104 protein-coding genes, 1 tRNA gene and 1 pseudogene (2 of these 106 running past the window's edge) are annotated in these 110,707 nt (G+C 70.9%); 47 read left to right on the top strand and 59 right to left on the bottom strand.

Annotation, left to right across the window (positions count from 1 at the left end; genetic code table 11):
• Together FFT10_RS15440 and FFT10_RS15435 are read right to left on the bottom strand one after the other, a co-directional pair.
• On the bottom strand, positions 1 to 816 hold the 5' portion of the coding sequence (locus tag FFT10_RS15440; protein ID WP_137733737.1) for a M14 family metallopeptidase. Its footprint begins 276 nt before the window's first position; 816 of the gene's 1,092 nt are visible here — the first part of the coding sequence; it begins with the start codon at positions 814 to 816; the stop codon falls past the left edge of the window.
• Positions 817 to 825: 9 nt separating this feature from the next.
• Positions 826 to 2,019 (bottom strand): M20 aminoacylase family protein, encoded by a 1,194-nt coding sequence (locus FFT10_RS15435; protein ID WP_137733736.1) that lies wholly within the window; start codon positions 2,017 to 2,019, stop codon positions 826 to 828.
• 146 nt (positions 2,020 to 2,165) lie between these two features.
• Here FFT10_RS15435 and FFT10_RS15430 point away from each other — a divergent pair, with 146 nt between their 5' ends.
• From FFT10_RS15430 to FFT10_RS15420, 3 genes are read left to right on the top strand one after another with little or no spacing between them, the layout of a single operon-like run.
• Entirely contained in the window at positions 2,166 to 4,220 is a 2,055-nt protein-coding gene (locus FFT10_RS15430) for a molybdopterin-containing oxidoreductase family protein (protein ID WP_137733735.1), read from the top strand.
• A 40-nt stretch (positions 4,221 to 4,260) separates the two neighbouring features.
• Complete coding sequence (locus FFT10_RS15425; protein WP_137733734.1) at positions 4,261 to 5,337, top strand: aminopeptidase; 1,077 nt, start codon at positions 4,261 to 4,263, stop codon at positions 5,335 to 5,337.
• A 14-nt stretch (positions 5,338 to 5,351) separates the two neighbouring features.
• Positions 5,352 to 5,708, top strand: coding sequence for a polyhydroxyalkanoic acid system family protein (locus FFT10_RS15420; protein WP_137733733.1), 357 nt, complete (start codon positions 5,352 to 5,354; stop codon positions 5,706 to 5,708).
• Between the two features lie 8 nt (positions 5,709 to 5,716).
• Here FFT10_RS15420 and FFT10_RS15415 read toward each other — a convergent pair whose 3' ends face one another.
• Positions 5,717 to 5,971, bottom strand: a complete 255-nt coding sequence (locus tag FFT10_RS15415; protein ID WP_137733732.1) for an acyl-CoA-binding protein — start codon at positions 5,969 to 5,971, stop codon at positions 5,717 to 5,719.
• A 121-nt stretch (positions 5,972 to 6,092) separates the two neighbouring features.
• Between FFT10_RS15415 and FFT10_RS15410 the strand changes: the two genes are divergently transcribed.
• A complete protein-coding gene (locus FFT10_RS15410; protein ID WP_137733731.1) occupies positions 6,093 to 7,532 on the top strand; it encodes a wax ester/triacylglycerol synthase family O-acyltransferase in 1,440 nt (479 codons plus the stop codon).
• A gap of 18 nt (positions 7,533 to 7,550) precedes the next feature.
• On the opposite strand, the gene FFT10_RS15405 is transcribed toward FFT10_RS15410, so the two are convergent.
• On the bottom strand, positions 7,551 to 8,207 hold the full coding sequence (locus tag FFT10_RS15405; RefSeq protein WP_137733730.1) for an RNA pyrophosphohydrolase: 657 nt from the start codon (positions 8,205 to 8,207) through the stop codon (positions 7,551 to 7,553).
• Positions 8,208 to 8,353: 146 nt separating this feature from the next.
• Between FFT10_RS15405 and FFT10_RS15400 the strand changes: the two genes are divergently transcribed.
• Both FFT10_RS15400 and FFT10_RS15395 read left to right on the top strand, forming a co-directional pair.
• Complete coding sequence (locus FFT10_RS15400) at positions 8,354 to 10,099, top strand: proline--tRNA ligase (protein WP_137733729.1); 1,746 nt, start codon at positions 8,354 to 8,356, stop codon at positions 10,097 to 10,099.
• Complete coding sequence (locus FFT10_RS15395; RefSeq protein ID WP_137733772.1) at positions 10,099 to 10,713, top strand: lytic transglycosylase domain-containing protein; 615 nt, start codon at positions 10,099 to 10,101, stop codon at positions 10,711 to 10,713. Before FFT10_RS15400 ends, FFT10_RS15395 begins: the two co-directional genes overlap by 1 nt.
• Position 10,714: 1 nt before the next feature.
• Here FFT10_RS15395 and FFT10_RS15390 read toward each other — a convergent pair whose 3' ends face one another.
• The 6 genes from FFT10_RS15390 to hemA all read right to left on the bottom strand — a co-directional run bounded on the left by FFT10_RS15390 (position 10,715) and on the right by hemA (position 15,701).
• Positions 10,715 to 11,287, bottom strand: a complete 573-nt coding sequence (locus FFT10_RS15390) for a UbiX family flavin prenyltransferase (protein WP_137733728.1) — start codon at positions 11,285 to 11,287, stop codon at positions 10,715 to 10,717.
• Entirely contained in the window at positions 11,284 to 11,595 is a 312-nt protein-coding gene (gene grxD / locus FFT10_RS15385) for a Grx4 family monothiol glutaredoxin (protein ID WP_137733727.1), read from the bottom strand. The genes FFT10_RS15390 and grxD overlap by 4 nt, the downstream gene beginning before the upstream one ends.
• Positions 11,596 to 11,699: 104 nt before the next feature.
• Positions 11,700 to 12,236 carry a hypothetical protein gene (locus FFT10_RS15380; protein WP_137733726.1) on the bottom strand — a complete coding sequence of 179 codons (537 nt, stop codon included), beginning with the start codon at positions 12,234 to 12,236 and terminating at the stop codon, positions 11,700 to 11,702.
• A 100-nt stretch (positions 12,237 to 12,336) separates the two neighbouring features.
• Positions 12,337 to 13,227: a peptide chain release factor N(5)-glutamine methyltransferase gene (gene prmC / locus FFT10_RS15375; RefSeq protein ID WP_228027126.1), complete on the bottom strand. Its 891-nt coding sequence runs from the start codon at positions 13,225 to 13,227 to the stop codon at positions 12,337 to 12,339.
• The gene (gene prfA / locus FFT10_RS15370; protein WP_137733725.1) at positions 13,224 to 14,318 is read right to left on the bottom strand and encodes a peptide chain release factor 1; all 1,095 of its coding nucleotides are present in this window, start codon (positions 14,316 to 14,318) and stop codon (positions 13,224 to 13,226) included. The genes prmC and prfA overlap by 4 nt, the downstream gene beginning before the upstream one ends.
• An 81-nt stretch (positions 14,319 to 14,399) precedes the next feature.
• Positions 14,400 to 15,701 (bottom strand): glutamyl-tRNA reductase, encoded by a 1,302-nt coding sequence (gene hemA, locus FFT10_RS15365; protein WP_137733724.1) that lies wholly within the window; start codon positions 15,699 to 15,701, stop codon positions 14,400 to 14,402.
• Between the two features lie 134 nt (positions 15,702 to 15,835).
• On the opposite strand from hemA, the gene FFT10_RS15360 reads away from it, so the two are divergent.
• The gene (locus tag FFT10_RS15360) at positions 15,836 to 16,117 is read left to right on the top strand and encodes a hypothetical protein (protein ID WP_137733723.1); all 282 of its coding nucleotides are present in this window, start codon (positions 15,836 to 15,838) and stop codon (positions 16,115 to 16,117) included.
• Between the two features lie 9 nt (positions 16,118 to 16,126).
• Here FFT10_RS15360 and miaB read toward each other — a convergent pair whose 3' ends face one another.
• From miaB to FFT10_RS15315, 9 genes are all read right to left on the bottom strand, one after another.
• The gene (gene miaB, locus FFT10_RS15355) at positions 16,127 to 17,485 is read right to left on the bottom strand and encodes a tRNA (N6-isopentenyl adenosine(37)-C2)-methylthiotransferase MiaB (RefSeq protein ID WP_137733722.1); all 1,359 of its coding nucleotides are present in this window, start codon (positions 17,483 to 17,485) and stop codon (positions 16,127 to 16,129) included.
• 24 nt (positions 17,486 to 17,509) lie between these two features.
• Positions 17,510 to 17,902: a hypothetical protein gene (locus tag FFT10_RS15350; protein ID WP_137733721.1), complete on the bottom strand. Its 393-nt coding sequence runs from the start codon at positions 17,900 to 17,902 to the stop codon at positions 17,510 to 17,512.
• 80 nt (positions 17,903 to 17,982) lie between these two features.
• On the bottom strand, positions 17,983 to 19,023 hold the full coding sequence (gene yjfF, locus FFT10_RS15345; RefSeq protein WP_137733720.1) for a galactofuranose ABC transporter, permease protein YjfF: 1,041 nt from the start codon (positions 19,021 to 19,023) through the stop codon (positions 17,983 to 17,985).
• Positions 18,972 to 20,003, bottom strand: coding sequence for an ABC transporter permease (locus FFT10_RS15340; RefSeq protein WP_137733719.1), 1,032 nt, complete (start codon positions 20,001 to 20,003; stop codon positions 18,972 to 18,974). The genes yjfF and FFT10_RS15340 overlap by 52 nt, the downstream gene beginning before the upstream one ends.
• Positions 20,000 to 21,559: a sugar ABC transporter ATP-binding protein gene (locus tag FFT10_RS15335; RefSeq protein WP_137733770.1), complete on the bottom strand. Its 1,560-nt coding sequence runs from the start codon at positions 21,557 to 21,559 to the stop codon at positions 20,000 to 20,002. The genes FFT10_RS15340 and FFT10_RS15335 overlap by 4 nt, the downstream gene beginning before the upstream one ends.
• Positions 21,560 to 21,573: 14 nt before the next feature.
• Positions 21,574 to 22,536, bottom strand: a complete 963-nt coding sequence (locus FFT10_RS15330; protein WP_137733718.1) for an ABC transporter substrate-binding protein — start codon at positions 22,534 to 22,536, stop codon at positions 21,574 to 21,576.
• A gap of 93 nt (positions 22,537 to 22,629) precedes the next feature.
• The gene (araA, locus tag FFT10_RS15325) at positions 22,630 to 24,120 is read right to left on the bottom strand and encodes an L-arabinose isomerase (protein ID WP_137733717.1); all 1,491 of its coding nucleotides are present in this window, start codon (positions 24,118 to 24,120) and stop codon (positions 22,630 to 22,632) included.
• A 51-nt stretch (positions 24,121 to 24,171) separates the two neighbouring features.
• Entirely contained in the window at positions 24,172 to 24,876 is a 705-nt protein-coding gene (locus tag FFT10_RS15320) for an L-ribulose-5-phosphate 4-epimerase (RefSeq protein WP_137733716.1), read from the bottom strand.
• Positions 24,873 to 26,561: a ribulokinase gene (locus tag FFT10_RS15315; protein ID WP_137733715.1), complete on the bottom strand. Its 1,689-nt coding sequence runs from the start codon at positions 26,559 to 26,561 to the stop codon at positions 24,873 to 24,875. The genes FFT10_RS15320 and FFT10_RS15315 overlap by 4 nt, the downstream gene beginning before the upstream one ends.
• A gap of 505 nt (positions 26,562 to 27,066) precedes the next feature.
• On the opposite strand from FFT10_RS15315, the gene chvE reads away from it, so the two are divergent.
• Genes chvE through FFT10_RS15290 form a run of 5 tightly spaced genes read left to right on the top strand, consistent with a single transcriptional unit; the run spans position 27,067 to position 32,828 of the window.
• Positions 27,067 to 28,092, top strand: a complete 1,026-nt coding sequence (gene chvE, locus FFT10_RS15310) for a multiple monosaccharide ABC transporter substrate-binding protein (protein ID WP_194150902.1) — start codon at positions 27,067 to 27,069, stop codon at positions 28,090 to 28,092.
• A 56-nt stretch (positions 28,093 to 28,148) separates the two neighbouring features.
• Positions 28,149 to 29,687 carry a multiple monosaccharide ABC transporter ATP-binding protein gene (gene mmsA, locus FFT10_RS15305; protein WP_137733713.1) on the top strand — a complete coding sequence of 513 codons (1,539 nt, stop codon included), beginning with the start codon at positions 28,149 to 28,151 and terminating at the stop codon, positions 29,685 to 29,687.
• Positions 29,684 to 30,895, top strand: a complete 1,212-nt coding sequence (gene mmsB, locus FFT10_RS15300; RefSeq protein WP_137733712.1) for a multiple monosaccharide ABC transporter permease — start codon at positions 29,684 to 29,686, stop codon at positions 30,893 to 30,895. Before mmsA ends, mmsB begins: the two co-directional genes overlap by 4 nt.
• A 5-nt stretch (positions 30,896 to 30,900) precedes the next feature.
• On the top strand, positions 30,901 to 31,821 hold the full coding sequence (gene araC, locus FFT10_RS15295; RefSeq protein ID WP_137733711.1) for an arabinose operon transcriptional regulator AraC: 921 nt from the start codon (positions 30,901 to 30,903) through the stop codon (positions 31,819 to 31,821).
• Positions 31,818 to 32,828, top strand: a complete 1,011-nt coding sequence (locus FFT10_RS15290) for a galactose-1-epimerase (protein WP_137733710.1) — start codon at positions 31,818 to 31,820, stop codon at positions 32,826 to 32,828. Before araC ends, FFT10_RS15290 begins: the two co-directional genes overlap by 4 nt.
• A gap of 56 nt (positions 32,829 to 32,884) precedes the next feature.
• Here FFT10_RS15290 and FFT10_RS15285 read toward each other — a convergent pair.
• Positions 32,885 to 32,961 (bottom strand) — tRNA-Met (locus FFT10_RS15285).
• Positions 32,962 to 33,026: 65 nt separating this feature from the next.
• Between FFT10_RS15285 and ftsY the strand changes: the two genes are divergently transcribed.
• Positions 33,027 to 34,202, top strand: a complete 1,176-nt coding sequence (ftsY, locus tag FFT10_RS15280) for a signal recognition particle-docking protein FtsY (protein WP_137733709.1) — start codon at positions 33,027 to 33,029, stop codon at positions 34,200 to 34,202.
• Here the strand turns inward: ftsY and FFT10_RS15275 are convergent, their stop codons facing one another.
• Positions 34,203 to 34,652: a CAP domain-containing protein gene (locus tag FFT10_RS15275; RefSeq protein WP_137733708.1), complete on the bottom strand. Its 450-nt coding sequence runs from the start codon at positions 34,650 to 34,652 to the stop codon at positions 34,203 to 34,205.
• 89 nt (positions 34,653 to 34,741) lie between these two features.
• Between FFT10_RS15275 and FFT10_RS15270 the strand changes: the two genes are divergently transcribed.
• A complete protein-coding gene (locus FFT10_RS15270) occupies positions 34,742 to 35,962 on the top strand; it encodes a PEP-CTERM sorting domain-containing protein (protein ID WP_137733707.1) in 1,221 nt (406 codons plus the stop codon).
• On the opposite strand, the gene ffh is transcribed toward FFT10_RS15270, so the two are convergent.
• Positions 35,847 to 37,202 carry a signal recognition particle protein gene (gene ffh, locus FFT10_RS15265; protein WP_137733706.1) on the bottom strand — a complete coding sequence of 452 codons (1,356 nt, stop codon included), beginning with the start codon at positions 37,200 to 37,202 and terminating at the stop codon, positions 35,847 to 35,849. The genes FFT10_RS15270 and ffh overlap by 116 nt on opposite strands.
• 52 nt (positions 37,203 to 37,254) lie before the next feature.
• Between ffh and FFT10_RS15260 the strand changes: the two genes are divergently transcribed.
• The 8 genes from FFT10_RS15260 to FFT10_RS15225 all read left to right on the top strand — a co-directional run bounded on the left by FFT10_RS15260 (position 37,255) and on the right by FFT10_RS15225 (position 47,607).
• Positions 37,255 to 38,112, top strand: a complete 858-nt coding sequence (locus FFT10_RS15260; RefSeq protein WP_174246110.1) for a cytochrome C assembly family protein — start codon at positions 37,255 to 37,257, stop codon at positions 38,110 to 38,112.
• Between the two features lie 13 nt (positions 38,113 to 38,125).
• Positions 38,126 to 38,377, top strand: coding sequence for a PP0621 family protein (locus FFT10_RS15255; RefSeq protein ID WP_306446574.1), 252 nt, complete (start codon positions 38,126 to 38,128; stop codon positions 38,375 to 38,377).
• Positions 38,374 to 40,278 (top strand): sensor histidine kinase, encoded by a 1,905-nt coding sequence (locus tag FFT10_RS15250; protein WP_137733705.1) that lies wholly within the window; start codon positions 38,374 to 38,376, stop codon positions 40,276 to 40,278. Before FFT10_RS15255 ends, FFT10_RS15250 begins: the two co-directional genes overlap by 4 nt.
• Complete coding sequence (locus FFT10_RS15245; RefSeq protein WP_137733704.1) at positions 40,275 to 41,786, top strand: sigma-54-dependent transcriptional regulator; 1,512 nt, start codon at positions 40,275 to 40,277, stop codon at positions 41,784 to 41,786. The genes FFT10_RS15250 and FFT10_RS15245 overlap by 4 nt, the downstream gene beginning before the upstream one ends.
• The gene (gene ampD / locus FFT10_RS15240; protein WP_137733703.1) at positions 41,783 to 42,367 is read left to right on the top strand and encodes a 1,6-anhydro-N-acetylmuramyl-L-alanine amidase AmpD; all 585 of its coding nucleotides are present in this window, start codon (positions 41,783 to 41,785) and stop codon (positions 42,365 to 42,367) included. Before FFT10_RS15245 ends, ampD begins: the two co-directional genes overlap by 4 nt.
• A gap of 323 nt (positions 42,368 to 42,690) precedes the next feature.
• Positions 42,691 to 45,588 carry a ribonucleoside-diphosphate reductase subunit alpha gene (locus tag FFT10_RS15235; protein WP_137733702.1) on the top strand — a complete coding sequence of 966 codons (2,898 nt, stop codon included), beginning with the start codon at positions 42,691 to 42,693 and terminating at the stop codon, positions 45,586 to 45,588.
• A 126-nt stretch (positions 45,589 to 45,714) separates the two neighbouring features.
• Entirely contained in the window at positions 45,715 to 46,941 is a 1,227-nt protein-coding gene (locus FFT10_RS15230; protein ID WP_137733701.1) for a ribonucleotide-diphosphate reductase subunit beta, read from the top strand.
• Between the two features lie 210 nt (positions 46,942 to 47,151).
• On the top strand, positions 47,152 to 47,607 hold the full coding sequence (locus FFT10_RS15225; protein WP_137733700.1) for a histone: 456 nt from the start codon (positions 47,152 to 47,154) through the stop codon (positions 47,605 to 47,607).
• 35 nt (positions 47,608 to 47,642) lie between these two features.
• Here the strand turns inward: FFT10_RS15225 and FFT10_RS15220 are convergent, their stop codons facing one another.
• From FFT10_RS15220 to fba, 3 genes are all read right to left on the bottom strand, one after another.
• A complete protein-coding gene (locus FFT10_RS15220; RefSeq protein ID WP_137733699.1) occupies positions 47,643 to 48,749 on the bottom strand; it encodes a tetratricopeptide repeat protein in 1,107 nt (368 codons plus the stop codon).
• A gap of 5 nt (positions 48,750 to 48,754) precedes the next feature.
• A complete protein-coding gene (locus tag FFT10_RS15215) occupies positions 48,755 to 49,657 on the bottom strand; it encodes a phosphoribosylaminoimidazolesuccinocarboxamide synthase (RefSeq protein ID WP_137733698.1) in 903 nt (300 codons plus the stop codon).
• Between the two features lie 154 nt (positions 49,658 to 49,811).
• Entirely contained in the window at positions 49,812 to 50,876 is a 1,065-nt protein-coding gene (gene fba / locus FFT10_RS15210; RefSeq protein ID WP_137733697.1) for a class II fructose-bisphosphate aldolase, read from the bottom strand.
• Positions 50,877 to 51,138: 262 nt separating this feature from the next.
• Between fba and FFT10_RS15205 the strand changes: the two genes are divergently transcribed.
• Complete coding sequence (locus tag FFT10_RS15205; protein WP_162520811.1) at positions 51,139 to 52,173, top strand: ATP-binding protein; 1,035 nt, start codon at positions 51,139 to 51,141, stop codon at positions 52,171 to 52,173.
• Between the two features lie 7 nt (positions 52,174 to 52,180).
• Here FFT10_RS15205 and pyk read toward each other — a convergent pair whose 3' ends face one another.
• Entirely contained in the window at positions 52,181 to 53,611 is a 1,431-nt protein-coding gene (pyk, locus tag FFT10_RS15200) for a pyruvate kinase (RefSeq protein ID WP_137733695.1), read from the bottom strand.
• Between the two features lie 70 nt (positions 53,612 to 53,681).
• Entirely contained in the window at positions 53,682 to 56,030 is a 2,349-nt protein-coding gene (locus FFT10_RS15195) for an NADP-dependent malic enzyme (protein WP_137733694.1), read from the bottom strand.
• Positions 56,031 to 56,188: 158 nt separating this feature from the next.
• Here FFT10_RS15195 and FFT10_RS15190 point away from each other — a divergent pair, with 158 nt between their 5' ends.
• Positions 56,189 to 57,682, top strand: a complete 1,494-nt coding sequence (locus FFT10_RS15190) for an amidase (RefSeq protein WP_137733693.1) — start codon at positions 56,189 to 56,191, stop codon at positions 57,680 to 57,682.
• Between the two features lie 7 nt (positions 57,683 to 57,689).
• Here FFT10_RS15190 and FFT10_RS15185 read toward each other — a convergent pair whose 3' ends face one another.
• The 6 genes from FFT10_RS15185 to FFT10_RS15160 all read right to left on the bottom strand — a co-directional run bounded on the left by FFT10_RS15185 (position 57,690) and on the right by FFT10_RS15160 (position 64,103).
• Positions 57,690 to 58,847 (bottom strand): adenine nucleotide alpha hydrolase family protein, encoded by a 1,158-nt coding sequence (locus FFT10_RS15185; RefSeq protein WP_137733692.1) that lies wholly within the window; start codon positions 58,845 to 58,847, stop codon positions 57,690 to 57,692.
• Between the two features lie 49 nt (positions 58,848 to 58,896).
• Positions 58,897 to 60,090 (bottom strand): phosphoglycerate kinase, encoded by a 1,194-nt coding sequence (locus FFT10_RS15180; protein WP_137733691.1) that lies wholly within the window; start codon positions 60,088 to 60,090, stop codon positions 58,897 to 58,899.
• 55 nt (positions 60,091 to 60,145) lie between these two features.
• Positions 60,146 to 60,475 (bottom strand): AzlD domain-containing protein, encoded by a 330-nt coding sequence (locus FFT10_RS15175; protein ID WP_137733690.1) that lies wholly within the window; start codon positions 60,473 to 60,475, stop codon positions 60,146 to 60,148.
• Positions 60,472 to 61,203 carry an AzlC family ABC transporter permease gene (locus FFT10_RS15170; RefSeq protein WP_137733689.1) on the bottom strand — a complete coding sequence of 244 codons (732 nt, stop codon included), beginning with the start codon at positions 61,201 to 61,203 and terminating at the stop codon, positions 60,472 to 60,474. The genes FFT10_RS15175 and FFT10_RS15170 overlap by 4 nt, the downstream gene beginning before the upstream one ends.
• 72 nt (positions 61,204 to 61,275) lie before the next feature.
• Positions 61,276 to 63,234: a GGDEF domain-containing protein gene (locus tag FFT10_RS28755; RefSeq protein WP_137733688.1), complete on the bottom strand. Its 1,959-nt coding sequence runs from the start codon at positions 63,232 to 63,234 to the stop codon at positions 61,276 to 61,278.
• 5 nt (positions 63,235 to 63,239) lie between these two features.
• Complete coding sequence (locus tag FFT10_RS15160; RefSeq protein ID WP_162520810.1) at positions 63,240 to 64,103, bottom strand: DUF6279 family lipoprotein; 864 nt, start codon at positions 64,101 to 64,103, stop codon at positions 63,240 to 63,242.
• A gap of 10 nt (positions 64,104 to 64,113) precedes the next feature.
• Between FFT10_RS15160 and glmU the strand changes: the two genes are divergently transcribed.
• Positions 64,114 to 65,508: a bifunctional UDP-N-acetylglucosamine diphosphorylase/glucosamine-1-phosphate N-acetyltransferase GlmU gene (gene glmU / locus FFT10_RS15155; protein ID WP_137733686.1), complete on the top strand. Its 1,395-nt coding sequence runs from the start codon at positions 64,114 to 64,116 to the stop codon at positions 65,506 to 65,508.
• Here glmU and FFT10_RS15150 read toward each other — a convergent pair whose 3' ends face one another.
• From FFT10_RS15150 to purE, 7 genes are read right to left on the bottom strand one after another with little or no spacing between them, the layout of a single operon-like run.
• Positions 65,509 to 66,312 carry a uracil-DNA glycosylase gene (locus FFT10_RS15150; RefSeq protein ID WP_137733685.1) on the bottom strand — a complete coding sequence of 268 codons (804 nt, stop codon included), beginning with the start codon at positions 66,310 to 66,312 and terminating at the stop codon, positions 65,509 to 65,511.
• Entirely contained in the window at positions 66,299 to 66,820 is a 522-nt protein-coding gene (gene rimI, locus FFT10_RS15145) for a ribosomal protein S18-alanine N-acetyltransferase (protein WP_137733684.1), read from the bottom strand. Before rimI ends, FFT10_RS15150 begins: the two co-directional genes overlap by 14 nt.
• Positions 66,817 to 67,545, bottom strand: coding sequence for a tRNA (adenosine(37)-N6)-threonylcarbamoyltransferase complex dimerization subunit type 1 TsaB (tsaB, locus tag FFT10_RS15140; protein ID WP_137733683.1), 729 nt, complete (start codon positions 67,543 to 67,545; stop codon positions 66,817 to 66,819). Before tsaB ends, rimI begins: the two co-directional genes overlap by 4 nt.
• Before the next feature lie 22 nt (positions 67,546 to 67,567).
• Positions 67,568 to 68,608, bottom strand: a complete 1,041-nt coding sequence (locus FFT10_RS15135) for an SGNH/GDSL hydrolase family protein (protein ID WP_137733682.1) — start codon at positions 68,606 to 68,608, stop codon at positions 67,568 to 67,570.
• A 36-nt stretch (positions 68,609 to 68,644) separates the two neighbouring features.
• Positions 68,645 to 69,625 carry an L-threonylcarbamoyladenylate synthase gene (locus tag FFT10_RS15130; protein ID WP_137733681.1) on the bottom strand — a complete coding sequence of 327 codons (981 nt, stop codon included), beginning with the start codon at positions 69,623 to 69,625 and terminating at the stop codon, positions 68,645 to 68,647.
• Between the two features lie 21 nt (positions 69,626 to 69,646).
• Positions 69,647 to 70,810: a 5-(carboxyamino)imidazole ribonucleotide synthase gene (locus tag FFT10_RS15125; RefSeq protein ID WP_137733680.1), complete on the bottom strand. Its 1,164-nt coding sequence runs from the start codon at positions 70,808 to 70,810 to the stop codon at positions 69,647 to 69,649.
• Entirely contained in the window at positions 70,807 to 71,289 is a 483-nt protein-coding gene (gene purE / locus FFT10_RS15120) for a 5-(carboxyamino)imidazole ribonucleotide mutase (RefSeq protein ID WP_265575342.1), read from the bottom strand. The genes FFT10_RS15125 and purE overlap by 4 nt, the downstream gene beginning before the upstream one ends.
• A 184-nt stretch (positions 71,290 to 71,473) precedes the next feature.
• On the opposite strand from purE, the gene FFT10_RS15115 reads away from it, so the two are divergent.
• The 5 genes from FFT10_RS15115 to FFT10_RS15095 all read left to right on the top strand — a co-directional run bounded on the left by FFT10_RS15115 (position 71,474) and on the right by FFT10_RS15095 (position 78,546).
• Positions 71,474 to 72,421 (top strand): tetratricopeptide repeat protein, encoded by a 948-nt coding sequence (locus FFT10_RS15115; RefSeq protein WP_137733679.1) that lies wholly within the window; start codon positions 71,474 to 71,476, stop codon positions 72,419 to 72,421.
• A 96-nt stretch (positions 72,422 to 72,517) separates the two neighbouring features.
• Positions 72,518 to 72,859, top strand: a complete 342-nt coding sequence (gene yajC, locus FFT10_RS15110) for a preprotein translocase subunit YajC (protein WP_137733678.1) — start codon at positions 72,518 to 72,520, stop codon at positions 72,857 to 72,859.
• Positions 72,860 to 72,983: 124 nt separating this feature from the next.
• On the top strand, positions 72,984 to 74,891 hold the full coding sequence (secD, locus tag FFT10_RS15105; RefSeq protein WP_137733677.1) for a protein translocase subunit SecD: 1,908 nt from the start codon (positions 72,984 to 72,986) through the stop codon (positions 74,889 to 74,891).
• 19 nt (positions 74,892 to 74,910) lie between these two features.
• On the top strand, positions 74,911 to 75,945 hold the full coding sequence (gene secF / locus FFT10_RS15100; protein ID WP_137733676.1) for a protein translocase subunit SecF: 1,035 nt from the start codon (positions 74,911 to 74,913) through the stop codon (positions 75,943 to 75,945).
• Positions 75,946 to 75,990: 45 nt separating this feature from the next.
• On the top strand, positions 75,991 to 78,546 hold the full coding sequence (locus FFT10_RS15095; protein ID WP_137733675.1) for a DUF1631 family protein: 2,556 nt from the start codon (positions 75,991 to 75,993) through the stop codon (positions 78,544 to 78,546).
• 28 nt (positions 78,547 to 78,574) lie between these two features.
• Here FFT10_RS15095 and FFT10_RS15090 read toward each other — a convergent pair whose 3' ends face one another.
• From FFT10_RS15090 to FFT10_RS15080, 3 genes are all read right to left on the bottom strand, one after another.
• On the bottom strand, positions 78,575 to 79,027 hold the full coding sequence (locus FFT10_RS15090; RefSeq protein ID WP_137733674.1) for a Smg family protein: 453 nt from the start codon (positions 79,025 to 79,027) through the stop codon (positions 78,575 to 78,577).
• 109 nt (positions 79,028 to 79,136) lie between these two features.
• A complete protein-coding gene (gene dprA / locus FFT10_RS15085; RefSeq protein WP_137733673.1) occupies positions 79,137 to 80,249 on the bottom strand; it encodes a DNA-processing protein DprA in 1,113 nt (370 codons plus the stop codon).
• Positions 80,250 to 80,271: 22 nt separating this feature from the next.
• Entirely contained in the window at positions 80,272 to 81,459 is a 1,188-nt protein-coding gene (locus FFT10_RS15080; protein ID WP_137733672.1) for a LysM peptidoglycan-binding domain-containing protein, read from the bottom strand.
• A 269-nt stretch (positions 81,460 to 81,728) separates the two neighbouring features.
• On the opposite strand from FFT10_RS15080, the gene def reads away from it, so the two are divergent.
• The 4 genes from def to FFT10_RS15060 all read left to right on the top strand — a co-directional run bounded on the left by def (position 81,729) and on the right by FFT10_RS15060 (position 84,505).
• Positions 81,729 to 82,247, top strand: coding sequence for a peptide deformylase (def, locus tag FFT10_RS15075; protein WP_137733671.1), 519 nt, complete (start codon positions 81,729 to 81,731; stop codon positions 82,245 to 82,247).
• A gap of 5 nt (positions 82,248 to 82,252) precedes the next feature.
• Positions 82,253 to 83,200, top strand: coding sequence for a methionyl-tRNA formyltransferase (gene fmt / locus FFT10_RS15070; protein ID WP_137733670.1), 948 nt, complete (start codon positions 82,253 to 82,255; stop codon positions 83,198 to 83,200).
• A 65-nt stretch (positions 83,201 to 83,265) separates the two neighbouring features.
• Positions 83,266 to 84,135 (top strand): zinc metalloprotease HtpX, encoded by an 870-nt coding sequence (htpX, locus tag FFT10_RS15065; RefSeq protein ID WP_137733669.1) that lies wholly within the window; start codon positions 83,266 to 83,268, stop codon positions 84,133 to 84,135.
• A gap of 7 nt (positions 84,136 to 84,142) precedes the next feature.
• Positions 84,143 to 84,505, top strand: coding sequence for a hypothetical protein (locus FFT10_RS15060; RefSeq protein ID WP_137733668.1), 363 nt, complete (start codon positions 84,143 to 84,145; stop codon positions 84,503 to 84,505).
• Between the two features lie 19 nt (positions 84,506 to 84,524).
• Here FFT10_RS15060 and FFT10_RS15055 read toward each other — a convergent pair whose 3' ends face one another.
• Genes FFT10_RS15055 through FFT10_RS15040 form a run of 4 tightly spaced genes read right to left on the bottom strand, consistent with a single transcriptional unit; the run spans position 84,525 to position 87,366 of the window.
• The gene (locus tag FFT10_RS15055; RefSeq protein ID WP_137733667.1) at positions 84,525 to 85,133 is read right to left on the bottom strand and encodes a DUF4136 domain-containing protein; all 609 of its coding nucleotides are present in this window, start codon (positions 85,131 to 85,133) and stop codon (positions 84,525 to 84,527) included.
• A 52-nt stretch (positions 85,134 to 85,185) separates the two neighbouring features.
• Positions 85,186 to 86,148: a tRNA 2-thiocytidine(32) synthetase TtcA gene (ttcA, locus tag FFT10_RS15050; RefSeq protein ID WP_137733666.1), complete on the bottom strand. Its 963-nt coding sequence runs from the start codon at positions 86,146 to 86,148 to the stop codon at positions 85,186 to 85,188.
• On the bottom strand, positions 86,145 to 86,543 hold the full coding sequence (locus FFT10_RS15045; protein ID WP_137733665.1) for a dihydroneopterin aldolase: 399 nt from the start codon (positions 86,541 to 86,543) through the stop codon (positions 86,145 to 86,147). Before FFT10_RS15045 ends, ttcA begins: the two co-directional genes overlap by 4 nt.
• A gap of 1 nt (position 86,544) precedes the next feature.
• Positions 86,545 to 87,366, bottom strand: a complete 822-nt coding sequence (locus FFT10_RS15040) for an SDR family oxidoreductase (RefSeq protein ID WP_137733664.1) — start codon at positions 87,364 to 87,366, stop codon at positions 86,545 to 86,547.
• Positions 87,367 to 87,384: 18 nt separating this feature from the next.
• Here FFT10_RS15040 and FFT10_RS15035 point away from each other — a divergent pair, with 18 nt between their 5' ends.
• Together FFT10_RS15035 and FFT10_RS15030 are read left to right on the top strand one after the other, a co-directional pair.
• Positions 87,385 to 88,515 (top strand): class I SAM-dependent methyltransferase, encoded by a 1,131-nt coding sequence (locus FFT10_RS15035; RefSeq protein ID WP_137733663.1) that lies wholly within the window; start codon positions 87,385 to 87,387, stop codon positions 88,513 to 88,515.
• Entirely contained in the window at positions 88,512 to 88,703 is a 192-nt protein-coding gene (locus tag FFT10_RS15030; RefSeq protein WP_137733662.1) for a DUF2905 family protein, read from the top strand. Before FFT10_RS15035 ends, FFT10_RS15030 begins: the two co-directional genes overlap by 4 nt.
• Positions 88,704 to 88,707: 4 nt before the next feature.
• Here the strand turns inward: FFT10_RS15030 and FFT10_RS15025 are convergent, their stop codons facing one another.
• From FFT10_RS15025 to FFT10_RS15000, 6 genes are all read right to left on the bottom strand, one after another.
• Positions 88,708 to 89,952: a multifunctional CCA addition/repair protein gene (locus tag FFT10_RS15025; RefSeq protein ID WP_137733661.1), complete on the bottom strand. Its 1,245-nt coding sequence runs from the start codon at positions 89,950 to 89,952 to the stop codon at positions 88,708 to 88,710.
• 14 nt (positions 89,953 to 89,966) lie between these two features.
• On the bottom strand, positions 89,967 to 90,890 hold the full coding sequence (locus tag FFT10_RS15020) for a complex I NDUFA9 subunit family protein (RefSeq protein WP_137733660.1): 924 nt from the start codon (positions 90,888 to 90,890) through the stop codon (positions 89,967 to 89,969).
• Positions 90,891 to 90,916: 26 nt separating this feature from the next.
• On the bottom strand, positions 90,917 to 92,938 hold the full coding sequence (locus FFT10_RS15015) for a lytic transglycosylase domain-containing protein (protein ID WP_137733659.1): 2,022 nt from the start codon (positions 92,936 to 92,938) through the stop codon (positions 90,917 to 90,919).
• Between the two features lie 129 nt (positions 92,939 to 93,067).
• The gene (gene mdlC, locus FFT10_RS15010; RefSeq protein WP_137733658.1) at positions 93,068 to 94,669 is read right to left on the bottom strand and encodes a benzoylformate decarboxylase; all 1,602 of its coding nucleotides are present in this window, start codon (positions 94,667 to 94,669) and stop codon (positions 93,068 to 93,070) included.
• A gap of 419 nt (positions 94,670 to 95,088) precedes the next feature.
• Positions 95,089 to 95,784 carry a glutathione S-transferase family protein gene (locus FFT10_RS15005; protein WP_137733657.1) on the bottom strand — a complete coding sequence of 232 codons (696 nt, stop codon included), beginning with the start codon at positions 95,782 to 95,784 and terminating at the stop codon, positions 95,089 to 95,091.
• A gap of 75 nt (positions 95,785 to 95,859) precedes the next feature.
• Positions 95,860 to 96,849: a LysR family transcriptional regulator gene (locus tag FFT10_RS15000; RefSeq protein WP_137733656.1), complete on the bottom strand. Its 990-nt coding sequence runs from the start codon at positions 96,847 to 96,849 to the stop codon at positions 95,860 to 95,862.
• Between the two features lie 144 nt (positions 96,850 to 96,993).
• Here FFT10_RS15000 and FFT10_RS28850 point away from each other — a divergent pair.
• Positions 96,994 to 97,173, top strand: a pseudogene (locus FFT10_RS28850) (DUF2917 domain-containing protein); the annotation flags it as partial.
• A 92-nt stretch (positions 97,174 to 97,265) separates the two neighbouring features.
• On the opposite strand, the gene FFT10_RS14990 reads toward FFT10_RS28850, so the two are convergent.
• Entirely contained in the window at positions 97,266 to 97,718 is a 453-nt protein-coding gene (locus tag FFT10_RS14990) for a TfoX/Sxy family protein (RefSeq protein ID WP_137733655.1), read from the bottom strand.
• Between the two features lie 71 nt (positions 97,719 to 97,789).
• On the opposite strand from FFT10_RS14990, the gene FFT10_RS14985 reads away from it, so the two are divergent.
• Positions 97,790 to 98,386, top strand: a complete 597-nt coding sequence (locus FFT10_RS14985; protein ID WP_137733654.1) for a 5-formyltetrahydrofolate cyclo-ligase — start codon at positions 97,790 to 97,792, stop codon at positions 98,384 to 98,386.
• Between the two features lie 75 nt (positions 98,387 to 98,461).
• On the opposite strand, the gene FFT10_RS14980 is transcribed toward FFT10_RS14985, so the two are convergent.
• Complete coding sequence (locus tag FFT10_RS14980) at positions 98,462 to 99,085, bottom strand: OmpW/AlkL family protein (protein WP_137733653.1); 624 nt, start codon at positions 99,083 to 99,085, stop codon at positions 98,462 to 98,464.
• Between the two features lie 301 nt (positions 99,086 to 99,386).
• On the opposite strand from FFT10_RS14980, the gene FFT10_RS14975 reads away from it, so the two are divergent.
• The 4 genes from FFT10_RS14975 to FFT10_RS14960 are packed head-to-tail and all read left to right on the top strand — an operon-like array spanning position 99,387 to position 104,638.
• Positions 99,387 to 101,021: a carboxyl transferase domain-containing protein gene (locus FFT10_RS14975; RefSeq protein ID WP_137733652.1), complete on the top strand. Its 1,635-nt coding sequence runs from the start codon at positions 99,387 to 99,389 to the stop codon at positions 101,019 to 101,021.
• Positions 101,022 to 101,032: 11 nt separating this feature from the next.
• The gene (locus tag FFT10_RS28030; protein WP_137733651.1) at positions 101,033 to 101,995 is read left to right on the top strand and encodes a GNAT family N-acetyltransferase; all 963 of its coding nucleotides are present in this window, start codon (positions 101,033 to 101,035) and stop codon (positions 101,993 to 101,995) included.
• Positions 101,992 to 102,615 (top strand): DUF4126 domain-containing protein, encoded by a 624-nt coding sequence (locus FFT10_RS14965; protein WP_174246109.1) that lies wholly within the window; start codon positions 101,992 to 101,994, stop codon positions 102,613 to 102,615. Before FFT10_RS28030 ends, FFT10_RS14965 begins: the two co-directional genes overlap by 4 nt.
• A gap of 13 nt (positions 102,616 to 102,628) precedes the next feature.
• The gene (locus FFT10_RS14960; RefSeq protein WP_137733650.1) at positions 102,629 to 104,638 is read left to right on the top strand and encodes an acetyl/propionyl/methylcrotonyl-CoA carboxylase subunit alpha; all 2,010 of its coding nucleotides are present in this window, start codon (positions 102,629 to 102,631) and stop codon (positions 104,636 to 104,638) included.
• A gap of 11 nt (positions 104,639 to 104,649) precedes the next feature.
• Here the strand turns inward: FFT10_RS14960 and FFT10_RS14955 are convergent, their stop codons facing one another.
• Entirely contained in the window at positions 104,650 to 105,042 is a 393-nt protein-coding gene (locus FFT10_RS14955; RefSeq protein WP_137733649.1) for a hypothetical protein, read from the bottom strand.
• A 141-nt stretch (positions 105,043 to 105,183) separates the two neighbouring features.
• On the opposite strand from FFT10_RS14955, the gene FFT10_RS14950 reads away from it, so the two are divergent.
• The 5 genes from FFT10_RS14950 to FFT10_RS14930 all read left to right on the top strand — a co-directional run bounded on the left by FFT10_RS14950 (position 105,184) and on the right by FFT10_RS14930 (position 108,004).
• Complete coding sequence (locus FFT10_RS14950) at positions 105,184 to 106,110, top strand: hydroxymethylglutaryl-CoA lyase (protein WP_137733648.1); 927 nt, start codon at positions 105,184 to 105,186, stop codon at positions 106,108 to 106,110.
• Positions 106,107 to 106,601 carry a YbaK/EbsC family protein gene (locus tag FFT10_RS14945; protein WP_137733647.1) on the top strand — a complete coding sequence of 165 codons (495 nt, stop codon included), beginning with the start codon at positions 106,107 to 106,109 and terminating at the stop codon, positions 106,599 to 106,601. The genes FFT10_RS14950 and FFT10_RS14945 overlap by 4 nt, the downstream gene beginning before the upstream one ends.
• Complete coding sequence (locus tag FFT10_RS14940; RefSeq protein ID WP_137733646.1) at positions 106,601 to 106,846, top strand: DUF1289 domain-containing protein; 246 nt, start codon at positions 106,601 to 106,603, stop codon at positions 106,844 to 106,846. The genes FFT10_RS14945 and FFT10_RS14940 overlap by 1 nt, the downstream gene beginning before the upstream one ends.
• Complete coding sequence (locus FFT10_RS14935; RefSeq protein WP_137733645.1) at positions 106,843 to 107,490, top strand: 2-hydroxychromene-2-carboxylate isomerase; 648 nt, start codon at positions 106,843 to 106,845, stop codon at positions 107,488 to 107,490. The genes FFT10_RS14940 and FFT10_RS14935 overlap by 4 nt, the downstream gene beginning before the upstream one ends.
• 70 nt (positions 107,491 to 107,560) lie before the next feature.
• Positions 107,561 to 108,004, top strand: coding sequence for a universal stress protein (locus FFT10_RS14930; protein WP_137733644.1), 444 nt, complete (start codon positions 107,561 to 107,563; stop codon positions 108,002 to 108,004).
• A gap of 9 nt (positions 108,005 to 108,013) precedes the next feature.
• On the opposite strand, the gene FFT10_RS14925 is transcribed toward FFT10_RS14930, so the two are convergent.
• The 3 genes in view from FFT10_RS14925 to FFT10_RS14915 are tightly spaced (at most 47 nt apart) and all read right to left on the bottom strand, a layout consistent with a single transcriptional unit that may run on beyond the window.
• Positions 108,014 to 109,207: an amidase gene (locus FFT10_RS14925; RefSeq protein ID WP_137733643.1), complete on the bottom strand. Its 1,194-nt coding sequence runs from the start codon at positions 109,205 to 109,207 to the stop codon at positions 108,014 to 108,016.
• A gap of 47 nt (positions 109,208 to 109,254) precedes the next feature.
• A complete protein-coding gene (locus FFT10_RS14920) occupies positions 109,255 to 110,265 on the bottom strand; it encodes an ABC transporter ATP-binding protein (protein WP_228027123.1) in 1,011 nt (336 codons plus the stop codon).
• Positions 110,266 to 110,269: 4 nt separating this feature from the next.
• Positions 110,270 to 110,707, bottom strand: partial view of an ABC transporter ATP-binding protein gene (locus tag FFT10_RS14915; protein WP_137733642.1) — the final stretch only. It continues 573 nt past the right edge of the window; 438 of the gene's 1,011 nt are visible here — the last part of the coding sequence; the start codon falls outside the window, past its right edge — the gene reads right to left on this strand; the stop codon is at positions 110,270 to 110,272.

Below are 110,707 nucleotides of genomic sequence, written 5' to 3'. Positions count from 1 at the left end.
CGTCAGCACGGCCGAGGTGGAACTGCCGTCGTAGATGGAGGTGATGGCCTGACCAACCGGCCCGCCCCACCAGGCGCGGGCGCGGGCGATGGCCACGGCGTCGTCGCCGCCGGCAAAGATGCGCTCGCCCACACCGCTGGGGCCCAGGCCGGTGTGCAGGTCGATCCAGGCCAGGCGGGCGCAGCGCTGCCCATGGTCGCGCAGCACCTGCCGCACCGCCTGGTGGCTCCAGGTCGGGTTGTGGCCGCCGTAGAACAGGCCCTCGGGGTGGTGGTACTGGCCGCCCGACACCGCCGCCTGCCAGGCCGGCAGGCCGTGGCTGGCGATCCAGGCCTGCGTGGCCTGCTGCACCGCCGGCGTGGGTGGCCACTCGGCCGGTACCAGCAGATGGGCGATGGCGTCGTAGGCCGTGTTGCGCGGCAGCGGCTGGCTGAAATCCTGGAAGTTGCGGTTCAGGTCGACGTTCTCATGCGTGGTGCGCCGCCACCAGGAGAAGCCGTGCGGGTTCAGCGCATGCAGGTAGAGGATGGCCACACCGCTGGCCCGGGCGGCACGGCGCAGCGCGGCATCCTGCAGCAGTGTGGTCTGCACGCCCGAGCCGCAGTAGCCCTCCACCCCGTGGCAGGCCGAGCTGACCAGAAGCACCGCCCGGGCATCGGCCGGGCCGTCGCGCACCACGTCCAGCGCCAGAGTTTCACCTTCGCGGCCCAGCAGCGGGTGGATGTGGGCCTGGCTGTCCAGCCCCGCCGCTTCGGCCGCAGCCAGGAACTTGGCCCGTGCCTCGGCGTAGGTCTGCGAGAAGTTCGCGGTCGACATCGGGCCCCTTCAGCGCGGCGTGGCCAGCCACTGTTCTGCGATGCGCACCCAGGCGGTGGCGCCCAGCGGGATCAGGTCGTCGTTGAAGTCGTAGGCCGGGTTGTGCAGCATGCACGGGCCCAGGCCGTGGCCGCCCTCGCGGTGGGCGCCGTCGCCGTTGCCGATCATGAAGTAGCAGCCCGGCTTCTCCAGCAGGTAGTAGCTGAAGTCCTCGGCGCCCATCGTGGGCTCGAAGGGCAGCACGTTCTCGGCACCCACCACCTCGCCCAGCACCTTCTCGGCAAAGGCCGTCTCGGCCGGGTGGTTGATGGTGGGCGGGTAGTTGCGGTGGAACTGGAATTCGCAGCTGCAGTCGTAGGCCGCCGCGGTGGCCTCGGCCATGGCCTTCATCCGCGTCTCGATCATGTCGAGCAGCTCGGTGGTGAAGGTGCGCACCGTGCCCTGCATCTCGCAGGATTCGGGGATCACGTTGGTGGCCTCGCCGGTGTGGATCATCGTCACCGAGATCACGCCGGTGTCGATCGGCTTCATGTTGCGCGAGATGATGGTCTGGAATCCCTGCACCAGTGCCGCGGCGGCGGGCACCGGGTCCACGCCCAGGTGCGGCATGGCGCCATGCGCGCCCTTGCCCTTGAGGATGATCTTGAACTCGTTGCTGCTGGCGTAGCAGGGGCCGCTCTTCAGCGCGAACTGGCCCACCGCCATGCCCGGCCAGTTGTGGGCGCCGAACATCGCCTCCATCGGGAACAGGTTGAACAGCCCGTCCTTGATCATCTCGCGCGCGCCGCCGCCGCCTTCCTCGGCCGGCTGGAACACCAGGTACACCGTGCCGTCGAAGTTGCGGTGGCGGGACAGGTGCTTGGCCGCCGCCAGCAGCATCGCGGTGTGGCCGTCGTGGCCGCAGGCGTGCATCTTGCCGGCGTGCTTGCTGGCATGGGCGAAGGTGTTGCCCTCCTGCATCGGCAGCGCGTCGATGTCGGCTCGCAGGCCCACCGCGCGGTTCGACGTGCCGTTCTTGACGATGCCCACCACGCCGGTCTTGCCCAGGCCGCGGTGCACCGGGATGCCCCAGTCGGTCAGCGCCTTGGCGATCACGTCCGACGTGCGCTGCTCCTGGAAGCACAGCTCCGGATGGGCGTGGATGTCGCGTCGCAGCGTGGTGATGGCGGCCGCATCGGCCAGGATGGATTCGATCAGGCGCATGGTGTGTCCGGCAGGCTGTGGAAGCGGGCCAGTCTAGCGGCCCGCCTGTGCCCCGCACAGCCCGCAGGGCAAGGGCCTGGGGCAAACCCGCGGCGCGGCCGTGGCGGGCCGTGCAGCCGCCCCGCGCCTTGTGCAATAGTGGCCGGATGAACACCGAAGCCGCCACCGACGCCCCGATCACCACCGTGCGCGGCGCCTGCCCGCACGACTGCCCGGACACCTGCGCGCTGAAGGTCAGCGTGCAGGGCGGCCGGGTGATCAAGGTGGCGGGCGACCCCGACCATCCCCCCACCCACGGCGCGCTGTGCACCAAGGTCTCGCGCTACCCCGAGCGCACCTACCACCCCGAGCGGGTGCTGACGCCACTGAAGCGCACCGGCCCCAAGGGCAGCGGCCAGTTCACGCCGGTCAGCTGGGATGACGCGCTGACCGACATCGCCAGCCGGCTGGGTGCCATCGCCGCGCGCAACCCCGAGGCCATCCTGCCCTACAGCTATGCCGGCACCATGGGCCTGCTGCAGGGCGAGAGCATCGCCGCCCGCTTCTTCCACACCCTGGGTGCCAGCCTGCTGGACCGCACGATCTGCGCCAACGCCGGTGGCGAGGCGCTGGTGGCCACCTACGGCGGCAAGATCGGCATGCACCTGGAGGACTACGCCCAGGCGCAGCTGATCCTCATCTGGGGCAGCAACTCGATCGCCAGCAACCTGCATTTCTGGACCTTCGCCCAGCAGGCCAAGCGCAACGGCGCCACCCTGGTCTGCATCGACCCCCGCCGCACCGAGACAGCCGAGAAGTGCCACCAGCACTTGGCCATCCAGCCGGGCACCGACGGCGCCCTGGCCCTGGGCCTGATGCACGAGCTGATCACCCACGGCTGGCTCGACGAGGATTACATCGCCCGCCATGTCGACGGCTTCGACAAGCTGCGGCCCAAGGCCCTGGAATGGCCGCCCGAGCGGGTGGCCCAGGTCTGCGGCATCACCGCCGATGCAGTGCGCCACCTGGCCCGCGCCTACGCCACCACCCGCCCGGCGGCCATCCGCCTGAACTACGGCATGCAGCGCTGCCGCGGCGGCGGCAATGCGGTGCGGTTGATCGCGCTGCTGCCCTGCCTGACCGGCGCCTGGCGCCAGCGTGGCGGCGGCCTGCTGCTGTCGGCCTCGCACTGGTTCCGCGGCGCGGTGGATGCGGCGGCGCTGCAGCGGCCCGATCTGCTGGGGGGAAAGCGCCCACGCACCATCAACATGAGCACCATCGGCGACGACCTGCTGCGCGACGCTTCACCCACCTTCGGCCCGAAGGTCGAGGCGGTGGTGGTCTACAACAGCAACCCGGTGGCGGTGGCGCCGGATTCCCAGAAGGTGGTGGCCGGCTTCCAGCGCGCCGACCTGTTCACCGTGGTGCTGGAGCACTTCCTCACCGACACCGCCGACCATGCCGACTACGTGCTGCCCGCCACCACCCAGCTGGAGCACCTGGACGTGCACACCAGCTACGGCCACACCTATGTGCTGATCAACCACCCCGCGGTGCCGCCGCTGGGCCAGGCCCTGCCCAACACCGAGATCTTCCGCCGCCTGGCCGCCAAGATGGGTCTGACCGACCCGTGCCTGCAGGACAGCGACGAGGCCCTGGCCCGCCAGGCCGTGCCGTCGCTGGACTTCGACCGGCTCAGCAGCCAGGGCTGGGTCAAGCTGCCGCTGCCCGCGCTGCCGTTTGCCGATGGCGGCTTCCACACGCCCCACGGCAAGGCCATCGTCGATGCGCCCGGCCTGGGCGTGCCCGACTACGTGCCCCCCTACGAAAGCCGCAGCTCGTCGCCCGAACTGGCCCGGCGCTTCCCGCTGGCGATGATCTCGCCGCCGGCGCGGCATTTCCTCAACAGCACCTTCGTCAACGTCACCAGCTTGCGCAGCATCGAGGGTGAACCGCTGGTCGAAATGCACCCCGACGATGCCGCCGCCCGCGGCATCGCCGACGGCCAGCTGGTGCGGGTGTTCAACGACCGCGGCAGCTACCGCTGCAAGGCGGCGGTGGGCAGCCGGGCACGGCCCGGCGTGGTCAACGGCCTGGGCGTGTGGTGGCGCAAGCTGGGCGTGGACGGCACCAACGTCAACGAGCTGACCAGCCAGCGCCTGACCGACATCGGCCGCGCCCCCACCTTCTACGACTGCCTGGTCGAGGTGGCGCCGGCCTGATGACGCCCGGGTTGCGGACAGCGTGCGCCTCGGTGCGGCGATGAGGTGGGCGGCCCTGGGCAGCCTGGCCACCATGGCCGCGGCGCTGGCCGCCGTCTGCCTGGGCAGCGGCTGCAGCACGGTGGGCTACTACGCCCAGTCGGTCGGTGGCCACCTGGATCTGCTGCAGCGCGCCCGGCCCATCGACGACTGGCTGGCCGACCCCGCCACGCCACCGGGGCTGAAGGCCCGGCTGCAGGTGGCGCAGCAGGCCCGGCGCTTTGCAGTGACCGACCTGGCCCTGCCCGACAACGCCAGCTACACCCGCCACGCCGACCTGGGCCGCAGCGCGGTGGTGTGGAACGTGGTGGCCGCGCCGCCGCTGTCGCTGAACCTCAAGACTTGGTGCTACCCGGTGATGGGCTGCGTCGGCTACCGCGGCTTCTTCGACCAGGCCCAGGCCGAGGCCGAAGGCGCGGCGCTGCGCGCCCAGGGGCTGGAGGTCAGCGTCTACGGCGTGCCGGCCTACAGCACACTGGGCTGGACCAACTGGCTCGGCGGCGATCCGCTGCTCAACACCCTGGTGGGCGGCAGCGAAGCTTTCACCGTGCGGCTGATCTTCCATGAACTGGCCCACCAGCAGCTGTATGTGGCCGGCGACACCATGTTCAACGAGAGCTATGCCACGGCGGTGGAGCGCCTGGGCCTGGCGCGTTGGCAGGCCGCCACCGGCCGCAGTGCCGACGACCCGGCAGTGGCCCAGCGGGCGGCCGATTTCCGCGCCATCACGTTGCGCACCCGCGCCGCGCTGGCGGCGCTGTACGCCAGCGATCTGGACGATGCCACCAAGCTGCAGCACAAGGCCGGGCTGATGGCCGCGATGCGGGCCGACCACGCGGCGCTGAAGGCCCGGCCCGATGGCCCCTGGGCCGGCTTCAGCGGCTACGACGGCTGGTTCAACCGCGCCAACAATGCCAGCCTGGCGCTGCAGGCCGCCTACGATGGCCTGGTGCCGCAGTTCGAGGCGCTGTTCCGCCAGCAGGGCAGCGATTTCGCCCGTTTCCATGCCGAGGTACGGCGCCTGGCCGCGCTGCCGGCCGACCAGCGCCGTGCCGCGCTCGACCAATTCCAACCCTGAGGGAGACCGACCCCATGCCCGACATCCACATCCACCGCGACCACAGCCTGGGCCTGGCCAAGGCCCGCAAGGTGGCCTGGGACTGGGCCGAGCAGGCCGAATCCAAGTTCGACATGGAATGCACCGTGCTGGAGGGCAAGACCAGCGACACGGTGGAGTTCACCCGCAGCGGCGTCAGCGGCACGCTGATCGTGGCGGCCGACCACTTCGACCTGCATGCCAAGCTGGGCTTCCTGCTGGGCGCCTTTGCCAAGACCATCGAGGGCGAGATCCAGAAGAACCTCGACGAGCTGCTGGGTGCGGCGGCCGCGGCGGGCGCTGCCAAGGCCGCCAAGCCCGCCGCCAAGAAGGCGGCGGCGAAGAAGAAGTAGGTCGCGGCCTACTTCAGGCTCTCGATCAGATCGATGTAGTCCTGCATCGCGTCGTCGGCGCTGGTGCCCTTCAGGCCGTTCCAGGCATCCCACTTGGCGCGGCCCACCATGTCGGTGAAGCCGGGGCGCTTGCCGTCCACGTCACCGGCGCTGGCCTGCTTGTACAGCGCGTAGATCTTCAGCAGCGTCATGTTGTCGGGCTTTTCGGGCAGTTGCTTGCTCTCGGCAACCGCCTGCTCGAAGCGGGCTTTCAGATCGGCCATGCGCATGTCTCCTGTGCGTGAAAATCGGTGTTGACGCGGCGGATGTTACCCAGCATCGTGCACCGCACCTGCAGCTGCCACCGCCGGCTGCCACAACAACCGCCCCGAGGAGACCCGCCCGATGACCGCCCCTGCCGAGCGCCGCATGTCGCGGGTCGATACCGCGTGGCTGCGCATGGACAACGACGTCAACCTGATGATGATCGTCGGTGTCTGGCTGCTCACCCCGGCCATCACGCTGGAGGCGCTGCGCGAGCGCATCGAGACCCGGCTGCTGAAGTACGAGCGCTTCCGCCACAAGGCCGTGGCCGACGCCATGGGCGCCAGCTGGGTCGAGGACACCGACTTCGACATCACCCGCCAGGTGGTGCTGGAGACGCTGCCGAAGAAGCGCGGCCAGACCGAGCGCCAGGCGCTGCAGCAGCGCTGCGGCGAACTGGCCGTCACGCCGCTCGACCCGGACCGCCCGCTGTGGCAGTTCCACCTGGTCGAGCGCTACGAGGGCGGCAGCGCCATCATCGCCCGCATCCACCACTGCATCGGCGACGGCATCGCGCTGATCTCGGTGATGAACTCGATCACCGACGGCGGCAACGATCCGCCCAAGCGCCGCCGCAAGCAGGCCGACGACGACGGCGACCAGGACTGGCTGTCGGACGCCGTGCTCAAGCCGCTGACCGGCCTGGCGGTGAAGGCCCTCGACATGTACGGCAGCGGCGTGGCCCGCTCGATCGAGGCGCTGTCGCACCCGCGTGAACCGCTGCAGGGCTCGCTGGACATGGCCAAGGCCGGCCTGCAGGTCGCCAGTGACCTGGCCGCGCTGGCGCTGATGGCCGACGACTCGCCCACCCGCCTGAAAGGCAAGCCGGTGGGCCGCAAGGTGGTGGCCTGGAGCGAGCCGATGCCGCTGGACGTGGTCAAGGTGGTCGGCAAGGCGCTGAACTGCTCGGTCAACGACGTGCTGCTGAGCTGCGTGTCGGGCGCCATCGGCGGCTGGCTGCGAGACCAGGGCGACAACCCCGACGGCGCCGAGATCCGCGCCATGGTGCCGGTCAACCTGCGGCCGCTGGAGAAGGCCTGGCAGCTGGGCAACCGCTTCGGTCTCGCGCCACTGGTACTGCCCATCGGCATCCACAACCCGGTCGAGCGGGTCTACGCCGTGCGCCAGCGCATGAACCAGTTGAAGGGCAGCTACCAGCCGCTGCTGGCCTTCGGCGTGCTGGCCGTCACTGGCCTGTTCATCAAGCCGGTGCAGGACGTGGTGCTGGGCCTGTTCGCCAAGAAGACCACCGCGGTGATGACGAACGTGCCCGGCCCGAAGGAGCCGCTGAAGTTCTGCGGCAGCACGCTGCGGCAGACCATGTTCTGGGTGCCGGCCTCGGGCGACGTGGGCGTGGGTGTGTCCATCCTCAGCTACGGCGGCGGCGTGCAGTTCGGCCTGATCACCGACGCGGGGCTGTGCGCCGATCCGCAGGCCATCATCGACCGGTTCGAGCCCGAGTTCCAGCAACTGCTGATGCTGTCGCTGATGCTGCCCTGGGGCGACACCCCGGCGGATTGAGCCGCCGTTGCCTGCCGGCTAGCGACCGCCGGCTGGCGGCTCACCTGGCCGCTGGGTGGAGGGCGCGCTGCCCTCGCCGTCGGCCGGGTGCAGCAGTTCGCCCAGGGCGGACTCCGGCGGCTCGGCATCGTGGCCGTCGTCCTGCGGATCATCATGCCGGCGCGGCCGCATGCCCGAGCGCAGGAAGCGGTTGTGGTGGTTCACCCGCGGCAGGAAGCGCGCCAGCTCGCTCAATGCCATCTGGTAGACATCCCGCTTGAACTCGATCACCAGCTCCAGCGGCACCCAGTACTCGTTCCAGCGCCAGGCGTCGAACTCCGGGTGGTCGGTGGCGCGCAGGTCCAGGTCGCTGTCGCGGCCCATCAGGCGCAGCAGGAACCAGATCTGCTTCTGGCCACGGTAGTGGCCGCGGGCGTCCTTGCGGATGAAGTGGTCGGGCACTTCGTAGCGCAGCCAGTCGCGGGTGCGCGCCAGGATGCGCACATGTTCGGGCCGCAGCCCCACTTCCTCGTGCAACTCGCGAAACATCGCCTGCTCAGGCGATTCACCGTACTTGATGCCGCCCTGCGGGAACTGCCACGAGTGGGTTCGCAGCCGTTTGCCCCAGAACACCTGGTTGCGCGCATTGAGCAGGATGATGCCGACGTTGGGCCTGAAGCCTTCCCTGTCGAGCATAATCAAACCCCAATTTCTAGATTGGTTTCATTATTGCACCGGCGTTGTGCGGCCCGGGAACCCTCGGTAACCCGCATGCAGATCCAGCGCCAGCGCGCCCCGCAGCGCCCGGTCGGCCGGCATGGTGAAACCCCGCCGAGCCCCCGATGAAAGCCTCCCAGTTCTTCATTTCCACCCTGAAGGAAGCGCCCGCCGACGCCGAGGTGGTCAGCCACCAGCTGATGATGCGCGCCGGCATGATCAAGCGCCTTGGCGCCGGCATCTACAACTACATGCCGATGGGCCTGCGGGTGATCCGCAAGGTCGAAGCCATCATCCGCGAGGAGATGAACCGCGCCGGCGCGGTGGAGCTGCTGATGCCGGTGGTGCAGCCGGCCGAGCTGTGGCAAGAGACCGGCCGCTTCGACAAGATGGGCCCCGAGCTGCTGCGGGTGAAGGACCGCCACGAGCGCGACTTCATCATCCAGCCCACCAGCGAGGAGGTGGTGACCGACATCGCCCGGCAGGAGCTGCGCAGCTACCGCCAGCTGCCGAAGAATTTCTACCACATCCAGACCAAGTTCCGGGACGAGCGCCGCCCGCGCTTCGGCATCATGCGCGGCCGCGAGTTCACGATGAAGGACGCCTACTCCTTCGACCGCGATGCCGCCGGCGCCGCCGTCAGCTACCAGGGCATGTTCGACGCCTACAAGCGCATCTTCGACCGCTTCGGCCTGCAGTACCGCGCGGTGGCGGCCGACACCGGCGCCATCGGTGGCGACCTGAGCCATGAGTTCCAGGTGATCGCCGACACCGGCGAGGACGCCATCGTCTACTGCCCGACCAGCGACTACGCCGCCAACATCGAGCTGGCCGAGGCCGTGGCGCCGGCCGCCCCGCGCGCCGCGCCCGGCCAGGCGCTGGCCAAGACGCCCACGCCCGGCAAGAGCACCTGCGCCGACGTGGCCACGCTGCTGGGCCTGCCGCTGCAGCAGACCGTCAAGAGCCTGGTGCTGGCCACCGACGAGCTCGACGAGCGTGGCGACATCGTCAAGAGCACGGTGTGGCTGCTGCTGGTGCGTGGCGACCACGACATGAACGAGATCAAGGTCGGCAAGCTGCCGGGGCTGAAGGCCGGCTGGCGCTTCGCCACCGTGGCCGAGATCGAGGACCACTTCGGCTGCAAGCCCGGCTACCTGGGTCCGATCGGGCTGAAGAAGCCGCTGCAGGTGATCGCCGACCGCACCGTGGCGGGCATGCATGACTTCGTCTGCGGCGCCAACGAGGCCGACTTCCACTTCACCGGTGTGAACTGGGGCCGCGACCTGCCCGAGCCCACCCTGGTGGCCGACATTCGCAACGTGCTGGCCGGCGACCCGTCGCCTGACGGCCAGGGCGTGCTGGCCATCCAGCGTGGCATCGAGGTGGGCCATGTGTTCTACCTGGGTACCAAGTACAGCCAGGCGATGAACGCCACCTACCTGGACGCCAACGGCAAGCCGCAGCTGATGGAGATGGGCTGCTACGGCATCGGCGTCACCCGCATCCTGGGCGCGGCCATCGAACAAAGCCACGATGCCCGCGGCATCATCTGGCCGGCCTCGATCGCGCCGTTTGCCGCGGTGCTGTGCCCCATCGGCTACGACCGCTCGCCTGAGGTGAAGGCTGCTGCCGATGCGCTGCATGCCGAGCTGCTGGCCGCCGGCGTCGACGTGCTGCTGGACGACCGCGGCGAGCGCCCCGGCGCGATGTTCGCCGACTGGGAGCTGATCGGCGTGCCGCAGCGGGTGGTGCTGTCCGACCGCGGCCTGAAGGCCGGAACGGTGGAACTGCAAGGCCGGCGCGAGGATGCCGCCAGCATGGTGCCCCTGGCCGAGGTGGCCGCTCTGGTGAAGGGCCGGCTGTCGGCATGATGGCCCCGGGCCGGCGGGCCTGGCTGGCGCGCTGTGCCGGCGCCCTGGCCGGGCTGGCGGCGCTGCCGCCGGCGCAAGCCGGCACCCAGGCCGAGGAGCCACTGGCCGATGCCGTGCGCACGGCGCTGTCGGCCGCCATTGCCCGCGCCGCGCCGCCGCGCCTGCCGTTTGCCAGCACCGAGCAGCGCCTGGCCTTCCTGCAGTGGCAGGGCACGATGTCCGAGCGGCTCAAGCGCCACAAGACCGAGGCGCACACCCGGCTCGAGTTCCTGGAGACGCTGTGGTACGAGAGCACCCGCGCCGGCCTGGAGCCGGCCCTGGTGCTGGGGCTGATCCAGGTGGAGAGCGGCTTCCGCAAGTACGCCATCAGCAGCGCCGGGGCGCGCGGCTACATGCAGGTGATGCCGTTCTGGGCCCGGCTGATCGGTGACGGCGACGCATCGCGCCTGTTCCACCTGCAGACCAACCTGCGCTTCGGCTGCGTGATCCTGCGCCACTACCTGGACACCGAGCGCGGCAACCTGTTCATGGCCCTGGGCCGCTACAACGGCAGCCGCGGCAAGGCCGCCTATCCCGACGCGGTGATGGCCAACCGCAACCGATGGCTGCCTTGACTCAGGCGCGCAAGCCCTGCCAGGCCTTGGGTGCGGCGCGGGCGATGCCGGCCAGCGCCAACACCCGTTCCACCGTGTCGTCGACCAGCTCGTCGATGCTGGCCGGCTTGTTGTAGAAGGCCGGCAGCGGCGGAAAGACGATGCCGCCCATCTCGGTGACGGCGGTCATGTTGCGCAGGTGGGCCAGGTTGAACGGCGTCTCGCGCACCAGCAGGATCAGGCGGCGCCGTTCCTTCAGCGTCACGTCGGCCGCGCGGGTCAGCAGGTTGTCGCCGAAACCGTGGGCCACGGCCGCCAGCGTCTTCATCGAGCAGGGCGCCACCACCATCGCGGCGGTGTCGAAGCTGCCGCTGGCCACGCAGGCGCCGATGTCGCCGGGGGCGTAGGACCGGTCGGCCAGCGCGTCGAGCGCGGCGCGGTCCATGTCCAGCTCGTGGTGGGCGTTCAGCACGCCCGACGGGGTGACGACCAGATGCGTCTCGGCACCCAGCGCGCGGGCCCGCTGCAGCAGCCGCACGCCATAGATGGCCCCGCTGGCACCGCTGATGCCAACGACGAGCCGAGGGGCCGTCACTTGTTGATCAGCTGCTGCAGCTCGCCCGACTGGTACATCTCCATCATGATGTCCGAGCCGCCGACGAATTCACCGTCGATGTAGAGCTGGGGGATGGTCGGCCAGTTGGCGTATTCCTTGATGCCCTGGCGGATCTCGTCGTCTTCCAGCACGTTGACGGTCTTCAGTTCCTTCACGCCGCTGGCCTTGAGCACCTGGATGGCACGGCCGGAGAAGCCGCACTGGGGGAACTGTGCCGTGCCCTTCATGAACAGCACCACGCGGCCGCCCTTCACGATGCTGTCGATGCGTTGTTGAACGTCGCTCATGTCTCTGGTCCCGGGGGGAGGGGTTGTGTCAGGTGCGCTTTATACGGCAAAGCGCCCCGTCCAAGCGGGGCGCCGGCGGTTTGGCCCCAAGCTGGGGCGCCGATTCAGAAGGCCAGCGTCATGCCCAGGCGCACCATCGGCAGCAGCCTTGGCAGGCCGTCGCTGCCCAGGCTGAGGCCGGGCCGGTCCAGCCGCAGCGGGCCGAGGCCGTTGGCGGCCAGGCCCAGGTCGGCGCTGAAGCCCCAGCGGCCGTCCAGGCTGCCGCTGGCATAGCCCACGCCGGCATAGGGCTGGGCCGACAACTGGCCGGTGGTCAGCAGGCCGCTGGCCGATTGGCGCAGGTTGATCAGCAGGCCGCCGGTCAGCCGCAGGCCGCCGGTCTCGCCCAGGCGCAGCGCGCTGAACTGGTAGTCGCCCAGCAGGCGCAGGCTGTGGGTGGAGGTTGACGGTGTGAGCCAGGGGCCCAGGCCGCGCAGGGCCGGCAGCGGGCTGGCGTCGCGCTCGAAGCGGGCCTGCCAGACCGGCCCGCCCAAGGCGTCCGGTGCGGCGGTCAGGCCGCGGGTCTGGGCCTGGGCCCAGGGCGCCACCGTGGCCGCAGCCGTGGCAGCGGCCAACAGCAGGGGGGTGAGGGTCTGGCGCATCGCAGTCTCCCGGGGAGCCGGGCGGCCCCACCCGAGGAGCCACCACACAACCATCGTACGCCCGTGCTGCCGGGCCGTGTTCCGGCAACTGTGGTGTCCATCACCCTTTGTTCCCGTCCTCCCGGCGGCCACCGGTGCAGCGGGCATGGCCGCCCAGATCCAGGCGGTGGCCGATCGAGCCGAAGCCGGCCTCGGCCAGCAAGGCGGCCACGGCATCGGCCTGGTCCCAGCCATGCTCCAGCAGCAGCCAGCCACCAGGGTGCAGGTGGGCCGGCGCGCCGGCAATGATCTGGCGCAATGCGTCCAGGCCGTCGCCGCCGGGTGTCAGCGCCAGCTGCGGCTCATGGCGCAGGGCCGGCAGATGCGGATCGGCGCCGGCGATGTAGGGCGGGTTGCTCAGCACCAGGTGGAAGCGGGCGCCGGCCGGCAGCGCCTGCCACCAGGCGCCTTCGGCCCACTGTGGCGCCAGGCCCAGGCGGCGGGCATTGGCCTGGGCCACGGCCAGCGCGGCCGGGCTCAGGTCGGTGGCTGTCACCTGCGCTGCGGGGTGGCGGTGGGCCACGGCCAGCGCGATGGCACCGCTGCCGGTGCCCAGGTCGGCCACCTGGGGCGGCGTCGGCAGCGTGGGCAGCAGGTCCAGCGCCCAGTCGACCAGGGTCTCGGTGTCGGGCCGGGGCACCAGCACATCGGGCGTGACCTGCAGCGTCAGCCCATGGAAGCCGGCCTGGCCGACCAGGTAGGCCAGCGGCTCGCCGTCGGTGCGGCGGCGGCAGAGGGCGGCGTAGGTGTGCGCGTCGGTGGCGGCCAGCGGCTGCTCGTCGTGGCTGATCAGCCAGGCGCTGGTCTGCCCCAGCACATGGCCCAGCAGCCACTGGGCGTCGAGCCGGTCCAGGCCCTGGGCACGGGCGGCGGCCAGCGCCTGGGCGATGGTCGGCGCGCCGGCCGCGGTGCTCACGTCGACCGCGTTGCTCAAGCCGACCGCGTTGCTCAAGCCGCGCCCTCCAGCGCCGCCAGCTGGTCCTGCGCCTGGGCGGCCTGCAGCGCGCCCACCACGTCGCCCAGGTCGCCGTCCATCACCGCGCCCAGCTTGTACAGCGTCAGGTTGATGCGGTGGTCGGTCAGCCGGCCCTGCGGGAAGTTGTAGGTGCGGATGCGGTCGCTGCGGTCGCCGGTGCCCACCAGGCTCTTGCGGTGGGCGGCTTCCTTGGCCTCGCGCTCGGCACGCTCGCGGTCGCGCAGCCGGGCCTGCAGCACCGCCAGCGCCTTGGCCTTGTTGCGGTGCTGGCTGCGGTCGTCCTGGCACTCGGCCACCAGGCCGGTGGGCAGGTGGGTGACGCGGATGGCCGAATCGGTCTTGTTGACGTGCTGGCCGCCGGCGCCGCTGGCGCGGAAGGTGTCGATGCGCAGATCGGCCGGGTTCAGCGTGATCTCGGTGGCCTCGTCGGGCTCGGGCAGCACGGCCACGGTGCAGGCGCTGGTGTGGATGCGGCCCTGCGATTCAGTGGCCGGCACCCGCTGCACCCGGTGGCCGCCGCTCTCGAACTTCAGCTGGCCGTAGACGGCCGGGCCTTCGACCCGCAGCACCAGCTCCTTGTAGCCGCCCAGGTCGCTGGCGTTTTCGCTGAGGACCTCGGTGCGCCAGCCCTGGCGCTCGCAGAAGCGCAGGTACATGCGTGCCAGGTCGCCGGCGAACAGCGCCGATTCATCGCCACCGGTGCCGGCGCGGATCTCGACGAAGGCATTGCGGGCGTCGTCCGGGTCCTTGGGCAGCAGGGCGGTCTGCAGCTCGGTCAGCAGGCGGGCCAGGTCGGCCTCGGCGGCGGTGATCTCCTCGCGCGCCATCTCGGCCATGTCGGCGTCCTGGCCGGGCTGGGCCAGCAGCTCGCGGGCGGCGGCCAGGTCGGCCTCCCGCTGCTCGTAGTCGGCCAGGCGCTGCACCAGGGCGGCAGCCTCGGCCTGTTCGCGCGCCACGCTGCGGTAGCGCTGGATGTCCTGGCTGAGCGCCGGATCGGCCAGGTGGGCGTCCAGCTCGGTCAGGCGCATCGCGAGGCGCTGCAGTTGCTGGCGGAGGGCGGGTTTCATGGGGATGGAGGTGGACTGCGCCAAAAGCCACAGGCCCGTGGCCGGCGGGGCGCGCCAGCACACGGGCCTGTGGCCAGGACGCTAGCTGTTGTCGTCGGCCGCCGGGTTGCGGGCGGTCTGGCGCAGGAACAGGCGCGACACCGTCTGCGCCATCTGCTGGCGGGCCTCGCCATCGCTGGCATGCAGCTCGGCCAGCGTGCCATGCAGCATCTTCTGGGTCAGGCCCTTGCTGAGCGCTTCCAGCACCGATTCGACATCGGCACCCTTGGCCAGCAGCTTGCGGGCGCGGGCCAGCTCGGCGGCGCGCCAGTCGTCGGCCTGGGCGCGCAGGGCCTGGATCAGCGGCACGGTGGCGCGCTGGTCCAGCCAGTGGCTGAAGCTCTGCACGCCGGCGTCGATGATGGCCTCGGCCTGGGCGACGGCGGCCTGGCGCTTCTCACCGGCCGACTGCACCACGGCCGACAGGTCGTCGACGGTGTAGAGGTAGACGTCGGACAGCGAGGCCACCTCGGGCTCGATGTCGCGCGGCACGGCCAGGTCGACCATGAACATCGGCCGGTGGCGGCGGGCCTTCAGCGCGCTGCGCACCGCACCCAGGCCGATGATCGGCAGCGTGCTGGCGGTGCAGGAGACGATGGCGTCGAACTCATGCAGCCGCGCCGGCAGATCGGCCAGGCGGATGGATTCGGCGCCGAAGCGGCCGGCCAGCTTCTCGCCGCGCTCGAGCGTGCGGTTGGCGATGGCCATGCCCTTGGGCGTGCGCGCGGCGAAGTGCGTGGCCACCAGCTCGATCATCTCGCCGGCGCCGACGAACAGGATGCGGATGTCGCGCAGGTCTTCGAACAGCTGCGCCGCCAGCCGCACCGACGCGGCGGCCATGCTGATGCTGTGGGCGCCGATCTCGGTGCTGGTGCGCACATCCTTGGCCACCGAGAAGCTGCGCTGGAACAGCTGGTGCAGCGTGGTGCCCAGGGTGCCGGCGGCATCGGCCTCGCGCACGGCCTGCTTCATCTGGCCGAGGATCTGCGGCTCGCCCAGCACCATCGAATCCAGACCCGATGCCACGCGGAAGGCGTGGCGGGCGGCGTCGCGGTGCTCCAGCACATAGGTGTGGTGGCGCAATTGGTCGCCCGGCACACCGCCTTGCGCCGCCAGCCAGTCGATGGCGGGGGTGACCAGCTGGGTGACCTGGGCCGGATCGGCGGCCACGTACAGCTCGGTGCGGTTGCAGGTGGACAGCAGGGCGGCCTCGGGCACGGCGCGCATCAGGCGCTCGCGGAAGCCGCGCAGCGCCGGTGAGAGCTGTTCCGGCGAGAACGCAAAACGACCACGCATGTCGACTGGCGCGGTCGTGTGGTTCAGGCCCAGGGTGAACACACTCATGTCGGAATTATAGAATTTGGTGTCGTGCCAGCCGGTGGAATTGGCCGCAAAGCCCCGCGCTACCGTTGACGCCTGTCAATGAGAACAGCGGTTGATCGTCAAGTCAAGTTGACACTTTCCCGAGATTCCAGCCGATGGGCCCGCTCGACGCACTGTGGCACCTGCTGAACCTGCTGTTGCCGGCCGCCGGCCTGGGGGCGATCGCGGCGGGGCTGAGCAAGCTGCTGTGGCGCACCGCGCTGCGCGGCGTGGCCTGGAAGCGGCTGGCTGGCTGGGCCAGCGCCGGCGCCGGGCTGGCCTTGCTGGGTGGCCTGGTGATCACCGGGCGCGACGGCCGCATGGCCACCTACGCGGCGATGGTGCTGGCCAGTGCCGGCGCGCTGTGGTGGGCGGGCTTCGGCCCCGGCCGCCGCTGACGGCGCCGCTCAGGCCGGCAGCGCGGCGGTGACCACCGCACCGCGCAGCGAATGCGGCAGCGCCTGGGTGATGTTCACGTCGATCATCTGGCCGACCAGCCGCTGGCCCAGCGGGCCGCCGTCGAAGTTGACGATGCGGTTGCATTCGGTGCGGCCCATCAGCTCGGCGGCGCCGTCGGGCCCCGGCCGGCGGGCCGGGCCTTCGACCAGGATGCGCTGCACCGTGCCCACGCGGCTGGCGCTGATGCGCTGCACGTTCTGTTCGATCAGCGCCTGCAGTTGCTGCAGGCGCTTCAACTTCAGGTCCTGCGGTGTGTCGTCGGCCAGCGCGGCAGCCGGCGTGCCCGGCCGCGGGCTGAAGACGAAGCTGAAGCTCGCGTCGTAGCCCACGTCCTCGATCAGCTTCAGCGACTTCTGGTGGTCGTCCTCGGTCTCGCCAGGGAAGCCGACGATGAAGTCGGTGGACAGGCTGATGCCGGGCCGCACCGTGCGCAGCTTGCGGATGGTGCTCTTGTATTCGACGGCGGTGTAGCCGCGCTTCATCGCCATCAGGATGCGGTCGCTGCCATGTTGCACCGGCAGGTGCAGGTGGTCCACCAGCTTCGGCAGCTTGCCATAGGCGTCGATCAGCCGCTGGGTGAACTCGTTCGGGTGGCTGGTGGTGTAGCGGATGCGCTCGATGCCTGGGATGTCGTGCACGTACTCCAGCAGCAGGGCGAAGTCGGCGATCTCGCTGGTGCCGCCCATGCGGCCGCGGTAGGCGTTGACGTTCTGGCCCAGCAGGGTCACTTCCTTCACGCCCTGGTCGGCCAGACCGGCCACTTCCACCAGCACGTCGTCGAAGGGGCGGTGCACCTCCTCGCCGCGGGTGTAGGGCACCACGCAGTAGCTGCAGTACTTGCTGCAGCCTTCCATGATCGACACGAAGGCCGAGGCGCCGTCGGTGCGGGCCGGCGGCAGGTGGTCGAACTTCTCGATCTCGGGGAAGCTGATGTCCACCTGCGCCCGGCCCTGGGCCTGGCGCTGGGCCAGCAGCTGCGGCAGGCGGTGCAGAGTCTGCGGGCCGAACACCACGTCCACATAGGGCGCGCGGTCGATGATGGCCGCGCCTTCCTGGCTGGCCACGCAGCCGCCCACGCCGATCAGCACGCCCTTGGCCTTCAAATGCTTGACGCGGCCGAGGTCGGAGAACACCTTCTCCTGCGCCTTCTCGCGCACCGAGCAGGTGTTGAACAGGATCAGGTCGGCCTGCTCGGGGTCGGCGGTGGGCTCGTAGCCGTCGGCCACGCGCATCACGTCGGCCATCTTGTCGGCGTCGTACTCGTTCATCTGGCAGCCGAAGCTGCGGATGTAGACCTTCTTCGTCATCGCGGTGTCCTTGGGTGCCGGGCTTCAGCGGCGGGTCCAGGTCTGCGCGGCGGGGCTGAATTCCCAGCGCTGCGCTTCCTCGGGCGTGGTGGGCCAGGGCTTGCGCGCGGCCTCCTCGGGCGTGAGGATCCACACGTCGTGCACCAGGCCCGAGGGCTCGCGGGTGTAGTGCACCAGCAGTTTCTCGCCGACCAGCGCGCCCGACATCTGCAGCATGTTGTTGGCGCCGCGGATGCGCGCGCCGGGCGACAGCCGGTCGGCCTTGCCGTTGAGCAGCACCTCGGGCGGCTGGGTGACGACGAGCGCGCCGCGCAAGGCGGTGGCGGGGAACGGGCGGGAGGTCTGTGCGGCGGCCGTGCCAGCGATCAGCAACAGCAACGCGGCGGCCAGGACGGCCTGCGGAACACAGCGGAGCATGGTGTGGATCCAGGGGCTGTGGAAACAAACGGCCCGCATGCAGCGGGCCGGGCGTGGGACGCGATTCTACGGGGGCGGCCTCAGGGTGCCTGCCGCTGGTGCCACCACTCCATCACGCGCTGCAGCACGCAGAACAGCCCCAGCAGCACGCCGATGGCGATGCGTGTCCACCAGCTGCTGAGGCTGCCGTCGAAGGCGATCAGCGTCTGGATCGCCCCCAACGTCAGCACGCCCGAGACGCAGCCCGCCACCGTGCCCACGCCGCCCGACAGCAGCGCGCCGCCGATCACCACCGCGGCGATGGCGTCCAGTTCCAGCCCCATGCCGTGCAGGCCGTAGCCTGACAGGGTGTAGGTGCCGAACAGCAGGCCACCCAGCGCCGCGCAGCCGCTGCACAGCGCATACATGCCGATGCGGGTGGCCCGCACCGGCAGGCCCATCATGCGCGCCGAGCGCTCGCTGCCGCCGATGGCGTACACCGTGCGGCCGAACGTGGTGCCATGGGCCAGCCACACCGCGCCGGCCAGCACCGCGGCGGCCACCGCCACGCTGGGTGTCACCTCGCCCAGCGGGCCCAGCGGCAGCCGCGCCTGTGAGAAGGCTTCCAGCTGCGGATGGCGGATGGCGATCGAGTCGATGCTGATCAGGTAGCACAACCCACGCGCCAGGAACATGCCCGCCAGCGTGGCGATGAAGGGCGGCACCTCGAACACCTCCACCAGCACACCCTGCAGCGTGCCGAACACCAGGCCGCCCGCCAGGATGGCGGCCACCGCGGCGGCGGGCGGCCACTGCAGCGTCTCCACCAGCGCGGCCAGCACCATGGTGGCCAGGGCCACCACCGCGCCCACGCTCAGGTCGATGCCGCCGCCGAGGATGACGAACGACAGCCCGAGCGCGACGACGATCAGGAAGGCGTTGTCGATGAACAGGTTCAGGAAGACCTGGCCGCTGAAGAAGCCGTCGTAGGCCAGCGAGCCGGCGCCGAACATCAGCGCGAACAGCGCCACCGCCAGCAGGCTGGGCAGGGTGTGCAGGGTCAGGCGCGGCCCGCGCCCGGCCTGGGCGGTCAAGGCGCGCTCCCCGCGGCCGGCCCCGCCGGCGCCTTGGCCGGCCGCCATGGCAGCCAGGCCGGCGATTGCGCCAGGCACACCACCAGCACGACGACGGCCTTGACCACCAGGTTCACCTCCGGCGGCACGCCCATCGAGTAGATGGCGTAGGTCAGCGTCTGGATGATCAGCGCGCCCAGCACCGTGCCGCGCAGGCTGAAGCGCCCGCCCAGCAGCGAGGTGCCGCCCAGGGTGACGGCGAGGATGGCGTCCAGCTCCAGCAGCAGGCCGGCGTTGTTGCCGTCGGCGCTCTTGACGTTGCTGCTGATCATCAGCCCGGCCAGGCCCGCGGTGAGGCCGCAAAAGGCGTACACCCCCACCAGCAGCGCGCCGGCGCGGATGCCCGCCAGCCGCGCTGCCGCCGGATTGGCGCCGCTGGCCTGCACGAACAGGCCCAGCGCGCTGCGGTGCTTGAGCCCCCCCATCACCGCCGCCAGCGCCAGCGCCAGCCAGAACGCGAACGGCAGCCCCGCCAGGTAGCCGCCACCGATGACGTGGTACGGCGCGTAGTAGATGGTGACGATCTGGCCCTGGGTGATCAGCTGGGCGATGCCGCGGCCGGCCACCATCAGGATCAGCGTGGCGATGATCGGCTGGATGCCGGCCACGCCCACGAGCAGGCCGTTCCACAGGCCGCAGAGCACGGCCACGCCCAGCGCGGCCGCCAGCGCCAGCACCATCGGCGTGTGGGCCACATAGACCTGGCGGCCGTCCTCGATGACCAGCGTGCCGCCGATCAGCGTGGCGGCCACCGCGGCGGCGATGGCCACCACCGCGCCCACCGAGATGTCGATGCCGCGGGTGGCGATCACCATCGTCATGCCCAGGGCCACGGTGATCAGCGGCGCGGCGCGGTTGGCGATGTCGACCAGCGGCCCGACGAGGTGGCCGTCGCGCCAGCCCAGCGCGAAGAAGCCGGGGTGGAAGGCGGCATTGAGCAGCAGCAGGGCGACCAGCGTGATGACAGGCCAGCGCAGCGGGTGGTTCATGCCGCGGCTCCCGAGACGGCGATGGGGGCAGCGCCTGCCGGCGCCTCGGTGATGATGGCCATCACCTCGCCTTCGCTGAGGCCGGCCGCGTGGCGCTCGGCGACGATGCGGCGCTCGCGCAGCACGGCCACCCGGTGGCTGACGCGCAGCACCTCGGGGATCTCCGATGAGATGAAGACCAGCGCCATGCCGCGCCGGCACAGCTGCAGCACCTGGTCCATGATCTCCTGCTTGGCGGCGATGTCGATGCCGCGGGTGGGTTCGTCCAGGATGAGCACGCGCGGCGCGGTGGCCAGCCAGCGGGCCAGCACCGCCTTCTGCTGGTTGCCGCCCGAGAGCTGGCCGATCGGCACCTCGGCATCGGCAGTCTTGATGCCCAGTTCCTGGATCAGCCGTGTGGCCAGCGCCACCTGCTCGGCCCGCGGGATGAAGTGGCGCCAGCCGCGCTGGGCCTGCAGCGCCAGCACGATGTTCTCGCGCACCGACAGCTCGGCCACGATGCCCTCGGTCTTGCGCTCCTCCGGGCAGAAGGCCAGGTGCCGGCGCACCGCGTCGGCCGGGTGGCGCAGCTGGCAGGGCTGGCCGTCGACCAGCAGCTGGCCCTGGTCGCTGCGCTGGGCGCCGAAGAGCAGCCGCGCGGTCTCGGTGCGGCCCGAGCCCAGCAGGCCGGCCAGGCCCAGCACCTCGCCGCGGCGCAGTGTCAGGTCAAAGGGCTGCATCTGCCCGCGCTGGGCCAGGCCCCGGGCGGCCAGCGCGGGCGCGGCATCGTCGCGGGAGGGCAGGGGTGCCTGGCCGGCGCTGTCGTGGCTGAATTCGCGGCCGACCATCAGGCTCACCAGGCGCAGGCGCGGCAATTCGGTGGTGAGGTACTCGCCCACGGTGCGGCCGTTGCGCATCACGGTGATGCGGTCGGCCAGGGCGTAGACCTGGTCGAGGAAGTGGGTGACGAAGAGGATGGCCACGCCCTGCCCGCGCAGCCGGCGCAGCACGGTGAAGAGCTGCGCCGTCTCGGCATCGTCCAGGCTGCTGGTGGGCTCGTCGAGGATCAGCACCTGCGCCTGCTGGCTCACGGCCCGGGCGATGGCCACCATCTGCTGCACGGCCACCGGCAGCTCACCCAGCGGCCGCCGCACATCGGCCTGCACCTGCAGGCCGGCGAGGGTCTCCCGGGCCTGGGCATGGGCCCGCGCCCAGTCGATCCAGCCCCAGCGCCTGGGCAGCCGGCCGGCCAGGATGTTCTCGCTGGCCGACAGGTTGGGGCAGAGGTTGATCTCCTGGTAGACCGTGGCGATGCCCAGGCGCTGCGCGGCCAGCGGCGTGGCCGGCGCGATCGGCCGGCCCTGCAGCAGCGTCTGGCCGGCGTCGGGCGGGTGCACGCCGGTCAGGGCCTTGATCAGCGTGGACTTGCCCGCGCCGTTCTGGCCCATCAGGGCATGCACCTCGCCGGCACGCAGGCGCAGCGCGGCATCCTGCAGCGCCGCCACGCCGGGAAAGCGCTTGTCGATGCCGCGCAGCTCCAGCACCGGTGCGCTGCCGGCGTCGACGTGGACGGTCAGGCTCACGGCCAATGTCAGTACTTGCGGTTGGGGAATTCCTTGGCCGCGATGTCGGCAGTGAAGATGCCTTCCTTGGTGTTGATGCGCTTGGGCAGCGGCTTGCCGGCGACCACGTCCTTGACGATGTCCATCAGCTGCGGGCCGAGCAGCGGGTTGCACTCGACGCTGACATTCATCTTGCCGGCCATCATCGCCTCGAAGGCGCCCTTGACGGCGTCCACCGAGATCACGATCACATCCTTGCCCGGCTTCATGCCGGCTTCCTCGATGGCCTGGATGGCGCCGATGGCCATGTCGTCGTTGTGCGCGTAGAGCACGTTGATCTTCTTGCCCTCGGCCTTCAGGAAGGCTTCCATCACCTCCTTGCCCTTGGCGCGGGTGAAGTCGCCGGTCTGGCTGCGGATGATCTTGTAGCTGCCCTTGCCGGCGATGACCTCCTCGAAGCCCTTCTTGCGCTCGATGGCCGGGGCCGAGCCCACGGTGCCCTGCAGCTCGACGATGTGGACCACGTCACCCTTGACGTTGTCGAGCATCCACCGGGCAGCCTTGCGGCCTTCCTCGGTGAAGTCGCTGCCGATCATCGTGACGTAGAGCGACGGGTCGCTGGTCTCGATGCTGCGGTCGGTCAGCACCACCGGGATCTTGGCGGCCTTGGCCTCCTTGAGCACCGTGTCCCAGCCGGTGGTGACCACCGGCGCGAAGGCGATCACGTCGACCTTCTGCGCGATGTAGCTGCGGATGGCCTTGATCTGGTTCTCCTGCTTCTGCTGGGCGTCGCTGAACTTCAGGTTGATGCCGGCCTTGGCGGCGGCGTCCTTGATGCTGGCGGTGTTGGCGGTGCGCCATTCGCTCTCGGCACCCACCTGGGCGAAGCCCAGCGTGAGCTTCTTCTGGGCGAAGGCGGGTGTCGTCAGCGACAGGGCCAGGGCAGCGCCGGCCAGGGCAGCCAGCGCGTGGCGGCGGGGAAAGTGGTTCATGGGTCAGTCTCCTGGTTGTGGTCTTGAGGGGGCCGATCGAGCGGCTCTGCGGGGATCGTGCCGGGCCCGGGCACGGGCGGGGGAGTGCCGGTGTCAGCCGTAGGTGGCCGCGTTCCAGCGCAGTTCCTGCTTGAGTTGCGGCACCTGGGTGTGGGCGCCGATGTGGACGAACTCGATGTCGAACATCTCGGCCAGCGTGCGCCACTGGTCGATGGCGATGTGCTGGCTGAAGACGGTGTGGTGGGCGCCGCCGGCATGGATCCAGGCCTCGGTGCCGGTGAAGAGATCGGGCAGCGGCCGGTAGACCGCCCGCGCGGTGGGCAGGCGCGGCAGGTCGTGCGGCGGGGCCAGCACATCCAGCTCGTGCGAGATCAGGCGGAAGCGCGGGCCCAGGTCGATCAGCGTGCTGTGCACCGCGGCACCGGGCCGGGCCGAGAACAGCAGGCGCGCGGGGTCGTCCTTCTTGCCGATGGACAGCGGCTGCACATCCAGCACGGGCCGGGCCTCGGCGGCGATGCTGGGGCACACCTCCAGCATGTGGGCGCCGATCACCAGCTCCTGGCCGGGCGTGAGGTCGTAGGTGTAGTCCTCCATGAAGCTGGCGCCGCCGGGGCGGCCTGCGCCCATCACCTTGGCCGCGCGCAGCAGTGCGGCGGTCTTCCAGTCGCCCTCGGCGCCGAAGCCGTAGCCCTGCTGCATCAACCGCTGCACCGCCAGGCCGGGCAGCTGCGCCAGGCCATGCAGGTTCTCGAAGGTGGTGGTGAAGGCGCCGAAGCCGCCTGCATCGAGGAAGCCCTTCAGGCCCAGCTCGATGCGTGCGGCATCGTGCAGCTGGGCGCGCCTGGCGCCGCCGGCGCGCACGGCCTCGGTGAGGGTGTAGGTGCCTTCGTACTCGTCGAGCAGCGCGTTCACCGCGGTGTCGGCCACGCCGTCGACCGCGGCCGCCAGCTCGCCCAGGCTCCAGCCGTTGACGGCGTAGCCGAAGCGCATCTGCGCCTCGACCTTGTCGCCCTCGGTCACCGCCACCTCGCGCATGTTGTCGCCGAAGCGGGCCACCTTGAGCTGGCGGCTGTCGTGCACCGCGGCGGCCACGCGGGCCCAGGCATCCAGGCGCTGCTGCACCCGGGCGTCCTGCCAGTGGCCGGCCACCACGGCATGGGCGCGGCGCAGGCGGGCGGCGATGTGGCCGTACTCGCGCCCGCCGTGGGCCGTCTGGTTCAGGTTCATGAAGTTCATGTCCATCGTGGCCCAGGGCACCTCGACATTGAACTGGGTGTGCAGCTGCATGAACGGCTTCTGCAGCGCCGCCAGGCCGGCGATCCACATGCGCGCCGGCGAGAAGGTGTGCATCCAGGTCAGCAGGCCGGCACAGCGCGGGTCGTTGTTGGCCTCGCGGCACAGCGCCAGGATGCCGTCGCTGTCGGTCACCGTGGGCTTGAGCACCACGCGGGCGGGCAGGGTGCCGGCGGCGTTCAGGCCGGCGGCGATCTGCTCGGCATGGGCGGCCACCTGCTGCAGTGTCTTGGGGCCGTACAGGTGCTGGCTGCCGACGACGAGCCAGAGGTCGATGTGGGGATAGATCATGGGGGTGTCCGTGGGGTCGGGTCGGTCAAGGCGGGCCGTCAGTGCTGGCCGTCACCGCTGGCCGTAGTAGGCGTGGCGGCCGTGCTTGCGCAGGTGGTGCTTGTCGAGCAGGTGGTCGGCGATGGGGCCGCGCTGCGGCGCCAGCAGCCGGGTGTAGAGCGCCATGCGGGCCACTTCCTCCAGCACCACGGCGTTGTGCACCGCGTTGTCGGCGCTGCGGCCCCAGGCGAAGGGCGCGTGCTCGGCCACCAGCACGCCGGGGCAGGCCAGCGGATCGGTGTCGCCCACCGTCTGCACGATCACGCGGCCGGTTTCCAGCTCGTAGTCGCCTTCCACTTCGGCACGGGTCAGCGAGCGGGCGCAGGGGATGGCGCCGTGGAAGTGGTCGGCATGGGTGGTGCCCAGCGCGGGAATCGCCAGCCCGGCCTGGGCCCAGGCCGTGGCATGGGTGGAATGGGTGTGCACGATGCCGCCCAGCTGCGGCCAGGCGCGGTAGAGGTGCAGGTGGGTGGGCGTGTCCGACGACGGCCGCAGGCTGCCGTGCACCTGCGCGCCGGCCAGCGTGAGCACCACGATGTCGTCCACCGTCAGGCGGTCGTAGGCCACGCCGCTGGGCTTGATGGCGACCAAGCCGCGCGCGGCGTCGAAGGCGCTGACATTGCCCCAGGTGAAGGTGACCAGGCCGTGGCGCGGCAGCGCCAGGTTGGCCTGCAGCACCTGCTCGCGCAGGGCCAGGGTGTCGGAGGTGCTGCTCATGCCAGGCTCCAGGCGGGGGCTGCGTACAGCGGCTCGGTGCGCTCGGCCCAGGCCTGGTACCGGCGGTACTGCGCGTCCAGCAGCGCCGCGCGGGCCGGGTCGGGCCGGTGGGTGCGTTCCACTGGGCTGGCCATCGCCGCCTGGGCGCTGGCCACGTCGGCATGGGCGCCGGCAGCCACCGCGCCGAACAGCGCCGCACCCAGCGCGCAGCACTGGTCGGAGGCCACCACGTCGACCTCGCGGTCGAGCACGTCGGCCAGCAGCTGCATGATGGCCGGCGACTTGCGTGCGATGCCGCCCAGCGTCAGCACCCGCTGCACCGGCACGCCCTGCGTGGTGAAGCACTCGGTGATGGCGCGGGCGCCGAAGGCGGTGGCCGCGGCCAGGCCGCCGAACAGCGCGGGCATGTCGGTGCCCAGCGTCAGGTGGCCGATCACGCCCTGCAGCCGCTGGTTGGCGCCGGGCGTGCGGCGGCCGTTGATCCAGTCCAGCACCAGGGGCCAGTCCTGTGGCTGGGTGTGGGCGGCCCACTCGGCGGTGAGGGCGGGCAGGATCTCGTCGCGCAGCCCGCCCAGCGCCGCGGCCGAGCCGGGCAGGCGCGCGGCGGCGAAGTCCAGCGTCCAGGCCAGGCCATCGGCCAGCCAGGCATAGAGGTCACCGAAAGCCGACTGCCCGGCCTCCAGGCCCACCCAGCCCGGCAGCACCGAGCCATCCACCTGGCCGCAGATGCCGGCGATGGTGCGGCCGCCCAGCTGCGCGGCATCGGCCACCAGGATGTCGCAGGTGGAGGTCCCGATCACCTTGACCAGGGTGGAGGGCTGGGCGCCCGCGCCCACCGCGCCCATGTGGCAATCGAAGGCACCGCCGCTGACCACGGTGGCGGCCGGCAGGCCCAGGCGGTTGGCCCAGGCCGCGCTGAGCCGGCCCACCGGCACATCGGCCGTCTGCGTGGCGGTGAACAGCGGCGCCGGCAGGTGGCGGGTGAGCAGCGGGTCCAGCGCGGTCAGGAAGCCGGCATCGGGCAGGCCGCCCCAGGTGTCGGACCACAGGCTCTTGTGGCCGGCGGCGCAGCGGCCGCGCGGCAGCTGGGCCGGCGCCGTGCGGTCGGTCAGCAGGGCGGGCACCCAGTCGCACAGTTCCACCCAGCTGCGGGCGGCGGCACACACCGCCTGGTTGGCGCGGCTGACGTGCAGGATCTTGGCCCAGAACCATTCCGACGAGTACACGCCGCCGGCAAAGCGGGTGTAGTCGGGGAAGCGCCCGCCATGGGCGAGGGTGTTGATCGCCTCGGCCTCGGCGATGGCGGTGTGGTCCTTCCACAGCACGAACATCGCGTCCGGGTCGTCGGCGAACTCCGGCCGCAGGGCCAGCACCCGGCCGGCTTCGTCCACCGGTGCGGGCGTGGAGCCGGTGCTGTCCACGCCCAGGCCCACCACCTGCCGGCAGCCGGCGGCGCCCAGGTCACGGGCCACGGTTTGCACCGCCGCGGTGAGCGACTCGGTGTAGTCCAGCGGGTGGTGGCGAAAGCGCTGGGCGCGGGCATCGCTGTAGTGGCCGGCCTGCCAGCGCGGGTAGGCCGCCACGGCGGTGGCCAGCTCGGCGCCGTCGCGGCAGCGCACCGCCAGGGCACGCACCGAGTCGCTGCCGAAATCCAGGCCGATACTGATGGCGTCGGGGTTTTTCAAGGGGGTCGTCGGTGGATTGGAAACTCGGAGCCGATGCTAGTTTCCGCGGCCGGAATCGACCCGGTGCTGGTTGGCTGTGGATATTGAAAATCCAGCTGATCCGACATGGATGCCACCGCTGACTTGACCGGAAGTCCATGGACGATAGGACTGCTGCAAGCGCTGGCGATTCAGCCTCGCACCCTGCTGAATCCGGTGATGACCGGCCAAAGATATGGATAAAATGGCTTCTTTCGTGCCAATCAGGGTCGACCCTGTGATGGCCAAATCCCGGGACATTTACGCTGCCGCTCGGCGCTGGATTTGGCGCCATGTCGCACCATCCAGCCAACCTTCAGGGGTTTTCGCCTGGCGGGTTGGCGGGGTATTGGATATTCATGTCGATGCCGCCGACATATTCGTGCAACGGGTTTGTCCGGTGGGGCGGCAAGACACATCCGGCATGCCGGAAGGAGACAATCAAATGAAGCTGATCAAGACCTGGTGGGCCCTGGGCCTGGTGGCCATGGCGGTGGTGGCCGGCGTGCCGGCGCAGGCGCAGGACAAGGGCACCATCGGCATCTCGATGCCGACCAAGAGCTCGGCGCGCTGGATCGCCGACGGCGACAACATGGTCAAGGTGCTCAAGGAGCGCGGCTACAAGACCGACCTGCAGTACGCCGACGACGACATCCCCAACCAGCTGGCCCAGGTGGAGAACATGGTCACCAAGGGCGTGAAGGTGCTGGTGATCGCGTCGATCGACGGCACCACGCTGTCCAAGGCGCTGCAGAACGCAGCCGACAAGGGCGTCAAGGTCATCGCCTACGACCGCCTGATCAAGGGCAGCAAGAACGTCGACTACTACGCCACCTTCGACAACTTCCAGGTCGGCGTGCAGCAGGCCACCTCCATCGTCGACAAGCTGGGGTTGAAGGCCGGCAAGGGCCCGTTCAACATCGAGCTGTTCGGCGGCAGCCCCGACGACAACAACGCCTTCTTCTTCTACGACGGCGCGATGAGCGTGCTCAAGCCCCACATCGACAGCGGCAAGCTGGTGGTGCGCAGCAAGCAGATGGGCATGGACAAGGTCGGCACGCTGCGCTGGGACGGCGCGGTGGCCCAGGCGCGCATGGACAACCTGCTCTCGGCCTTCTACGGCAAGGAGAAGGTGCACGCCGTGCTGAGCCCGTACGACGGCCTGTCCATCGGCATCCTGTCCAGCCTGAAGGGCGTGGGCTACTGCACCGCGCAGCAGCCCTGCCCGGTGGTGAGCGGCCAGGATGCCGAGGTGCCCTCGGTCAAGAGCATCCTCAAGGGTGAGCAGTTCTCCACCATCTTCAAGGACACGCGGGAGCTGGCCAAGGTCACGGCCAACATGGTCGACGCCGTGCTGTCGGGCAAGCAGCCCGAGTTGAACGACACCAAGACCTACAACAACGGCGTGAAGGTGGTGCCCAGCTACCTGCTCAAGCCGGTGTCGGTGGACGCCGGCAACTGGAAGAAGGTGTTGGTCGACAGCGGCTACTACAAGGAATCGCAGATCAAGTGAGGAGGCGCATCCGCAGGCCGCGCGCGCCCCGCGCCATGGCCTGGATGTGACCCACGATGCACCAGCCCCTGCTCGAGATGCGCGCCATCCGCCGGACGTTTCCGGGCGTGGTGGCGCTCGACCGCGTCAACCTGCGCGTGGCCACCGGCGAGATCCATGCCCTGGTGGGCGAGAACGGCGCCGGCAAGTCCACGCTGATGAAGGTGCTCTCGGGCGTGCACCCGGCTGGCAGCTACACCGGCGACATCGTCTTCGACGGCGCGGTGCGGCAGTTCGCCGGCATCCGCGACAGCGAGGCCCTGGGCATCATCATCATCCACCAGGAGCTGGCCCTGGTGCCGCAGCTGTCGATCGCCGAGAACCTGTTCCTCGGCCATGAGATCGCCCGCCACGGCGTGGTCGATGCGGGCGCCAGCTTCGCCCGCGCCCGGGAACTGCTGGCCAAGGTGGGGCTGGCGCTGTCGCCGGCCACGCCGGTGGGCCAGCTGGGCGTGGGCCAGCAGCAGCTGGTGGAGATTGCCAAGGCGCTGGCCAAGCAGGTGCGGCTGCTGATCCTCGACGAGCCCACCGCCAGCCTCAACGAGCGCGACAGCCAGGCGCTGCTCACGCTGCTGCTGGAGCTCAAGGCCCGGGGCATCACCTGCATCCTGATCTCGCACAAGCTCAACGAGATCGCCCGCGTGGCCGACACGGTGACAGTGCTGCGCGACGGCAGCACCGTCGAATCGATCGACTGTCGCAGCACCCCGGTTGACGAGGACCGCATCATCCGCGGCATGGTCGGCCGCGCCATGGCCGACCGCTACCCGCCGCGCACCCCCGCCATCGGCGAGACGGTGCTGGCGGTGCGCGGCTGGCGGGTGCACGACCCCGAGCGCCCCGAGCGCGCGGTGATCAAGGGCGTCGACCTCGACCTGCGCCGCGGCGAGATCCTGGGCATCGCCGGCCTGATGGGCGCGGGCCGCACCGAGTTTGCGATGAGCCTGTTCGGCCGGGCCTGGGGTGCGCGCATCTCCGGCCGGGTGCAGCTCAACGGCCGCGATGTGGACCTGCGCACCGTGCCGCAGGCCGTGGCCGCGGGTCTGGCCTATGTCACCGAAGACCGCAAGGGCAGCGGCCTGGTGCTCGACGGCGACCTGCGCTTCAACATCCCACTGGCCCGGCTGGCCGGCGTGGCGCGCTGGGGCGTGATCGACAGGGGGCGCGAACATGGCGTGGCCCAGGGCTTCCGCGAGCGGCTGCGCATCCGCAGCGCCGGCACCACCCAGCGCGTGGTCAACCTCTCGGGCGGCAACCAGCAGAAGGTGGTGCTGGCCAAGTGGCTGTTCACCGACCCGCAGGTGCTGATCCTCGACGAGCCCACCCGCGGCATCGACGTCGGTGCCAAGTACGAGATCTATGCCCTCATCGCCCAGCTGGCCGCCGAGGGCCGCAGCGTCATCGTCATCTCGTCCGAGATGCCGGAGCTGCTGGGCATCACCGACCGCATCCTGGTGATGTGCGAGGGCCGCTTCGTCGCCGAGATGCCCACGGCCGACGCCTCGCAGGAAGCCATCATGAAGGCGATCATGACCGCCAGCCGCCAAGCCGCATGAACACCACCACGATCACCAAGCCCACGCCCGCGGCCGAGGCCGCGCCCGGCGTGCTGGCCCACCTGAAGCACCACCTGCGCGAGTACGGCATGCTGGGCTCGCTGCTGGCGATCATGGCCTTCTTCCAGGTCATGACCGACGGCACGCTGATGCAGCCGCTGAACCTGACCAACCTGGTGCTGCAGAACAGCTACATCGTCATCATGGCGCTGGGCATGCTGCTGGTGATCGTGGCCGGCCACATCGATCTGTCGGTGGGCTCGGTGTGCGGCTTCGTCGGCGCGCTGGCCGCGGTGCTGATGGTGCAGCTGGAGTGGCATCCGCTGCCGGCCACGCTGCTGTGCCTGGTGGTGGGCGGGGTGATCGGCGCGGCCCAGGGATGGTTTGTGGCCTACCTGCACATCCCGTCGTTCATCGTCACGCTGGCGGGCATGCTGGTGTTCAAGGGGCTGGCGCTGGCGCTGCTGCAGGGCCAGTCGCTCGGGCCGTTCCCCGATGGCTTCCAGAAGCTCAGCTCCGGCTTCGTGCCCGAGCTGCTGGCCGATTCCGGCCTGCGCCTGACCTCGCTGCTGCTGGGGGCGCTGGTCACGGTGGCGCTGGCGCTGGCCGCCTGGCGCCAGCGCCTGGCGCAGCAACGGCATGGCCTCGCGGTCGAGCCGGGCCTGCTGTTTGCGGGCCGCACGCTGCTGTTCTCGGCGCTGCTGATGCTGCTGGTCTGGCTGATGTCCACCTACAAGGGCCTGCCCAATGTGCTGGTGGTGATGGGCGCGCTGATCCTCGTGTTCGACTTCGTCACCCAGCGCACGGTGCTGGGCCGGCGCATCTATGCGCTGGGCGGCAACGAGAAGGCGGCGCGGCTGTCGGGCATCCGCACCGAGCGGCTGGCGTTTGCCGCCTTCGTCAACATGGGCATGCTCGCGGCGCTGGCGGGCCTGGTGTTCGCCGCGCGGCTGAACACGGCCACGCCCAAGGCCGGCCTGGGCTTCGAGCTGGACGTGATCGCGGCCTGCTTCATCGGTGGCGCCTCGGCCTCGGGCGGCGTGGGCAAAGTGATGGGCGCGGTGATCGGCGCCTTCATCATGGGCGTGATGAACAACGGCATGTCCATCCTCGGCGTGGGCATCGACTACCAGCAGGTCATCAAGGGCCTGGTGCTGCTGGGCGCGGTGGCCTTCGACGTGCTCAACAACCGCCACGGCAAGGCCTGACCGCAATGGCCCCGCGCCGCCTGCCCCAGGCCTCGGCCCAGCAGCTCAACCCGCTGCTGCCGGGCTACTCGTTCAACCTGTACCTGGTGGCCGGGCTCACGCCGATCGAGCGCGGCGGCACGCTCGACTTCACCATCGACCGCCCCGGCGGCATGAAGGGCTGGATCATCAACCTCACGGTGCAGGGCCAGGGCAGCGTGCGTGATGGCGACCAGACCTCCGAATTCGGCCTGGGCGACGTGCTGCTGTTCCCGGCCGGCACGCCGCACTACTATGGCCGCGCGCCCGACAGCGACAGCTGGTACCACCGCTGGGTGTACTTCCGCCCGCGCGGCTTCTGGGCCGCCTGGCTGCAGTGGCCCACGCGCGCCGGCGGCAAGGTGGGGCGGCTGCACCTGGCCGACCCGGCGCTGCGGCGTGAGTTCGAGCAGCTGTTCATCGACATCGACACCACCCACCGCGGCGGCAAGCGCACCTCGGAAGAGCTGGCGATCAACCTGCTGGAACGGCTGCTGATCCGTTGCCACGAGGAGATGCCGGGCTTCCAGTCACGCCCGCTCGACCCGCGGGTGCTGGCGGCCTGCCAGCACATCGCCAACCACCTGGCGCGCGAGCTCACGCTCGACGAGATCGCCCAGCATGTGTGCCTGTCGCCGTCGCGCCTGGCGCACCTGTTCCGCGACCAGATGGGCGTGAGCCTGGTGCGCTGGCGCGAGGACCAGCGCGTCATCCTGGCCAAGCACATGCTGCAGAGCACCACCGCGCCGGTGTCGGCGATCGCCGGGCGGGTGGGCTACGACGACCAGCTCTACTTCTCCCGCGTGTTCCGCAAGCGGGTGGGGGTCAGCCCGACCGAGTTCCGCCGCAGCAGCGAGGAGGCGCACGATCCCTGGGGCGACTTGCCCGCCGCCGGAGCGCCCGCATGAGCGCCGGGCCGGCAGAGGTGCAGGTCGTGGAGCTGGTCGGCGCGGACGGCCTGCGCCTGCGTTTGCTCGACATCGGCGCCACCTGGTGGTCGCTGCAGGTGCCGGTGCCGGGGGAGCCGCAGCCGCGCGAGGTGCTGCTGGGCGGCGCCACGCCCGACTGGCACCTGCGCAACCACGCCTACCTGGGCGCCACCGTCGGCCGGGTGGCCAACCGCATCGCCGGTGCGGCGATCGACCGTGACGGCCAGCACTGGGCGCTGCAGCCGCAGCCCGGCTCGCCGCACCAGCTGCACGGCGGGCCCGATGGCTACGACCGCCGGCGCTGGCAGCTGTGCGATCGCCGCACCGACAGCGCCAGCTGGACGCTGCACTCGCCCGCCGGCGACCAGGGCTTCCCGGGCGCGCTCGACATCGCGGTGACGGTGACGCTGTGCGGCGGCGGCGTCATCGAACAGCAGTTCCAGGCGCGCTGCAACGCGCCCACGCCGGTGTGCCTCACCAACCACGCCTACTTCAACCTCGACGGCCGGACCGGCGATGTGCGCCGGCACCGCCTGCAGATCGACGCCAGCCATGTGGCGCCGGTGGACGACAGCCTGATTCCGCACGGCGTCCTCGACCCGGTGGACGGCGGTGCCTTCGACTTCCGCACGCTGCGCCGCATCGACGACCGGGCTGCGGGCATCTACGACCATGGCCTGCTGCTCACGCCCCAGACCCGGCCGATGCAGCACCCGGCCGCGGTGCTGGTCTCGGCCGATGCGCGGCTGTGGATGCGGCTGTTCACCACGATGCCGTCGCTGCAGCTCTACACCGGCGGCCACCTCGCGGGCGAGCCCGCCCGCGATGGCGGTGCGCTGGCGGCCCACGCCGGCCTCGCGCTGGAGCCGCAATGGCTGCCCGACAGCGTGCACCACCCGGAGTGGCCGCAGCCGCCAGTCTGGCTGCTGCCCGGCCAGGTCTGGCAGCACACGCTGCGGCTGGCCTTCGACACGCCGCCGGCCTGAGGCGTGCGCACCATGAAGAAAGCCCGCCGGCTTGGGGCCGGCGGGCTTTCAGGTGTTGGTGGCGCTTCAGGGATTCGAACCCCGGACCTGCGGATTATGATTCCGTCGCTCTAACCGACTGAGCTAAAGCGCCATGAGCCCGCCATTATAGCGGCTGATTTCGCGGGCTTCATCGCCGCTTCCAACGCACTTCCATAAATGTTCAGCTTCTTCAAGAAAAAGTCGGCATCCCCGCCCGAGGCCGCACCCGCGCCACCGGCAGCCGCGCCTGCCGACGCGCCACCGGCTGCCGAGGGCGGCGGCTCATGGTGGAAGACCGCGGTCAACAAGCTCACCGGCGCGCCAGCGGCACCGGCCGAGCAGCATGCACCGGTCGCATCCCAGGCACCAGCGCTGGCACCGGCACCAGCGCCAGCGCCTGCAGCCACCCCGGTGCTGCCGGTGGTCGAGGCCGCGCCGCCCGCCCCGCCGCCCGCCCGCCAGAGCTGGCTCGACAAGCTGCGCAACGGCCTGCGCAAGACCAGCAGCGGCATCGCCCAGGTCTTCACCGGCACGCAGATCGACGATGCGCTGTACGAAGAGCTGGAATCGGCCCTGCTGATGGCCGATGCCGGCGTCAAGGCCACCGAGTTCCTGCTGTCCGACCTGAAGCGCCGGGTGAAGGACGCCAAGGCCACCGACCCGGCGCGGGTGAAGGCGCTGCTGGGCGATGCGCTGACCGAACTGCTGCAGCCACTGGAGAAGGCGCTGGTGGTCGGCGAATTCCAGCCCACGGTGATGATGGTGGTCGGCGTCAACGGCGCCGGCAAGACCACCAGCATCGGCAAGCTCACCCGCCACCTGGCCGATGCCGAGCAGACCGTGTTGCTGGCCGCCGCCGACACCTTCCGCGCCGCCGCGCGCGAGCAGCTGGCCGTGTGGGCTGACCGCAACCGGGTCGAGATCATCAGCCAGGAGGGCGCCGACCCGGCGGCGGTGGCATTCGATGCGGTGAGCGCCGGCAAGGCCCGCAAGCGCGACGTGGTGATCGCCGACACCGCCGGCCGCCTGCCCACCCAGCTGCACCTGATGGAGGAGCTGAAGAAGATCAAGCGCGTGATCACCAAGGCCGATGCCGGCGCGCCGCACCAGGTGCTGCTGGTGGTCGATGGCAACACCGGCCAGAACGCGCTGACCCAGGTGAAGGCCTTCGACGATGCGCTGGGCCTCACCGGCCTGATCGTCACCAAGCTCGATGGCACGGCCAAGGGCGGTGTGCTGGCGGCGATCGCCCGCGAGCGGCCGGTGCCGGTCTACTTCATCGGCGTGGGCGAGAAGCTGGAAGACCTGCAGACCTTCAGCGCGCGCGAGTTCGCCCAGGCGCTGCTGAGCTGATCACGGGCTGTCGAAGCGGCAGGCCAGCAGGCTGACCACGCTGCCTGTGGCCGCCACGCCAGCCACCTGCACCCGCGGCTCCAGCAGGTTGCGGTGGTGCTCTGGCGAGCGCTGCCACGCCGCCACCACCCGCGCCGGCTGCAGCGAGCCGGCGGCCAGGTTCTCCACGCACAGCCGTGCGCCGCTGCGGTCGAAGCGCTGCTGGAAGCCGCCGTGGCTGAGCCGGCCCTGCTGCGCCATTGCCTGGCTGTGGGCCAGGGTGATGGCCTGCAGCCGGTCGTCGGCCACCAGCGGCACCAGACCCTGGCTGACGCGGTAGCGGTTCACCTCGGCCAGCACGCCGGTGGCCAGGTCGGGCGCCTCCCCGGCCCGTGCCGGGATGGGTGGCAGCGCCAGGCACAGGGCCAGGGCGGCGCCGGCGCGGCGCGCGAAGGGGTGGATGTGGCTCACCTCAGGTTGTCGGCCGCAGCGCGCGTCCGCTGCAGCCGCGGCCGTGATGTTGTGCCTGCACATCCCGGCCCGGTGGCCGATATGCAGAGGTGCTGTCTTCAACTGTTCCGTCCCGTGCCTGTCCGCAGTGCGGCCTGCGCCTGCGCCGCACCCGCCGGCTGGTCGCCGATCTGGCGCCGCAACTGGACGCCGACCTGCGCCGCTACCGCTGCCGTGCGGCCAGCTGCGGCTGGACCGGCCTGCTGCCGCGTGGCCGCCACCCGGTGCCGGTGGTGCCCGCCGTGCGTGCGCCGGGGCTGCCCCAGCGTGTGCGCCAGGGGCTGTGGCTGCTGGTCGGCGGCGCCGTCGCCTGCGCCGTGCCGGCCGCGGTGGTGGTGCTGATGGCCGTGGGCCACCAGGCCGACCAGGCCGCACTGCGGGACGTGCCGGAGGGCGTCAGCCATGATGGCCGGCCGGTGCCTGCCGCGCTGGCCAGGCCGCTGCCCCGGGCCGCTGCCGAGCCGGCGCCCGACGGCCCGGCGCTGGCGGTGCGCGAGGGCTGCGCCTGGGGCCAGCCCGGCCGCATGCCCTACCGCGGCACCACCGCCCAGGCCCTGCGCGCGGCGAGGCTGCCGCCCGAGGTGGTGCAGGAGGTGGCGCGGCGGCGCGCAGCGCGTGCCATCACCGACCGGGTGGAGATCCGCACCGGTGCGATCCGTGCCGTCGGCGATGGCCGCGAGTTCAATCCGCGGTCATTCGCGATGACCTACGGCCACACCCTGTGCGTGGGCGCCCGGGTCAACTTCGCGTCTGGCCATGTGGAGCGTGGCGACCTGTACGAGGTGCGGGATGCGCGCGGCCAGCTGCACGCGGTGATGGTGCCCGATGTCTGCGGCAATGTGTCGGTGCTGGGCGCGCGCGGCGAGAAGGTCGACAAGCGGGCGCTGACGGCGGCCCAGGCTGCGCGGGGCGGGCCGGTGCCCTGGGTCGGCCTGGCGGCCGATGCGGCGCCGCGGCTGCCCTGGCTGACCGGCGTGCGCCATGCACTGGGCCTGGAGGACGGCGGGCGCCGCGGCGGTGGCAAGCCGGGCACTGCAGTGCGGCAGAGCGTGGACGGTGCGCGTGCGGTGCCCGAGCCGGGCACGCTGGGCGTGGTGGCGCTGGCGCTGGTGGTGCTGGCCCTGCAGCGCCGGCTCTCGCACGGCCTCGCGGCGGTCAGCCGCCGAGCCCCTTCATCCCGCCCATGCGCTTCATCATCTTCATCAGGCCGCCGCCCTTCATCTTCTTCATCATCCCCTGCATCTGCTCGAACTGGTTCAGCAGGCGGTTGACTTCCTGGACATGCACGCCGGCGCCGGCGGCCACGCGGCGCTTGCGGCTGGCCTTCAGCAGTTCGGGCTTGCGGCGCTCCAGCGGCGTCATCGACTGGATGATGCCCTCCATGCGCTTCACATCGCGCTCGGCCTTGTCCATGTCGACGTTGCCGGCCTTGGCCGTCAGCTGGCTGGGCAGCTTGTCCATCAGGCCGGACAGGCCGCCCATCTTCTTCATCTGACCCAGCTGCGACAGGAAGTCGTTCAGGTCGAAGCCGTCGCCGGACTTGAGCTTGTCGGCCAGCTTCTGCGCCGCGCCCAGGTCGACGTTCTGCTGCACCTGCTCGACCAGGGCCACGATGTCGCCCATGCCCAGCACCCGGCCGGCATGGCGCTCGGCGTCGAACACCTCCAGGCCGTCGATCTTCTCGGACACGCCGGCGAACTTGATCGGCGCACCGGTGATCTGGCGCACGCTCAGCGCGGCGCCGCCGCGTGAATCGCCGTCCAGCTTGGTCAGCACGATGCCGGTCAGCGGCAGCGCCTCCTTGAAGGCCTTGGCGGTGTTCACCGCGTCCTGGCCCTGCATCGCATCCACCACGAACAGCGTCTCGATGGGCTTGAGCGTGGCGTGCAGGTCGCGGATCTCGGCCATCAGCGCCTCGTCGATCGCCAGCCGGCCGGCGGTGTCGACCAGCAGCACGTCGAAGTAGTGCCGGCGGGCATGGTCGATGGCGGCCAGGGCGATGTCGTGCGGCTTCTGGTCGGGCGTGGACGGGAACCACTCGGCGCCGGCCTGGCGCGTCACCGTCTTCAGCTGTTCGATGGCCGCGGGGCGGTAGACGTCGGCGCTGACCGTCAGCACCTTCTTCTTGCGCTTCTCGATCAGGTGCTTGGCCAGCTTGGCGGTGGTGGTGGTCTTGCCGGCGCCCTGCAGGCCGGCCATCAGGATGACCGCGGGCGGCTGGGTGGCCAGGTTGATGTCGCTGACACCCTCGCCCATGGTGGCGGCCAGCTCCTTGTGCACCACGCCCACCAGCGCCTGGCCGGGGTTGAGCGAGCCCACCACCTCGGTGCCCAGCGCCTTTTCCTTGACGCGGGCGATGAAGTCGCGCACCACCGGCAGCGCCACGTCGGCCTCCAGCAGGGCCATGCGCACCTCGCGCAGCATGTCGGCGACGTTGCTGTCGGTGATGCGGGCCTGGCCGCGCATCGTCTTGACGAGGCGCGACAGACGGTCTGAAAGGGTGGAGGCCATGGGCATGGCGGGCACGCCATGAGGGGGTGGCCGCGAAAGTACACTGTCCCGGATGATTCTACCGATCGCCCCTGTCCAGACCCTGGGCGTCGCGCCCCTGGTGCTGGCGCTGATGGCGGTGCTGGCCTACGCGGTGGCCGCCTGGCCCGCGCGCAGCCTGTCGCGCCTGCCGGCGCCGGCGCTGGTGGCGGGCTGGCTGCTGCACGCCGTGCTGCTGGGGCTGGACATCGGCGGCTGGGGCCGCGGCGAGCCGGGTGCGCGCCTGGGTTTCGGCCCGGTGCTGTCGCTCACCGTCTGGCTGGTGCTGGCGGTGCACGAGATCGAGAGCCGCTTCATGCCGCTGCCCGGCGTGCGCCGCGTGCTGGCCATCAACGGCGCGGCGGTGGTGCTGGTGGCCTGGGCCTTTCCGGGCGAGGTGCGGGCGGCGCTGAACGTGTGGGCGCCGGTGCACTGGCTGCTGGGCGTGGCCTCGTATGCGCTGTTCGGCGCCGCGGTGCTGCATGCCTGGATGCTGGATTCGGCCGAGCGCCAGCTGCGCCTGCGCAAGGCCGGCGCCAGCGGTGCCTTCGGCCTGTCCCCGGCCGGAGCGCCGGCCGGCCCGATGGGCATGCCGCTGCTGCGGCTGGAGCGCCTGACCTTCCGCTTCGTCGAGGCCGGCTTCGTGGTGCTGACCGGCGCGCTGCTGCTGGGCGTGGCCACCGCACCGCAGTGGCGCTGGGACCACAAGACGGTGTTCTCGCTGCTGGGCTGGACGGTGTTTGCCGCCCTGCTGGCGGGCCGCCAGTGGCGCGGCTGGCGCGGCCGCCATGCCACCCGCTGGCTGTATGCCGGCGCGGTGCTGCTGCTGCTGGCCTATGTCGGCTCGCGCTTCGTGTTCGAGGTGCTGGTCGCCCGGCCGGTGGCGGGATGAGCGGGCGTTGGCCATGCTGAAGTTCCTGCTCGTGCTGCTGGTGGTGGGCATCGGCGTGTGGAGCCTGGTGACGCGCCTGCGCGGCCCGCGCCGGGATCGCACTGCCGACGCGCCCAAGCCCGCCGAGACCACGCCGGTGGTGATGGCGGAGTGCGCCCATTGCGGCCTGCACCTGCCGGCGGCCGATGCCGTGCCCGAGGGCTCGCGCCTGTACTGCAGCGATGCCCACCGCCGGCTGGGCCCGGCCCGCGTGCCGCCGGAATGAGCGTTCCGGGCAACCGCCGGAAGGCCGACCGGCGCCGCGCCGACCGGCGCCGGCCGCCGGTCTCCAGCAGCGAGGACGGCTGGCTCAGCGCCTGGGGCGACCCGGCCCAGGGCGGCGCGGCGGTGCGACCGGGCGACTCGTCGCTGCTGGAGCACGATCCCGAGGCGCCCAGCGACAGCCACTTCATCGCCCGCGAGGCCAAGCGCCTGGTGTCCACCGAGGGCGCGGCGCTGCCGCGCATCCTGCGCACCTACGTGGCGGCGCGGGCGGCGCTGTCGCTGGCCCTGGTGCTGGCGCCGTTCGTGGCCGCGCTGGGTGGCGGCAAGCCGCCGGTGCTGGTGATCCTGCTGTGCCTGGGCTATGCCAGCCAGGCGGTGTCGCTGTGGCTGCTGCATGGCAGCCGCGATGACGGCGTGCCGTCCGACCAGCTGCTGCCGCGCCAGTGGCTGTGGACCATCGGTGTCGACCTGGTCGCTTTCTCGGCCTTGCGCATCCTGGAGCCGCAGGCGCCGCTGAACTACACCGCGCTGCTGGTGCTGCCGGTGCTGATGTCGGGCGTGCTCACCCACCGCAAGGTGGCGCTGGCCACGGCGGCAGGGCTGTCGCTGCTGCTGATGCTGGGGGTCTGGCCGCTGGCCGTGGACGGCGGCGACGTGCTGCTGCTGCTGTCGCAGGCCGGCCTGGCCGGCGCCGGCCTGTTCCTGATCGCGCTGCTGGCCAGCGAGCTGTCGCAGCGCCTGGCGCGCGAGGAGCGCTCGGCCCGCAGCAGCCTGGAGATGGCCCGCCAGCAGACGCTGCTGAACCGCCTGGTGATTGAGGAGATGGCCGATGGCGTGCTGGTGGTCGACCGCCGCGGCCGGGTGCGCGCCATCAATCCGGCGGCGCGGCAACTGCTGGGGCCGGCCGGCCTGCTGATGGCCGTGCCGATGCCGCTGGCCGACGAGCCCGGCCTGCGGCCGCTGCAACAGGCGCTGGAGCAGGCCTATGCCGAGGGCAGCTGGCCGGCCAGCGCGCGTGAGCTGCCGCTCAGCCTGGCCGATGGCCAGAGCCGCACGCTGCAGGTGCGGGCGCGCTTCACCCGGCGCAGCGGCATCGGCGCCGACGACACGCCCCCCGAGGACATCTGCGTGCTGTTCCTGGAAGACATGCGCACGGTGCAGGCCCGCGCCCGCAACGACAAGCTGGCCGCGATGGGCCGGGTGTCGGCCGGCATCGCGCATGAGATCCGCAACCCGCTGGCCGCCATCGCCCAGGCCAACGCCCTGCTGCTGGAGGACGAGCTGCCGCCGCAGCAGCGGCGGCTCTCGCAGATCGTGGCCGACAACGTCGACCGGCTCAAGCGCATCGTCGACGATGTGCTGGCGGTGGCGCCCGGTGCGCCCACGCCGGTGGTGGTGATCGATGCCACATCCGAGGTGGCCAACGTGTGCGCCGACTGGCGCCGCAGCGCCCTGCCGGAGGCCGAGCCCGAGCGGCGCCTGGTGGTCGACCTGCCGCCCAAGCCGATGCCGGTGCGCTTCGACAGCGAGCACCTGCGCCGGGTGCTGGTCAACCTGCTGGACAACGCCAGCCGGCATGCCAGCGACGAGGCCGGTGCCATCCGGCTGCGGCTGGCCAGCGGCCCGGCCATGGGTGCGGTGACGGTGTCGGTGTCCAGCGACGGCATCCCCATCCCGCCCGATGTGGAGCGGCACCTGTTCGAGCCGTTCTTCTCCACCCGCAGCCGGGGCAGCGGGCTCGGCCTGTATATTTGCCGAGAGCTGTGCGAGCGCCATGGCGCCAGCATGGATTTCAGCCTGTCGCCGCCCGGTGCCCGGCACCGCAACGTGTTCAACGTGGTGATGCGCGAACCCGCCACCGGCGCTGCCGCCAGCCCCCCGACCGGACCCCGCGCCCGATGAGTGCCAACTACAGCCTGCTGGTGGTCGACGACGAGCCCGACCTGCGCACGCTCTACGAGCTGAGCTTGCTGCGCGAGGGTTATGACGTCGACAGCGCCGGCTCGGTGGCCGAGGCCTGGGCGCGGCTGGGCGAGCGCGGCTACAGCGCGGTGATCACCGACATGCGGCTGCCCGACGGCAACGGGATCGACCTGCTGCGTCGGCTGGAGGCCGCCGGCCGGCCGGAGAAGACCATCGTCATCACCGCCTACGGCTCGGCCGAGAACGCGGTGGAGGCGCTGAAGGCCGGCGCCTTCGACTACCTGACCAAGCCGGTCGACCTGCGGCAGTTCCGCACCGTGGTGGCCTCGGCGTTGGGGCGGCCGGTGGCCGAGGCCGCGGCCCCGCGGTCGCCCGCGTCCGGCGGGCGGTCGGGCGGCACACGGCCAGCGGCCACGCCGCCGCCGGTGGCCGAGCCGTTGCTTCCCGCCATGGCGGCCTTGCATCCGGCGTTGCAGCGCCTGGCCGGTGAGTCGCCTGCCATGCAGCAGGTGCGCACGCTGATCGAGCGGGTGGCGCGCGGCATGGCGCCGGTGATGGTGCAGGGCGAGTCCGGCACCGGCAAGGAGCTGGTGGCGCGGGCGCTGCACGAGGTCAGCCCGCGGGCGGCCCAGCCCTTCGTCGCGGTGAACTGCGGCGCCATCCCCGAGCAACTGCTGGAGGCCGAGTTCTTCGGCTACCGCAAGGGCGCCTTCACCGGTGCGGTGGAAGACCGCCCCGGCTTCTTCCAGGCCGCCCAGGGCGGCACGCTGTTCCTCGACGAGATCGGCGACCTGCCGCTGGCCATGCAGAGCAAGCTGCTGCGGGCGATCCAGGAGCGCTCGGTGCGGCAGATCGGCGCCACGGCAGAGCTGCCGGTCAATGTGCGCATCGTCAGCGCCACCCACAAGGACCTGGCAGCCGAGGTGCAGGAGGGCCGCTTCCGCCAGGACCTGTATTACCGCCTCAATGTCATCCAGGTGCGCATGCCGCCGCTGCGCGAGCGCAGCGGCGACCTGCCGCTGATCTGCGACGCGGTGCTGGCGCGCATCGCCCGCGATGCCGGTGTGTCACCACCGCCGCGGCTGAGCGCCGAGGCACTGGCCCTGCTGGCACACCATGCCTTCCCCGGCAATGTGCGTGAGCTCGAGAACCTGCTGCACCGGGCGGTCACCCTGTCGGGCGATGAGCTGATCCAGGCGGCCGACCTGGGCCTGGGCGAGGACGGCGGCGCCGACAGCGACTGGCAGGCCGTCGAGGCCGCGGCCGCCGCGGCGCCGCCGCCGGCCGTGCCGGCAGGCGCCGTGCCGCTGCCCGGCGACCTGGTGGCCCACCTGGATGCGGTGGAGCGCGACATCATCATCCGCGCTCTGGAGCAGCACCGCTTCAACCGCACGGCGGCTGGCAGCAGCCTGGGCCTGTCGCTGCGGCAGATGCGCTACCGCATGGCCCGCCTGGGCATCCAGGTGGCCGAGCACGGGCCGGAATGAACGGTCCGGTGGCAGCACGGCCACGTTGGCAGCGCGGCTGGTGGACCGGTGCGCAGGCGCTGCGCTCGCCCAACCACGGGCTGCGGCCGGCAGGCGCGGTGGTCGACCTGGTGGTGCTGCATTCGATCAGCCTGCCGCCCGGCGTGTTCGGCGGCGACCACATCGCCCAGCTGTTCACCAACCGGCTCGACTGGTCGGCCCATCCGTACTTCGAGACCATCCGCGGCCTGCAGGTCTCGGCCCATTTCCTGGTGCGGCGCGGTGGCCAGGTGCAGCAGTTCGTGTCCACCGACCGGCGGGCCTGGCATGCCGGCGTGTCGGCCTGGCAGGGCCGGCCCAACTGCAACGACTACAGCGTGGGCATCGAGCTGGAAGGCCTGGAGGGTGGCGGCTTCGAGGCCGCGCAGTACCAGGCCCTGGTGCCGCTGCTGCAGGCCCTGGCACGCCGCCATCCGCTGCAGGCCATCACCGGCCATGAGCATGTGGCGCCCGGCCGCAAGCACGATCCCGGGCCCGGCTTCGACTGGGCTGCCCTGCAGGCCCTGCCGGGCTACCCGCCGGGGCTGCGGCTGGGGCACTGAGCCGACGCCCGGGCGGTGCACAAGCTGTCCACAGCGCATCCACAGGCTTTGCGGGTAAGCACGCTACCGGTAGTGCTTGAAGGGGCCTGAAGCGCTAGATATAGTGCCTCATCGTGCTATTCTTCAGCCCCTGACCTGACGCGCTGCCGTGCTGTGCAGCGCGCCCCGCCCCAGGGCACCACACCCCCCGTTGTCATGCGGCCAGGCCCCGCCCCTTACCCGGGCGATGGCCTCGGGCGCCAGGGGGCGTGGCCAGACTGGCGCGTCGCTCTTCGAACCGATCACCGGGCGGCCCCCGCCGCCAGCCACACAGAGGGAACCCCATGCAGACCATCGTCACCACCAGCCCCACCGCCGTGATCCCGCCCCGCCTGCCGCAGCAGGCCGGAGCCACCAGCTCGGCGTACGCCGGCTACCAGATCATCCGGCGCAATGGCTCGGTGGTGTCGTTCGAGCCCAACAAGATCGCCGTGGCGCTGATGAAGGCCTTCCTGGCGGTGCATGGCACCCAGGGTGCCGCCTCGGCCAGCGTGCGCGAGACGGTGGACGCGCTGACCGAGAGCGTGGTGCGCGCCCTGCTGCGCAGCCGCCCAGGCGGTGGCACCTTCCACATCGAGGATGTGCAGGACCAGGTCGAGCTGGGCCTGATGCGCGGCAGCCACCATGAAGTGGCCCGCGCCTATGTGCTGTACCGCGAGCGCCGCACCCAGGAGCGTGCCCGCCAGGGCCAGGTGGCCACGCCGCAGGAGCCGGCGCTGCATGTCACCGACCAGGGCCAGCGTGTGCCGCTGGACCTGGCGGCCCTGTCGGCCCTGATCGAGTCCGCCTGCGAAGGCCTGGGCGCCGATGTGCGGCCCGACCCCATCCTGCAGGAAACCCGCCGCAACCTGTACGACGGCGTGCCCATCGACGAGGTGCACAAGGCCAGCATCCTGGCCGCCCGCACCCTGATCGAGAAGGACCCGGCCTACACCCGCGCCACCGCGCGTCTGCTGCTGCACACCATCCGCAAGGAGATCCTCGGCGAAGAAGTCACCCAGGCGCAGATGGCGGAGCGCTATGCCGAGTACTTCCCCCAGTTCATCAAGCGCGGCGTGCAGGCCGAGTTGCTCGACCCGAAGCTGCAGCAGTTCGACCTGGCCCGCCTGGGCGCGGCGCTGAAGGCCGAGCGCGACTTCCAGTTCGACTACCTGGGCCTGCAGACCCTGTTCGACCGCTACTTCCTGCACATCGACGAGCGCCGCATCGAGATGCCGCAGGCCTTCTTCATGCGGGTGGCCATGGGCCTGTCCCTGAACGAGATCGACCGCGAGGCGCGGGCCATCGAGTTCTACGACGTGCTGTCCAGCTTCGACTTCATGAGCAGCACGCCCACGCTGTTCAACGCCGGCTCGCTGCGCAGCCAGCTCTCCAGCTGCTACCTGACCACGGTGGCCGACGACCTGGACGGCATCTACGAGGCGCTGAAGGAGAACGCGCTGTTGAGCAAGTTCGCCGGCGGCCTGGGCAACGACTGGACCCGCGTGCGGGCGCTGGGCAGCTACATCAAGGGCACCAACGGCAAGAGCCAGGGCGTGGTGCCGTTCCTGAAGGTGGTCAACGACACCGCGGTGGCGGTCAACCAGGGCGGCAAGCGCAAGGGCGCGGTCTGCGCCTACCTGGAGACCTGGCACCTGGACATCGAGGAGTTCCTGGAGCTGCGCAAGAACACCGGCGACGACCGCCGGCGCACCCATGACATGAACACCGCCAACTGGATCCCCGACCTGTTCATGCGCCGGGTGCTCGAGGGTGGCCAGTGGACGCTGTTCAGCCCCAGCACCTGCCCCGACCTGCACGACAAGTTCGGTGCCGACTTCGAGCGCGCCTATGTCGCCTACGAAGAGAAGGCCGACCGCGGCGAGCTGAAGTTGCACAAGCGCATCCCCGCCAAGGACCTGTGGCGCAAGATGCTGACCATGCTGTTCGAGACCGGCCACCCCTGGGTGACCTTCAAGGACGCCTGCAACGTGCGCAGCCCGCAGCAGCATGTGGGCGTGGTGCACAGCAGCAACCTGTGCACCGAGATCACGCTGAACACCAGCGACACCGAGATCGCGGTGTGCAACCTGGGCTCGGTCAACCTGGCGCAGCACCTGCTGGACGGCCAGATCGACCAGGCCAAGCTGAAGAAGACGGTGCGCACGGCCATGCGCATGCTCGACAACGTCATCGACATCAACTACTACGCGGTGAAGAAGGCGCGCGACAGCAACCTGCGCCACCGTCCGGTGGGCCTGGGCATCATGGGCTTCCAGGATGCGCTGTACCAGCTGCGCGTGCCCTACGCCAGCCAGGCGGCGGTGGACTTCGCCGACCGCAGCATGGAGGCCGTCTGCTACCACGCCTACTGGGCCAGCACCGAGCTGGCCGAGGAGCGTGGCCGCTACAGCAGCTACCGCGGCAGCCTGTGGGACCGCGGCATCCTGCCGATCGACAGCCTGGACCTGCTGGCCGAGGCCCGCGGCGGCTACGTCGAGGTGGACCGCAGCGTCACGCTGGAGTGGGATGCCCTGCGTGCCCGCATCGCCGAGCACGGCATGCGCAACAGCAACTGCGTGGCCATCGCCCCCACCGCCACCATCAGCAACATCATCGGTGTGGACGCCTCCATCGAGCCCTGCTTCGGCAACCTGTCGGTCAAGAGCAACCTGTCGGGTGAGTTCACCGTGGTCAACGAGTACCTGGTGCGTGACCTGAAGCGTCTGGGCCTGTGGGACGACGTGATGGTGATGGACCTCAAGCACTTCGACGGCAGCCTGCGCCGCATCGACCGCGTGCCGGAAGACATCAAGGCCCTGTACGCCACCGCCTTCGAGGTCGATGCCCAGTGGCTGGTGGAGGCCGCGGCACGGCGCCAGAAGTGGATCGACCAGGCCCAGAGCCTGAACATCTACATGGCCGGCGCCTCGGGCAAGAAGCTCGACGACATCTACAAGCTGGCCTGGCTGCGTGGCCTGAAGACCACCTACTACCTGCGCACCATGGGCGCCACGGCGGCCGAGAAGTCGACCGTCAGTGCTGGCGCCATGAATGCCGTCTCCAGTGGCGCGGCGGTTGGTGGTGGGCTGTCCGCCATCGATGCCGCGGCCCAGCAGGCCCAACACGCAATCGACGCGACTCCGGCCAGCGACATCAAGTTCTGTTCGATCGACAACCCGGACTGCGAAGCCTGCCAGTGAGGCCTGCCGCACCAAGCACAACCAGACACGATGCAAGGCCACCACAACACGGCCGCTGAACTGTCAAGAAGTGCTTGGTGTTTTGATCGCAACACTCTGATAATTCAAACCATAGGAAGCACACACATGCTGGTCTGGGAAGACGACGTCAAGCTCCCCTCGACGACACCACCGAAGCCTTCAGCGCCGCAAGCCGGAACCCCCGCGCGGCAGGTGTCTCCGTCACCGCTCACCCAACTGCAAAGCGCCGTGCCCGCCACGGCGATCGCGCCGGCCCTGGTGGCTGCTGCGGCATCCAAGCTGCTGGCCGAACCGGTGCAACCGGTGGTGGCGGCCCGGCGCGTCAACGTGGCCGAGAAGCGCATCATCAACGGCCAGACGGACGTGAACCAGCTGGTGCCGTTCAAGTACAAGTGGGCGTGGGAGAAGTACCTCGCCACCTGTGCCAACCACTGGATGCCGCAGGAGATCAACATGTCGCGCGACATCGCGACATGGAAGGATCCGAACGGCCTGACCGACGACGAGCGCCGCATCATCAAGCGCAACCTCGGCTTCTTCGTCACGGCCGACAGCCTGGCCGCCAACAACATCGTGCTGGGCACCTACCGGCACATCACGGCGCCCGAATGCCGCCAGTTCCTGTTGCGCCAGGCCTTCGAGGAGGCCATCCACACCCACGCCTACCAGTACATCGTCGAGAGCCTGGGCCTGGACGAGAGCGAGATCTTCAACGCCTACAACGAGGTGCCGTCGATCCGCGACAAGGACCAGTTCCTGATCCCGTTCATCAACGTGATCATGGACCCACAGTTCAAGACCGGCACGCCCGAGGCTGACCAGACTCTGCTGCGCAGCCTGATCGTCTTCGCATGCCTGATGGAAGGCATGTTCTTCTATGTCGGCTTCACGCAGATCCTGGCGATGGGCCGCCAGAACAAGATGACCGGTGCTGCCGAGCAGTACCAGTACATCCTGCGCGACGAGTCCATGCACTGCAACTTCGGCATCGACCTGATCAACCAGATCAAGCTCGAGAACCCGCTGCTGTGGACCGCGGCCTTCAAGGACGAGATCCGGGCGTTGTTCCTGAAGGCGGTGGAGCTGGAGTACCGCTATGCCGAGGACACCATGCCGCGTGGCGTGCTGGGCCTCAATGCCTCGATGTTCAAGGGCTACCTGCGCTACATCGCCAACCGGCGTGCCACGCAGATCGGCCTGGAGGCGCTCTTCCCGAACGAGGAAAACCCGTTCCCCTGGATGAGCGAAATGATCGACCTGAAGAAGGAGCGCAACTTCTTTGAAACCCGCGTCATCGAGTACCAGACCGGTGGCGCACTGAGCTGGGACTGAGCGGCCGGCACGCAGGTGCCTGTTGAACTTTCCAGCAGCAGATCAAGATCATCACGGGTGTGATGGCCGCCAAGCGAAGCGGCCAGACATCCGGTTCCCCCGTTCACCAAGGGGGCCCCAACGGTCTGCAATGACCGCCAAGCCTTCTCGATGAATCACCCAGCCGCCAAAGCGGCGGGTGTGTCTTGTCACTTGATCAAGGAGATTCTCATGGCAACTGCGAAGAAGGCGGCTCCGGCTGCGAAGCCCGCAACCAAGAAGGCGGCCGCACCTGCGAAGAAGGCTGCGCCGGCTAAGAAGGCCGCGCCGGCCAAGAAGGCTGCGCCCGCTAAGAAGGCGGCACCGGCGAAGAAGGCGGCTCCCGCCAAGAAGGCTGCACCTGCGAAGAAGGCGGCTCCCGCCAAGAAGGCTGCACCCTCGAAGAAGGCCGCACCAGCCAAGAAGGCTGCCGCTCCGGCCAAGAAGGCTGCCGCGCCTGCGAAGAAAGCTGCGGCCAAGAAGGCTGCACCAGCAAAGAAGGCTGCCGCCAAGAAGGCACCTGCAAAGAAGGCCGCGGCGAAGAAGGCACCTGCTTCCCCGCCTGCGCCTGCGCCTGCGGCGCCAGCAGCGAAGACAGCGCTCAGCCCAGCGGCAGCTTGGCCGTTCCCCACCGGGAACAAACCCTAACGTTCACGACAGCTCCTGAACCCCAAAAGCCCGGCCTATGCCGGGCTTTTCCATTTGCCATCAGTATCAATTGCCTGCAATTTCGCGAGTAGATCGCGCTGAAAGTGCTGATGACGATTCAATGCGTTGAGTGCCGCTTCGGCGGCCGAGGTGGCTAGCTCAGACTCATTGCACGCAATGGCAATCTGTTTGATTCTTGCGTGCACATAGGCTAGATCATCGTCATCCTTCACGGATGAAAGCCCATGCTTCGCCTCCTTTGCCAATTCCAGGCCAAGGTCTGGCTTTCCAATATTTATTTGGCACCATGCTTGATCAACTAGAATTAGAGGCCGAAGCCTCTCCGGTACTTTGCCAATCTCAATGGGTTCGAATGCTTTGATTCCATCTTCGAATCGACGGTCAATCGTGGCGATTAAACCATTCAACATGCGGGCCAAGAAGTCTAGTCCTCTGTGTCCTATCGCGAAGTCGTAAACATGTGACGATGAGGCCTCTAGCGTCACACGTTTCGTTTCCTTCTCTGCATCACCTCCAAAGGTGTCCACTAGCCGTGTGTTTGAAGCACGAATAGATGCCATATTATGCAGAGTGGCGCTAACGGTAGCGTCATCCCCTTCTGCGGCAGCATTTAGTCGCGCCCTTTCGTACCAAGGTCTAGATTGTTCGAAGTCGCCGGCGATATGGAAGGCGGTAGCCAAGACTAATGATGCCCTAGCTATTGCCTGATGATCACCATACTTGGCAGTGGCAAAGGTTTCATGAAGATGTTTAGCCATTTCGTCATATCGGCACGAATTAAACTCTAGGTGTGCCATCCAAGCGGCGCAACTGGGAAAGGCCGAATTGTTGCGCAGCGCAATTGCCAGGCCGTATGCTCTCCGGATACGGTCATATGCTTCGGGAATTTCGGCTTTGAAGTAGTGCAAGACACCTTCCGCAAGCATCAACCATGATGCGATATCGAAGTGGAGATCCTTTCCAAACTGTGCGCGAACTACTTTAATCGCGGTAATTGCCTCTTCGGTTTTGCCGTGGCCTGCAAAGTGTGAGGCTGCCCTGCAAACTGCCATTGCCCAGACAACTGGATCGCGCGCCTTGCCAGCTTGCGCATTCAGATTGTTCAGAAGTCTGGAGTCCATTGCACTTACCCTCGCAGCACCGCTATTGCTGCTTTATATCCATTTGACGTGTTTGTGACAACATCCGAGGGAAGTTCCGGCGCGGGCGCCCTCTTGTCCCAGGCCCTTCCAGCAATCCGCACACCCTCCAGCCAATCCCGCAGGAACTGCTTGTCGTAGCTTGGCGGATTGGTGCCTTCGCGGTAGGTGTCCAAAGGCCAGAAGCGGGATGAATCTGGCGTGAGGATCTCGTCCATCAGTGTCAGCGTGCCGTCTGCATCCAGGCCGAATTCGAACTTGGTGTCGGCGATGATGATGCCGCGGGTCAGCGCGTAAGCTGCCGCCTCCTTGTAGAGCTGAACCGCCGTGCTGCGCACCCGTTGCGCCATGTCCGCACCGATCAGGCTGCTCATCTGGTCGAAGCTGATGTTCTCGTCATGCGCACCCATTTCAGCCTTGGTGGCCGGGGTGAAGATGGGTTCGGGCAGTCGGCTGGCGTTCTGCAGGCCGGGCGGCAACTGCACGCCGCACACCTGGCCGTTCTGCTGGTACTCCTTCCAGCCCGATCCGGCCAGGTAGCCGCGCACCACCGCCTCCACAGGCAGCGGCTTCAGCCGCTTCACCAGCATCGACCGGCCCGCCACCTGCGCCACTTCGTCCGGCGCCACCACGCTCTCGGGCGCCTCGCCGGTCAGGTGGTTGGGCACCACATGCTGCAGCCGATCAAACCAGAACAGCGCCATCTGCGTCAGCAGCGCGCCCTTGCCGGGGATGGGCTGGCCCATCACCACGTCGAAGGCCGAGATGCGGTCGGAGGCCACCATCAGGATGCGGTCGTCGCCCACCGCATAGTTGTCGCGCACCTTGCCGCGCGCCAGCAGGGGCAGGGAGTGCAGGCTGGTTTCGAAGACTGTGCTGGGGCTGCTCATGCGGTGTCCGGGCTGGGGTTTGGAAGGGGGTCTATTGTGCCCACCGGGGGTGGTGGGCTGCCTGCACGCAGGCAGCAAAACGGCCCGGGTGCGCAGGGCAGCTGGGCCGTTGGACCATCGGCCGCAGGCCGGTGGCCTGCGGCATCGCGGTGAATCAGTTCACCAGTTGTGCCAGTTCGCCATTGGCATAGCGCTGGGCCACCTGGGTCAGGGCCATCGGCTTGATCTTGCTGCCCTGGCCCGCGCAGCCGAACTCCACATAGCGCTGCTGGCAGATCTTCTTGGCGGCTTCGCGGGCGGGCTTGAGCCACTCGCGGGCGTCGAACTTGTCGGGGTTCTCGGCCAGGAACTTGCGCACCGCGCCTGTCATCGCCAGCCGGATGTCGGTGTCGATGTTGATCTTGCGCACGCCGTGCTTGATGGCTTCCTGGATCTCCTCGACCGGCACGCCGTAGGTCTCCTTCATCTTGCCGCCGTACTGGTTGATGATGGCCAGCAGGTCATGCGGCACCGACGACGAGCCGTGCATCACCAGGTGGGTGTTGGGGATGCGCTTGTGGATCTCCTTCACCCGGCTGATGGCCAGGATGTCGCCGGTGGGCTTGCGGCTGAACTTGTAGGCGCCGTGGCTGGTGCCGATGGCGATCGCCAGCGCGTCCAGCTGGGTGGCCTTGACGAACACCGCGGCTTCTTCCGGGTCGGTCAGCATCTGGCTGTGGTCCAGCTTGCCTTCGGCGCCGATGCCGTCTTCCTCGCCGGCATCGCCGGTCTCCAGGTTGCCCAGGCAACCCAGTTCACCTTCGACGGTGACGCCCACCTTGTGCGCCATGTCCACCACCTTGCGGGTGACCTCGACGTTGTAGTCGAAGCTGGCCGGCGTCTTGCCGTCCTCGCGCAGGCTGCCATCCATCATCACCGAGCCGAAGCCCAGGTCGATCGCGCCCTGGCAGATGGCCGGCGTCTGGCCATGGTCCTGGTGCATCACCAGCGGGATGTGCGGATAGGCTTCCACCGCGGCCTGGATCAGGTGCTTGATGAAGGCCTCGCCGGCGTACTTGCGGGCGCCGGCGCTGGCCTGCAGGATCACCGGTGCATCCACTTCGGCGGCGGCCATCATCACCGCCTGCACCTGCTCCAGGTTGTTGACGTTGAAGGCGGGGATGCCGTAGCCGTGTTCGGCGGCGTGGTCCAGCAGCTGGCGCATTGAAACGAGTGGCATGGTCGGTCCTGGGGAGGTGGAGAAAGCCTGGCCGCAGGGCGTGAAACCCCGCTGTAACTGCGGAGATTGTATCGATCCACCCCCCGCCGCCATGCGCTGGCGGGCCTGCGTGCTGGGGGTGCGGCACCGCACTGCGCCACCAGCGCGCGACGGACTTCACGCCGGAACTGGCCGCCCCGGCGCCCGCTTTTCGACGGCATGCCGGCGCCGCGGCCCTGAATACTGGCGTGGCGGCCACCGTGCCGCGCTGGAGGAACCACCGATGCCCGCCCGCCCCATGCCGTTGAGCGACGCCACCGCCTGGATCACCGAGGCCGCCCTGCGCTGGCCCACGCAGCTGCGCATGCAGGTGGCCGATCGCCTGGGCATCAGCCCGGCCGGCGCCGGCCGCCTGCTGCAGCGCCTGGTGGCGCTGCAGTGGCTGCACCGCGGCGGCACGCTGCGCCGCCCGGTCTACACGCCGGGTGCCATGCGCCAGGTGGTGCGCCGCTACCCGTTGGCCGGCCTGCACGAGGACACGCCCTGGGTGCAGGACTTCCTGCCGTTCTTCACGCTGCCCGACCATGTGGCCCAGCTGGCGCAGCATGCCTTCACCGAGCTGCTGAACAACGCCATCGAGCACAGCGGCGGCACCAGCGTCACGGTGTCGATGCGGCAGACACCGCTGCAGCTGCAGCTGCTGGTCAGCGACGACGGCCGCGGCATCTTCGACGCCATCGGCGCCACCTACCAGATCACCGATCCGGGTCAGGCGATGCTGGAGCTGGCCAAGGGCAAGCTCAGCACCAAGCCCGACGCGCACAACGGCCGCGGCCTGTTCTTCACCGCCCGGCTGGCCGACATCATCGACCTGCATGCCAACGCCCAGGCCTTCCAGCAGCGCGACTGGCAGCGCGAGCAGTGGCACCGCACCCGCCCGGCCTGCCGCCAGGGCAGTGCGGTCTACGTGGCCTTCAGCCTGGACACCGAGCGCCGGCTCGACGACGTGCTGCGCCGCTACAGCCTGGACGGCCAGGGCTATGGCTTCGACCGCACCGTGGTGCCGCTGCAGCTGGTCACCGGCCCGCAGCTGGCGCTGGCCTCGCGCGCCCAGGCCCGACGCGTGGCGCTGCGCCTGCAGCGCTTCCGCCGGGTGGAGCTGGATTTCGACGGCCTGGCCGAGGTGGGCCATGGCTTTGCCGACGAGCTGCTGCGCGTCTTCCGCCACCAGTATCCCGAGGTGGACCTGGTGCCGGTGAACATGTCGCCGCAAGTGGCGGCGCTGGTGGGCAGCGTGCAGGCGGGCGACGCGGCCTGACGGGTGCTCAAGGTACCCGGCAGACCTTCAGCATGTTGGTGCCGCCGGGGTAGCCCATCGGCTCGCCGCAGGTGATGGCGTAGGTGTCGCCCGGGCGCAGCACGCCACGCTGCACCAGCACCTGCTCGGCCTCGGTCAGGGCGGTGTCGCGGTCGGTGTGGGCGGTCATCAGCAGCGGGCGCACATTGCGGTAGAGCGCCATGCGGGCCTGCGAGCCCGGCTTGCTGGTGATGCCGAAGATCGGCACATGGATGTTGTGCCGGCTCATCCACAGCGCGGTGCTGCCTGATTCGGTCAGCGCGACGATGGCCTTGCAGCCCAGGTGGTAGGCGGTGAACAGCGCGCCCATGGCGATCGACTGGTCGATGCGGCCGAACACCCGGTCGGTGAAGTTGGCATCCAGCCGCACATCCTCGGCGCGCTCGGCCTCCAGCGCGATCAGCGCCATCTGCTCCACCGTCTCCACCGGGTACTTGCCGGCGGCGGTCTCGGCGCTGAGCATCACCGCATCGGTCCCGTCCAGCACCGCGTTGGCCACGTCGCTCACCTCGGCCCGCGTGGGCACCGGGTTGACGATCATGCTTTCCATCATCTGCGTGGCGGTGATGGTGATCTTGTCCATCTCGCGCGCCATGCGGATCATCTTCTTCTGCAGCGCCGGCACGGCGGCGTTGCCCACCTCCACCGCCAGATCACCCCGCGCGACCATGATGCCGTCGGACGCGCGCAGGATGTTCTCCAGCTGCGGGATGGCCTCGCTGCGCTCGATCTTGGCGATCATGGCCGGCTTGTGGCGCCAGGGCTCGCCGGCCACGTTGGCCAGCTGGCGGGCCATCTCCATGTCGGTGGCGTTCTTCGGGAAGCTGACGGCCAGGTAGTCGCACTGGAAGGCCATCGCGGTCTTGATGTCCTCCATGTCCTTGGCGGTCAGCGCCGGCGCGGTGAGGCCGCCGCCCTGCTTGTTGATGCCCTTGTTGTTGCTGAGCTCGCCGCCCACCTTGACGAGGGTGTGCACCTGCTCGCCGCGCACCGCGTCCACCGTCAGCACGATCAGGCCGTCGTTGAGCAGCAGGGTGTCGCCGGGCTTCACGTCGCGCGGCAGTTCCTTGTAGTCCAGCCCCACGCCGTCCAGCGCGCCCGGCGCCTCGCGCGCCGCGTCCAGCACGAAGGGCGCGCCGTTGACCAGCAGTACCTTGCCGTCGGCGAACTTGCCCACGCGGATCTTGGGACCCTGCAGGTCGGCCATCAGCGCCACCGGCTTGCCCACCTTCTGCGCAATGCTGCGCACCAGGTTGGCCCGGTCGATGTGGTCCTGGGCCTTGCCGTGGCTGAAGTTCAGCCGCACCACGTCGACGCCGGCGCGCAGCAGGCGCTCCAGCACCTCGGGGTCGCTGCTGGCGGGGCCGAGGGTGGCGACGATTTTGGTGGCGCGGGGCATGGGCGGCTCGTTTCGTAACAAAGGTACAGCGATTATCGGCGCCGGCGCGCGGCCTGCGCGTGCTGGCCGGTTACCGCGCGGTTTCTTTCGTGGCACCGGCCGCCGTGCCGCCATCCGTCAACGCCGCGGCATCGGCCACCGCCAGGGCCGTCATGTTGACCACCCGGCGCATGGTGGCCGACGGCGTCAGGATGTGCGCGGGTGCCGCTGCGCCCAGCAGGATGGGACCGATGGTCACGCCCTGGCTGGCGGTGACCTTGAGCACGTTGAACAGGATGTTGGCCGCGTCCAGGTTGGGGCAGACCAGCAGATTGGCCGCGCCGCCCAGGCTGCTGTCGGCCAGCGCGCCGGCGCGGATCACCTCCGACAACGCCGCGTCGCCCTGCAGTTCGCCGTCGCACATGATCTCGGGCGCGCGCTGCACGAACAGGTTGCGCGCCGTGCGCATGCGGCGGGCCGATTCGCGCTGCGAGCTGCCGTAGGTGGAATGCGACAGGAAGGCCACCTTGGCCGGCAGGCCGAAGCGCTGCACCTCGTGCGCGGCCATCAGCGCGATGTCGGCCAGCTCCTCGGCGCTGGGTGACTCGTTGACGAAGGTGTCGGCGATGAACAGCGTGTGCTCGGGCAGCATCACCGCATTCATCGCGGCCATGGTGCGGGCATCGGGCCGTTGGCCGATGACGGCGCGGATGTGGTCCAGGTGCTGGTCGTAGCGGCCCACCAGGCCGCACAGCATGGCGTCGGCTTCGCCGCGCTTGACCATCAGGCTGGCAATCAGCGTGTTGCTGCGCCGCACCGCGGCCTTGGCCGCCTCGGGCGACACCCCATCGCGCCCCATCAGCGCGTGGTAGGCCTCCCAGTAGGCACGGAAGCGCGGGTCGTTCTCCGGATCGCAGACCTCGAAGTGCACACCCCGCTGCAGCCGCAGGCCGGCGCGGGCGATGCGCATGTCGATCACCGCCGGCCGGCCGACCAGGATGGGCTGGGCCAGGCCCTCGTCCAGCACCACCTGCACCGCGCGCAGCACGCGCTCGTCCTCGCCCTCGGCATAGACCACACGGGCCGCATGGGTGGCATGGGCGGACTTGGCGGCGGCGAACACCGGCCGCATCACCATGCCGGTCTGGTAGACGAAGCGGGTGAGCTGCTGGCGGTAGGCCTCCAGGTCGGCGATGGGGCGGGCGGCCACGCCGCTCTCGGCCGCAGCCTTGGCCACCGCCGGGGCGATGCGCAGGATCAGCCGCACATCGAAGGGCTTGGGGATGATGTAGTCGGGCCCGAAGCGCAGCTCCTGGCCGGCGTAGGCGGCAGCCACTTCATCGCTGGTCTCGGCCTTGGCCAGGGCAGCGATCTCGCGCACGCAGGCCAGCTTCATCGCCTCGTTGATCGTTGTCGCGCCGCAATCCAGCGCGCCGCGGAAGATGTACGGGAAGCACAGGACGTTGTTGACCTGGTTCGGGTAGTCGCTGCGGCCGGTGGCCACGATGCAGTCGGGCCGCGCGGCCTTGGCCAGCTCGGGCCGGATCTCGGGCTCGGGGTTGGCCAGCGCCAGGATAATCGGCTGGCTGGCCATCGTGGCCACCATCTCGCCGGTCAGCACACCGGCGGCGCTGCAGCCCAGGAACACGTCGGCGCCGCGGACCACCTCGGCCAGGGTCTTCTGGTCGGTCTTCTGGCAATAGCGCTGCTTGCTCTCGTCGAGCTTGTCGCCACGGCCCTCGCGAATCACGCCCTTGCTGTCGACGACGAAGATGTTGGCCGCCTTCACGCCCAGGCCCACCATCAGGTCCAGGCAGGCGATGGCAGCGGCGCCGGCGCCCGAGACCACCATTTTCACTTCGCCGATCTGCTTGTCCACCAGCTCCAGCGCGTTGATCAGCGCGGCCGACGAGATGATGGCCGTGCCGTGCTGGTCGTCGTGGAAGACGGGGATCTTCAGCCGTTCGCGCAGCTTGCGCTCGATCAGGAAGCACTCGGGCGCCTTGATGTCCTCGAGGTTGATGCCGCCCAGCGTGGGCTCCAGCGCGGCGATGATCTCCACCAGCTTGTCGGGGTCGCGCTCGGCCAGCTCGATGTCGAACACGTCGATGCCGGCGAACTTCTTGAACAGGCAGCCCTTGCCCTCCATCACCGGCTTGGCGGCCAGCGGGCCGATGTCGCCCAGGCCGAGCACGGCGGTGCCGTTGGTGATGACGCCCACCAGGTTGCCGCGGCTGGTGTACTCGGCCGCCAGGCTGGGGTCGGCCTCGATGTCCAGGCAGGGATAGGCCACGCCGGGTGAATAGGCCAGGCTCAGGTCGCGCTGGTTGCTCAGCGGCTTGGTCGGCGTGACCGACACCTTGCCGCGGGTGGGGCCGCGGTGGTACTCACGCGCGGCATCGCGCAGGGCTTGTTCGGCGGCGGAGAGCGTCTGGGGCATGGATGGGCCTTGGAGGCGTGGAACGGAGCGGATGAGGTTACGCCCGATCGGCTCGGCCGGCCATGTGGGCAACCGCTAGGCTGCTGCAACCTGGATCGGTGCAATCCACCGTCGGCGCGCCGCAGAATGCCGGTGCCCCAACCTGCAGGAGCCGCCGCTTGATCGCCTTCGACGACTACGCCGCCCATGATGGCCTGGGCCTGGCCGCCCTGGTGAAGACCGGTCAGGTCAGCGCCGCCGAACTGCTGGAAGCCGCGGTGGCCCGCATCGATGCGGTGAACCCGGCGTTGAACGCGGTGGTGCGCACCCGCTACGACGCTGCCCGCCGCGAGGCCGCGCAGATCGACCGCGCCGCGCCGTTCTGCGGCGTGCCCTTTCTGGTGAAGGACTTGCTGGCCACCCTGGCCGGCGAGCCCACCGGCCAGGGCACGGCGCTGCTGGGCCAGCGGCCGATGCCGCAGGACAGCACCCTGGTGCAGCGCTGGCGGGCCGCCGGCCTGCTGCTGCTGGGCCGCACCAACACGCCCGAGTTCGGCCTGACGCCCTACACCGAGCCACGTGCCACCGGGCCGGCACGCAACCCCTGGTCACCGGAGCACACGCCGGGCGGCAGCAGCGGCGGCTCGGCCGCGGCGGTGGCAGCCCGCATGGTGCCGGTGGCCAGCGGCGGTGATGGCGGCGGGTCGATCCGCATCCCGGCCAGCTGCTGTGGCCTGTTCGGCTTCAAGCCCAGCCGTGGCACGACGCCCACCGGCCCGCTGCTGGGCACGCTGTGGCAGGGCCTGGCGGTGGAGCATGTGCTCAGCCGCAGCGTGCGCGACAGCGCCGCGCTGCTGGATGCCACCGTGGGCGCCGACCCCGGCGCGCCCTGGGCCGCGCCCGATCTGGGCGGCCCGCTGCTGACAGCGCTGCAGCGACCGCCGCAGCGGCTGCGCATTGCCTTCAGCCACCAACCGCTGCTGGGCCGCACGGTGCATGCCGATTGCATGGCGGCGGTGCAGGATGTGGCGGCCTTGCTGCAGTCGCTGGGGCATGAGGTGGTGGAGGCCGCGCCGCCCGTCGACCGGCCCGCACTCGAACAGGCCTTCGTCACCGTGCTGGCCGCCGAGACGGCGGCCGACATCGCGCAGCTGGAGCAGTTGCTGGGCCGCCGCCTGGCGGGCACCGACTTCGAGCCGGCCACCGCGGCCCTGGGCCTGCTGGGCTGCAGCTTCCGCGCGGCCGAGCTGGCGCTGGCCCAGCGCACGCTGCAAGGTGCGTCGCGGGCGCTGGTGCCGTTCTTCCAGACCCACGACCTGCTGCTCACGCCCACGCTGGGCGCACCGCCGGCGCTGCTGGGCGCCCAGCAGCCCACGGCGGCGGAGCAGCGGCTGATGCGTGTGGTGACGGCCCTGGGCGCCGGTGGCCTGCTGCGCCAGCCGGCGGTGCTGCAACCGCTGCTGGACAAGACCTTCGACACCATCCCGTTCACCGCACTGTTCAACATCACCGGCCAGCCGGCGATGTCGGTGCCGCTGTGCTGGAACGCCGCCGGCCTGCCTGTCGGCGTGCAGCTGGCCGGCCGCTTCGGCGAGGATGCGCTGCTGTTCCGCCTGGCTGCCCAGCTGGAGCAGACGCGGCCGTGGTTCCACCGGGTGCCGGTGATCGGCTGAACGGTCGTCAGCTGTTGAAGCGGATGCCCAGGTCGGCGTGCGTCAGGCCCAGCATCGCCAGGCCCTGGTCGACCGGCGGGCGCACGAACATGCCGGTGCGCGAGGTGTATTCCAGCAGCTCGAACACATTGCGCCAGTGCTGCAGGTCGGCCTTGCCCTCGCGGATCATGCGGCAGAACTCCACCTCGAAGCTGGAGTAGCCGAGCTGGTGCACGTCCACCACGCCGATCAGCGGGATCAGCGCATGGTTGGTGACGATGGGGCTGTCGTAGCCGCCGCGCACCAGCCCCCACTGGCGCACCGCGGCGCGCACGTCGTCCTCTTCCAGATCCCACGCCGCCATCGGGAAGACCATGCGCGCCACCCGCTCGGCCGGGAAGTCCGAGGCCCGCCACCAGTTGCGCAGCCCGTCGCCGGTGGTGATGTCGGTCAGCGGGATGCCGGCGGTCTCGGTGCGGTCGCTCAGCTCGCGCGTGCGGGGTGACTCGAAGCCGCTGAGCTTCAGGCCGTTTTCCACCTGGTAGCGCGAGTAGCCGCACAGGATCAGCGGAATGGCCTGCTCGGCCGCCACCCGGCGGGCGGTGTCCAGGATCAGCTCGCCGTCGCTGAAGTCGACCGTGCCGTAGCCGCCGTCGGCGTTCAGGTGGGTCAGGCAGTGGCGGAACACCTGGGCCATGAAGGCGCGGCTGTGGCGCACCATCAGGTGGTCCACATCCATGCGGGCGACCATGCGGTCGATGTTCTCCCGCGCGATCGGGCTCATGAAGGTGTTGTCGATCGACAGCGCCAGCACCCGCAAGCCGGGATGCTCGTCGCGGATGCGGCGCAGCATGTAGACGCTGTCCTTGCCGCCGGAGAACAGCAGCAGCGCGTCGAAGGCGCCGCGGCCGGCGCCCTGGTGCGCGGCCAACAGGGCCTGCAGCGCCGGCGCGTGGTCCGTCCGTTTCGGGGCTGCCGCCACAGACGGCGCTGTGCGGCAGGGCGCGCACAGGCCATCGGCACCCAGCGGCTCGCGGTGCGACGACAGCGCGCAACGGCTGCAGCGCGGCGCCAGCTTGCCCGCCACCAGCCGCCGGTGCCAGGGCCACACCTTCTGCGCGTAGAACTCGAACGCCTTGGCCGAGCGGACGATGGTGGACGCGTCTGGGGTGGTGTCGGTGGTCATGGCGGCACTCTAGCGCCTGTGTTGCATGGCCACCACCTTGCCGCTGTGATCAGCCCGCCGCCCGCATCTCCAGGATCTCGAACGCCGGCAGTGTCTTGCCTTCCAGCACTTCCAGGAAGGCGCCGCCGCCAGTGGAGATGTAGCCGACATCCTGCTCGATGCCGTACTTGGCGATGGCCGCCAGCGTGTCGCCGCCGCCGGCGATGCTGAAGGCGTCACTGGCGGCGATGGCGCGGGCGATGGCCTCGGTGCCGTGGCTGAAGGCCTCGAACTCGAACACGCCCACCGGGCCGTTCCAGACGACGGTGCCGGCGGCCATCAGTTGCTTGGCCAGGATGGCGGCGGTCTGCGGACCGATGTCGAGGATCAGGTCGTCGTCGGCCACGTCGGTGGCGGCCTTCACCGTGGCCGGCGCGTCGGCGGCGAAAGTCTTGGCGCAGACCACGTCCACCGGGATCGGCACCGCGGCACCGCGCGCCTGCATGGCGGCGATCACCGCCTTGGCGTCGGCCAGCAGGTCGGGCTCGGCCAGGCTCTTGCCGATCTTCAGGCCGGCGGCCAGCATGAAGGTGTTGGCGATGCCGCCGCCGACGATCAAGCCGTCGACCTTGGACGACAGGCTCTGCAGGATGGTCAGCTTGGTGCTGACCTTGCTGCCGGCGACGATGGCCACCAGCGGCCGCTTGGGGTGGGCCAGCGCCTTGGTGATGGCGTCGATCTCGGCCGACAGCAGCGGGCCGGCGCAGGCGATCTTGGCGTACTGGGCGATGCCGTAGGTGGTGCCCTCGGCACGGTGGGCGGTGCCGAAGGCGTCGTTGACGTAGATGTCGCACAGCGCCGCCATCTTGCGGGCCAGCGCCTCGTTGTTCTTCTTCTCGCCCTTGTTCAGGCGGCAGTTCTCCAGCATCACCAGGTGGCCTGGGGCCACGCTCACGCCGTCGACCCAGTCGGCCACCAGCGGCACCTCGAAACCCAGCAACTCGCCCAGCCGTTTGGCCACCGGCGCCAGCGAGTCCTCGGGCTTGAACTCGCCTTCGGTCGGGCGCCCCAGGTGGCTGGTGACCATCACGGCGGCGCCGGCCTTCAGCGCCATCTGGATGGCCGGCACGCTGGCGCGGATGCGGGTGTCCTCGGTGATGTTGCCGGCGTCGTCCTGCGGCACGTTCAGATCGGCACGGATGAAGACACGCTGGCCGGCTAGCTTGCCCTGGGCCACGAGCTGGTCGAGTCGGAGGATGTGCATGGTGGGTTGGATGGGTGGTTGGAGTGGAAACGGCAGTGCCCGGCAGTTTGGCAGATCACCAGCCCAGGCCCATGCGGAAGATCAGCATCACGCCGGTGCCCACGAGGATGGTGCCCAGCATGTCGCGCCGCCAGACGAACCAGGCCGTGGCGGCGGCGGCGCCGAACAGGCGTGCGTCCATCCAGGTGCCGATCAGCCGGCCCTGGCTCATCACCAGCTCGGGCGCGATCACCGCCACCAGGGCGCCGATGGGGGCGTAGCGCAGGCCCTCGCGTAGCCACTCGGGCATCGGCAGCTCCCGCTCGGGCAGGATGAAGAAGCCCCGCGTGGCGATGGTGATCAGCACCAGGCCGGCGATGGTCAGCACGGTCTCCCAGGTGCTCACTTGGCGGCCCCCGGTGCCGGCCGCGCGTGGTCGATGATCGTGCCCACCGCCACTGCGGCGGCAATCGCCACCAGCATGTTCAGCTTCAAGGGCAGGGCATAGGCGGCCACGGCGGCGGCGCCCGCCACCAGGGCGGGCAGCCAGGTGGCGCGGTCGGCCAGCATCGAATACGTCATCGCCAGCAGCGCCACCGTGCCGGCGAAGCCCAGGCCCCACTCCGGCGGGATGTGGTGGCCCAGCGTGATGCCCAGCAGCGACATCACATGCCAGCTGCCCGCATTGACCAGCACGCCGCCCCAGAAGTACGGGATCTGCTCCGGTGCGGGCTTCGGTTCGGGGAAGCGGCGCATGAACAGCACGTAGTTCAGGTCGGCGGTGAAGTAGCTCATCAGCGCCCGGCGCTTGAGCGGCGTGTGGCGCAGGTAGGGCCGCCACTGGGTGCTGAAGATGACGAAGCGCAGGTTCAGGCACAGCGCGGTGGCCCACACCACCCAGATGGGCGCGCCGCTGGCCATCAGCGGCGCCACCGCCAGCTGGGCGGTGCCGGCAAACACCGTCACCGACATCAGCACCGCCGCCCAGGGTTCCAGTCCGCCCTTGACCATGGCCATCCCGGTGACCAGGCCCCAGGCGCCGATGCCCAGCGCCACGCCCACCATCTCACGGGCGCCACGGGCAAATTCGGGGTGGCGCACCAGGGTGCGCGCACGGTCGCGCAGGCTGTTCATGGCCGGGATTGTCCCCGGCCCCCGACGGGCACCGCTGCAGCCGGCGTGTGCAGCGCTGTGGGCGCAGGCCGGCTACAGGTCGCCGTACTCGCTGTCGTCCTCGGCCATGGCCAGCTGCTGCGGCGCTGCAGCCGCGCGGCGCTGCTGCTTCTGCCGGTACATCGCCTGGTCGGCGTCGGCCAGCAGCCGCTCGGGTGGTTCATCGGTGCCGAGGAACAGCCGCGGCCCGATGCTGCAGCGGCCCTGCCACACCTGCCCGGCCAGTACCGCGGGCTGGGCCAGCAGGGTGCCGATCTTGTCGCTCAGCAGGGCCACATGTCCATTGGCCTGGGTGGCATCGGCCCCGAGGTTCTCGCACACCACCACGAACTCGTCGCCACCCAGGCGGGCCACGGTGTCGGTCTCGCGCACCGCCTCGCGCAGGCGCTGGGCCACCAGCACCAGCCACTGGTCGCCGGCCTCGTGGCCCAGGCGGTCGTTCAGCTGCTTGAAGCCGTCGAGATCGAGGAACAGCACCGCGCCATGGGTGCCCAGGCGCCGGCTGGTCTGCTGGGCGTGCAGCAGCCGGTCCATCAGCAGGCGGCGGTTGGGCAGGCGGGTCAGCGGGTCCAGGAAGGCCAGCTGCCGCACCTCCTCGGCAAGCGCCTTCTGGGCGGTGATGTCGCGGGCGATGCGGGCGCGGCCCAGCACCCGGCCCTGCTGGTCGACCACCGGCGAGATCGACATCGAGATGCTGATGCGGTGGCCGTCGCGGTGCAGACGCTCGGTCTCGAAGTGCGCCACCGGCTCGCCGCGCGCCACCCGGGTCAGCAGCTCGGCGGTCTCTTCGCGGCGGTCGGGCGGCACCAGGCGCAGCAGGCTGTGGCCGATCATCTCGGCGGCGGTGTAGCCGAACATCTGCTCGGCGCCGCGGTTCCAGCTGGTCACCACGCCTTCATGCGTCTCGCTGACGATGGCGTCCTGCGACGAGGCCACGATGGCCGCCAGCTGGCGCTGCACATCGTCCAGCGCCCGCCGCTGCACCCGCACCAGGGCGCTGGTGGCCATCATGGCCAGCACCAGGGTGGCCCCGGCCAGGGTGATGATGGCCGCATCCACCGTGTTCCAGCCGTTGGGGAATTCATCTTCCGGCAGGCCCACCAGCAGCAGCAGCGGGAAGCCCTGCACCTGGCGGTAGGTGTTGATGCGGGCGCGGCCGTCCAGCGCGGTGGGCGCCTCGTATTCGCCGGCCTGCGGGTTGGCGGCCAGCGCCTCGCGCAGCTCCTGCGAGACGCCGCTGGTGCCCACCGCCGCGCCCATGCCCTCGCGGGGCCAGGGCCGCCGGTAGACCAGGGCCAGGCGCTCGGTGCGGATGGTGGCCGCGCCTTGTTCGCCCAGGTCGATCGCCGAGAACAGCGCGTCGAAGCGGGTCACCGGCAGGTCGACGCTGACCCAGCCCGCCGGCTGCCGGCCGGTGCCGGGGATGGGCCGGCCCAGCACCAGCACCCAGGGCTGGTCGGCACCGCGGCGCAGCGGGCCGCTGACCTGCAGCCCCCCGGAGCCGTCGGCCCGGGCCCGGGCCAGGGCCTCGGCGTCGCTGCCGTCCAGCGGCGTGGGCGTCAGCACCTCGGTGACGGCCACCGGCGGGCCGGAACTGGACACGCGCAGGCGCCAGTTCCCCGCGGCATCGGCCACGCGCAGGTTCTGCAGCCCGGGCACAGCCGCGGCCAGGCTGTGCAGGGCGCCGGTCATCGCCGCCGGGCCCTCGTAGGGCGCCAGCTCGCGCCACTGCAGGGCGGCAGCCTGCAGCAGCACGTCGGTCTTGGTCAGCACATCGGCCACCTGGGCCTCCAGCAGCCGCGCCAGGTTCTGGGTGCTGGCCACCGCCCGCTCGCGCTGGCGCACCCGCTCCTGCCAGATCGACACCGAGGCCAGCAGCACCAGCAGCAGCGCCACCGCCAGCAGCAGGGGTGCATGCGGCGCCCAGTCGGCACGCCGGCCGCGGCGTGCGGCGCCGTGGGCTGGTGGAGGGCTGGCGCCGGGCATCTGCATGCGGCTCAGCGGCTGTCGGCCAGGGCCCGCAGATCGGCCTGCCAGCCCTGCAGCTTGGCCGCAGCGCGCTGGCGCTGGGCCGCGCTGGTGCTGTTGTGCAGCTGGGCGACGAGGTTGCAGTTCGCTGTCAGCAGGCGCTGGCTGTAGGCCCGGTAGTCGGCCCGCGGCGAGCGCAGCGTCTCGGCGGCCAGCCGCCGTAGCCCGGCCTGCACCGTGGCGCTGTCGGCCTGCTCGGCCTGCCATTGCCGCAGGCTGCGCAGCACCTCGGCGGTGCGCAGGCGGCGCTCGGTCAGCCAGCGCTCGGCGTCGAAGGGGCTCGTCGCCAGCGCGGCAGCCAGCAGCTGGCGCTGCGCGTCGTCGAGGCTGCCGTAGATCGACTCGAAGCGATCCACGCTGCGCGCCAGCGCGGCTTTCTGGCGTTCGGCCAGGTCGGCCTGCTGATGGTCGGCCACCAGCTCCTTCTGGCGGTCGGCCTGGCGGCGTTCGATGTGCTGGATCTGCTCCAGCGTCATGCTGCGCACCTGCTCGGCGGCGGCTGGCACGGCACGGTCGACCGCGCGCTCGGCGCGGCGCTGCCAGGCCTCGATCTGCTGGCACACCTGGCCGGGGCTGACCGGGCCGGCGGCCGCGGCGGCCAGCTCGCCCAGGGCCTGGGCATAGTCGGGCAGCTGGGTGCTGCGGTGCCAGGTGAACCAGTCGACCAGCGCGCTGCGCACCTGCGGCGCCTGCTCGGCAGTGAAGGCGACCTGGCTGTCGAGCCACCAGTAGGCCAGCAGCGGGCCCTGGCCGTAGCTCAGGCGCACGGCGCTGCAGCCGCCCAGCAGCGGCAGCAGCAGCACGATAATCCAGGCCTTCCAACGGTTCGACACGGGCACCTTCATGGCATTGGACATCGTCATCATGGCCGCGGGCAAAGGCACCCGCATGAAGAGCCGCCACCCGAAGGTGCTGCACCGGCTCGCCGGCCGACCCCTGCTGGACCATGTGCTGGCCACCACCGCCGCGCTGCCCACGCACCGCTGCTGGGTCATCACCGGCCATGGCGCCGACGCTGTGGAGTCTGCCATTGCCGGCAGCGGCGCGCAGCCGGTGCGCCAGATGCCGCAGCGCGGCACCGGCCACGCGGTGCAGCAGGTGGTGCCGCGCCTGGCCGAGGTGACCGAGGCGGGCAGCACCACGCTGATCCTCAACGGCGACGTGCCGCTGATCGCCGCCACCACCGCGCAGGCCCTGGTCGATGCCTGCGGCGGCCAGGCGCTGGCGCTGCTGACCATCGTGCTGCCCGATGCCACCGGCTATGGCCGCATCGTGCGCGCCGAGGGTGCTGCCGACGGCGCCGTGCTGGGCATCGTCGAGCACAAGGACGCCACGCCGGCGCAGCGCCAGATCCGCGAGGTCTACACCGGCATGATGGCCGCGCCCACCGCGCTGCTGCGCCGCTGGGTGATGGCGCTGACCGACGACAACGCCCAGCGCGAGTTCTACCTGACCGACATCGTCGCCATGGCCGTGGCCGAGGGCGTGCCGGTGGTGGCCAGCATGGCCGCGGACGAGACTGAGGTGCTGGGCGTCAACAGCCCGCTGCAGCTGGCCGACCTGGAGCGCCGCTTCCAGCGCCGCCAGGCCGATGCCCTGCTGGAGGCCGGTGTGCGCCTGGCCGACCCGGCCCGCTTCGACCTGCGCGGCACGCTCGGCGCCGGCCAGGATGTCGAGATCGACGTGGGCTGCGTCTTCGAGGGCACGGTCACACTGGGCGACGATGTGCGCATCGGCGCGCACTGCGTGCTGCGCGACGCCGTGATCGGCAACGGCACGGTCATCCACCCGTTCAGCCACATCGAGGGCGCCAAGGTGGGCGCCGGCGCGCTGATCGGCCCTTATGCGCGGCTGCGCCCCGGCGCCGACCTGGGCGACGAGGTGCACATCGGCAACTTCGTCGAGGTGAAGAACAGCAGCCTGGCCAAGGGCGCCAAGGCCAACCACCTGGCCTACCTGGGCGACGCCACCGTGGGCGAGCGGGTCAACTACGGCGCCGGCAGCATCACCGCCAACTACGACGGCGCCTACAAGCACCGCACGGTGATCGGCGACGACGTGCACATCGGCAGCAACTGCGTGCTGATCGCGCCGGTCACCATCGGCGAGGGCGGCACGGTGGGCGGCGGCAGCACCATCAGCAAGAGCACGCCGGCCGGCCAGCTGACGGTGGCCCGCGGCAAGCAGGTGTCGATCCCTGGCTGGACGCGGCCGGTCAAGCCGGGCAGGAACAGCTGATCAGGCCTGCGGCGGCCGGGCCAGCAGCTCGGCGGCCAGGCAGAGGTCGTCCCAGGCCTTGGCCTTGTCGGCCGGCTGGCGCAGCAGGTAGGCCGGGTGGTAGGTGACGACCAGCGGCACGCCCTGCCAGCGGTGCACCGTGCCGCGCAGCCGGCCGATGGGCGCGTCGCTGTCCAGCAGCGACTGCACCGCGAAGCGGCCCATCGCCAGGATCACCCGCGGCTGCACCAGTGCCACCTGCCGCATCAGGAAGGGCCGGCAGGCGGCCAGTTCCTCCGGCGACGGATTGCGGTTGCGCGGCGGCCGGCACTTCAGGGTGTTGGCGATGAACACCTGCTGCGCCGGTGCGGCCTCGCCGCGGCCCAGGCCCAGTGCCGCCAGCATGCGGTCGAGCAGCTGGCCGGCGGCGCCGACGAAGGGCTCGCCCTGCATGTCCTCCTGCTCGCCAGGGGCCTCGCCCACCACCATGCAGTGGGCTTGCGGATGGCCGGTGCCGAACACCGTCTGCCGGCGGGTCTCGCACAGGCCGCAGGCGCGGCAGCCGGCCACCGCCTCGCGCAGGGCCGGCCAGTCCAGGTGGTCGGCGGCGGTGGCCATGGCGGGCACGGCCGGCACGCGCTGGACGGCCGCTGCGACGGCTGGCGCCGGTGCGGGCACCGCGGCAGGCGCCTCGGCCGCCGCCATGGCACGCGGCGGGCTGTCCATGGCCGGCGCCGCCGGCAGCTCGGCAGCGGCACCGGGTGGCAGCCACAGCCGCAGGCCCATGGCCTGCAGCAGGGTCTGCTGGCGCTCAGTCCAGCGCATGGCCGGCGATGGTGGCTTCGGCGCCGGGCCGCAGGGCCAGGCGCATGACCACGGCGTCTTCGCGCCGCTGGTGCACATCGGGGTAGTAGCCGCGGCGCAGCCCTACCTCGACAAAGCCGCTGGCCGCATACAGCGCGCGGCCAGCCGTGTTGCTCTGGCGCACTTCCAGCCACAGCGCGGCATCGCCACGCTGGCGGGCCCAGTCGGCCAGGTCCAGCAGCAGGGCGCGGCCATGGCCGCGGCGCTGCAGCGCCGGCGCCACCGTCAGGTTCAGCAGGTGCGTCTCCTGGTAACCGGGCTGGGCGATGCAGTAGGCCAGCAGCTGCTGCTGCTCGTCATGCCGCACCCAGGCCAGGTAGCCGGCGGCCAGTGAATCGATGAAGTTGCCGCGCGACCACGGGAAGCTGTAGGCCGCCACCTCCAGCGCCAGCACCTCGTCCAGGTCGCTGCTGGCCATGCGGCGGTGCCAGGCGGCCGGCGTGGCATGGCGGGCCGGTGCCGTGGTCATGCGCCGGCTCCGGCGGCGCGCACGGCCAGGCGCTCGGCCGTGGTCTGGGCCACCTTGTCGCGCAGGTACAGCGGCAAGGCGGCTTCGGCGGCCACGCTGGCGCCGGCTGCCCAGGCCGCCTCGGTCAGGCGCAGCAGGGCGGCAGCGCGGTCCTGCGTGTGCGGCCACTGCCGTGCGCTGCCCCAGGGCAGGCGGTCGGCGAAGGCCGTGACCGCGCTGCCGGCCACCCGCTGTGGCGGTGCGGCCTGCCAGGCATCGGCCAGCGCGCCCAGGGTGTAGAGCTGCGGCGGCACCAGCGGTGTCCAGCCGGCGGGGCCGTGCTGGTAGGCGGCGGCGTAGACCTCGTCCATGCGGGCGTCCATCGCCACCCACCAGGGGCCGTCGCGGTCGGCCGGGTCGGCTTGCAGCCGGGCGTCGTCGGCCACGATCAGCAGGCTGTCGACGGGCAGCACCGGCGTGCCGTGGGCGAAGGCCAGGCCCTGCGCCACCGCGCAGGCGGTGCGCAGCCCGGTGAAGGCGCCCGGCCCCTGGCCGAAGGCCACGGCCTGCACCTGGGGCATGGCGAGGCCGGCCTCTTGCAGCAGGCCCATCAGCAGCGGGATCAGCCTGGCCGAGGCCAGGGCGCCGCCGGCCTCGTTGACTGCCACGCGCACGCCGGGCGCCAGCAGGCCGGCGGCGAGCCGGTCGGTGGCCGTGTCCAGGGCCAGCAGGATGGGCGTGGACATGCGGAAGGGCGCCGCCGCCCGGTCAGAACGGGTTGTTGATGGCGCGCGAGATGGCCTGGTTGGCGATCTGCGTCAGGGCCACCGGGCCCAGGTGGCGGTCGGTGGCCCACAGGTAGGCATTGGTCGGCGCGGTGGCGTTCTTCGCGCCGTCGACCAGGGTGGTGGTGTCCTTGCTGTCGGTCAGCACGCAGGTGTCGGGGGTGGCGCTGTTGCAGGCGGCGTCCGCCACATTGGAAGGGCTGCTGAGGAACGATCCCGGGAAGCGCGCCATCGCCGCCACCACATCGTCGGCCAGCACCAGGCCGTAGTTGCGGCCGTCGAAGTCGGTGGAATCGATGCCCAGGCGCAGCGCGGCGTTGTACTCGGTGGACAGGGTCGACATCAGCTTGGCGGCGCCGGCGTCGGTCTTGTCGGCGGTGAGGGCGTACGGGCTCGTGCCCATGTCGGGGATGGTGATCACCAGCGCCCGGGCGCCGGTGCGCAGGATGCGGTTGATCTGCGCTGCCGCCACGCTGCCGCGGCGGGTGGCCTCGGCCTCCGCCTGCGCGGCAGTCAGCGTGCCGGCCTTCTTCTGCGCGTACAGGTCGATCATGTCGTTGGCGCCGATCATCACCAGCACCATGTCGCTGCTGCCGACGTTGGCGATGCCGTCGATCTGCGCCTTCAGTCCGGTGGTGGCGTCATCGACCTGGGCGTTCAGCCGGGCGTGGATGAAGGCCTTGGGATCGGGCTTGATGCCGGCGTTGGGGCCGCTGGTCGGCGTCGGGTTGCAGGCAGCGAAGACCATGTTGTACTGGATGGCCACAAACTGCGCCACCGTCGGCACCAGCAGGCACTTGCCGGCGGCTGTGCCGCGGCGGTCGTTGATGCCGTACTTGAAGCCGTCGGCATTGCCGTCGTCGACCAGCATGCTGGCCTCGTCGCCCAGCACCAGCAGGCGGGCCGGCTTGAAGGCCTCCACCTGGGACGTGCCGCCGCCACAGGCCGACAGCAGGGCTGCGGCGGCCACCAGGGGCGCCAGCACGCGGACGCCTTGGCGGCGCAAAGTACGGAGAAGGGTCATCGACAGTCCATCAGCAAGGCAAGAGGGTGTGGCGGATCAGGCGCTGGCGGCACGGCGCAGGCGGTCCAGCACGCCTTCCCACGCCGGGGTGTCGGGTGGCTGCTCCACCCAGATCTCGGTGGCGCCGTCGTCGTCCAGCTGGCGCAGCGCTGCAAACAGGTCATGCGCCGCGGCCGCCGGGTCGTCGGGCCACGGCCGCCACAGGCACCGGCCCGGGGCAGCCACCGGCCGCCGCGAATATACCGCCAGGCCCGGCGGCCACGTTGCCGGTTTGTCAAGCGCGGCGGCCAGGTCGGCCGGCGGCCACAGCCGCAGCCGCGCCCGCGGCGCGTAGTGCGCGGCCAGCGTGCCCGGCGCCCGCGGGGCGCCGGCGTCGGCGTCGTGCAGCGGCTCGCCCAGTGCGGCCCGCAGTGCGGCACGGGTCAGCAGGCCCGGGCGCAGCAGCACCGGATGTCCGCGGCTGCAATCGACGATGGCCGATTCGATGCCCACCGGGCAGTCGCCGCCGTCCAGCACCAGCAGGCCGGGGCCGAATTCGCCGGCCACATGGGCCGCGCTGGTGGGGCTGACGCGGCCGAAGCGGTTGGCGCTGGGCGCGGCCACGCCTGGCACGCCCAGCGCCGCGGCCTGCCGCAGCAGCGCCTGGGCCACCGGGTGCGACGGGCAGCGCAGGCCGATGCTGGACTGGCCGCCGGCCGCCGCCGCGGCCACGCCGGGGCGGCGCGGCACGATCACCGTCACCGGGCCGGGCCAGAAGGCCGCGGCCAGGCGCTGCGCAGCGGGCGGCAGCGCGTCGGTGAAGGCGGCAGCCTGCACCAGATCGGCCACATGCACGATCAGCGGATGGTCGGCCGGCCGGCCCTTGGCGGTGAAGATGCCGGCCACGGCCGCATCGTCGTCAGCGCGGGCGGCCAGGCCATAGACCGTCTCGGTGGGCAGGCCGACCAGACCACCGGCAGCCAGGCACTGCGCGGCGGCGGCCAGCGCCGCCGGGTCGTCACCGGCCAGGATAGGCATGGTGGATGGTCGACGCCGGCATCAGAACGCCGGCAGGCCCAGCAGCGCGGCGGCCTGCAGCGCGGTGGCGCGGGCGGCCTCGGGCGTGGCGGCGGTCACCGTCAGGTGGCCCATCTTGCGGCCCGGGCGGGCGCTGGTCTTGCCGTACAGGTGCAGGTGGGTGCCGGGCAGGGCCAGCACCGCCGGCCAGGGCGGGCTGCGCTCGGCGCCGTCGGTGCCGAACCACAGGTCGCCCAGCAGGTTCAGCATCACCGCGGCCGAGTGCTGGCGCGGCGCCACCAGCGGCAGGCCGCACAGGGTGCGCACCTGCAGGTCGAACTGGCTGACATCGGCGCCGTCGATCGACCAGTGGCCCGAGTTGTGTGGGCGCGGCGCCATCTCGTTGGCCACCAGGCGGCCATCGGTGGTGACGAAGAACTCGACGCACAGCACGCCCAGGTACTGCAGGTCGGTGGCCAGCTGGGCGGCAGCCGCGGCGGCCTGGGCCTGCAGCGCCGGGCTGGCATCCGGCGATGGCACCTGGGTGACGGCCAGGATGCCGCTGCGGTGCAGGTTCTGCTGCACCGGCAACTGCACCACGTCGCCATGGGCATTGCGGGCCACCACCACGCTGAGCTCCAGCGCCAGCGGCAGCTTCTGCTCCAGCACGCAGGGCACCTGGCCCAGCGCGTCCCAGGCGGCGGCCAGCGCGGCGCGGTCGGCCACCACCGCCTGGCCCTTGCCGTCGTAGCCGAGGCGGGCGGTCTTCAGGATGCCGGGCAGCAGGCTGTCGGACACGGCGGCCAGGCGTTCGGGCGTGTCGATCAGCGCATGCGGCGCGCAGGGGATGCCGCTGCGGCGGAACTGCGCCTTCTCCGAGGCGCGGTCCTGGCAGACGGCCACCGCGTCGGCGGTGGGCGCCACCGGCCGGTGCGCGCCCAGCGTGACCAGCGCGCCGGCGGGCACGTTCTCGAATTCGGTGGTGATGGCGGCGCTGCGCTGCATCAGCTGCGCCAGGCCTTGTTCGTCGAGGTAGTCGGCCTCGATGTGGTAGTGCGCCACCAGGCCGGCGGGCGACGTGACATCGGGGTCGAGCACCGCGGTGAAGTAACCCATGGACTGGGCCGCCTGCACGAACATGCGGCCCAGCTGGCCGCCGCCCATCACGCCGAGGGTGGCGCCGGGGAGGATGGAACGCGGTGTCATGTCAGCTCCGCCGTCATGGCCTCGGCGGCAGCGGTCTGCCGGGCGCGGAAGGCCTCCAGCTTCGCCCGCAGCGCCGGGTTGCCGGTGGCCAGCATGGCCACCGCGAACAGCGCCGCATTGGCCGCGCCGGCCGCGCCGATGGCGAAGGTGGCCACCGGGATGCCCTTGGGCATCTGCACGATCGAGTGCAGTGAATCGACGCCCGACAGCGCCTTCGATTGCACCGGCACGCCCAGCACCGGCACGGTGGTCTTGGCCGCCAGCATGCCCGGCAGGTGGGCCGCGCCACCGGCGCCGGCGATGATGGCCACCAGGCCGCGGGCCGCCGCGGCTTCGGCGTAGGCGAACATCGCGTCGGGCATGCGGTGGGCCGAGACGACACGGCATTCATGGGCGACGCCAAACTCGGCGAGAATCTCCGCCGCCTGCCGCATGGTTTGCCAGTCGCTGGACGACCCCATCAGCACGCCGACCCGGATGCTGCCAAGGGCTGGCGTGGTCTGGTTGTGGGGATCGCCGAGCGGGCGGTTGTCGGGGCTGGGGTCCACGGCCTGGGTTCCTAGACAGACGGCGCAGACGCGCCGGCAGGTGCAAACATTGAATTGTAGGCGGCCGCCCTGATCTGGAGCCGCTTGCTTCCCACCACCCCTTCCGGGCGCCGCCATGAGTGACATCACGATCCAGAACTTCGAAGCCGAGCTGATCCAGGCCTCGATGCAGCAGCCGGTGCTGCTCGACATCTGGGCCCCCTGGTGCGGCCCCTGCCGCACCCTGGGCCCGCTGCTCGAGAAGGTGGAGGTGGCCTACGCCGGCCGCTTCAAGCTGGCCAAGCTCAACAGCGACGACCAGCCCGAGATCGCCGGCCAGCTGAGCCAGGCCTTCGGCGTGCGCTCGATCCCGTTCTGCGTGCTGTTCAAGGACGGCCAGCCGGTGGACGGCTTCGTCGGCGCCATTCCCGAGGCCCAGATCCGCGAGTTCCTCGACCGCCATGTGCCCAGCCCCGAAGCACTGGAAGCCGAGGAGGAGACCGCCGAGGCCGAGGCACTGGAGGCCGAGGGCGACCTGGACGCCGCCGTGGCCAAGCTGCAGCAGGCGGTGGCGGTGGACCCGGCCAACGACGCCGCCCGCTGCGAGTATGTGAAGCTGCTGATCGAGACCGGCCGCATCCCGCAGGCCCGCGCCGCCTGGGAGCCGGTGGCCAGCAAGGCCATGCTCGACGGCCGCATCGCCGCGCTGGGCCTGTGGATCAACGCCTGCGAGAAGGCGCCCACCGCCCGCAGCCCGCAGGCGCTGGAAGCCGCCATCGCCGCCAACCGCCGCGACTTCGACGCCCGCTACGAGCTGGCCCAGGGGCTGATGGCCACCGGCCGCTTCACCGACGCGATGGATGCGCTGCTGGAGATCGTGATGCGCGACAAGGCCTGGAACGGCGAACTGGCGCGCAAGACCTACGTCGGCATCCTGGAGCTGATGAGCAAGCCGGTGCCCAAGGCCGCCGCCGGCGCCGAGAAGGCCAAGGGCGCGTTGGAACTCACCGGCCATGCCGCGGTCGCACCCGGCGACCCGGTCGTCGACCAGTACCGGCGCAAGCTCAGCATGGCGCTGTTCTGACCGCCACGGTGGCCCGGCTGCCGCCGGGTTGCCCCCCACCTACAATGCGCGGTTTGGCCGCTGGTCGGCTGCGCGCCCATTTCAAGGATCTCCGACGTGTTCATTTCAACCGCTTACGCCCAGACCGCCCCGGCCGCCGCCCCTGGTGGCGCCGAATCGATGTTCGGCTCGCTCGGCCAGCTGCTGCCGCTGGTGCTGATGTTCGTGGTGCTGTACTTCATCATGATCCGGCCGCAGATGAAGCGCCAGAAGGAGCACAAGGCCATGATCGATGCCCTGGCCAAGGGTGACGAGGTGGTGGTGGCCGGCGGCCTGATCGGCCGTGTCGCCAAGCTCGGCGAGAGCATGCTGAACGTCGAAGTGGCCAACGGCGTGGAATTGCAGGTGCAGCGCTCGGCCGTGGTGCAGGTGCTGCCCAAGGGCACCTTCGGCAAGTGAATGGCCAGCGGGCGCGCCGCCGGACGCCGCCCGCGCCCCACCCCCAGCCTTTGCGCCGGCCGCTGCCGGCCGTTGACCCGCCCGGCGCACCGCCCCATCCCGCTGCCAGGCCGAGGAACCCACGATGAACCGCTACCCCTGGTGGAAATACCTGATCCTCGGCATCGCGCTGCTGGTCGGCCTGGTCTACACGCTGCCCAATTTCTATGGCGAAGCGCCGGCGGTGCAGGTCTCCAGCGGCAAGGCCACGCTGAAGCTGGATGCCGGCCTGGTGCCGCGCATCGAGCAGGTGCTCACCACGGCCGGCCTGAAGCCCGACTTCGTGCAGTTCGAGGGCAACTCGGTCAAGGCGCGCTTCCGCAGCACCGACGAGCAGATCAAGGCCAAGGACGCGATCACCAAGGCGCTGAACCCGGATGCGGCCAACCCGTCGTACATCGTCGCGCTGAACCTGCTGAGCCGCTCGCCGCACTGGCTGACCAGCCTGCACGCGCTGCCGATGTACCTGGGCCTGGACCTGCGCGGCGGCGTGCACTTCCTGATGCAGGTCGACATGAAGGCCGCGCTGACGAAGAAGGCCGAGTCCGTCACCGGCGACATCCGCACCCTGCTGCGCGACAAGAACATCCGCCACGCCGGCATCACCCGCGACGGCAACCAGGTGGTGCTGCGCTTCCGCGATGCCACCGTGATGAACCAGGCGCGCACCCTGCTGACCGAGCAGCTGCCCGACCTGCAGTGGACCGACACGCCGGACGGTGCCGAATTCCGCCTCACCGGCGCGCTGAAGCCCGCCGCCGCCCAGGCGGTGCAGGACGCCGCGGTCAAGCAGAACATCACCACGCTGCACAACCGGGTGAACGAGCTCGGCGTGGCCGAGCCGGTGATCCAGCAGCAGGGCGCCGACCGGGTGGTGGTGCAGCTGCCCGGCGTGCAGGACACCGCCAAGGCCAAGGACATCATCGGCCGCACCGCCACGCTGGAGGTGCGCCTGGTCAACACCAGCACCGAAGCGCTGGCCGCGCTGAGCGGCGGCGGGCCGGTGCCCTTCGGCAGCGAGCGCTACCTGGAGAAGGATGGCGCGCCGATCATCGTCTTCCGCCAGGTCATCCTGACCGGCGAGAACCTCACCGACGCCCAGCCCGGCTTCTCGGGTGACAACGCCGGTGAGCCGGCGGTGCACCTCACGCTGGACGCCAAGGGCGCGCGCATCTTCCGCGACGTGACGCGGGAGAACATCAACAAGCGCATGGCCATCATCCTGTTCGAGAAGGGCAAGGGCGAGGTGGTCACCGCGCCCGTGATCCGCTCGGAGATCGGCGGCGGCCGGGTGCAGATCAGCGGCCGCATGACCACCACCGAGGCCGCCGACACCGCGCTGCTGCTGCGCGCCGGCAGCCTGGCCGCGCCGATGGAGATCATCGAGGAACGCACCATCGGCCCGACGCTGGGCGCCGAGAACATCGCCAAGGGCTTCGCCAGCGTGGGCTACGGTTTCGCCGCCATCGCGGTGTTCATGTGCGTCTACTACCTGCTGTTCGGCGTGTTCAGCACCATTGCGCTGGCCTTCAACCTGCTGCTGCTGGTGGCGGTGCTGTCGATGCTGCAGGCCACGCTGACGCTGCCCGGCATGGCGGCCATCGCGCTGACGCTGGGCATGGCCATCGACGCCAACGTCCTGATCAACGAGCGGGTGCGCGAGGAGCTGCGCAACGGCGCCAGCCCCCAGGCGGCCATCAACACCGGCTACGAGAAGGCCTTCGCCACCATCCTGGACAGCAACATCACCACGCTGATCGCCGGCCTGGCGCTGCTGACCTTCGGCTCGGGCTTCGTCAAGGGCTTTGCCGTGGTGCACTGCCTGGGCATCCTGACGTCCATGTTCTCGGCGGTGATGTTCTCGCGCGGCCTGGTCAACCTCTGGTACGGCGGCAAGAAGCGCCTGAAGAGCGTGTCCATCGGCCAGGTCTGGCGGCCCGATGGCAGCAAGCCGCCTGCGGTGATCGACGACGAGCCGGCCGCCAAGGCCTGAGCAGGGCAGGGAGCACACCATGGAATTCTTTCGCATTCGCCGCGACATCCCGTTCATGCGGTATGCGCTGGTGCTCAACATCATCTCGTTCGTCACCTTCGCGCTGGCGGTGTTCTTCCTCGTCACCCGCGGGCTGCACCTGTCCATCGAGTTCACCGGCGGCACGGTGCTGGAAGTGGAATACGCCCAGGCTGCCGATCTGGAGAAGACCCGCCACACCGTCGAGGCCATGGGCTTCGGTGAGGTGCAGGTGCAGAACTTCGGCACCTCGCGCGATGTGCTGGTGCGCTTGCCGGTGCGCGGCAACATGAAGCAGAGCGAAGTCGCCGGTGCCGTCTTCGACAAGCTCTGCGCCGCCGAGGGCGGCACGGTCGAGACCAAGGCCTACACCACGCCCCAGGGCGAGCAGGTCAGCCGTCCCAGTTGCGCGAAGGCCGGCGGCGCCGAGCCGGTGAAGCTGTCGCGCACCGAGTTCGTCGGCCCCGCCGTGGGGGACGAACTGGTCGGCGACGGCCTGAAGGCACTGGCCTTCGTCGTCATCGGCATCGTCGTCTACCTGGCCTTCCGCTTCGAATGGAAGTTTGGCGTGGCCGGCATCATCGCCAACTTGCACGACGTGGTCATCATCCTGGGCTTCTTCGCCTTCTTCCAGTGGGAGTTCTCGCTGGCGGTGCTGGCGGCGGTGCTGGCCGTGCTGGGCTACTCGGTGAACGAGTCGGTGGTGATCTTCGACCGGGTGCGCGAGGCCTTCCGGAAGTACCGCAAGCTGACCACGCCGCAGACGATCGACCACGCCATCACCAGCACCATGAGCCGCACCATCATCACCCACGGCTCGACGCTGATGATGGTCGTGTCGATGCTGTTGTTCGGCGGCCCCACGCTGCATTACTTTGCGGTGGCGCTCACCATCGGGATTCTTTTTGGGATCTACTCGTCGGTGTTCGTGGCCGCAGCCATCGCGATGTGGCTGGGCGTCAAGCGCGAGGATCTGGTCAAGGCCTCGGGCAAGGAACACGACCCCAACGATCCGAACGCCGGCGCCGTGGTGTAGAAACGGGGTCGGACAGAGCCCGCAGCACCTTCCGCCCCCTTCTCCATGGCAACCGCCGCAGACCCCGCCCAGATTGCCAGCCAGGCCAGGCGACGGTACGTCGACATGCTGCTCAAGGGCCTGCCGGCCCTGGTGGCACGGGTGGGCAACGGCGCGCGCGAACTGCTGGACAAGCCGGCCGAATACGCCACCGGCCAGCGCCGGCGGGATCTGGTCCAGGCGCTGATCAAGCTCTCGGGCGCCTGGCACGGCGCCATGTCGCACGGCCTGCGCCATGTGCTGCAGCATGGCGTCACCGCCTCGCAGCCGGGCGATCTGCCGGCGCTGGGCGTGGCCGGCGGGCTGTCGCTGGTCGAGAACGATGTCATCGAGCGCGAGATCCTCACCTCGCGCCTGGCGCTGGCCATCATGGACCGCGCCGGCTGGGAGTTCACCGACCTGCGCTCGCGCATGGCCATGCTGGAGCGGCGCGGCGAGCTCGACACCCACGACATGCTGCGCGCCCACATCCTGGCCCGCGTGGTGCTGGATGCCTGGCGCAGCGCCGGCCTGGGCGCCGCCGACTGGCGCGAGGCCCAGCCCCTGCTGCATGACGAGTTTTCCGGCCTGGCCGAGGAGGCCTACCACGAGACCAACCGCTGGCTGGTGGAGCACCGGGTGATGGCCGATGTCGACCTGCGGCCCTACATCCGCCGCACCGTCGACAGCCATGCCGGTCTGGCCGGCCACACCGGCCAGGCGCCGCTGCGCGGGCCGGCCGCGCCCGGGCGGCCGCCGGCCGGGCGCCACCCTGCCGACAGCCGCGGCCTGCCCGACGACAGCGGGCCCGCAGGCTTCGGCCCATCGTCGAGCGCCGGCATGGCGCCGGCATCGCCGTACGGCACAGGGGCCTATCCGGGCACGGGCGCCTATCCCGGTGTCGGCCACACCCAGACCGGCCACACCCAGACCGGCCACAGCGCCATCGGCCGGGGTCTGCCCGGCCGCACCGCGGCGCCACCGGTGCGCGGGGCGCAGCCAGGCAGCGCCCGTGCCGCGGCCACGGTCGGCGAGGAAACCCGCATGATGACCCGCGCCGCACCGCTGGCGCGCGGCAGCGACCATGCCGAGGCGGTGCTGGGCCGGCTGAACCGGTTGGTCGGCCGCCACCTGCCGGGCTTTGCCGACACCGCCCAGGCCCGGCCGGTGACCGAGGCGCTGTCGCTGGCCATCAACAATGCCCAGCAGCACCTGCGCCGCCGGCTGACGCCGCCGCAGGCCGGCGCCACCCAGGTCCAAGGCCAGGCCCATGCCGCCACGGTGATGACCGGCCCGATGCTGCTGGAGGAACTGCAGCAGGGCAAGCAGGCGCTGAAGCAGGCCGCCAGCACGCCGGCCGAGCGCGCCACGATCGAGATCGTGGCGATGATGTTCCAGAGCATCCTCACCGAAGACCGCATTCCTGCGGCCATGCGGGTGTGGTTCGCCCGGCTGCAGATGCCGGTGCTGCGGGTGGCCGTCAGCGAGCCGGATTTCTTCGCCAACCTCGACCACCCGGCGCGCCGGCTGATCGACCGCATGGGCGCCTGCGTGATGGGCCTGGATTCGGCCAGCCGCAACGTGGGCGACGCGCTGGAGAAGGAGATCAAGCGGGTGGTGCAGGTGGTCGAGGCCTATCCCGACACCGGCCGGCGGGTGTTCCAGACCGTGCTCACCGAGTTCGAGAAATTCCTGGAGCACTACTTCAAGAACGAGAACGAGGCCTCGCGCCGCGGCGTGTCGCTGGCCCAGCAGGTGGAGCAGCGCGAGACGCTGGCCATCCAGTACACCATCGAGCTGCGCCGCATGCTCAATGAGGTGCCGGTGCAGGAGGGCGTGCGCCAGTTCCTGTTCCAGGTCTGGGCCGACGTGCTGGCCACCAGCGCGGTGCGCTACGGCGGCCAGAGCGCCGAGACCAAGACCATGAAGCGCGCTGCCGCCGACCTGATCTGGTCGGCCAGCGCCAAGGTCACCCGCGAGGAGCGCGCCGAGGTCATCCGCCGGTTGCCGCCGCTGCTCAAGCGCCTGCGCGAGGGCATGGCCTCGGCCAACATGGCGGCCGAGAAGCAGGAAGAACGCATCAACGCGCTGAACAACGCGCTGGCCGCGGCCTTCACCGCCAAGGCCGCGGTGATCCCGAACGACCGCCTGCAGGACCTGATGGAGCGGCTGGAGTCGATCGAGGAACTGTTGCCCGGCAGCGAGGACATCGAGATCGACGAGAGCCTGGTGCTCGACCTGTCGGGCCACGAGAGCAGCGAGCTGGAGGTGGTGGCCGACGGCGGCAGCCTGCCCACCGCGGCGATGATCGCCTGGTCGCGCGAGTTGCTGGTGGGCAGCTGGTACACGCTGGAATACCGCGGCCGGCACGAGACGGTGCAGCTGGCCTGGCACGGCATGCGCCGGCAGCTGTCGCTGTTCGTCACGCCGGGCGGGCGCTGCGTGCTGTTCCAGCAGCAGCGGCTGGCCGCCTTCCTGCAGGCCGGACTGTTGCTGCCGGCCCAGGAAGAAGCGCTGACGGTGAAGGCCACGCGCAATGCGCTGGCCAAGCTCGATGCCGACCCGTCGAAACTGATGAACTGACGCGCTGGCCTGGCCGCCAGTGCAGCGGCTAGTGGATCAAGCGCTCTTCCGGTGCGACGAACAGCTCGTCGAGGATCAGCGCGTCGGGTTCCTCGCCCAGGCTCCAGAAGACCATCAGCACGATGACCTTCAGGTCTTCCAGCGCCAGCGGGCATTCGCCGACGGCGGTGGCACGGTCGATGACCATCTCGCGCATGGCGGGCGGCAGCACGCCGGCGGATTCGAGGAAGCTGACGAAGCCGATGGAGTCTTCGCCCAGGCGGTCGATCTCGGCGGTGGAATACACCCGCAGGCTGTCGGACGACTGGTCGGCGGCATAGGCCTGGGCGTTCTCGGCCAGGCCATCCAGCCACACCAGCGCCTCCTGGATCTCGTCGGTTTCGAAGCCGACCGCCGAGAGCTTGCGCGTCAACTGGTCGTGGTCCGGACAGGCATCGGGGCGCCAGTAGTTCTCGTAGAGATAGACCAACACTTCGAACATCGGACCACTATACCCCAGGGGTCCGGGCCGAAAACCGGCGATTTGCAACGCCTGCCGTGGCCCCGTTCGCTGGGTGAAAGCGAGCGGGCGCACACTTCTGGTGCGGGCCTCAAGCCCCCTGCCGGCGCTGGTACAAGCCGCCCGGCAGACGGGCGACGCGACCGTCCAGTTCCAGCGTCAGCAGGTGCGCCGACAGGGTGTGGGCCGGCCAGCCGCAGCGGTCGATCAGGGTGTCCAGCGATTGCGGGTCGTGGCCCAGGGCGGCGAGCACCGGATCGGTCTCGCCGGCCGGGTCGGCAGCGGGTGGCGCGGCCTGCCGCACCGGCAGTGCCACGGGCTGCAGCGGCCCCAGTTCCTCGGCCACCTGCTCGGGCGAATCGACCAGGGCCGCGCCCTGGCGGATCAGCGCGTGGCAGCCGGCCGACTGCGGCGCCAGGATCGAGCCCGGGATGGCCAGCACCTCGCGCCCGGCTTCCGAGGCCAGCCGGGCGGTGATCAGCGAGCCCGAGCGCAGGGCGGCCTCGACCACCAGGGTGCCGCGGGACAGCCCCGCGATGATGCGGTTGCGCGGCGGGAAATTGGCGGCCAGCGGCGGCGTGCCCAGCGCGTACTCGCTGACCAGCAGGCCGGTCTCGGCGATGCGGTGGGCCAGCGCGCGGTGGCTGGGCGGGTAGACGCGGTCGATGCCGGTGCCGACCACGGCGATGGTGCGGCCGCCAGCGGCCAGCGCGCCTGCATGGGCGGCGCCGTCGACGCCGGCGGCCAGGCCGGAGACGATGGTCCAGCCCTGGCCGGCCAGCACTTCGGCGAAGCGCCGCGCGTTATCGCGGCCCTGGGCGCTGGGTTGGCGGCTGCCCACCATCGCCAGGCAGGGCGAGGTCAGCAGGCTTGCATCGCCTTGCAGGTACAGCAGCAGCGGCGGATCGGCACTGTGCAGCAAGGGTGCCGGGTAGTCGGCGTCGCCCAGCACCAGCACCCGGCGGCCGGGTGCTGCCGCCTGCCAGGCCAGCGTGGCGGCCAGGCGCTCGGCATGGCCATCGGGCGGCGTGGCCAGGGTCAGGGCCGTGGGGGCGTCAACGCAGTCGCGCAGCGCCTCCACCGGTGCGGCGATGGCTGCCTGCGGCGACAGGAAGCGCGCCAGCAGCCGCCGCGCGGTGGTGCGGCCCACGCCCGGGCTGTGCAGCAGGTGCAGCCAGGCGCCGAGTTCTTGCGGATCGGTCACAGGCCTGCGGGGGCCATGATCTTCAGGGTTCGCTGATGCGGTCGCCGGCGCGGATCGGGTCGAGGGCCGAGACGATCAGGCCGTAGGACACCCGGTCGAACACCCGGAAGACGAACAGCAGGCCGCTGCGCTCGTCGGGCAGCTGGATCGGCTGGGGCTTGGCGCCGGTGCGGTCGGTGGCGGCCACGCCGGCACGCCACAGCGCCAGCACATGGCCGCGCTCGATGCCATCGCGCAGGCCGCGGTTGATGGCCACGATCTGGTTCTGGCCGGCGGTCAGCGCCTCGCCGTAGACCGACACCACGCGGCCGTCCACCGGCTTGGCCGGCGGATGCGGCACATAGGCCGAGTAGTCGCGTGGCGGCACCGGCGCCAGCCGGTCGCCCACGCCGGCCTCCTGGCGGGTGCTGGTCATCACGAAGGTGGCCGGTACCGGCAGGCCGCTGACCGGTGCCTTGCCGTCGGCGCGCACGAAGTCGGCCGTGCCGATGTAGCCGGCCTCGTGGCCCAGCAGCTCGTTGGTCAGCGGATCGCGCAGCGGCTTGCTCTGGCGGAACAGGGTGAAGTTGCGGGCACCGCCCAGGTCGCCGCGCACATAGGCCAGCTCGCCGCGGGAGACCATCACCCGGCCTTCCTGGGTGGCGACGATGCGTGGCGCGGCGGCCAGTTCGTCCTGGCTGAGCACCACCGCCTCGTTCAGGAACGGGCCGATCAGCTGCAGCGGGATCGACGCGATGGCGCCGTTCTCCAGCAGCTCGCTGCGCACCCGGGGCGACAGCTTGACGGTGTTGGTCGGCGCCTGACCATCGGCCTGGCCGCCCAGCACCAGGCGGGCGCGGTCGCCGTCCTTCACCAGCACCAGCACCTGGCCGGGATAGATCAGGTGCGGATTGCGGATCTCCTGCAGGTTCATGCCCCACAGCTCGGGCCAGCGCCAGGGTGTCTTCAGAAAGATGCTGGCGATGGCCCACAGCGTGTCGCCGCGCTGCACGGTGTGCGAGGCCGGCGCGTTGTCGGCCAGGGCCGACAGCGGCACGCCGGCGCTGGCCACCTGCTGGGCGGTGGCGCGCTGGGCCGGGGTGATCGGCAGGTTGGCCTGGGCCACCACGCCGGCCGCCGCGCAGGTGGCCAGCAGCCCCAGGGCCAGACCCCGCCAGCTGCCGGTGGACCGGGCAGCCGGGTGGGCAAGGTGCGGGGGGCGTTGGGGCATGGGGGCGGTCTCCGGAAGGGCCGGTGCCACAATCCGGCCCACCGGGGGTTGGGCAGCGGGCTGGGAGCACAGGCAGCATGGCCGGCCGACAAGGCCAGCGATCTTCATGCTACCTCGCAGATTCTGCCGGTAAACCCTTGATATCGCAACGAAATGCAGGGCGCACGCGGGCTGCCACAGGCCCGCTGCGGCATGCTGGCGTTGCTTGACATCCACAGTGGCCGCCCCATCTGCATGGTGGTCCGATCGCGTCACCGCACCTGTCTGCCATGGCTTTGCTGAACATCCTCCGTTACCCCGATCCGCGCCTGCACACCGTGGCCAAGCCCGTGGCCACCGTGGACGACACCATCCGCCGACTGGCCGACGACATGCTGGCCACGATGTACGAGGCCGACGGCGTGGGTCTGGCCGCCACCCAGGTGGACCAGCACATCCGCCTGGTGGTGATGGACACCTCGTCCGACCGCAGCCAGCCGGTGGTGCTGATCAACCCCGAGATCACCGCCCGCAGTGCCGAGATGAAGCGCGCCGAGGAGGGCTGCCTGTCGGTGCCCACCATCTACGACGACGTGGAGCGCCATGCCCAGGTGACAGTGCGCGCGCTGGGCCGTGACGGTGAACCCTTCGAGATGACGGTGGACGGCCTGGCCGCCATCTGCGTGCAGCACGAGCTGGACCACCTGCTGGGCAAGGTGTTCGTCGAGTACCTGAGCCCGCTGAAGCGCGACCGCATCAAGACCAAGATGATCAAGAAGACGCGGGACGAGCAGGGCCCCAGGCGCTGAATCCGATGCGCATCACCTTCGCCGGCACGCCGGAATTCGCCGCCACCGCGCTGGCCGCCTTGATCGGTGCTGGCCATGAGACCGTGCTGGTGCTGACCCAGCCCGACCGGCCGGCCGGCCGCGGTCTGAAGCTGCTGCCGTCGCCGGTGAAGGCGCTGGCGCTGCAGCATGGCATCGCCGTGGCGCAGCCGCGCAGCCTGCGGCTGGACGGCAAGTACCCCGATGACGCCGCCGCCGCCCGCGCCGCGCTGCAGGCGACCGGTGCCGAGGTGATGGTGGTGGCCGCCTACGGCCTGATCCTGCCGCAATGGGTGCTGGACGGGCCGCCGCGCGGCTGCCTGAACATCCACGGCTCGGTGCTGCCGCGCTGGCGCGGCGCCGCGCCGATCCACCGCGCCATCGAGGCGGGCGATGCCACCACCGGCATCACGCTGATGCAGATGGATGCCGGCCTGGACACCGGCGACATGCTGCTGGTGGCCGAGGAGGCCATCCGCCCCGACGACACCACCGCCAGCCTGCACGACCGGCTGGCCGCGCTGGGCGGGCGGCTGGTGGTGCAGGGCCTGGCCGCGCCCGACATGCTGCGCCGCACGCCGCAGCCGGCCGACGGCATCACCTACGCCCACAAGATCGACAAGGCCGAGGCGGCGATCGACTGGACCCAGCCGGCCGCCGTGATCGAACGCCGGGTGCGCGCCTTCGATCCGTTTCCCGGCGCCAGCTTCGCGCTGGATGGCGAGGTGGTGAAGCTGTGGCGTGCCGCGCTGCGGCCTGATCTGGCAGGCGTGCCGGGCCAGGTGCTGGCCGCCGCCGATGGCCGGCTGACCGTGGCCTGCGGCCAGGGCGCGCTGGATCTGCTGCAACTGCAGCGCCCCGGGGGGCGGCGCATCGACGCCGCCGCCTTCCTGCAGGCCCGGCCGGGCCTGGCCGGCCGCCTGCTGGGCGGTTGAAGCGGCCACGGCCGGCCGCATCTGCAGGGGATGGCGGCGTCTGCCGCCCATGAAGGGACGACGCGATGTTCAACCTGATGAAGACGGCCATTCTGATGGCGGCGATCACCGCGCTGTTCATGCTGCTGGGTCGCATGCTGGGCGGTCCGTCCGGGATGATGCTGGCGCTGCTGGTGGCGCTGGGCATGAACTTCTTCAGCTACTGGTTCTCCGACAAGATCGTGCTGAAGATGTACAAGGCGCGCGAGGTGGACGACAGCACCGCACCGCAGTTCGTGGCCATGGTGCACGAGCTGGCCACCAGCGCCGGCATCCCGATGCCCAAGGTCTACCTGATCGACGAAGACGCGCCCAACGCCTTCGCCACCGGCCGCAACCCCGACAACGCCGCGGTGGCGGCCACCACCGGCATCATCCGCGTGCTCAGCGCGCGTGAGCTGCGCGGCGTGATGGCCCACGAGCTGGCCCATGTGAAGCACCGCGACATCCTGATTTCCACCATCAGTGCCACCATGGCCGGCGCCATCGGCATGCTGGCCAACTTCGCGACGATGTTCGGCGGGCGTGGCGGCCAGCGCAGCAACCCGGTTGCTGCCATTGCGGTGGCCTTGCTGGCGCCGCTGGCGGCCAGCCTGATCCAGATGGCGATCAGCCGCGCGCGGGAATTCGAGGCCGACCGCGGCGGCGCGGAGATCTCGGGCGACCCGGCGGCGCTGGCCTCGGCGCTGGACAAGATCCACCGCTTCGCCCAGGGCCTGCCGATGGAGGCGGCCGAGCGCCACCCCGAGACGGCGCAGATGATGATCATGAACCCGCTGTCGGCCGGCGGCCTGCGTGGCCTGTTCTCCACCCACCCGCCCACCGAGGAGCGTGTGGCTGCCCTGATGGCCCTGGCACAGGTGATGCCTCAAGCCGGAGGGCATGGCGGCCGATAAAGGCCGCATGCGCAGACCCTTCCTCCTGCTGATCACCCTGGCCCTGGCCGGCTGTGACCAGCTGGGCATCGAATCCCCGGCCACCACCAAGGCCCGGGTGGAGGCCGATGGCAAGGCCATCGGTGGCGCCTGCCGCCATGCCGGCCGGGCGATCGAGGATTGCTATACGCTCAACAAGAAGGCCGACAAGGCCGCCATCTTCGCCGGCTGGCGCGAGATGAACGAATACATGACCGAGAACAAGCTCGAGCCGGTGGTGCCCGTCATCCCGCCCGAGCCGCCCAAGCCGCCGAAACCGCCCAAGTCAGCGGCATCGAAGGCCGAGGACGGCGAGGCCGAGGCCGACAGCCAGCCGGCCGAGAAGCACTGACGGCCGGCGGGCCTGGCGATCAGCGGGCGACCGGCACCACCACCTGGCGCGGGTTCACGCCGGTGGCCGGGAAGTCCATCAGCGCGGCGGTGAACAGCGGCTGCAGCGCGGCGCCGTCGGTGCTGCGCTGGAAGCCCTCGCTGCTGGCCCGGGCCTCGAACAGCGGCGCGCCGCTGGCACGGTCACGCACCAGCACCGCCACCTCACGGTCGTAGCGCGGCGCATCGAGCCGGAACCCGGCGCCCCAGACCGGGCCGCGCCAGGGTGCATACCGCCAGTTGCTGAAGCTGCCATGCCACCACAGCGGGTCGTCCCAGGGCGAGCGGTCGGTGCGGCTGACGCGTGCGCCCACTTGCACCAGCACGTCGGGCGGGCTGCCGGCCGGTGCCGGCTGGAAGCCGGCCTGGGCCAGCGCCGGGCGGGCGGCGTCTTCCAGCCGCTGCATGGACTCGGCCTGGGCCTGCTGCGAGGGCAGGCGCTCGAAGGCGTAGGTGCCCGGTTTGCGCTCGGCCGGCCAGCTGCCGAAGGTGGACACCTCGGCCGAGACCTGGTTCATCGAAGCACAGCCCGCCAGCACCACCAGGGCGGCGCCGGCGGCCGCGGCCTGCAGCCAGTTGCGTGGGGTCATCAGGATCTCCTGCGTGCGGAGGAAGGCTTGGACGATGCGCCTGGGCGGAGGTTCAATCGGCCGCTTCGCCGGGCCGCTGCCAGACGATGGGCTGCGGCGCAGCCGGCACCGGCGCGGCGCAGGCCTCGTCGTCGGCGTCGAAGGCCTTGTCGCCCGCCGCATCGGGCGTGCCGGTGGGGCGGATGCTGGTGAACGGGAACAGTGACCGGTCCATCATGTGCGACAGTGTGATGTTGCCCATCGCGGTGGCCATGTTGTCGATGCGGCCGGGGTACTGGCGCTCCCACTCGTGGATCATCTTCTTGACCTGCACCCGCTGCAGGTTGTCCTGGCTGCCGCACAGGGTGCACGGAATGATCGGGAACTGCCGGTGTTCGGCCCAGGTGGCCAGGTCACGCTCGGCCACATAGGCCAGCGGGCGGATCACGGTGTGCCTGCCGTCGTCGCTGACCAGCTTGGGCGGCATGCCCTTCAGGCGGCTGCCGAAGAACATGTTCATCAGCATCGTCACCACGATGTCGTCGCGGTGGTGGCCCAGTGCGATCTTGGTGGCGCCCAGCTCACCCGCCACCCGGTACAGGATGCCCCGCCGCAGCCGGCTGCACAGGCTGCACATGGTCTTGCCCTCGGGCACCAGCTTCTTGACGATGCTGTAGGTGTCCTGGTTCTCGATGTGGAACTCGATGCCCAGCTGGTCCAGGTAGGCCGGCAGGATGTGCGCCGGGAAGCCCGGCTGCTTCTGGTCGAGGTTGACGGCCACCAGGGTGAACTTGACCGGCGCACGCTGCTGCAGGCCCAGCAGGATGTCGAGCAGACCGTAGCTGTCCTTGCCGCCGGACAGGCAGACCATCACCCGGTCGCCTTCCTCGATCATGTTGAAGTCGACGATGGCCTGGCCCACCTGGCGGTGCAGGCGCTTGCTGAGCTTGTTCATCTCGAAGGCGTGCTTCTTGGCCTTCGCGGTGTCGGCGCTGGCGTCGGCAGCCAGGTGCTGCACGTCGGTGATGTCGTTCATGCGGCCTCCTTCATGCCGAACACCTCGCAGCCCACGGCATCGCAGTCCGGATAGACGTCGGGCTTCTCGGTGGCCACGCGGGCGGCACGCACGTTGGGGTGGGCCAGCATCAGCTTGAGCACATCGTCGGCCAGGGTTTCCTGCAGGTGGATGTGGCCGCGCTTCACCCGCTCGGTGATGGTGCGGCGGATGAAGTCGTAGTCCAGCACCTCATCGAGCTTGTCGGCCGTCGGTGTCGACAGTGCGAGCGGCACGTAAAGATCGACGTTGATCTTCACCCGCTGCTCGCCCTTCTTCTCGAAGTCGTGCACGCCGATGTTGATCCAGACCTCGTAGTCACGCAGGAACAGCCGCCGGCAGTCCATCAGGCTGGGGTTGGTGAGCAGGCTTTGCATGTCAATCCTTGGTGGCGGCCGCAGCCAGTTGTTGCTGTGCCAGGAACAGCACGTCGCGTGGCTGGCCCAGCAGGTGCTGGCCGCCGTCGACCAGCAGCGTGGTGCCGGTGACGGCCGGCGCCTCCAGCAGGAATCGCACCGCGCCGGCGATGTCGTCAGGGGTGGACGAGCGCTGCAACGGCGTGAGCCGGTGCGCGGCGGCGAATTCGGCCTCGTCCATCGGGCCGGAGACCAGGGTGACGCCCGGCGAGACGCCGCACACCCGCAGCACCGGCGCCAGCGCCTGGGCCAGCATCACCGTGGCCTCGGCCAGCGCAGCCTTGCTGAGGGTGTAGCTGAAGTAGTCGGGGTTGGGATTGACCAGCTTCTGGTCGAGCAGGTTGACCACGCAGCCCTGGGCGCCGCGGGCGGCCAGGTGGGCGTGCAGCGCCCGGGCCAGCAGCACCGCCGGCGTGGTGTTGGCACGGAAGTGCCGCTCGGCCGTCGGGCCGGTGTAGCTGGCCACGTCGTCGTAGCTGAACAACGAGGCGTTGTTCACCACCGCATCCAGCCGGCCGGCCTGGGCCACGGCGGCCGGCACCAGGGCATTGCAGGCGGCGTCGTCGGCCAGGTCGGCGGCCAGCAGCCAGGCCTGGGCGCCCAGGGCGCGGGCGTCCGCCGCTGTGGCCTCGGCGTCGGCCGCGCTGCTGCGGTGGTGCAGCACCACATCCCAGCCATGCGCGGCCAGGTGCAGCGTGATGGCGCGGCCGATGCGCCGGGCGGCGCCGGTGACCAGCGCGACCGGCCGTGGGGTGGCCGACGATGGGGAGGGGGTCGAGACCATGCTTCCTACAATGCCGGAATGGCCCGATCCCACGATGAGACCAGCAGCGATCCGGGCGAACCCGACAGTGTAGCCAGCGGCCTGCTGGCCGTGGTGCGGCAGGCCATCGCCGACGCCGGCGGCTGGCTGCCGTTCGACCGCTTCATGGCCCTGGCGCTGTACCAGCCCGGGCTGGGCTACTACGCCAACGGCAGCCGCAAGTTCGGCAGCATGCCCGGCTCGGGCAGTGATTTCGTCACCGCGCCGGAGCTTTCACCGCTGTTCGGCCGGGCGCTGGCGGCCCAGGTGGGCCAGGCGTTGGCGGCCGGCGGCTGGGGCGCGGTACTGGAATTCGGCGCCGGCTCGGGCGCGCTGGCGGAAGCCGTGCTGGACACGCTGGGTGATGCGGTCACCGACTACGCCATCGTCGACCTCTCGGGCGTGCTGCGACAGCGCCAGCAGCAGCGGCTTGCCCGATTTGGCCCCCGTGTGCGCTGGCTGGATGCGCTGCCCGATGGCTTCCGCGGCGTGGTGCTGGGCAACGAGGTGCTGGATGCGATGCCAGTGCAGCTGCTGCACTTCGATGGCGAACAGTGGTGCGAGCGTGGCGTGGTCTGGCACGCAGGCGCGCTGGCCTGGGCCGACCGCCCCACCACCCTGCGCCCGCCGCTGGACGCGCCCTTCGTGCCCGGCACCACCACCGAGATCCACCCCCAGGCCGAGGCCTTCATCCGCACCCTGGCCGGCGTGCTGCAGCAGGGCCTGGCGCTGTTCATCGACTACGGCTTCCCCGAGGCCGAGTACTACCTGCCGCAGCGCCACGGCGGCACGCTGATGTGCCACCAGGCCCACCGCGCCGACGGCAACCCGCTGGCCGATGTGGGTGCCAAGGACATCACCGCGCACATCAACTTCACCGGCATCGCGCTGGCCGCGCAGGATGCCGGGCTGGACGTGCTGGGCTACACCTCGCAGGGGCACTTCCTCATCAACTGCGGCCTGGTCGTCTTGCTCGACGATGCCACGCTCCAGCAGCGCGCCGCGGCGCAGAAGCTGGTCACCGAGCATGAGATGGGCGAGCTGTTCAAGGTGATCGCGCTGGGGCGTGGCCTGGGCGAGGGCTTCCTGCCGCTGGGCTTTGTGCGGGGCGACCGGATGCACCGCCTGTGAGGTGGCTGCTGATCTTCTTCGTCATCCTGCTGCTGGCCAGCGGCCTGCCGGGCTGGATGCGCAAGATCGGCCTGGGCCGGCTGCCGGGTGACCTGCGGCTGCGCATCTTCGGCCGCGAGGTGCAGGTGCCGCTGGCGTCAGCGCTGGTGCTGAGCCTCTTGACCACCTGGGCCATCCACTGGTCTTGAGGTTTCAGGCGCTGGTGGGCGGACTGGCGATGGCGGCGGCGATGGCGGCGGCCCGCGCCGCACGCACCCGCTCGCCGATGGCCGGGCCGGCCAGGCCGGCGGCCGCAGCCGCCTCGGCCACCGCCTGCACCGGCGCGGCCAGCGCGGCCGCCAGCGCACCGGCCAGCCGCGCCCGCTGCGGATAAGTCCGGTCTTCCAACCCGGTGCGGCCGCGGGCATCGCACTCGCAGGCCAGCAGGGCGTCGGCGAAGCGCTGCGGCCGGCGCAGTGCGTCGCAGCGCTCCAGCAGGCGCAGCACCGCGTCGGCGCCGAACTCGCCGCTGCGGTGGATGTTGCCGTGCTCGCGGGCCACCACGTCGGCCAGCGCAGCGCAGTCATTCGGCACCTTCCAGCGCTGGGCCACCTGGCGGGCCAGCACCGCGCTGCGCTGCTCATGGCCGATGTGGCGCGGCCACTGCTCGGGCGGCGTGGTGCCCTTGCCCAGGTCGTGCACCAGGCAGGCGTAGCGCACCGGCAATGGGGCCTGCAGCCGCGCGGCCTGCTGCAGCACCAGCATCAGGTGCACGCCGGTGTCCACCTCGGGGTGGTGCGCGGGTGGCTGCGGCACGCCCCACAGCCGGTCGACCTCGGGCAGCAGCACCCGCAGTGCGCCGCACTGCCGCAGCACGGCGAACATGCGTTCGGGCCGGTCTTCCATCAGCCCGCGCGACAGTTCCTGCCACACCCGCTCGGGCACCAGGTGGTCGACCTCGCCGCTGGCCACCATCTCGGCCAGCAGGGCTTCGGTCTCGGGCGCCACGCTGAAATCGGCGAACCGCGCCGCCAGCCGCGCCAGCCGCAGCAGCCGCACCGGATCGTCGACGAAGGCCGGGCCGACATGGCGCAGCACCCGTTGCTGCAGATCCCGCTGGCCGTTGTAGGGGTCGACCAGGGCGCCGGTGGCCGGGTCTTCGGCGATGGCGTTGATCGTCAGATCACGCCGTGCCAGGTCGTCTTCCAGCGTGACATCGGGCGAGGCCTGCACGGTGAAGCCCAGGTAGCCGCGGCCGCTCTTGCGCTCGGTGCGGGCCAGCGCGTATTCCTCGTGCGTCTGCGGATGCAGGAAAACCGGGAAGTCGCGCCCCACCGGGGTGAAGCCGGCGGCGGCCATGGCCTCGGGCGTGCTGCTCACCACCACCCAGTCGCGGTCGTTCACCGGCCGGCCCAGCAGCCGGTCGCGCACCGCGCCGCCGACGATCCAGGCCTGCATCGGCGTGCGCCGCGTCAGCGCGCCCGCAGGTCGGTCGGGTGGAAGTGCGGCGCCAGCAGCGCCAGGCCCTGCGGCGTGATGCCCAGGTCACGCAGGCCGGGCAGCTTGCCGCTGGCCACGTTGGGCACGCGCATGCTCAGCACGTTGTCGCGCGACATCATCGGCTCGCCGGGCAGCAGGCCCATGGCGGCGGCCTGCAGCAGGCCGGCGGCCTCGGGCAGCCCGACCACCGGGCGGCGGCAGCCGGCCATGGCGCCCACCTGCTGCACGATCTCCTGCAGCGTCATCACCTGCGGACCAGCGCATTCGACGATCGGCCCCGGGCCAGGGCGCTGCAGCAGGCTCTGGACGATGGCCTGGGCCACATCGCCCACCCACACGGGCTGGAAGCGGGCACCGGCACCGGCCAGCGGCAGCACCGGAAACAGCCGCGACAGCTTGGCGAACAGGTTGGTGAAGCGGTCTTCGGCGCCGAAGATCACCGACGGCCGCAGGATGGTGAGGTCACCCCCCGCGGCCAGGGCCTGCTGCCACACCGCCTCGCCGGCGACCTTGCTGCGCAGGTAGGCCGATGGCGCCTGCGCGCCCACACCCAGCGCGCTGACATGCACCACCCGGCGCACGCCGGCCTGCGCGCAGGCGGCGGCCAGGCTGCGCGGCAGCTGCACATGGGCGCGGTCGAAGGCTTCGTCGCTGCCGTGCAGGATGGCCACCAGGTGCACCAGCGCATCGGCACCCTGCAGCACCGCGGCCATGGCGCGCGGGTCGTGCACGTCGGCCTGCACCAGGTCGACGGTGGGCAGCACCTGCACGCTGCGGCCGTTGACCAGGCGGCGGGTGGGCACCACCAGGCGGCAGCTGGTGCTGTGGGCGGTCAGGTGTTCACAAAGGCTGCGGCCGACGAAGCCGGTGCCGCCGGTGATGACGATCTTCTGCATGGTGGGGATGGGTCCGGCCCTGGCGGTCAGGGCAGTTCGGTGTTGGGTGCGGGGGCGGCGCCGTCGCGCGGGCCGATGCCGGGGCCCAGGCGCGGGCGCAGCGCGGGCGCCTGGCGGGGGTCGAGCAGGGCGGCGTAGACGGCGGCGTTGGACAGCACCTTCTTCACATAGTCGCGCGTCTCGTTGAACGGGATGTTCTCGGCCCAGATCGCGGTTTCCAGCGTCGGCCCTTCACGCCAGCGGCGCGGCCGGCCCGGGCCGGCGTTGTAGGCCGCCGCGGCCATGGCCTGCGAACCGCCCAGATCGTCCAGCACCATGCGCAGGTAGGCCGTGCCCAGCCGCAGGTTGGTGAGCGGGTCGTTGATCAGCGCCGGGTTGTCCCAGGGCAGGTTGATCTTCTTGGCCACATAGCGGGCGGTGGCCGGCATCACCTGCATCAGGCCGCTGGCGCCGACGCTGGATTTCAGCTGCGGCATGAAGCGCGTCTCCTGCCGGATCAGGCCGAACACCAGGGCCGGCTCCAGGCCCTGGGCGCGGGCGGCGGCGGTGATCTCGTCGGCAAACGGCATCGGATAGCGCAGGCGCAGGTCGACTTCGTTGCGGGTGCGCTCGGCGGTGTTGATGCACAGCTGCCAGTCCTGCCGCTCGCAGGCCAGGCGGGCGGCAGCCATCAGGGCGCGGTCGTCCATGCCACGCAGGCTGAAGTTCCACTCGCGCCGGGCCTCGTCGCGCAGGCCCAGGTTGATGAGCAGCAGCGCGCGTTGCAGGCCGGGGTGGCCGCTGGCGGCGGCCAGTTCGGCATCGCTCAGCGGCGCCGGCGCCGGCGGCAGGCCGGGCGTGCGGCCCAGGTCTTCGGTGGCCAGCTTGGCGTAGAAGTTGGTGGTGCCGGCCACGGCTTCCAGCTGCAGCCGGGCCTCGGCACGCTGGGCATCGCCGGCGGGGCCGGCCTTGGCGCTGCCCAGGGTGGCGCGGGCTTTCCAGTAGGCCCAGGCCGGGTCGCGCAGTTCGGCCGGGCCCATCCAGCCGATCAGCCGGGCCACGGCTGGCCAGCGCTGGGCCGGCGGCGCACCGCGCAGCAGGGCACGCACGCCCCAGGCCAGGGTGTCGTCGCTCCAGCCGGGATCGGCGTCGTCTGGCAGCAGGCTCAGCGCGCGTTGCACCTGGCCGGCGGCATCGGTCGACAGCTGGAAGGCCGACTGCCGCGCCAGGTACGCCCAGGCCCAGGCGGCATGCGCATCGTCGAGCCGCAGGCTGCGCGATTCCAGCCGGGCGGCGGCGGCGCCCGCGTCGGTCTGCGCCAGGCGCATCAAGGCCAGCAGGCGCAGCTCTTGCGCCGTGCGGCCAGCGGCCACCGGCCGGGCCAGGTGGCGGCCGGGGTTGTCGACCGCCTCGGCGGCGTCGCGCGCCTGTGCATTGCCCAGCAGGCCCACGGCGGCCTTGGCGGCGCCGGGGCGCTGCTGCTCCAGGCTGAGCCGGGCCTTGCGCCAGACGTCGTCGGCCGGCAGCTTCTTCCCATCGACCAGCGCGGTGGCCAGCAGGTTGCAGCCGTCGTCGACCTCGCGCTGGGCGAACCACAGCGTGCGCGCCTGCTCGGCCACGTCGCGTCCGGCCAGGTGCTCGGTGAACAGCCACCAGCAGGTGACCTCGCGGTCGTCGTTCATCCGGAAGCGGGGGTAGTCGCGCGCCAGGTTGGCCCAGTCGCGCCGCTTGCCCAGCTCGCGCAGCCAGTCGTTGCGCAGCCGGTCCTCGACATAGCTGCCGGGGAAGCGGGCGTAGAAGCCTTCCACCTCGTCGACGGTGGCCTCGCCCAGCCGGCTGAACAGATCCCAGTAGGCCACCCAGGGCAGCAGCGGGTGGTTGCCGGCCTCGGCGGCGGCGCGGGCCGCGGCCAGGCGGGTGCGGTCACGCTTGCGGGCGGCCTCGCGGGCGTCGACCACCGTGCTGTCCGGCATGCTGGCCTGGGCCGCGGCGGGCACGGCGGCAGTGGCCAGGCAGGCGGCGGCCAGCGTGGCCAGCAGCAGGCGACCGGGCGAGGGGAGACGGCGCATCGGAGGGATCTTCACAAACGGGAACGGGTGCCGGCATGCGGACCGCGGGCACCCAGGGAAAACCACTGTAACGCAGGGCCTGTGCGGGCGGCCTGAGCGCGGGCAATCGCGGTGGCGCTGTGAGGCCGCTCAAGCCACCTCGATCTCCACCAGCACGGGCCCGGTCGACTGCAGTGCACTGGCCAGCACATCGGCCAGGCGGTCGGCCTGGCCCACGCGCACGCCGGGCATGCCATGGCCGGCGGCCAGGGCGACGAAGTCGAGGTCGGGCAGGGCGGTGCCGGCCACCTCGGCACCGGGCGGGTAGCCGAACACCGGCGCGAAGTCCTGCAGCGCCGCATAGCGCCGGTTGTTCAGGATCAGCACGGTGATCGGCAGCCGCAGCTGGGCCGCGCTCCACAGCGCCTGGATGGCGTACATCGCCGAGCCGTCGCCGATCAGCGCGATCACCCGCGCGCCCGGTTGGGCCAGGGCCACGCCCACGGCGGCGGGCAGGCTGTGGCCCAGGCCACCGCTGCACATGGTGTAGAAGGTCCCGCTGTGCAGCATCGGCAGGTGGGCCTGCATCGGCGCGCGGGCGCTGGGTGCTTCTTCCACCACGATGCTGTCGGGTGCACGCACTTCGGCCAGGGTCTGCAGCACCCAGGCCACCGGCAGGCGCTCGCCGGCCGGCGGCGGCGCCAGGCGGGCGCGCGGCGGGCGTGCCGCGGGCGGCTGGCGCGGTGCCGGGGCCGGCCGGGCCAGCAGGTCGGCCAGGCCCAGGCCGATGCTGCAGACGACCGACGTGCCCTGCGGTGTCCAGGCGGCGGTGGCCGGGTCGTCGATCAGCTGCGCCAGCGTGGCGCCGGGCGGCAGGTGCGGGCCGTTGCCCTCGACGTGGTAGGTGAAGGCCGGCGCGCCGATGGCCAGGATGGCATCGTGCCCGGCCAGCAGGGCGACGATGCGCTCGCGCATGGCCGGCAGGTGGCCGGCGAACAGCGGGTGGTCTTCCGGGAAGCCGCAGCGGCCGGACATCGGCGCGGCGAAGACGCGGGCCTGGTGGCGCTCGGCCAGGGCCAAGGCAGCGTCCCAGGCGCCGTCGCGGTCGACGGCGGCGCCGATGACGAAGGCCGGCCGGGCGCTGGCATCGAGAAGGTCACCCACGCTGGCCAGCAGCGCGGGGTCGGGCCGGAGGCGTTGGCTGACCTGGCGGACTGGCACCGGCTCGGTCAGCACGTTCCAGTCGTCGGCGGGGATCGACACCAGCACCGGCCCGCAGGGCGGCGACATGGCCACGTGGTAGGCCCGGGCGATGGCCAGCGGCACATCTTCGGCACGGGCAGGCTCGATGCTCCACTTGACGTACGGTTTCGGCAGCTCGGTGGCCTGGGCCGAGTGCAGGAAGGGGTCGAACGGCAGGATGGAGCGTGCCTGCTGGCCCGCGGTGACGACCAGCGGCGTGCGGTTCTTGAACGCGGTGAAGATGTTGCCCATCGCATGGCCCACGCCGGCGGCCGAGTGCAGATTGACGAAGGCGGCATTGCGGGTGGCCTGTGCATGGCCGTCGGCCATGCCCACCACCACCGCCTCCTGCAGGCCCAGCACGTAGCGGAAGTCGGGCGGGAAGTCGAGGAACAGCGGCAGCTCGGTCGACCCCGGATTGCCGAACACCGTGGTCATGCCGAACTGGCGCATCAGCCGGTGCACTGCCTCCCGGACGGAGATGCGTTCGGCAGCGTCGGCGGGGGGCATGCGGATCTCCAGGCGGCAGTTGGGGGTTGGCCGAAGTGTCGCCTGCCGCTGGTGGCCAAGCCATCCGGTGAAGTCTGATCGCGGCTGTGGGCTCTTGGCAGTCGTTTGATTTGAGCGATCGCGCCGGCTCGGGTGGGCCTGTTTTGCTCCATGTCCCCCGTCCTACACGCCGCAAGCGGCGAATAGGACTCCTCCTGACCTCCGCAAAACAGGCCCACCCGATCCGACGCTCGGCCACCACTGAGCCCTTCGCCGCACGCGGAGACGGAGGCTGGACGAGGACGGCGGGTACCTGGCCGACGGAAGTAGAGGCGGAGTCCTATTCGCCGCTTGCGGCGTGTAGGACGGGGGACATGGAGTCGGCCAGGTACCCGGCGGCCTCGGCCTCGCGCCAATCAAGGCATGTCCGCACAGAGCCCTCAACGCCCCTTCCGGTACGGCTCCTCGAAGTCCAGGAATTCCTGCTCGGCCAGGGCGTCGGTCACCCAGGCGGCGACACCGGGGCTGCTCCACACCCGTTGCATGTAGGCGGCCACCTCGGCGGGCACCGGCAGGGCATAGGTGCGCAGGCGGGCCACCACCGGGGCGTAGTAGGCATCGGCGATGCCGAAGCTGCCGAACAGGAATGGCCCGCCGCTGACGGCCAGCGCGGCCTGCCACATGCCGGTGATGCGGGCCAGATCGGCCGCCACCGCCGGCTGCTCGGCGAGCAGGCGGGCGCCGACCTCGGGCAGGCTGGCCTCGATGTTCATCGGGCAGGCGTTGCGCAGCGCGCCGAAGCCGCTGTGCATCTCGGCGCACAGGCTGCGGGCACGGGCGCGGGCGGCCTGGTCGCGTGGCCACAGCGCGTGCTCCGGGAAGTGCTCGGCGGCGTATTCGGCCAGGTACTCGGCGATCGCCAGCGTGTCCCAGACCACCAGGTCGCCGTGCACGAGCAGCGGCACCTTGCCCACCGGGCTGAGCTGGGTCACCGCCTGCTTGAACCGCGAGGTCGCGTCGAAGCTGTCGAATCGGTGCATCACCTCCTGGAACGGCAGCCCGAAGTGCTTCAGCAGCACCCAGGGCCGCATCGACCAGGATGAGTAGTTCTTGTTGCCGATGTGCAGGTGCAGCATGGGGACTCCTTGGCTGTGGTCAGTGGTGTGCGGATGCTAGGGCGGCTGCGCCTTGCCTGGCGTGCGGGTTTGGCATCACAGTGATGCGCCGAGCGCATCCGTGACGGCGCCAGGTTCGCCCAGTGCGCTGCGGGTGACGGCTGCTTCGCCCCGCACCCAGGTGATGAAGGCGCGCAGCTCCGGGCGCAGGCGGGCGCCGGGCAGCGGGATCAGCCAGTAGCTGAACGGTGCCGCCACCCGGCCGGTGGCACCGAAGGGTTCGACCAGCTCGCCCCGGGCGATCTGCTCATGCACCAGGGCCATGCGGGCCAGCGCCACGCCCTGGCCGGCCAGCGCGCCCTGCACCTGCTGGTGGGTGTAGTTCAGGTAGATCCAGCGCCGCGGTGTCAGGCCGGTCAGGCCCTGCAACGCCAGCCAGCGCAGCCAGCTCAGGTTGGCGGCGCTGGGATGGTGGTCGTCCTCTTCCAGCAGGGCGTGCCCGGCCAGGTCGGCCGCCGTGCGCAGTGGCGGCAGCTGGCCCTGCGCCGCCTGCTGCACCAGCCAGGGGCTGGCGGCCGGGGTCAGCAGCTCGCCGAACATCGGCTCGGCGTCGGGTGGCACCGCGTTGGCGTCGTCGTAGCGCAGCGCCACGTCCACCTCGGGGTCGTCCATGTCCACCCGCACATCGGTGGCCGAGATGCGGATGTCGATGTCCGGGTGCTGCTGCTGGAAGCCGGCCAGCCGTGGCAGCAGCCACAGCGTGGCGAAGCTGGCGAAGGTGCTGACGCTGACCGCCCGCCGGCCCTGGGCCACGCGGATCTGCCGCACGCTGCGGTCGATGCCGTCCAGCGCCGGCAGCACCGCCTGGCGCAGCAGGATGCCGGCGGCGGTGAGCTCCACCTTGCGGGTGCCGCGGTTGAACAGCGGCGCGCCCAGCTCGGTCTCCAGCGCCTTGATCTGCCGGCTGATGGCCGACTGGGTGAGGTGAAGTTCGTCGGCCGCGGCGCTGAACGACAGCCGCCGCGCCACCGCCTCGAAGGCCCGCAGGCCGTCCAGGGACAGCGGGCGGCGATTGGCTGGATTCATGCGCGATCCTCATCAATACGGGGAACTTTCGGCATTGGACCACGGGCCGTTCGGCGCCGAAGATATCCGTACCAACCCTGAGGCCCAGCCTCCTTCCACCGGAGAAACCCATGACCCGTCTGCCCCCCCGCCAGTGCCCTGCAAGTGCTGGGTGCAACCACCCGCCAGCTGCGCATCGACACCGTGCTGCCCGTCCAGGCCCGCCAGACCGGCTGGCTGCAGGTGGTGGCCGGCCGGGCCTGGATCACCCGCAGCGGCGATGCCGCCGACCATGTGCTCGCCGCCGGCGATGCGGTGGCCCTGGGCCGCGGCCAGCGGCTGGTGGTGGAGCCGTGGACGGCCGGCCAGGTGGTGCAGCTGCGCTGGCTGGCCGGTGCAGCGCTGCCGGTGGCAGCGGCCGCGGCGGTGTCGGCGGTTCAGGTGCCGGTCTTGCGGCCTTTGCCCGCGGGGGCGCGGCCGGCCGGTGCGGGCCTGGTCTGGCGCACGCTGGCCTGGGCCTTGCGCGGCGCGGCGGGGCGCTTGGCCGCGGCCGCGCGCAGCGCCGAATCCAGGGCCAGCGCGGCCCAGGGGCGCATCTGCGCGGGCGATTCCATCGCCGCCTCGGGCGCGCTCCAGTAGGCCATCACCGTGCGCTGCCCATGGCGGGTGGCATAGGTGAACGGCTGGCTGCCGGCAGCCTGGAAGGCCGGTTGGGCGGTGGCGTCGGCCTTCAGATAGAGCACGTCGTTGGCGATCAGCGCGACGAAGTGCTCGCCGATGTACAGGCCGGCGCCGCCGAACATGCGCCGTGCGCGGGCCGGGCCCAGCGCCGACAGCAGCTCCAGCGCATGCAGCTGCAGTTCACTGGGTGCGGCAGATCTGGCAACCATGCCGCACAGTCTAGGTCGGGTGTGTGATCCGGCCCACCGCGACGCGGGTGGCTGGCCGACAATGCCGGCGCATGACCTCCACCTACCGCTTCAGCTTCGAACCCTCGCGCGACAAGAAGGTGCTGCGCCGGCAGTTGCAGGCCGAACGGCAGGCGATGGTCGACCGGCACCAGCGCTCGGTGCATCTGCAGGAGGTGCTGCGGGTCTTCCTGCTGACACGCAGCGAGAGTTCGATCGGCGCCTACTGGCCGATCAAGGGCGAGTTCGACGCGCTGCCGGCGCTGTACCGCTGGACCGAGGGCGAAGACTTCCGCAACATCGGCCTGCCGGTGATCGACCGCGACACCAAGCAACTGCGATTCCATGTCTGGTACCCGGGTTGCCCGATGGAGGAGGATGCCTACGGCATCCCCAAGCCCAAGGGCACGCAGGAGTTCGAGCCTGAAATGTTGCTGGTGCCCTGCGTGGGCTTCGGCCCCGGCGGCTTCCGCCTGGGCTACGGCGGCGGCTTCTACGACCGCACGCTGGCGGCGCTGACACCGCGGCCCTACACCGTGGGCGTGGGCTATGCGCATGGCCTGGTGCCCTGGCTGGAACCCGAGCCGCACGATGTGCCGCTGGACGCCATCCTCACCGAGGACGGGGTGGTGTGGCCGCCCCCCCCGTAGCGCCTTCGGCGCTCCCCCCAGGGGGCGCCGCCAGCGGCCCGGCAGAGCCGGTTCCGCGGCGGCCGCTGGGTTCGATCAGAACCTGCGTCCGACGCCCACGCCGATCAGCAGCGGGTCGACCTTGAACTTGCCCACGCTGCTGCCGTCGGCCAGCACCTTGGTGCCGATCTGCACCTTCTTGATGTCGGCGTTCAGCAGCCAGCCGCCGCCCAGCGGCACGTCCACGCCGGCTTGCAGCGCCAGGCCCACGCTGCTGCGCTTGAGGTTGACCGACGCGCCCAGCGCACGGCTGGCCGCATCCAGGTGCACCGCCGAGATGTTGGTGTAGTTCAGGCCCGCGCCCACATAGGGCCGGAAGCCGGCGAAGCCGGTGGCGTGGTACTGCAGCGTCAGCGTCGGCGGCAGGTGCTTGAAGGTGCCGGCATCGGCACCCAGCACGCTGGAATGCACCGTCTGCTTCTGCGGATAGGTCAGGATCAGCTCGGCCGCCAGGTTGGGGCTGAAGAAGTAGCTGATGTCGACTTCCGGGATCCACTTGTTGTTGATCGACAGGCCCAGGCCGGTGCTGTCCTTGTCGGCCGAATCCAGGTGCACCGCGCGGGCGCGCACGATCCAGTTGCCGGTGTCCTGGGCGGCGGCGGGCAGGGTGGCGCCCAGCGCGGCAACGGCGGCCAGGGTGATGAGGGTGGTCTTGTTCATGGTCTTCTCCGTGGTCAGTGAAATGCACCGGCGCGCCGCGTTGTGGGCCCGCCGTGGTGGCATTGCATGCCGTCGGCCACCGCCGCCGCTTGGCGCCGATCAAGCAATGCACGGGAAAACCCGCAGTCGTCAGCCAGCTTGATGCACCGCAAGCCGGGTCGACGCGCTGGCACCACAGGCACCAGGCGACCGACCTCAATTGACGTTGACGTAAACGTCAATTGATAATCCGCGGCGCCCCGCGCCTGCGGTTTAAGCTGCCGGCTCGCACCCATAAGATCCAGACCCTGGCGGAGACCGCATGGCCCAGCTGCAGAGCAAGCTCAACCCCCGTTCCGAGGCCTTCCGCGCCCATGCCGCCGCCATGCAGGCGCTGGTGGACGACCTCAATGCGCGGCTGGCGAAGATCGCCGAGGGCGGCGGCGCCGATGCCCGGGCCAAGCACCTGGCCCGCGGCAAACTGCTGCCGCGCGAGCGGGTGGAGCGCCTGCTCGACCCCGACACCCCGTTCCTCGAAATCGCCCCGCTGGCCGCGCTGGGCCTGTACCCCGAGAAGGACCGCAGCGGCAACACCGTGGATGCCGCACCCTGCGCCGGCATGATCGCCGGCATCGGACGGGTGTCTGGGGTGGACTGCCTGATCGTCTGCAACGACGCCACCGTCAAGGGCGGCACCTACTACCCGCTGACGGTGAAGAAGCACCTGCGTGCGCAGGAGATCGCGGCGCAGAACCACCTGCCCTGCATCTACCTGGTGGATTCCGGCGGCGCCAACCTGCCCAACCAGGACGAGGTCTTCCCCGACCGCGACCACTTCGGCCGCATCTTCTTCAACCAGGCCAACATGAGTGGCCAGGGCATCCCGCAGATCGCGGTGGTGATGGGCAGCTGCACCGCCGGCGGCGCCTATGTGCCGGCGATGAGCGACGAGACCATCATCGTGCGCAACCAGGGCACCATCTTCCTGGGCGGCCCGCCGTTGGTGAAGGCGGCCACCGGCGAGGTGGTCAGCGCCGAAGACCTGGGCGGCGGCGATGTGCACACCCGCCTGAGTGGCGTGGCCGACCACCTGGCCGAGAACGACCTGCATGCGCTGGCGCTGGCCCGCCAGGCGGTGGGCCGGCTCAACCGCCGCAAGCCCCAGCCGCTGCTGCTGCAGCCGCCGCGCCCACCCAAGTACCCGGCGGCCGAACTGCACGGCGTGATCCCCACCGACACCCGCAAGCCCTTCGACGTGCGCGAGGTCATCGCCCGCGTGGTGGACGACAGCGCCTTCGACGAATTCAAGGCCCGCTACGGCAGCACCCTGGTCTGCGGCTTCGCCCACATCGAGGGCATGCCGGTGGGCATCGTCGCCAACAACGGCATCCTGTTCGCCGAAAGCGCCAACAAGGGCGCGCACTTCATCGAGCTGTGCTGCCAGCGCAAGATCCCGCTGGTGTTCCTGCAGAACATCACCGGCTTCATGGTCGGCCGCAAGTACGAGAACGAGGGCATCGCCCGCGCCGGTGCCAAGATGGTGACGGCCGTGGCCTGCGCCCAGGTGCCCAAGTTCACCGTGATCATCGGCGGCAGTTTCGGCGCCGGCAACTACGGCATGTGCGGCCGCGCCTACAGCCCGCGCTTCCTGTGGATGTGGCCGAACGCGCGCATCAGCGTGATGGGCGGCGAACAGGCCGCCAGCGTGCTGGCCACCGTCAAGCGCGACGGCATCGAAGGCCGCGGCGGCCAGTGGAGCGCCGAGGAGGAAGCCGCCTTCCGGGCGCCGATCCTGAAGCAATATGACGAGCAGGGCCACCCGTACTTCGCCAGCGCCCGGCTGTGGGACGACGGCGTGATCGACCCCGCCGACACCCGCCGCGTGCTAGCCCTGGGCCTGTCCGCCAGCCTGAATGCGCCGATCCCGGAGACCCGGTTCGGCGTGTTCCGGATGTGAGCGCGCGGGCCATGGCAGCCGACTGGACCCTCCGCCCCTGGCAGGCCGGTGATGACCTTGCCGCGCTGACCGCGCTGCTGCACCGCGCCTATGCGCCGCTGGCTGCGGCCGGCATGAACTTCACCGCCGCCACCCAGACGGCCGCCATGACCGCCCAGCGCCTGCAGGGCGCCCACAGCTGGGTGGCGGTGCGCGCCGATGGCACGCTGCTGGGCACCATCACCGCGGCCGGGCCCTTTGACCCCAACACCCAGGGTTGGGCCCATGCGCTGCCCTGGTTCTACCGGCAGGATGTGGCGCACTTCCACCAGTACGCGGTCGATCCCGCCTGCCAGGGCCAGGGCATCGGCGCGGCGCTGCTGCAGGCCGCCGAAGCCTGGGCCCGCGGCGCCGGGCACCGCGCCATGCTGCTGGACACCGCCATGCCTGCCACCGCCTTGCGCCAGCGCTATGCCCGCGCCGGTTATGCCGACATCGCCAGCGTGCAGTGGCAGGGCAAGGCCTACCGCAGCGTGGTGATGGTCAAGCCGCTGGCCACGCCGGCGCCCACCGAGACCGAGCCCGCCCACCACGCCGCCACCGTGCGGGCGCTGTGGGCCAGCTTCCAGGCGCGCGACTGGACGGCGGCGCGGGCTTTCCTGGCCGACGACGCCACGCTGTTCTGGCGCGCCAGCGGCGAGCATCTGCTGGATGCCGACGCCATCATCCGCGTGCAGGTGATCTATCCCGAGGGTTGGACGCTGCGCGTGGTCGAGGTGACGCCGATGGCGGATGTCGATGGGCGGGGCGGCCGCGTGCATTCGCTGGTGGAGGTGCGCCACGGCGGCACCTGCTTCCTGGCGCACACCCTGTGGCGCTTCCGCGGCGCGCTGGTGGCGCACGCCGACGAGACCTGGGCCACCTGGGAGGCCCCGCCGGCCTGGCGCACCGCCGAGGCCATCGGCGCCTACCGGCGCGATGCGGGCCAGCCATGAGCATCGACACCCTGGACACCACCCATTTGCTGGCCCTGGCCGCGGCGCTGGGCTGGGCCAGCGGCCTGCGGCTGTATGCGGTGGTGTTCTTCACCGGCCTGGCGGGCGCCATGGGCTGGGTGCCGCTGCCGGCTGGTCTGCAGCTGCTGCAGCACCCGCTGGTGCTGGGTGCCGCCGGGTTGATGCTGGCGGTGGAGTTCTTCGCCGACAAGGTGCCGGGGCTGGATTCACTGTGGGACGGGCTGCACACGCTGCTGCGCATCCCCGCCGGCGCGGCGCTGGCCGGCGCGGTGTTCGGTGGCGACCAGGCCGCCTGGGCCACCGCCGCGGCCTTGCTGGGCGGCACGCTGGCGGCCACCAGCCACGTGGCCAAGGCCACCACCCGGGCGGCGGTCAACACCTCGCCCGAGCCGTTCTCCAACATCGCGCTGTCGCTGGCCGGCGATGCGCTGGTGCCCGCCATGCTGTGGCTGGCGGTGGCGCATCCGGTGTGGTTCGGCCTGGCGCTGGTGGTGCTGGTCGTGGCCAGCGTGGTGCTCACGCTGGTGTTGTTCAAGTTCCTGCGATTACTGGTGCGCAAGCTGCGCGGCCGGCTGGGCGGCGCGCCCGTGGCCGTTTGATGGAGACAAGCCCATGTTCAAGAAGATCCTGATCGCCAACCGGGGCGAGATCGCCTGCCGCGTGGCCGCCACCTGCCGCCGGCTGGGCATCCGCACCGTGGCGGTGTATTCGGCCGCCGATGCCAAGGCCCGCCATGTGATGGCCTGCGACGAGGCGGTGGCCATCGGCGGCGCCTCGCCGAAGGACAGCTACCTGCGTGCCGACCGCATCCTGGCCGCGGCCCAGGCCACCGGCGCCCAGGCGGTGCACCCGGGCTACGGCTTCCTGTCGGAGAACGCCGAATTTGCCGAGGCCTGCGCCGCGGCGGGCATCGCCTTCATCGGCCCGCCGGCCAGCGCCATCGCGGCCATGGGCAGCAAGTCGGCCGCCAAGGCGCTGATGGAGGCTGCCGGCGTGCCGCTGGTGCCCGGCTACCACGGCGACGACAACACACCCGAGCTGCTGGCCCGCGAGGCCGCGCGCATCGGCTACCCGGTGCTGATCAAGGCCAGCGCCGGCGGCGGTGGCAAGGGCATGCGCCGGGTCGACAGGCCGGAAGACTTTGCCGCCGCGCTGGCCAGCTGCCAGCGCGAGGCCAAGAACAGCTTCGGCAACGACCATGTGCTGGTCGAGCGTTACGTGCTGCGGCCGCGCCACATCGAAATCCAGGTGTTCGGCGACAGCCAGGGCCAGGTGATCCACCTGTTCGAGCGGGATTGCTCGGTGCAGCGCCGCCATCAGAAGGTGCTGGAGGAAGCCCCCGCGCCCGGCATGAGCGCCGCGCGCCGCGCCGAGATGGGCGCCGCCGCGGTGGCCGCCGCCCAGGCGGTGGGTTATGTGGGCGCCGGCACGGTGGAGTTCATCGCCGAGGAGGTGGACGACGGTGACCTGCGCTTCTATTTCATGGAGATGAACACCCGGCTGCAGGTGGAGCACCCGGTCACCGAGGCCATCACCGGGCTCGACCTGGTGGAGTGGCAGCTGCGCGTGGCCGCCGGCCAGCCGCTGCCCCTGCGGCAGCACCAGCTGCAGATCACCGGCCATGCCATCGAGGCACGCATCTGCGCCGAGCAGCCCGACAACAACTTCCTGCCTGCCACCGGCCGTCTGGACGTGCTGCGCTGGCCGCCGCATGTGCAGTTCGAACGCGGCGCGGTGCGGGTGGATGCCGGCGTGGGCGAGGGCGACGCGATCACGCCGTACTACGACTCGATGGTGGCCAAGCTGATCGTGCACGGCGACACCCGCGCCCAGGCGCTGGCCCGGCTGGACGCTGCGCTGGCGGCCACCCACATCGTCGGCCTGCACACCAATGTGGCCTTCCTGCGCCGGGTGGTGGCCAGCCAGAGCTTCGCCACCGCCGACCTGGACACCGCGCTGATCGAGCGTGAGGCTGCTGTGCTGCTCAAGCAGCCGCCACTGGCGCTGGAGATCGCCGCCGCCGGCGTGGTGGCCCATGCCCTGGCCGAGGAAGTCGCCGCCGAGGGCGACGACCCCTGGAGCCGGCGCGACGGCTGGCGCCTGCACGGCGGCGCGCGCCGGCACTTCGACATCCAGCATGCCGGTGCGCTGCATGCCGTGGCACTGGCCCGGCCACATGGCGCGGCGGCGGACAACCGCCTCGAGCTGCAGATCGCCGACCAGCGCTGGCCGCTGCAGGCCACCGCCCTGGGCGGCGGCCGGCATGACGTGACCCTGGCCGACCGCCGCCTGCACCTGACGGTGTATGCCCATGGCGAGCGGGTCGCCGTGTTCGCGCCCGCGCACAGCGCGGTGCTGCAGCAGATCGACGCCATCGCCCATGCCGGCGAGGGCGCGGCCGAAGGCGGCCAGCTCACTGCGCCGATGCCGGGCAAGGTGATCGCCTTCCTCGCCAAGGCCGGGGACACGGTGACCCGTGGCCAGGCGCTGGCGGTGATGGAGGCGATGAAGATGGAGCACACCCTGCATGCCCCGCGTGACGGCGTGGTGGCCGAGCTGCTGTACGCGGTGGGCGACCAGGTGGGCGAGGGTGGCGAGCTGCTGCGCCTGGCCCCGGCGTGACGCGACTGGCCCTAGGTGATGTCGCGCCAGCGCGGCAGCCAGCTGCGGCGCGGCGTGTCCAGCGGCACGGGCTCGCTGTCGGTGGCGCGGCGGCTCCCGCTGGCGCCGGGCAGCGGCGGTGGCTGGGTGACGCCGAAGCCGGAGGTGTCGCGCCCCCAGTCGTTGGGCTGTGGCGTGTGGCCGGGCTCGGCCGGCTCGCCGGCTTTCGGGCGCGAGGCCTCGCGGAACAGCTGCGCCAGCGGCACCAGCTCGCCGCCGGGCACGGCATCGCAGACCAGCAGCACGTCGCGGGCGTATCGCGGGTCGGCCAGCAGGCGTTCCACCTCGATGGCGTGGTCGATCTCGCGCAGCAGCAGCAGGTGGATCCGCTGCGCCAGCTGCAGGCGGCTCAGGGAGGTTCCCAAGACAGAGGCTCCGGACGGGGCCGGGCGCAGATGCACCACGGCAGAGCGCCATTGTGCGCCCGGTGGGGTCGCTGTCATCCCCCAAGCCCAGCATGTCACGGTATCCCGACACGATAATCCGCACACTTCGAAGGCAACGCCATGATTCCTGACCGTGTCACCCTGGTGGAAGTGGGCCCGCGCGACGGCCTGCAGAACGAAAAGCAGCCGGTGGACACCGCCGTGAAGATCGATCTGGTGCACCGCCTGCAGGCCGCCGGCCTGCGCGAGATCGAGGTCACCAGCTACGTCAGCCCCAAGTGGGTGCCGCAGATGGCCGACAACGCTCAGGTCATGGCCGGCGTCTACCGCAAGGCCGGCAACCGCTACAGCGTGCTGGTGCCCAACATGCTGGGCCTGCAGGCCGCGCTGGCTGGCGGCGACGCCACCCGGCCCGACGAGGTGGTGGTGTTCGGCGCCGCCAGCCAGGCCTTCAGCCGCCGCAACATCAACTGCAGCATCGAGGAGAGCATCGAGCGCTTTGCCCCGGTGGTGGCCGCTGCGCGCGAGGCCGGGCTGAAGGTGCGCTCGGCCATCAGCTGCGCGCTGGGCTGCCCCTACCAGGGCGAGGTGACGCCCGACGAGGTCGAGCACCTGGTCAAGCTGTTCAAGCAGATCGGCGTGCACCACTGCGGCGTGGCCGACACCATCGGCGTGGGCACGCCGCGCAAGGTGCAGGCGGTGATGGAGCGGGCGCTGAAGCACTACCCGGTACAAGAGGTGAGCGGGCACTTCCACGACACCTACGGCCAGGCGCTGGCCAACATCTACGCCTGCCTGGAGCTGGGCATCCACACCTTCGACACCAGCGTGGCCGGCCTGGGCGGCTGCCCCTATGCCAAGGGCGCCACCGGCAATGTGGCCACCGAAGATGTGGTGTTCATGCTGCAAGGCATGGGCATTGACACCGGCATCGACCTGGACGCACTGGTGGACGCCGGTGGCTTCATCAGCGGTGTGCTGGGCCGGCCGCCGGTCTCGCGCGCCGGCAAGGCGCTGCTGACCAAGCGCGCGCAGGTGGCGGCATGACGACGGCCGCCGACGACCGGCCGGAGGGCTTCCGCCGCGTGGCTGCCGCGCTGGCGGCGCAGGCCCACCCGCACGCGCCGGTGTGGCTGGACGTGCCGGCCCGCACCTGCGCCGAGGCTGCCGCCGCGCTGGGCGTGGACACTGGCCAGATCGCCAAGAGCGTGATCTTCCGCCGCCGTGCCGACGGCGTGGCGGTGCTGGTGGTGGCCTCGGGCGACCGCCGGGTGGACGAGGCCAAGGTGGCGCAGCAGGTGGGCCCGGTGGGCCGCGCCGATGCCGCCTTCGTCAAGCAGCAGACCGGGTTCTCGATCGGCGGCGTGTCGCCGGTGGCCCACGCCAACCCGCCGGTGGTGCTGGTCGACCAGGACCTGTTCCGCTTTCCCGAGATCTGGGCCGCGGCGGGCCACCCCAACGGCGTGTTCTGCCTGCGCCCCGACGACCTGCTGCGCCTGACCGGCGCACCGGCGGCCGACGTGGTGGAGGCCGCCTGATGGCCGACACCGCACCGCCCGCCGTGGCCAGCCCCTGCATCAACATCTGCCGCATGCATGCACCCACCGGCTGGTGCGAGGGCTGCCTGCGCACCATCGAGGAGATCGCCACCTGGGGCCGGCTCGACAGCGCAGCCCGGCTGGCGGTGCTCGACCGCCTGCCGCCCCGGCAGGAAGCCTGGCGCCTGCTGCAGGACAGCGGCACCGCGCCACGCCGACCAGCCCCCCGAGGAGGCCGCGCATGAAAGTGGTGGATTTCTGGTTCGATGCCCTGTCACCCTATGCCTGGCTGGCCTTCGACCGCCTGCCGCAGGCGCTGGAGGGGCTGAACGTGGTGGTGAATTACCAGCCGGTGCTGCTGGCCGGCCTGCTGGCGCACTGGGGCCAGAAGGGCCCGGCCGAAATCACGCCCAAGCGCGCCTGGACCTACCGCCAGGTGCTGTGGCAGGCCCACCAGCAGGGCACGCCGCTGCAGCTGCCCAAGCCGCATCCGTTCAACCCGCTGGCGCTGCAGCGGCTGGCGGTGGCGGCCGCGCCGGCCGGCGGCACGCCCAGCCGGCGCACGGTGGAGCTGCTGTTCCGCCATGTGTGGTGCCGCGACGGCGCCGACCCGAACGAGCCGGCGGCGCTGGCGGCGCTGCATGCGGCCGTGGCGCCGCAGCGCGATCCGGCCGGCGATGCCGTCAAGGCCGAACTGCGCGCGCGCACCGAAGCGGCCGTGGCGCTGGGCCTGTTCGGTGTGCCCACCCTGGTGGCCGACGGCCGCCATTTCTTCGGCCTGGATGCGCTGCCGATGCTGCGGGCCGCGCTGGCCGGCGATGCCTGGTTCGACGGGCCGGGCTGGGACGATGGCGGCAACCAGCCGCCGGGGCTGCAGCGGCGGGCTTGACCGGCGTCAACCAGCGCGGGCTGGCAGGTGCCTAGAGTGCAGGCATCCCACACCACGCCAAGGACCCGCCATGTACCGCAACCTGTTCGTTCCCGTCGATGGCAGCGCGTTGAGCGAACGCGCCATGGTCGCCAGCATCGACCTGGCCAAGCAGCTGGGCGCCGCCATCACCGGCTTCGTCGTCGAGCCCGATGCGCCGCTGCCCACCGTGGGCACCCAGCTGCCGGCCTACGAGAAGCAGACCGAAAAGCACATCGAGCGCACCGACACCCATGCGCACAAGGTGCTGACCCATTTCCAGATCAAGGCGGCCGAGGCCGGCGTCGAATTCCACGGCCTGCACGCCCGCACCGACGGGGTGGACCGGGCCATCATCGAGCAGGCCGAGCAGTCGGGCTGCGACATGATCGTGATGGTGACCCACGGCCGCGGCACGCTGGGCGAGCTGGTCTTCGGCTCGCATACCAAGAACGTGCTGGCGCGCAGCAAGCTGCCCTTGCTCGTCCTGCACTGACCCCTGGCGTCAGGCGCCCAGGCCTGCCGCCGAGAGACGCTGGGCCAGGGCGATCAACGACAGATCGCTGCCGCGAGGGCCCAGCAGCGACAGGCCCATCGGTGCGCCGTTGCGCTTGAGCAGCGGCAGGCTGAGCTGCGGCGTGCGCGACAGGCCGGCGATGCACAGCATGCGGATGGCGCTGTTGCGGTAGTCCTCCAGCGCGCTGTCCAGCGCGGCGCGCAGCGGCGCCACGTCGGGCATGGTGGGCATCAGCAGCACGCCGTCGCTGCCCAGCAGGTCGTCGATCTGCTGCGCATAGGCCGCGCGGAAGGCGCTGGCCGCGGCCACCTGCGCATCGGTGACCTGCTTGCTCCAGGCGAAGCGCTCGGCCACGCCCGGGCCCAGCGGCGGCGCAAAGCGCTCGATCAACGGGCCGTCGGTCATCCAGCTCTCGCGCCCCTGCAGGTGGCGGAAGTGCCAGTACATCGCCTCGAAGCTGTCGCGCACCACCGTCACGGGCGCGGCCGTGCCCAGCACCGCCTGCACCTGCTCGGCCACCGGCTGGGCATCGGCCAGCACGTCGGGTGCCAGCAGGGCCCACACCTCGGTGGGCCACAGCAGGCGCGGCGTGGCGGGCAGGGCCACCGGGTCGGCGTCCATCAGCACGCCGGCCACGCGGGCAAAGCTGTGGGCGTCGCGGGTGAAGAAGCCGCAGGTGTCGAAGCCGGGCGCCAGGTCCAGCACGCCGGCCAGCGGGATGCGGCCATGGGTGGGCCGCAGGCCGTACAGCCCGCAGTGGTTGGCGGGGGCGCGCACGCTGCCGCCGGTGTCGGTGCCCAGCGCGAAGTCGCACAGCCCGCTGCTGACGGCCGAGGCCGAGCCCGACGATGAGCCGCCGCTGATGCGGTCAGGCGCCGCACCGTTGATCGGCGCGCCGAAGTGGGCGTTGTTGCCGTTCATCGAGAAGGCGAACTCGTCGGTGACGGTCTTGCCGACCATCGCCGCGCCGGCATCGAGCAGCCGCTGCACCGTGGGCGCGGTGGTGGTCTTGATGCCCGACATCGCCAGCAGGAAGGGGCTGCCGCCGCCGGTGGGATAGCCCGCCACGTCGAACAGGTCCTTCACGCCGAAGCGCAGGCCCGACAGCGGGCCGGTGGCCGCATGCGGCACCGGCACATCCGGGTAGGGGACGAAGGCGTGGGCAGGGTCGTGCAGCGGCATGGTGTCTCCGTGTGGTGGTGGGGCCGCCGCGGTGGGCGGCGCCGGGCTCAGACCGGCGATGCGAGCGCCGCGGTGGCGTCGGTGCGCAGGCAGCGGGCCAGGTGGCCGGGCGCCAGCACCACAGCATCGGGCTGGGTGCCGCGGCAGGCATCCTGCGCCATCGGGCAGCGGTCGGCAAAGGCGCAGCCGGCCGGCAGGTTGGCCAGGTCGGGCGGGCTGCCGCCGATGGTGGCCAGGCGGCCGCCCTTGTCCATGGCGCCATGGGCGCGGCTCTGCAGCAGGGCACGGGTGTAGGGGTGGCGCGGTGTGCGGATCAGCTGGCGCGCCGTGCCTTCCTCGACGATGCGGCCGGCATACATCACCGCGATGCGGTCGGCCACCTCCACCGCGGCGCCGATGTCGTGGGTGACGAAGATGACCGACAGGCCCAGCTCGCGCTGCAGCTCGCGCAGCAGCAGCAGCACCTGGATCTGCACCGTGGCATCGAGCGCGGTGGTCGGCTCGTCGGCCAGCAGCACCTGCGGCTTGCAGGCCAGGGCCAGCGCGATCATCGCCCGCTGGCGCATGCCGCCGCTCATCTCGTGCGGATAGGCGGCCAGCCGGCGCTCGGGGCTGGGAATGCGCACCCGCTCGAACAGGGCCAGCGCGCGCTGGTGGGCCTCGGCGGCGCTGACCGGCTCATGCCGGCGGATGGACTCGACGATCTGCCGGCCGACGGTGTAGACCGGGTCGAGTGCCAGCAGCGGCTCCTGGAAGATCATCGAGGTGACCTTGCCGCGGTAGTCGGCCAGGGTGCGGCTGTCCATCGCCAGCACATCCCGGCCGTCCACCTGCACCTGGCCGGTGATCTGGCTGCGGCGCTCGTTGTGCAGGCGCAGCAGGGTGCGCAGGGTGACGCTCTTGCCCGAGCCGGATTCACCGATCAGCGCCACCACCTCGCCGCGCTGCACCGCCAGGCTGACGCCGTTGACCGCCTGCACCGGCTTCTTGCCACCGGTGAAGGTGACGCGCAGGTTGCGGATGTCGACCATCGGCGCTTGGGAGTCTGCTGCAGCCATGGCGTCAGGCGGCTTTCATCGCGGGGGCGGCCATCGGGTGGCCGCTGCCGGGCTCGTGCACCAGGCAGGCCACGGCATGGGCGGCATCGGCCACCACCGGCTGCGGCACACGCTGGCTGCACACCGGCGAGGCCAGCGCACAGCGCGGGTGGAAGCGGCAGCCGCTGGGCGGGTTGATCGGGTTGGGCGGATCGCCGGCCAGCGGCGCCTCCTGCGTGCGGTGGTCGGGGTCGATGGCCGGCATCGAGCTGAGCAGGGCCTTGGTGTAGGGGTGCAGCGGCTGGTTGAACAGCGCCTCGCTGGGGCCCAGCTCGGCCACCTGGCCAAGGTACATCACCATCACCCGGTCCGAGAGGTAGCGCACCACCTGCAGGTCATGGCTGATGAAGACATAGGTCAGACCGAAATCCTGCTTCAGGTCCATCAGCAGGTTCAGCACCTG

Source organism: Pseudaquabacterium pictum, from assembly GCF_005403045.1.
Taxonomy (GTDB): domain Bacteria; phylum Pseudomonadota; class Gammaproteobacteria; order Burkholderiales; family Burkholderiaceae_C; genus Pseudaquabacterium; species Pseudaquabacterium pictum.
The sequence above is the reverse complement of the archived record's forward strand: the minus strand, read 5'-3'. Positions and strand labels throughout refer to the sequence as shown.

Excerpts from the sequence above, each read along its gene's own strand:
- FFT10_RS15400 (WP_137733729.1), top strand. The coding sequence starts at position 8,354 with ATGAAAGCCTCCCAGTTCTTCATTTCCACCCTGAAGGAAGCGCCCGCC.
- FFT10_RS15115 (WP_137733679.1), top strand. The coding sequence starts at position 71,474 with ATGAGTGACATCACGATCCAGAACTTCGAAGCCGAGCTGATCCAGGCC.
- FFT10_RS15135 (WP_137733682.1), bottom strand. The coding sequence starts at position 68,608 with ATGACCCTTCTCCGTACTTTGCGCCGCCAAGGCGTCCGCGTGCTGGCG.
- FFT10_RS15260 (WP_174246110.1), top strand. The coding sequence starts at position 37,255 with ATGATTCTACCGATCGCCCCTGTCCAGACCCTGGGCGTCGCGCCCCTG.
- miaB (WP_137733722.1), bottom strand. The coding sequence starts at position 17,485 with ATGACGAAGAAGGTCTACATCCGCAGCTTCGGCTGCCAGATGAACGAG.
- FFT10_RS28755 (WP_137733688.1), bottom strand. The coding sequence starts at position 63,234 with ATGCAGATGCCCGGCGCCAGCCCTCCACCAGCCCACGGCGCCGCACGC.
- FFT10_RS15205 (WP_162520811.1), top strand. The coding sequence starts at position 51,139 with ATGCCCGCCCGCCCCATGCCGTTGAGCGACGCCACCGCCTGGATCACC.
- FFT10_RS15040 (WP_137733664.1), bottom strand. The coding sequence starts at position 87,366 with ATGGTCTCGACCCCCTCCCCATCGTCGGCCACCCCACGGCCGGTCGCG.
- FFT10_RS15060 (WP_137733668.1), top strand. The coding sequence starts at position 84,143 with ATGCGCAGACCCTTCCTCCTGCTGATCACCCTGGCCCTGGCCGGCTGT.
- FFT10_RS14975 (WP_137733652.1), top strand. The coding sequence starts at position 99,387 with ATGGCCCAGCTGCAGAGCAAGCTCAACCCCCGTTCCGAGGCCTTCCGC.
- FFT10_RS15410 (WP_137733731.1), top strand. The coding sequence starts at position 6,093 with ATGACCGCCCCTGCCGAGCGCCGCATGTCGCGGGTCGATACCGCGTGG.
- FFT10_RS15225 (WP_137733700.1), top strand. The coding sequence starts at position 47,152 with ATGGCAACTGCGAAGAAGGCGGCTCCGGCTGCGAAGCCCGCAACCAAG.
- tsaB (WP_137733683.1), bottom strand. The coding sequence starts at position 67,545 with ATGTCCACGCCCATCCTGCTGGCCCTGGACACGGCCACCGACCGGCTC.
- FFT10_RS14925 (WP_137733643.1), bottom strand. The coding sequence starts at position 109,207 with ATGCCGCTGCACGACCCTGCCCACGCCTTCGTCCCCTACCCGGATGTG.
- FFT10_RS15025 (WP_137733661.1), bottom strand. The coding sequence starts at position 89,952 with ATGCAGGCCTGGATCGTCGGCGGCGCGGTGCGCGACCGGCTGCTGGGC.
- FFT10_RS15150 (WP_137733685.1), bottom strand. The coding sequence starts at position 66,312 with ATGCGCTGGACTGAGCGCCAGCAGACCCTGCTGCAGGCCATGGGCCTG.
- FFT10_RS15415 (WP_137733732.1), bottom strand. The coding sequence starts at position 5,971 with ATGGCCGATCTGAAAGCCCGCTTCGAGCAGGCGGTTGCCGAGAGCAAG.
- FFT10_RS14940 (WP_137733646.1), top strand. The coding sequence starts at position 106,601 with ATGGCCGACACCGCACCGCCCGCCGTGGCCAGCCCCTGCATCAACATC.
- araC (WP_137733711.1), top strand. The coding sequence starts at position 30,901 with ATGGCCCCGCGCCGCCTGCCCCAGGCCTCGGCCCAGCAGCTCAACCCG.
- FFT10_RS14990 (WP_137733655.1), bottom strand. The coding sequence starts at position 97,718 with ATGGTTGCCAGATCTGCCGCACCCAGTGAACTGCAGCTGCATGCGCTG.
- FFT10_RS15425 (WP_137733734.1), top strand. The coding sequence starts at position 4,261 with ATGAGGTGGGCGGCCCTGGGCAGCCTGGCCACCATGGCCGCGGCGCTG.
- chvE (WP_194150902.1), top strand. The coding sequence starts at position 27,067 with ATGGCGGTGGTGGCCGGCGTGCCGGCGCAGGCGCAGGACAAGGGCACC.
- FFT10_RS15420 (WP_137733733.1), top strand. The coding sequence starts at position 5,352 with ATGCCCGACATCCACATCCACCGCGACCACAGCCTGGGCCTGGCCAAG.
- araA (WP_137733717.1), bottom strand. The coding sequence starts at position 24,120 with ATGATCTATCCCCACATCGACCTCTGGCTCGTCGTCGGCAGCCAGCAC.
- FFT10_RS15380 (WP_137733726.1), bottom strand. The coding sequence starts at position 12,236 with ATGCGCCAGACCCTCACCCCCCTGCTGTTGGCCGCTGCCACGGCTGCG.
- FFT10_RS15435 (WP_137733736.1), bottom strand. The coding sequence starts at position 2,019 with ATGCGCCTGATCGAATCCATCCTGGCCGATGCGGCCGCCATCACCACG.
- yjfF (WP_137733720.1), bottom strand. The coding sequence starts at position 19,023 with ATGGCGGCCGGCCAAGGCGCCGGCGGGGCCGGCCGCGGGGAGCGCGCC.
- FFT10_RS15330 (WP_137733718.1), bottom strand. The coding sequence starts at position 22,536 with ATGAACCACTTTCCCCGCCGCCACGCGCTGGCTGCCCTGGCCGGCGCT.
- FFT10_RS14950 (WP_137733648.1), top strand. The coding sequence starts at position 105,184 with ATGATTCCTGACCGTGTCACCCTGGTGGAAGTGGGCCCGCGCGACGGC.
- FFT10_RS15020 (WP_137733660.1), bottom strand. The coding sequence starts at position 90,890 with ATGCAGAAGATCGTCATCACCGGCGGCACCGGCTTCGTCGGCCGCAGC.
- FFT10_RS28030 (WP_137733651.1), top strand. The coding sequence starts at position 101,033 with ATGGCAGCCGACTGGACCCTCCGCCCCTGGCAGGCCGGTGATGACCTT.
- grxD (WP_137733727.1), bottom strand. The coding sequence starts at position 11,595 with ATGAGCGACGTTCAACAACGCATCGACAGCATCGTGAAGGGCGGCCGC.
- ftsY (WP_137733709.1), top strand. The coding sequence starts at position 33,027 with ATGTTCAGCTTCTTCAAGAAAAAGTCGGCATCCCCGCCCGAGGCCGCA.
- FFT10_RS15405 (WP_137733730.1), bottom strand. The coding sequence starts at position 8,207 with ATGCTCGACAGGGAAGGCTTCAGGCCCAACGTCGGCATCATCCTGCTC.
- htpX (WP_137733669.1), top strand. The coding sequence starts at position 83,266 with ATGTTCAACCTGATGAAGACGGCCATTCTGATGGCGGCGATCACCGCG.
- FFT10_RS15195 (WP_137733694.1), bottom strand. The coding sequence starts at position 56,030 with ATGCCCCAGACGCTCTCCGCCGCCGAACAAGCCCTGCGCGATGCCGCG.
- FFT10_RS15095 (WP_137733675.1), top strand. The coding sequence starts at position 75,991 with ATGGCAACCGCCGCAGACCCCGCCCAGATTGCCAGCCAGGCCAGGCGA.
- mmsA (WP_137733713.1), top strand. The coding sequence starts at position 28,149 with ATGCACCAGCCCCTGCTCGAGATGCGCGCCATCCGCCGGACGTTTCCG.
- FFT10_RS15320 (WP_137733716.1), bottom strand. The coding sequence starts at position 24,876 with ATGAGCAGCACCTCCGACACCCTGGCCCTGCGCGAGCAGGTGCTGCAG.
- FFT10_RS14920 (WP_228027123.1), bottom strand. The coding sequence starts at position 110,265 with ATGGCTGCAGCAGACTCCCAAGCGCCGATGGTCGACATCCGCAACCTG.
- FFT10_RS15235 (WP_137733702.1), top strand. The coding sequence starts at position 42,691 with ATGCAGACCATCGTCACCACCAGCCCCACCGCCGTGATCCCGCCCCGC.
- rimI (WP_137733684.1), bottom strand. The coding sequence starts at position 66,820 with ATGACCACGGCACCGGCCCGCCATGCCACGCCGGCCGCCTGGCACCGC.
- mdlC (WP_137733658.1), bottom strand. The coding sequence starts at position 94,669 with ATGCCCCCCGCCGACGCTGCCGAACGCATCTCCGTCCGGGAGGCAGTG.
- FFT10_RS15125 (WP_137733680.1), bottom strand. The coding sequence starts at position 70,810 with ATGACACCGCGTTCCATCCTCCCCGGCGCCACCCTCGGCGTGATGGGC.
- fmt (WP_137733670.1), top strand. The coding sequence starts at position 82,253 with ATGCGCATCACCTTCGCCGGCACGCCGGAATTCGCCGCCACCGCGCTG.
- secD (WP_137733677.1), top strand. The coding sequence starts at position 72,984 with ATGAACCGCTACCCCTGGTGGAAATACCTGATCCTCGGCATCGCGCTG.
- FFT10_RS15035 (WP_137733663.1), top strand. The coding sequence starts at position 87,385 with ATGGCCCGATCCCACGATGAGACCAGCAGCGATCCGGGCGAACCCGAC.
- ffh (WP_137733706.1), bottom strand. The coding sequence starts at position 37,202 with ATGGCCTCCACCCTTTCAGACCGTCTGTCGCGCCTCGTCAAGACGATG.
- FFT10_RS15220 (WP_137733699.1), bottom strand. The coding sequence starts at position 48,749 with ATGGACTCCAGACTTCTGAACAATCTGAATGCGCAAGCTGGCAAGGCG.
- FFT10_RS15350 (WP_137733721.1), bottom strand. The coding sequence starts at position 17,902 with ATGCTCCGCTGTGTTCCGCAGGCCGTCCTGGCCGCCGCGTTGCTGTTG.
- hemA (WP_137733724.1), bottom strand. The coding sequence starts at position 15,701 with ATGAGTGTGTTCACCCTGGGCCTGAACCACACGACCGCGCCAGTCGAC.
- FFT10_RS15005 (WP_137733657.1), bottom strand. The coding sequence starts at position 95,784 with ATGCTGCACCTGCACATCGGCAACAAGAACTACTCATCCTGGTCGATG.
- FFT10_RS15045 (WP_137733665.1), bottom strand. The coding sequence starts at position 86,543 with ATGCAAAGCCTGCTCACCAACCCCAGCCTGATGGACTGCCGGCGGCTG.
- ttcA (WP_137733666.1), bottom strand. The coding sequence starts at position 86,148 with ATGAACGACATCACCGACGTGCAGCACCTGGCTGCCGACGCCAGCGCC.
- FFT10_RS15130 (WP_137733681.1), bottom strand. The coding sequence starts at position 69,625 with ATGCCTATCCTGGCCGGTGACGACCCGGCGGCGCTGGCCGCCGCCGCG.
- FFT10_RS14960 (WP_137733650.1), top strand. The coding sequence starts at position 102,629 with ATGTTCAAGAAGATCCTGATCGCCAACCGGGGCGAGATCGCCTGCCGC.
- prfA (WP_137733725.1), bottom strand. The coding sequence starts at position 14,318 with ATGAAACCCGCCCTCCGCCAGCAACTGCAGCGCCTCGCGATGCGCCTG.
- FFT10_RS15000 (WP_137733656.1), bottom strand. The coding sequence starts at position 96,849 with ATGAATCCAGCCAATCGCCGCCCGCTGTCCCTGGACGGCCTGCGGGCC.
- FFT10_RS15290 (WP_137733710.1), top strand. The coding sequence starts at position 31,818 with ATGAGCGCCGGGCCGGCAGAGGTGCAGGTCGTGGAGCTGGTCGGCGCG.
- FFT10_RS15245 (WP_137733704.1), top strand. The coding sequence starts at position 40,275 with ATGAGTGCCAACTACAGCCTGCTGGTGGTCGACGACGAGCCCGACCTG.
- FFT10_RS15250 (WP_137733705.1), top strand. The coding sequence starts at position 38,374 with ATGAGCGTTCCGGGCAACCGCCGGAAGGCCGACCGGCGCCGCGCCGAC.
- FFT10_RS15015 (WP_137733659.1), bottom strand. The coding sequence starts at position 92,938 with ATGCGCCGTCTCCCCTCGCCCGGTCGCCTGCTGCTGGCCACGCTGGCC.
- pyk (WP_137733695.1), bottom strand. The coding sequence starts at position 53,611 with ATGCCCCGCGCCACCAAAATCGTCGCCACCCTCGGCCCCGCCAGCAGC.
- glmU (WP_137733686.1), top strand. The coding sequence starts at position 64,114 with ATGGCATTGGACATCGTCATCATGGCCGCGGGCAAAGGCACCCGCATG.
- FFT10_RS15170 (WP_137733689.1), bottom strand. The coding sequence starts at position 61,203 with ATGAACAGCCTGCGCGACCGTGCGCGCACCCTGGTGCGCCACCCCGAA.
- FFT10_RS14965 (WP_174246109.1), top strand. The coding sequence starts at position 101,992 with ATGAGCATCGACACCCTGGACACCACCCATTTGCTGGCCCTGGCCGCG.
- mmsB (WP_137733712.1), top strand. The coding sequence starts at position 29,684 with ATGAACACCACCACGATCACCAAGCCCACGCCCGCGGCCGAGGCCGCG.
- FFT10_RS14930 (WP_137733644.1), top strand. The coding sequence starts at position 107,561 with ATGTACCGCAACCTGTTCGTTCCCGTCGATGGCAGCGCGTTGAGCGAA.
- FFT10_RS14945 (WP_137733647.1), top strand. The coding sequence starts at position 106,107 with ATGACGACGGCCGCCGACGACCGGCCGGAGGGCTTCCGCCGCGTGGCT.
- FFT10_RS15230 (WP_137733701.1), top strand. The coding sequence starts at position 45,715 with ATGCTGGTCTGGGAAGACGACGTCAAGCTCCCCTCGACGACACCACCG.
- FFT10_RS15360 (WP_137733723.1), top strand. The coding sequence starts at position 15,836 with ATGGGCCCGCTCGACGCACTGTGGCACCTGCTGAACCTGCTGTTGCCG.
- FFT10_RS14985 (WP_137733654.1), top strand. The coding sequence starts at position 97,790 with ATGACCTCCACCTACCGCTTCAGCTTCGAACCCTCGCGCGACAAGAAG.
- FFT10_RS14935 (WP_137733645.1), top strand. The coding sequence starts at position 106,843 with ATGAAAGTGGTGGATTTCTGGTTCGATGCCCTGTCACCCTATGCCTGG.
- FFT10_RS14980 (WP_137733653.1), bottom strand. The coding sequence starts at position 99,085 with ATGAACAAGACCACCCTCATCACCCTGGCCGCCGTTGCCGCGCTGGGC.
- FFT10_RS15055 (WP_137733667.1), bottom strand. The coding sequence starts at position 85,133 with ATGACCCCACGCAACTGGCTGCAGGCCGCGGCCGCCGGCGCCGCCCTG.
- secF (WP_137733676.1), top strand. The coding sequence starts at position 74,911 with ATGGAATTCTTTCGCATTCGCCGCGACATCCCGTTCATGCGGTATGCG.
- FFT10_RS15185 (WP_137733692.1), bottom strand. The coding sequence starts at position 58,847 with ATGACCACCGACACCACCCCAGACGCGTCCACCATCGTCCGCTCGGCC.
- FFT10_RS15430 (WP_137733735.1), top strand. The coding sequence starts at position 2,166 with ATGAACACCGAAGCCGCCACCGACGCCCCGATCACCACCGTGCGCGGC.
- FFT10_RS15395 (WP_137733772.1), top strand. The coding sequence starts at position 10,099 with ATGGCCCCGGGCCGGCGGGCCTGGCTGGCGCGCTGTGCCGGCGCCCTG.
- FFT10_RS15340 (WP_137733719.1), bottom strand. The coding sequence starts at position 20,003 with ATGAACCACCCGCTGCGCTGGCCTGTCATCACGCTGGTCGCCCTGCTG.
- FFT10_RS15090 (WP_137733674.1), bottom strand. The coding sequence starts at position 79,027 with ATGTTCGAAGTGTTGGTCTATCTCTACGAGAACTACTGGCGCCCCGAT.
- FFT10_RS15080 (WP_137733672.1), bottom strand. The coding sequence starts at position 81,459 with ATGCCCCAACGCCCCCCGCACCTTGCCCACCCGGCTGCCCGGTCCACC.
- FFT10_RS15180 (WP_137733691.1), bottom strand. The coding sequence starts at position 60,090 with ATGCACATCCTCCGACTCGACCAGCTCGTGGCCCAGGGCAAGCTAGCC.
- def (WP_137733671.1), top strand. The coding sequence starts at position 81,729 with ATGGCTTTGCTGAACATCCTCCGTTACCCCGATCCGCGCCTGCACACC.
- fba (WP_137733697.1), bottom strand. The coding sequence starts at position 50,876 with ATGCCACTCGTTTCAATGCGCCAGCTGCTGGACCACGCCGCCGAACAC.
- ampD (WP_137733703.1), top strand. The coding sequence starts at position 41,783 with ATGAACGGTCCGGTGGCAGCACGGCCACGTTGGCAGCGCGGCTGGTGG.
- FFT10_RS15215 (WP_137733698.1), bottom strand. The coding sequence starts at position 49,657 with ATGAGCAGCCCCAGCACAGTCTTCGAAACCAGCCTGCACTCCCTGCCC.
- FFT10_RS15255 (WP_306446574.1), top strand. The coding sequence starts at position 38,126 with ATGCTGAAGTTCCTGCTCGTGCTGCTGGTGGTGGGCATCGGCGTGTGG.